This is a genomic window from Pseudomonas syringae group sp. J254-4 (assembly GCF_032586855.1).
Lineage (GTDB): Bacteria > Pseudomonadota > Gammaproteobacteria > Pseudomonadales > Pseudomonadaceae > Aquipseudomonas > Aquipseudomonas amygdali.
On record NZ_JAWHOO010000026.1, the window covers coordinates 1 to 88,954 of the forward strand.

Annotated in this window: 71 protein-coding genes and 4 pseudogenes; 34 read left to right on the forward strand and 41 right to left on the reverse strand. The window is 58.1% G+C overall.

Features of this window, described 5'->3' with window-relative positions; genetic code table 11:
- The 3 genes from RYB09_RS23350 to RYB09_RS23360 form a co-directional block, all read right to left on the reverse strand.
- A partial coding sequence (locus RYB09_RS23350) for an amidase (protein ID WP_316890436.1) occupies nt 1–1,415 on the reverse strand: 1,415 nt, incomplete at its 3' end.
- A 61-nt stretch (nt 1,416–1,476) separates the two neighbouring features.
- Nucleotides 1,477–2,409, reverse strand: a complete 933-nt coding sequence (locus RYB09_RS23355) for a transporter (RefSeq protein WP_316890437.1) — start codon at nt 2,407–2,409, stop codon at nt 1,477–1,479.
- Between the two features lie 68 nt (nt 2,410–2,477).
- Entirely contained in the window at nt 2,478–3,470 is a 993-nt protein-coding gene (locus tag RYB09_RS23360; RefSeq protein WP_122259427.1) for a helix-turn-helix domain-containing protein, read from the reverse strand.
- A gap of 312 nt (nt 3,471–3,782) precedes the next feature.
- Between RYB09_RS23360 and RYB09_RS23365 the strand changes: the two genes are divergently transcribed.
- A complete protein-coding gene (locus tag RYB09_RS23365; protein WP_316890439.1) occupies nt 3,783–4,862 on the forward strand; it encodes a GGDEF domain-containing protein in 1,080 nt (359 codons plus the stop codon).
- A gap of 12 nt (nt 4,863–4,874) precedes the next feature.
- On the opposite strand, the gene RYB09_RS23370 is transcribed toward RYB09_RS23365, so the two are convergent.
- Nucleotides 4,875–5,309, reverse strand: coding sequence for a GNAT family N-acetyltransferase (locus RYB09_RS23370; protein WP_316890441.1), 435 nt, complete (start codon nt 5,307–5,309; stop codon nt 4,875–4,877).
- 373 nt (nt 5,310–5,682) lie between these two features.
- On the opposite strand from RYB09_RS23370, the gene katG reads away from it, so the two are divergent.
- Nucleotides 5,683–7,953: a catalase/peroxidase HPI gene (katG, locus tag RYB09_RS23375; RefSeq protein ID WP_316890444.1), complete on the forward strand. Its 2,271-nt coding sequence runs from the start codon at nt 5,683–5,685 to the stop codon at nt 7,951–7,953.
- Between the two features lie 90 nt (nt 7,954–8,043).
- Here the strand turns inward: katG and RYB09_RS27350 are convergent.
- From RYB09_RS27350 to RYB09_RS23415, 9 genes and pseudogenes are all read right to left on the reverse strand, one after another.
- Nucleotides 8,044–8,331 (reverse strand): annotated as a pseudogene (locus RYB09_RS27350) (methyl-accepting chemotaxis protein); the annotation flags it as partial.
- Nucleotides 8,332–9,342 (reverse strand): annotated as a pseudogene (locus RYB09_RS23380) (PAS domain-containing protein); the annotation flags it as partial.
- A gap of 96 nt (nt 9,343–9,438) precedes the next feature.
- Nucleotides 9,439–9,747 (reverse strand): hypothetical protein, encoded by a 309-nt coding sequence (locus RYB09_RS23385; RefSeq protein WP_316890448.1) that lies wholly within the window; start codon nt 9,745–9,747, stop codon nt 9,439–9,441.
- 156 nt (nt 9,748–9,903) lie between these two features.
- Nucleotides 9,904–11,082 carry a Na+/H+ antiporter NhaA gene (nhaA, locus tag RYB09_RS23390; RefSeq protein ID WP_316890450.1) on the reverse strand — a complete coding sequence of 393 codons (1,179 nt, stop codon included), beginning with the start codon at nt 11,080–11,082 and terminating at the stop codon, nt 9,904–9,906.
- 157 nt (nt 11,083–11,239) lie between these two features.
- On the reverse strand, nt 11,240–12,754 hold the full coding sequence (locus RYB09_RS23395) for an ABC transporter substrate-binding protein (protein ID WP_316890452.1): 1,515 nt from the start codon (nt 12,752–12,754) through the stop codon (nt 11,240–11,242).
- 50 nt (nt 12,755–12,804) lie between these two features.
- Nucleotides 12,805–13,785, reverse strand: a complete 981-nt coding sequence (locus RYB09_RS23400) for an ABC transporter ATP-binding protein (RefSeq protein WP_316890454.1) — start codon at nt 13,783–13,785, stop codon at nt 12,805–12,807.
- Entirely contained in the window at nt 13,782–14,774 is a 993-nt protein-coding gene (locus RYB09_RS23405; RefSeq protein WP_316890457.1) for an ABC transporter ATP-binding protein, read from the reverse strand. The genes RYB09_RS23400 and RYB09_RS23405 overlap by 4 nt, the downstream gene beginning before the upstream one ends.
- On the reverse strand, nt 14,771–15,634 hold the full coding sequence (locus RYB09_RS23410; protein ID WP_316890459.1) for an ABC transporter permease: 864 nt from the start codon (nt 15,632–15,634) through the stop codon (nt 14,771–14,773). Before RYB09_RS23410 ends, RYB09_RS23405 begins: the two co-directional genes overlap by 4 nt.
- Nucleotides 15,631–16,578 (reverse strand): ABC transporter permease, encoded by a 948-nt coding sequence (locus RYB09_RS23415; protein WP_005745304.1) that lies wholly within the window; start codon nt 16,576–16,578, stop codon nt 15,631–15,633. Before RYB09_RS23415 ends, RYB09_RS23410 begins: the two co-directional genes overlap by 4 nt.
- Before the next feature lie 339 nt (nt 16,579–16,917).
- Here RYB09_RS23415 and RYB09_RS23420 point away from each other — a divergent pair, with 339 nt between their 5' ends.
- The 6 genes and pseudogenes from RYB09_RS23420 to RYB09_RS23440 all read left to right on the forward strand — a co-directional run bounded on the left by RYB09_RS23420 (nt 16,918) and on the right by RYB09_RS23440 (nt 23,075).
- A complete protein-coding gene (locus tag RYB09_RS23420) occupies nt 16,918–17,682 on the forward strand; it encodes a LuxR family transcriptional regulator (RefSeq protein ID WP_058400660.1) in 765 nt (254 codons plus the stop codon).
- A 94-nt stretch (nt 17,683–17,776) separates the two neighbouring features.
- Nucleotides 17,777–18,700, forward strand: coding sequence for a proline iminopeptidase-family hydrolase (locus RYB09_RS23425; protein WP_316890464.1), 924 nt, complete (start codon nt 17,777–17,779; stop codon nt 18,698–18,700).
- A 268-nt stretch (nt 18,701–18,968) separates the two neighbouring features.
- Nucleotides 18,969–19,736: pseudogene (locus RYB09_RS27355) on the forward strand (MCP four helix bundle domain-containing protein); the annotation flags it as partial.
- A 69-nt stretch (nt 19,737–19,805) separates the two neighbouring features.
- Complete coding sequence (locus tag RYB09_RS27360) at nt 19,806–20,594, forward strand: methyl-accepting chemotaxis protein (RefSeq protein WP_410003819.1); 789 nt, start codon at nt 19,806–19,808, stop codon at nt 20,592–20,594.
- A gap of 215 nt (nt 20,595–20,809) precedes the next feature.
- Entirely contained in the window at nt 20,810–21,439 is a 630-nt protein-coding gene (locus RYB09_RS23435) for a response regulator transcription factor (protein ID WP_316890468.1), read from the forward strand.
- A gap of 46 nt (nt 21,440–21,485) precedes the next feature.
- Complete coding sequence (locus RYB09_RS23440; protein WP_058409164.1) at nt 21,486–23,075, forward strand: hybrid sensor histidine kinase/response regulator; 1,590 nt, start codon at nt 21,486–21,488, stop codon at nt 23,073–23,075.
- A gap of 47 nt (nt 23,076–23,122) precedes the next feature.
- On the opposite strand, the gene RYB09_RS23445 is transcribed toward RYB09_RS23440, so the two are convergent.
- Nucleotides 23,123–23,620, reverse strand: a complete 498-nt coding sequence (locus tag RYB09_RS23445; protein ID WP_058409163.1) for a hypothetical protein — start codon at nt 23,618–23,620, stop codon at nt 23,123–23,125.
- Nucleotides 23,621–23,847: 227 nt separating this feature from the next.
- Nucleotides 23,848–25,116, reverse strand: coding sequence for an OmpP1/FadL family transporter (locus RYB09_RS23450; protein WP_316890471.1), 1,269 nt, complete (start codon nt 25,114–25,116; stop codon nt 23,848–23,850).
- A gap of 345 nt (nt 25,117–25,461) precedes the next feature.
- Between RYB09_RS23450 and RYB09_RS23455 the strand changes: the two genes are divergently transcribed.
- The gene (locus RYB09_RS23455) at nt 25,462–25,962 is read left to right on the forward strand and encodes a GAF domain-containing protein (protein ID WP_316890473.1); all 501 of its coding nucleotides are present in this window, start codon (nt 25,462–25,464) and stop codon (nt 25,960–25,962) included.
- Between the two features lie 13 nt (nt 25,963–25,975).
- Here the strand turns inward: RYB09_RS23455 and RYB09_RS23460 are convergent, their stop codons facing one another.
- A complete protein-coding gene (locus RYB09_RS23460; RefSeq protein WP_316890475.1) occupies nt 25,976–26,437 on the reverse strand; it encodes a GNAT family N-acetyltransferase in 462 nt (153 codons plus the stop codon).
- Between the two features lie 298 nt (nt 26,438–26,735).
- Here RYB09_RS23460 and RYB09_RS23465 point away from each other — a divergent pair, with 298 nt between their 5' ends.
- From RYB09_RS23465 to RYB09_RS23475, 3 genes are all read left to right on the forward strand, one after another.
- Nucleotides 26,736–28,559: an EAL domain-containing protein gene (locus RYB09_RS23465; protein WP_058400652.1), complete on the forward strand. Its 1,824-nt coding sequence runs from the start codon at nt 26,736–26,738 to the stop codon at nt 28,557–28,559.
- A gap of 91 nt (nt 28,560–28,650) precedes the next feature.
- Nucleotides 28,651–29,436, forward strand: coding sequence for a sulfite exporter TauE/SafE family protein (locus tag RYB09_RS23470; RefSeq protein WP_058400651.1), 786 nt, complete (start codon nt 28,651–28,653; stop codon nt 29,434–29,436).
- Nucleotides 29,437–29,654: 218 nt separating this feature from the next.
- Nucleotides 29,655–29,855 (forward strand): hypothetical protein, encoded by a 201-nt coding sequence (locus tag RYB09_RS23475; RefSeq protein ID WP_080394877.1) that lies wholly within the window; start codon nt 29,655–29,657, stop codon nt 29,853–29,855.
- Between the two features lie 252 nt (nt 29,856–30,107).
- On the opposite strand, the gene RYB09_RS23480 is transcribed toward RYB09_RS23475, so the two are convergent.
- The 9 genes from RYB09_RS23480 to RYB09_RS23520 form a co-directional block, all read right to left on the reverse strand.
- Nucleotides 30,108–30,302: a hypothetical protein gene (locus RYB09_RS23480; RefSeq protein WP_058400649.1), complete on the reverse strand. Its 195-nt coding sequence runs from the start codon at nt 30,300–30,302 to the stop codon at nt 30,108–30,110.
- 189 nt (nt 30,303–30,491) lie between these two features.
- Nucleotides 30,492–30,731 carry a PLDc N-terminal domain-containing protein gene (locus RYB09_RS23485; protein WP_055007483.1) on the reverse strand — a complete coding sequence of 80 codons (240 nt, stop codon included), beginning with the start codon at nt 30,729–30,731 and terminating at the stop codon, nt 30,492–30,494.
- Between the two features lie 225 nt (nt 30,732–30,956).
- Nucleotides 30,957–32,510 (reverse strand): galactarate dehydratase, encoded by a 1,554-nt coding sequence (gene garD / locus RYB09_RS23490; RefSeq protein WP_055006684.1) that lies wholly within the window; start codon nt 32,508–32,510, stop codon nt 30,957–30,959.
- A 10-nt stretch (nt 32,511–32,520) separates the two neighbouring features.
- The gene (locus RYB09_RS23495; RefSeq protein ID WP_005780860.1) at nt 32,521–33,906 is read right to left on the reverse strand and encodes an MFS transporter; all 1,386 of its coding nucleotides are present in this window, start codon (nt 33,904–33,906) and stop codon (nt 32,521–32,523) included.
- Nucleotides 33,907–34,069: 163 nt separating this feature from the next.
- Nucleotides 34,070–34,981, reverse strand: a complete 912-nt coding sequence (gene kdgD, locus RYB09_RS23500) for a 5-dehydro-4-deoxyglucarate dehydratase (RefSeq protein ID WP_044309446.1) — start codon at nt 34,979–34,981, stop codon at nt 34,070–34,072.
- Between the two features lie 295 nt (nt 34,982–35,276).
- Complete coding sequence (locus RYB09_RS23505) at nt 35,277–36,026, reverse strand: FadR/GntR family transcriptional regulator (RefSeq protein WP_002555183.1); 750 nt, start codon at nt 36,024–36,026, stop codon at nt 35,277–35,279.
- Nucleotides 36,027–36,124: 98 nt separating this feature from the next.
- Entirely contained in the window at nt 36,125–37,858 is a 1,734-nt protein-coding gene (locus RYB09_RS23510; RefSeq protein WP_230016821.1) for an ABC transporter ATP-binding protein/permease, read from the reverse strand.
- An 89-nt stretch (nt 37,859–37,947) separates the two neighbouring features.
- Nucleotides 37,948–38,511: a response regulator transcription factor gene (locus RYB09_RS23515; RefSeq protein WP_002555185.1), complete on the reverse strand. Its 564-nt coding sequence runs from the start codon at nt 38,509–38,511 to the stop codon at nt 37,948–37,950.
- Complete coding sequence (locus RYB09_RS23520; RefSeq protein WP_057401032.1) at nt 38,508–39,767, reverse strand: ATP-binding protein; 1,260 nt, start codon at nt 39,765–39,767, stop codon at nt 38,508–38,510. The genes RYB09_RS23515 and RYB09_RS23520 overlap by 4 nt, the downstream gene beginning before the upstream one ends.
- Nucleotides 39,768–39,959: 192 nt before the next feature.
- Between RYB09_RS23520 and RYB09_RS23525 the strand changes: the two genes are divergently transcribed.
- The 10 genes from RYB09_RS23525 (at nt 39,960) to RYB09_RS23570 (ending at nt 53,424) form a co-directional block, all read left to right on the forward strand.
- The gene (locus RYB09_RS23525) at nt 39,960–40,673 is read left to right on the forward strand and encodes an SIMPL domain-containing protein (RefSeq protein ID WP_005745322.1); all 714 of its coding nucleotides are present in this window, start codon (nt 39,960–39,962) and stop codon (nt 40,671–40,673) included.
- Nucleotides 40,674–40,809: 136 nt separating this feature from the next.
- Entirely contained in the window at nt 40,810–42,417 is a 1,608-nt protein-coding gene (locus RYB09_RS23530) for an ABC transporter substrate-binding protein (RefSeq protein WP_057433256.1), read from the forward strand.
- A gap of 256 nt (nt 42,418–42,673) precedes the next feature.
- Nucleotides 42,674–44,302, forward strand: coding sequence for an ABC transporter substrate-binding protein (locus tag RYB09_RS23535; protein WP_219170233.1), 1,629 nt, complete (start codon nt 42,674–42,676; stop codon nt 44,300–44,302).
- 320 nt (nt 44,303–44,622) lie between these two features.
- Nucleotides 44,623–46,215 carry an ABC transporter substrate-binding protein gene (locus RYB09_RS23540; RefSeq protein WP_316890483.1) on the forward strand — a complete coding sequence of 531 codons (1,593 nt, stop codon included), beginning with the start codon at nt 44,623–44,625 and terminating at the stop codon, nt 46,213–46,215.
- A gap of 155 nt (nt 46,216–46,370) precedes the next feature.
- Nucleotides 46,371–47,786, forward strand: coding sequence for an OprD family porin (locus RYB09_RS23545; RefSeq protein ID WP_058400641.1), 1,416 nt, complete (start codon nt 46,371–46,373; stop codon nt 47,784–47,786).
- Nucleotides 47,787–47,868: 82 nt separating this feature from the next.
- Nucleotides 47,869–49,464 (forward strand): ABC transporter substrate-binding protein, encoded by a 1,596-nt coding sequence (locus tag RYB09_RS23550; protein ID WP_316890486.1) that lies wholly within the window; start codon nt 47,869–47,871, stop codon nt 49,462–49,464.
- A gap of 74 nt (nt 49,465–49,538) precedes the next feature.
- A complete protein-coding gene (locus RYB09_RS23555; RefSeq protein WP_058400639.1) occupies nt 49,539–50,549 on the forward strand; it encodes an ABC transporter permease subunit in 1,011 nt (336 codons plus the stop codon).
- A 10-nt stretch (nt 50,550–50,559) separates the two neighbouring features.
- Complete coding sequence (locus RYB09_RS23560; protein WP_002555194.1) at nt 50,560–51,471, forward strand: ABC transporter permease subunit; 912 nt, start codon at nt 50,560–50,562, stop codon at nt 51,469–51,471.
- A gap of 10 nt (nt 51,472–51,481) precedes the next feature.
- Nucleotides 51,482–52,450, forward strand: coding sequence for an ABC transporter ATP-binding protein (locus tag RYB09_RS23565; RefSeq protein WP_058400638.1), 969 nt, complete (start codon nt 51,482–51,484; stop codon nt 52,448–52,450).
- Entirely contained in the window at nt 52,450–53,424 is a 975-nt protein-coding gene (locus RYB09_RS23570; protein WP_002555196.1) for a peptide ABC transporter ATP-binding protein, read from the forward strand. The genes RYB09_RS23565 and RYB09_RS23570 overlap by 1 nt, the downstream gene beginning before the upstream one ends.
- Before the next feature lie 172 nt (nt 53,425–53,596).
- Here the strand turns inward: RYB09_RS23570 and RYB09_RS23575 are convergent, their stop codons facing one another.
- Entirely contained in the window at nt 53,597–56,119 is a 2,523-nt protein-coding gene (locus RYB09_RS23575; RefSeq protein WP_316890491.1) for a sulfite reductase flavoprotein subunit alpha, read from the reverse strand.
- A 343-nt stretch (nt 56,120–56,462) separates the two neighbouring features.
- Here RYB09_RS23575 and RYB09_RS23580 point away from each other — a divergent pair, with 343 nt between their 5' ends.
- Nucleotides 56,463–57,707 (forward strand): alpha-xenorhabdolysin family binary toxin subunit A, encoded by a 1,245-nt coding sequence (locus RYB09_RS23580; RefSeq protein ID WP_122281874.1) that lies wholly within the window; start codon nt 56,463–56,465, stop codon nt 57,705–57,707.
- A 7-nt stretch (nt 57,708–57,714) separates the two neighbouring features.
- On the forward strand, nt 57,715–58,707 hold the full coding sequence (locus tag RYB09_RS23585; protein ID WP_316890493.1) for an alpha-xenorhabdolysin family binary toxin subunit B: 993 nt from the start codon (nt 57,715–57,717) through the stop codon (nt 58,705–58,707).
- Nucleotides 58,708–58,931: 224 nt separating this feature from the next.
- On the opposite strand, the gene RYB09_RS23590 is transcribed toward RYB09_RS23585, so the two are convergent.
- The 5 genes from RYB09_RS23590 to RYB09_RS23610 all read right to left on the reverse strand — a co-directional run bounded on the left by RYB09_RS23590 (nt 58,932) and on the right by RYB09_RS23610 (nt 64,107).
- Nucleotides 58,932–60,095, reverse strand: coding sequence for a type III PLP-dependent enzyme (locus RYB09_RS23590; RefSeq protein WP_005745335.1), 1,164 nt, complete (start codon nt 60,093–60,095; stop codon nt 58,932–58,934).
- Between the two features lie 560 nt (nt 60,096–60,655).
- On the reverse strand, nt 60,656–61,822 hold the full coding sequence (locus tag RYB09_RS23595; RefSeq protein ID WP_122259403.1) for a betaine/proline/choline family ABC transporter ATP-binding protein: 1,167 nt from the start codon (nt 61,820–61,822) through the stop codon (nt 60,656–60,658).
- Complete coding sequence (locus tag RYB09_RS23600; RefSeq protein ID WP_005745339.1) at nt 61,819–62,472, reverse strand: ABC transporter permease; 654 nt, start codon at nt 62,470–62,472, stop codon at nt 61,819–61,821. The genes RYB09_RS23595 and RYB09_RS23600 overlap by 4 nt, the downstream gene beginning before the upstream one ends.
- Nucleotides 62,473–62,485: 13 nt before the next feature.
- Entirely contained in the window at nt 62,486–63,379 is an 894-nt protein-coding gene (locus RYB09_RS23605; protein WP_005745340.1) for a glycine betaine ABC transporter substrate-binding protein, read from the reverse strand.
- A gap of 14 nt (nt 63,380–63,393) precedes the next feature.
- Nucleotides 63,394–64,107: an ABC transporter permease gene (locus RYB09_RS23610; protein WP_002555212.1), complete on the reverse strand. Its 714-nt coding sequence runs from the start codon at nt 64,105–64,107 to the stop codon at nt 63,394–63,396.
- Nucleotides 64,108–64,451: 344 nt separating this feature from the next.
- Here RYB09_RS23610 and RYB09_RS23615 point away from each other — a divergent pair, with 344 nt between their 5' ends.
- On the forward strand, nt 64,452–66,035 hold the full coding sequence (locus tag RYB09_RS23615; protein ID WP_230016825.1) for a peptide chain release factor 3: 1,584 nt from the start codon (nt 64,452–64,454) through the stop codon (nt 66,033–66,035).
- Nucleotides 66,036–66,253: 218 nt separating this feature from the next.
- Nucleotides 66,254–66,496: a hypothetical protein gene (locus tag RYB09_RS23620; RefSeq protein WP_002555214.1), complete on the forward strand. Its 243-nt coding sequence runs from the start codon at nt 66,254–66,256 to the stop codon at nt 66,494–66,496.
- Nucleotides 66,497–66,575: 79 nt separating this feature from the next.
- On the opposite strand, the gene RYB09_RS23625 is transcribed toward RYB09_RS23620, so the two are convergent.
- The 5 genes from RYB09_RS23625 to RYB09_RS23645 all read right to left on the reverse strand — a co-directional run bounded on the left by RYB09_RS23625 (nt 66,576) and on the right by RYB09_RS23645 (nt 71,336).
- Entirely contained in the window at nt 66,576–67,193 is a 618-nt protein-coding gene (locus RYB09_RS23625; RefSeq protein ID WP_004655498.1) for an FKBP-type peptidyl-prolyl cis-trans isomerase, read from the reverse strand.
- A 153-nt stretch (nt 67,194–67,346) separates the two neighbouring features.
- Nucleotides 67,347–67,655: a DUF6482 family protein gene (locus RYB09_RS23630; protein WP_005733678.1), complete on the reverse strand. Its 309-nt coding sequence runs from the start codon at nt 67,653–67,655 to the stop codon at nt 67,347–67,349.
- A gap of 108 nt (nt 67,656–67,763) precedes the next feature.
- On the reverse strand, nt 67,764–68,252 hold the full coding sequence (locus RYB09_RS23635) for a TIGR00645 family protein (protein WP_003313787.1): 489 nt from the start codon (nt 68,250–68,252) through the stop codon (nt 67,764–67,766).
- A 133-nt stretch (nt 68,253–68,385) separates the two neighbouring features.
- Entirely contained in the window at nt 68,386–68,715 is a 330-nt protein-coding gene (locus RYB09_RS23640) for a hypothetical protein (protein ID WP_011169498.1), read from the reverse strand.
- A 185-nt stretch (nt 68,716–68,900) separates the two neighbouring features.
- A complete protein-coding gene (locus RYB09_RS23645; RefSeq protein WP_005733673.1) occupies nt 68,901–71,336 on the reverse strand; it encodes a Lon protease family protein in 2,436 nt (811 codons plus the stop codon).
- Nucleotides 71,337–71,611: 275 nt separating this feature from the next.
- Between RYB09_RS23645 and RYB09_RS23650 the strand changes: the two genes are divergently transcribed.
- The 4 genes from RYB09_RS23650 to RYB09_RS23665 all read left to right on the forward strand — a co-directional run bounded on the left by RYB09_RS23650 (nt 71,612) and on the right by RYB09_RS23665 (nt 75,083).
- Entirely contained in the window at nt 71,612–72,100 is a 489-nt protein-coding gene (locus tag RYB09_RS23650; protein ID WP_002555221.1) for a DUF3015 domain-containing protein, read from the forward strand.
- Between the two features lie 72 nt (nt 72,101–72,172).
- Nucleotides 72,173–74,026 (forward strand): DUF4105 domain-containing protein, encoded by a 1,854-nt coding sequence (locus tag RYB09_RS23655; protein ID WP_005745344.1) that lies wholly within the window; start codon nt 72,173–72,175, stop codon nt 74,024–74,026.
- Between the two features lie 135 nt (nt 74,027–74,161).
- Nucleotides 74,162–74,515: a hypothetical protein gene (locus RYB09_RS23660; RefSeq protein ID WP_002555223.1), complete on the forward strand. Its 354-nt coding sequence runs from the start codon at nt 74,162–74,164 to the stop codon at nt 74,513–74,515.
- A 70-nt stretch (nt 74,516–74,585) separates the two neighbouring features.
- Nucleotides 74,586–75,083 carry a GreA/GreB family elongation factor gene (locus RYB09_RS23665; protein WP_057401016.1) on the forward strand — a complete coding sequence of 166 codons (498 nt, stop codon included), beginning with the start codon at nt 74,586–74,588 and terminating at the stop codon, nt 75,081–75,083.
- Between the two features lie 66 nt (nt 75,084–75,149).
- Here the strand turns inward: RYB09_RS23665 and ettA are convergent, their stop codons facing one another.
- Entirely contained in the window at nt 75,150–76,814 is a 1,665-nt protein-coding gene (ettA, locus tag RYB09_RS23670) for an energy-dependent translational throttle protein EttA (RefSeq protein ID WP_003368689.1), read from the reverse strand.
- A gap of 1,241 nt (nt 76,815–78,055) precedes the next feature.
- Between ettA and RYB09_RS23675 the strand changes: the two are divergent.
- A pseudogene (locus RYB09_RS23675) lies at nt 78,056–81,034 on the forward strand (EAL domain-containing protein); the annotation flags it as partial.
- A 357-nt stretch (nt 81,035–81,391) separates the two neighbouring features.
- A complete protein-coding gene (glyA, locus tag RYB09_RS23680; protein ID WP_003340745.1) occupies nt 81,392–82,645 on the forward strand; it encodes a serine hydroxymethyltransferase in 1,254 nt (417 codons plus the stop codon).
- 105 nt (nt 82,646–82,750) lie between these two features.
- Here glyA and yjiA read toward each other — a convergent pair whose 3' ends face one another.
- The 3 genes from yjiA to RYB09_RS23695 form a co-directional block, all read right to left on the reverse strand.
- Nucleotides 82,751–83,728, reverse strand: a complete 978-nt coding sequence (gene yjiA / locus RYB09_RS23685; protein WP_219170243.1) for a GTPase — start codon at nt 83,726–83,728, stop codon at nt 82,751–82,753.
- A 95-nt stretch (nt 83,729–83,823) separates the two neighbouring features.
- Entirely contained in the window at nt 83,824–84,021 is a 198-nt protein-coding gene (locus tag RYB09_RS23690) for a YbdD/YjiX family protein (RefSeq protein ID WP_002555232.1), read from the reverse strand.
- A 27-nt stretch (nt 84,022–84,048) separates the two neighbouring features.
- The gene (locus RYB09_RS23695; protein ID WP_054076765.1) at nt 84,049–86,124 is read right to left on the reverse strand and encodes a carbon starvation CstA family protein; all 2,076 of its coding nucleotides are present in this window, start codon (nt 86,122–86,124) and stop codon (nt 84,049–84,051) included.
- Between the two features lie 285 nt (nt 86,125–86,409).
- Here RYB09_RS23695 and RYB09_RS23700 point away from each other — a divergent pair, with 285 nt between their 5' ends.
- Nucleotides 86,410–86,784, forward strand: coding sequence for a PilZ domain-containing protein (locus RYB09_RS23700; RefSeq protein ID WP_058401876.1), 375 nt, complete (start codon nt 86,410–86,412; stop codon nt 86,782–86,784).
- A 14-nt stretch (nt 86,785–86,798) separates the two neighbouring features.
- Here RYB09_RS23700 and radA read toward each other — a convergent pair whose 3' ends face one another.
- Entirely contained in the window at nt 86,799–88,166 is a 1,368-nt protein-coding gene (gene radA / locus RYB09_RS23705; protein WP_002555235.1) for a DNA repair protein RadA, read from the reverse strand.
- A gap of 194 nt (nt 88,167–88,360) precedes the next feature.
- On the opposite strand from radA, the gene mscL reads away from it, so the two are divergent.
- Nucleotides 88,361–88,807: a large-conductance mechanosensitive channel protein MscL gene (gene mscL, locus RYB09_RS23710; protein ID WP_002555236.1), complete on the forward strand. Its 447-nt coding sequence runs from the start codon at nt 88,361–88,363 to the stop codon at nt 88,805–88,807.
- The last annotated feature ends 147 nt before the right edge of the window (nt 88,808–88,954 follow it).

Here is an 88,954-nt window from a genome sequence, read left to right on the forward strand (position 1 = left end):
CGCCAAGGCCTCACCCGCTCCAACTGCCCAGCCAACCCCAACAACACCACCTCCTCCCCAAACCGCCCAGCAAAATGCGCCCCCATCGGCAGCCCCGCCGCACTCCAGAACAACGGCACCGACATCGCCGGTTGGCCACTTGCATTGAACAACGCTGCAAAAGGCGAATACCGATGCGACCGCTCGATCATGTCTTCAAGGCTCAGGCTTTCGTCGGGCACCACAAGCTCACCAATGCGTGCCGGCTCGCGTGTCAGTACTGGCGAGAGGATCACGTCGTAATCCTGCATGAATGTCGCCAGTTGGCGGCCCAGGGCGTGTATCCATTCGACGGCGGCGGCGTATTGCGCGCCGCTGACGCCGCCTTTGTCGCGCAGGATGATGCGTGTGCGGGCTTCCAGCTCGGCGTCCTGTACCTCAAAGCCACGCATGCGGCCCAGCATATCGACGTGGTTGCGGGTGTTCGCGCCGATGATGGTGAAGACGTGGTCGAGGAATTCCGGCAATACGACAGGCAGGCTGACGGGTTCGATGCGGTGCCCGAGTGACTCGCATAACTGCGCGACGTCTCGCACGGCGGCCAAGCTCTCGGCGGAGGTTGGCCAGGTGCCTGATTGTTCGATGAGCGCGATGCGCAGGGTTCCGGGGTCGCGTTGGGCGGCGCTGACGTAAGACAGGCTTTGAACCGGGCCTGCGTAAGGCGCGCCGAGGTCCATGCCTGCCGTGGCGTCGAGCAAGGCTGCGCTGTCGCGTACCGTCAGGGTGATGGCGTGCGCGGTGCTCAGGCCTGCCCAGCCCTCGCCGACCATCGGGCCGGAAGGCATGAGGCCGCGGCTGGGTTTGAAGCCGAATACGCCGCAGCAGGATGCAGGCACTCTCAACGAACCGCCGCCGTCGTTACCGTGGGCAAAGGGCACTACCCGTGCGGCCACGAGTGCGGCAGCCCCGCCACTTGAGCCACCGGCGCTGTGCTCGAGGCTCCACGGGTTGCGGGTCGCGCCGAAGCGTGTGGATTCGGTGGAATAGGACGTGCCGAATTCCGGCGCAGTGGTCGTCCCGGCAAGCACGCAACCGGCACGCCTCAGGCGGCTGACAACTTCGGCTTCAAAGGGGGCACGGAACTCGTCCATGGCCAGCGAGCCATTGCTCATCCGCGCGCCATTGACCGGGGTAAACAGGTCCTTGATCAGCGTTGGCACACCTGCGAAAACGCCTTGGCTTCTTGCAGCGTCCAGTGCCGCGCTGCGAGCCGAGTCATACAGCCGCTCGGCGACGGCGTTGAGTTGCGGCTCAACGTGCTCGATGCGCTGAATCACTCCCTCCAGCAAATCGATCGGCTGGACCTCGCCGCGCCTGACCCACTCGGCCAGGCCGGTGGCGTCTTCATCGTTCAACAACGTTTGAATGTCTTTCATAGGAAGGTTCCTGATGGCCTGAATTCGAATGGGAACTAGATCGTCGATCTTGCAACCGTTTTTAGAAACTGTGACCTACCCGCAACGCCACGGTGTAGCCCTCGGTGCGGTTGCGTGCGCCGAATTCCTTGTAGAGGTGAAACCACGCCGCAGGCATGCCGGGCATGAAGTAGCTGATCGCGGGGCCGGCTGCAACCACTCGGGCGCGGTTGCCGGTGTCCAGCCCTGGCGCATCGTCATCGGAGAATTGCCGGTAATAGAACCCGCCCAGTCCCAATGTGAAAGGACCTGCGTGCTGGCCCACGGCAAACTCGTGACGGTATTCGACGCCGCTCTTGTAGTCGGTCGCAGGGTTGCGGGTGTTGATGTCAGTCTGAAAGCTGCTGGACACTTCAAAACCGCTGTCGCTGATGTAGGTCGCGTTTACGGTGGGAGAAAACGTCCAGTGATTCAGCCCCGGCGAAATAGGACGATTCTTGTCGTAGTCGCCGGTAGGTGTCTGAATCTGCATCTGTGCGTTCACGAACAGGTTGGGGGAAAGGTCCCATTGCAGTATGAGCGGCGACACTGAAATGTCGGCCATCCTGAACGGATCCGCCTTCAGGTCCAGCGGGCCGCCAGGCGTCTGGACCCGGAACGAGGCATCCATCTGGAAGAAAGGCACCGCTACGCTGTAGCCATAGCGCGCGCCCAGTATTCTGTAATCGGTCATGCGAAAGTACGCAACGCCGATGGACAGAACGTCCAGGGAAAAATTGTTGTCCAGCGAGCGACCGTGGCGGTCTTTCTGCACATTGGTCGAATAGAACGCCACGCGCATTCCCAGCGTACCCACGGGGGTCGACGGAGGCAGGATGCCCGCACCGAAATCGTAAACACCGAAGGAGGTAGTCGGTGCTCCGTTTTCAGTTGCCTGAACCGTGGCAGCAAGGCTCATCAAGCCGAGCGTCAAGAAAGTGAAGCGTCTGATATTGGAATTATTGTTATGGCTCATCGCATGCCCCTGACCACGAAGGTGGTGGGGTCATGCTATTGAGTCATGCTTTATGCCGTTATCCGTTTTCAGCAAAGATGTTTGCGCTGCAAGGTCTGCGACGGCGTTTCCCCGAACAGTGTCCGGTAGTCACTGGAAAACCGGCTCAAGTGCCAGAAACCCCAGCGCGCGGCGACCGTCTGCACGAGTTCGATCCGGCTGCTTTCGCGCAACTCGCGCCGCGCTGCGTTGAGGCGCAACGTGCGCAGAAAAGCCACCGGGTTGATGCCCAGCGTCTCCTGAAAACAGTACTGAAGTTTGCGGCGACTGGTGCCGATGTGGTTGCACACATCCAGAATCGACAGCGGTTCATCCAGATGCGCCAAGGCATAATCGCGGGCCCGATCCACCATTCTCTTGCGCGCCGTGGGATTTAGCGGCGGCGCCTGATCAGGTGCCACAAGTTCCAGCACCTGCAACATTACGGCATCACGAATGCCACGCCGGATCGACTCGTACTCAAGCTTCTGCAGGCACACCTGCTCTCCATTCAACAGGTTATCGAACAGCGCAGTGAACCTCGTGCGAACCGTTGGATCGGTCAAACGGTAACACTTGGGAAGATCGGTAATTTCAAAACGGCTGCCCTGACGTTCCAGCGCGTGAGCCAGGGCACTCTCTTCAATCGCAATGCCCAGTGCATCCAGTTGCAGCGGGGTACTCAATTCCGGAAGATTCTCGCCGTGCGCGACGATCATGCTCGACTCTGGAAGCGTGTGCCCGGCACAGAACGCAGGACCGTTGGCACTCAACGGCAAGGCGAAAATAATCGCCCCCTTCCAGGCTGTACCACTCTTGACCAGGGCCTGATTAGAGCGGTCGCGGACCAGTTGCAGCCAGTCCGAGCGGAATTCCGTCAGCTCTCCTTCAAAGCCACCGGGCGTCACCTGGTCGTAACGAACCTGCCAGCCGCTGAGATTGCGACCATGCTCGTCGATGTCACAAGTTTGAAAACGCCGCAGGTGAGGTGGTGGTGCCGCCTCAATCGAAGCCTTGTTCATCTCCACATAACGACTACTCATCGGCCTTGCCCTTTAATACGTTTCAAGGTCATGAGGCTAAGTGAAGGCAAGTTTCATTCCGGCAGCAAGGAGTTTGAGTGATTAATACAGCGAAGCTACCAAACTGCTTTCAAGCTTCATAAAAACTCTGCTCGCTTCAAATAGAAAGCGTCCCGTCGAGTCATGGTGTAGGCCCACTCGCTGTCCCAGCAAGACAAGCGGCCATCGCTCTCGAGTACTGATCACGTATACTGGCAATATATCATCACACATCTCGACCAAGGCATGTGCCGTCGATTACGCTTCGCCTGGCATAGGTATGGAAAACAGCACATGCCACAAAGAAGAAACCTGAAAGACTCTATTTTCATACCCTTGAAGCTGTCTCAATTGATCGGCCTTTTCAGTTGGATTATCAGCTGGTATGTGAATCCGTCTATTGAGCAATCACTGGATATATTTATTTATTGCGCTCTGGCGGGGGCGACGCTGTCAATCATTGTCACTTCCAACAGCAGAAGCATGACGACGTGGCGCCTGTTCGGCATTATCTACATGACCTCACTTACCGTTCTGTTCAAGGTACAGATCGAACGCATGGGCGTAGAGGCGTCGATGTGGGGATTGGTTGTCACTTCCCTGCTCATCACGGGAATGAGCGTATTCTTCGTCAAATTCATTGACTACGTCGCTGCGGCTGCTCTGATCTGGCTGATCATGTGGCAAACGGACCTGACGGCGGTCGGCGTCCACCATGCGCCTCTGTTTTATGTTTTCCTGATCAGTTCGACATTGTTGGGCGGCTCCCTGAATGCAACCTTCCTGAGCCTGGTCATGCAGACCATGGCGGCGAGTGATCGCTACCAGAAGCTGTCCGAAACCGACACGCTGACGAACGCCCCAAATCGCCGTGCTTTAGTCGCCAGCCTGGACAACGCACTGACGTCAGATGACACGTCCTCGCTGTGGTTCGCCATGCTTGATCTGGATAACTTTAAAAGCATCAACGACAACCATGGCCACGACGTGGGTGACAATGTCCTTATATGTTTCGCAACACTCATAAAAAACACAACGGGGCTGGTCAGCTTTGGTCGCCTGGGGGGAGAAGAGTTTGGCGTGATGTTATCCGCAGCAAACGCAGCAGACGCCATAGCGGCAATGTATCATTTATTGATGCACGCCCAAAAAGACCAAACAGCGAAAATGCCCTATTCATTCAGTGCAGGTATTGCGAGTTTGGCTCGGGCAAAAAACGTCAATGACCTGTTGAAAGAAGCCGATGAAAATTTGTATCACGCCAAACGGAGCGGCAGACAATGTATTGCCTTTGAAGGCAGGATAGTTTCCGCGACCGCTGGAAATGTGGAAAAGCAGAACCAAGGGGTGAAATCGGTTAATACGCATGCATAGCGCTAAGTCCTCTCAAACGTTATCGCCGCCCTGCCGAACCATCGAATAACGGTCAATATCCTCTCGCAATGTCCACCCCTGCCCTGACCAATACCGGCCAGCCGCCTCATTACCCTTCAGCACATCCAGATGACACTTATAAATTCCCAGCGCTTCCAGACACTGAAGGCAGCGCTCGACCAACTCGTGAGCTATCCCTTGTCGACGATACTCCGGCAGCACAATCAAATGTTGTAGATAACCCCGGCGGCCGTCATGCCCACACATGACACAGCCGCACAGAGCCCCATCAGCCTCGGCGACGAAGCTCATACCGGGGTTTCTGTCGAGGTAGCGTGCCGTCGATTCACGCGAATCGGCATCGCGCAGGGAAATGCCCGGTGTGTTGCGCATCAGCTCGATGACCGATTCGTAATCATTGATTGTCATGCTGCGAATCGTGATCACTGGCTAAGACCGGCCTGTTATTCCAATGGCGGAGCAGATTAACAGAGCATTTCGCTGATCAGATGACAGCGCTGCCAGAGTTTGCCTATCAACCCATAACGTTCTTTCTATTAGAAATATCCACGAAGAAGGCTAATCTGCAAGAGCATCGGCGAAGGCCGTGCGGTTTTACCCTGATAAGGAGATAAGAATGAGCTCAAGTTTTCTGTGCACGTTGCGGGCTCGTATCGCAGCAATCCAATGATCGCTACTGGCCTGATCGTTGATCGAGCGGCCGGTACGAACCCAGTGCTATGGAGTTCCGTCATCACTGTCTGAAGCCCCGCGAGTGGGCTGGATGGCCGGATGCAAATGACAAAAAGGTGTATCAAGCATGTCAACTGAATCGAAATGCCCCTTCAACCACGCTGCTGGCGGCGGCACCACCAACCGTGACTGGTGGCCCAAGCAGCTGAATCTGAAGATTCTGCATCAGCATTCCTCACTCTCCGACCCGATGGGCGAGAGCTTTGATTATGCCAAGGAGTTCAAGAGCCTTGACTTCGAAGCGGTCAAACAAGACCTGCGCGACGTCATGACCCGGTCGCAGGACTGGTGGCCGGCCGACTTTGGCCATTATGGTCCGCTGTTCGTTCGCATGGCCTGGCACAGCGCCGGTACTTACCGTACAGGCGATGGCCGTGGCGGTGCAGGTGCTGGTCAGCAACGTTTTGCGCCGCTCAACAGCTGGCCTGACAACGTCAGCCTGGACAAGGCACGTCGCCTGATCTGGCCAGTCAAGCAGAAGTATGGCCGCAAGATCTCCTGGGCCGACCTGATTGTGCTTACCGGCAACGTCGCGCTGGAGTCGATGGGCTTCAAGACGTTCGGTTTTTCCGGTGGTCGCCCGGATGTCTGGGAACCGGAAGAAGATGTGTACTGGGGCTCCGAGACCACCTGGCTGGGTGGCGAAGAACGCTACGGCGCACAGAAGAAAATGCAGCAGCCGGGCGACGGTACGCTGGTCGCCGAGCCGGAGAATCATGCCAACGAAGAAAGCCGCACCGCGAGCGGTGAGCGCAATCTGGAAAACCCGCTTGCCGCTGTGCAGATGGGCCTGATCTACGTGAACCCTGAAGGGCCTGAAGGCGTGCCGGACCCGGTCGCTTCGGCGAAGGATATCCGTGAAACCTTCGGTCGCATGGCGATGAACGATGAAGAAACCGTAGCGCTGATCGCCGGTGGTCACGCCTTCGGCAAGACTCATGGCGCAGGCCCTGCCGACAACGTCGGTCCGGAGCCGGAAGCAGCCGGTCTTGAAGAACAGGGGCTTGGCTGGAGAAACAAATTCGGCAGCGGCAAGGGTGGCGACACCATCACCAGCGGCCTGGAAGTGACCTGGACTTCGACTCCGACCAAATGGAGCAACGAGTACCTGGAAAACCTCTTTGGCTTCGAGTGGGAGCTGACCAAGAGCCCGGCAGGCGCGCATCAATGGACGCCGAAGAATGGCGCAGGCGCGGGCAAGATTCCGGATGCCCACGATCCATCCAAACGTCATGCGCCAAGTATGCTGACCTCTGACCTGGCGCTGCGCTTCGATCCAGCTTACGAGCAGATCTCCCGTCGCTTCCTGAACAACCCTGAGCAACTGGCCGACGCGTTCGCCCGCGCCTGGTTCAAGCTGACTCACCGTGACATGGGCCCGCTCGCGCGCTACCTCGGCCCGGAAACACCGGCCGAAGAGCTGCTGTGGCAAGACCCTATTCCGAATGTTGATCATGCGTTGGTGGATGATCAGGATGTTGCCGCGCTCAAAGGCAAGATTCTGGCTTCGGGGCTTTCTGTCTCGCAGCTGGTTTCAACCGCATGGGCAGCCGCTTCTACTTTCCGTGGCTCTGACAAGCGCGGCGGTGCCAATGGCGGTCGTCTGCGTCTTGCTCCGCAAAAGGACTGGGCGGTTAACCAGCCTGCACAACTGGCGGGCGTACTGAAGACGCTTGAGGGGATTCAGAGCGAGTTCAACGCCGCTCAGTCGAGTGGCAAGCAGGTTTCCATTGCGGACCTGATCGTCCTGGCCGGTAGTGCAGGTGTCGAGCAGGCTGCGAAGAACGCTGGCCAGCACGTCACGGTGCCGTTCACACCAGGCCGTGCCGATGCATCGCAGGAGCAGACGGATGTCGAGTCGTTCAGCTTCCTTGAGCCGATCGCCGATGGCTTCCGCAACTATCAGAAGGCGCACTACAAGGTCTCGGCAGAATCGCTGCTGGTCGACAAGGCGCAACTGCTGACCCTGACTGCACCGGAAATGGCTGTGCTGTTGGGCGGCCTGCGGGTCTTGAATATTAACGTCGGTCAGAGCAAGCACGGCGTATTCACCGACAAGCCGGAAACCCTGAGCAACGACTTCTTCAAGAACCTGCTGGACATGGGCGTTGAGTGGAGAGCGACTTCAGGTGCCAACGACACCTTTGAAGCACGTGACCGCAAAACCGGCGCAGTCAAATGGACCGGCACCCGTGTCGATCTGGTATTTGGCTCCCATGCTCAACTGCGTGCGATTTCCGAGGTGTACGGCAGTTCGGACGCTAACGAGAAGTTCGTCAAAGACTTCGTGGCCGCATGGACCAAGGTGATGAACCTGGACCGCTTCGACCTGGCTTGATGTGTTTGATGTGCTGAGTTGAAAAAACGCCTCCCTTGCGGAGGCGTTTTTTTTACGGCTATCAAAAAGCGAAGGCTGGTTTTATCAGCGACTCATCATGCTTGCCGCCTGCTCCGTCGCTTCGGTCGTTCGAGTCGCCAGCTTGCGCACTTCGTCAGCTACCACCGCAAAGCCCCGCCCAGCTTCCCCGGCACGTGCAGCTTCAATCGCGGCATTGAGCGCCAGAAGGTTGGTTTGGCTGGCAATGCTCTGGATAGTGCCGACTATCTGGGTCAGTTGAGTGATGTTCTCTTCCAGGTTTTTCTGATGCTGTGCTTCGGTGTCGCGAAGAGCATCCTGCTCATGCTTCAAATGCACATCCACCAACGCACCGACCACCCTCAGCGGAACACCTTCGGGATTGCGACGAGTCTGGCCGCGTGCACGGAACCAGCGGTACTCGCCGGTTTTCATCTTCAGGCGGTACTCGATATCGAACGGCGTCTTGCCAGTCCGGTCATTCAAGTGCGCACCGAATGCCGTCAGACTGCGCTCCTTGTCGTCAGGGTGCAGCCGTGATGCCCAGCTATCCAGTACGTCAGGAAACTCTTCGACTGTTTCGAAACCCAAAAGCCGCCTGAACTGTGGAGACCACCAGAACGGGTTTCTCGCATTGACCGGGTCGCCAGCAATGACCTCCATGTCCCAGAGCCCGTCGGAGAGCATCTCCCGGGCCAGTTCGAATCGGGTAATGATCACATCGTGTTCCAGATCACGTTCAAGCTCATCGTGAATATCACGAAGCGAGCCGGCGACACGCAGCGGCGTTCCGCGTGCGTCTCTTAACGTTTCGCCTTGGGCATAGAACCAGCGATAAGTGCCGTTCTTCATCGCCAGACGATTCTTGACTCGGTACGGCGTGTTACCCGAGCGGTCATTCAAATGCTTGGCAAATGCGTCGAGCGTGGCTTGTTTATCCTGCGGATGAAGCCGGTCTGCCCAGCTCGCCAGTACGTTAGGGAAATCTCGCTCGTCGTTAAAACCGAGAAGCGTGCGAAGTTGCTGCGACCACCAGAATCGATTGTTCGGGTTGACCGGATCGCCCGCTACGACCTCCATATCCCAGAGGCCCTCGCTCGACGCACGGTTGACCAGATCAAAGCGGGTCTCATAAGCGGCGGCCGAGGCAGAGGCTTCACCCAGAAGGTGGCGGGCGGTTTCCAGTTCCTGCTCAAGATCGGCGATACGTTGCTCGTCGAGACGACGCTGGGTACTCAGCGAACTCCAGCACTCAAGTACGGTGTTCTCTTCAGCGCAGCCTCTTACAACCGGCTCGCCAGCCCCCTTGAGAGAGGCAATAAGTTGTTGAAGGGCTTTTCTGTCACGACGTGGTCGGAATAAGTGAAACATGCACAGGGCTCTCAAAATAAAGTCAGATTTGCCGAGTCCCTGGCATGTCACTTCTTTATCGACATGCCGTGCGGTTTCTGAATCGTCAGATTGTGATCAGGTAATGGTCACTTGTTCCAGAATCAACTTCACGGCTTGCTGATCGGTTTGCGCCCCCGCCATCAACTCCGCTACCCAGCCGCAACCGGACTTCTCCAGATGAACTCGCCAATCACCGGGCCATTTCTCAAGCCCGTCCAGATTCAGGAATATGCAGCCACCCCGCTCAGCGTGTCCACCGCCAATTGACTGTTCAAAACAGAACGGTTTATCGGCTCCGGATGTATCGACGCTGAATAGGTAAACATCGTGTTTCGGGTCCTCAAGCGAAGGCGCACAATTGCGCTGACTGATCAGCTTCAACATTTCTCAATCTACTCCTGGCTATATGATTGACTGTGACTTCCATTACTTAGGGAATGCAGTTCGCGACGGTTTACGTCGCAAAGAGGACGCAGAGCGTCCAGACCGGCATGCCGACGCGGAGCGTCGCACGATAGTTGAGATTATCGTCCCCTACGCTCACCCCCTCGCTCCAAACCTGCGCAACACCACAACCCCAAGCAACGCCGATAACACCGACCCGATCAGTACGCCCACCTTGACCTCATCCACCAGCTCCGGTGCGCCCGGGAAGGCCAGTGCGCCGATGAACAGGCTCATGGTGAAGCCAATACCGCACAGCGCCGCAACACCGTAAAGCTGGCCCCAGTTGCTGTCGTCCGGCAAGCGGGCCAGGCCGGCGCGGATGGCCAGTGCAGCGAGGGCGAAGATGCCGACCTGTTTGCCGATCAGCAGCCCCAGCGCGACGCCCAACGGCACCGGGTCCAGCAGTTTGTCGACAGTGATGCCTGACAGTGAAACGCCGGCATTGGCGAATCCAAAGACCGGTACGACGGCAAAGGCCACCCACGGGTGCAGTTTTTCTTCCAGATGCAGCAGCGGCGAGCTGGCTTCTTCATCGGGTTTGCCGAGCGGAATGCACAGTGCCAGCGCTACGCCCGCCAAGGTGGCGTGAATACCGGACTGGAGCATGAAGAACCACAACAGCGCGCCGACAATCAGGTAAGGCAGCAGCTTTTTAACGCCCAAGCGGTTCAGCGCGACGAGCACGGCGATGGAGCCAAGTGCGGCCAGCAGCATGGGAATGGACAGATCGCTGGTGTAGAACAGCGCGATGATCAGCACAGCGCCGAGGTCATCGAGAATTGCCAGTGCCGACAGGAATATCTTCAGCGATAACGGCACACGCTTGCCCAGCAATGACAGCACGCCCAGGGCGAATGCGATGTCGGTCGCTGCCGGAATGGCCCAGCCGCCAATGGTGTCTGACTGGCCCCAATTGAATGCCACGTAGATCAACGCCGGAACCACCATGCCGCCCAGCGCCGCGAAGCCCGGCAAGGCGCGCTGGCTCCAGGACGCCAGCTGGCCGGCCAGCATTTCGCGCTTGATCTCCAGGCCCACCAGCATGAAGAAGATTGCCATCAGGCCATCGTTGATCCAGTGCGCTACCGACATCCCGGCGAGCACGGTATGCAGCGCTGCAAAGTAGCTGTCGGCCAGCGGCGAGTTGGCGACGATCAGTGCTGCCAGCGCAGCCGCCATCAGGATCAGACCGCCAGCGGCCTCAGCGGCGAAAAAGCGCTTGATGAACGCCAGCGCGCTCGGGGATTCGGTACGGGGGGTGGGGTTATGCATGCAGGGCTCCGCAGGGTACAGCGCAAAAAGGCCGCAACCTTACCACTCGCAGAGCCTGCCACAGCGCAGGTAAACCTGAGGATACAAATTAACGCGCATGCCCATCATAGCTTGAGGAATCAGGGCTCCTGTCTGCCAGACAACAGCCCTGCCCGCTTCACTTCTTGACGGTTTCTTCAAGCGTGAATCGGCCCAACGGGTTCTGGCCGAAGTGCTCGATGTTCTTGCGTGAAACACTGATGTAAGGGCTGTAGTAGAGGTCGATCCAGTTGACGTCGGCTTTGGCCATTTTCTGCAGGTCGATGTACATCTGCTCACGCTTCTTGGGGTCCATTTCAACCCGTGCGGCGGCGACCAGTTCCTTGACCTTGTCATTCTTGTAACGGGTCATGTAGTTGTTGTTGGTGTCATGGCCAAGCACGAAGGTGGTTTTCTGGTCCGGGTCGAGGATGTCGTTGGTCCAGTACATCACGGAGATGTCGTAGTCCCCGGCAATCAGCATGTCCCAGCTCTGGCTCGGGTCGACTTTCTGCAGCGTTGTGGTCACGCCAACCTTGGCCAGTTGCTGTTGCAGCATAACCGCAATTTGCTCGTCGACTTCGTTGCCAGCGTTGACCACATAGTTGAGCTTCAGGTCCGACGCACCGGCATCCGCCAGCATCTGTTTGGCCTTGACCGGGTCATACGGGCGTTGCAGGTTATCGGCGTAGTGATACAGCGCGCCCTTGGGAATGTAGGAATTGGCCACGGTGCCCAGCCCGAAGGTAGCGGCCTCGACCAGCGATTTCTTGTCGATAGCCATGTCCAGTGCCTGGCGTACCTCAGGCTTGGCCAACGCGCCGTGCTCATGGTTGAGCAACAAATGATCTTCACGGGTGGACGGGTCAAGGTGGACCACCAGATCAGGGTTCTTCTTCAGGTTTTCGACACGGGAGAACGGCACGTAGATCGCTGCATCCAGCTCGCCCTTCTGGACCATCAGCATGCGGGTGTTGTCATCCGGCACCGAGATCCACTCGACACCATCCAGACTAACGCTCGGCGCTTCCCAGAAGTTGGGGTTCTTGGCCAGAATCACCCGGTCACCGCGCCGCCACTCTTTCACCGTGAAGGCTCCAGAACCGACAGGCTTTTCGGCATACGCCTCTTCGCCCATGCTCTTCATGGCCTTCTCGGAGAGAATCGACACGTTGGGCAGCGCCAGTTGCGAGAGGAACGAGGCCGATGGATTCTTCAGGGTGATGACCAGCGTACGCGGATCTGTTGCGACGGCTTTGTCGATAATCTTGTAGGAATCGCTCCACAGCGAGCCCTTGTCGTCGCGAATTCGCAGCAGGCTGAATACAGCGTCGCTGGCGGTCAGCTCCGAGCCATCAGAGAATTTGGCCGGGCGTATCTTGAGCGTATAGGTCAGCCCGTCGGGCGAAATCGACCAGCTTTCCGCCAGCCCTGGCACCAGTTTTGTGCCCTTGTCGTCAACCCGGATCAGCACATCGTAGACGTTGGAAAATACCCAGTTGTCGATGTTTTGCGCGCTTTTGATCGGGTCGAAGGTGGTGCCGTCCTCACGACGGCCGATGGTCAGCACGCCCGCGGCTTCCGCCACTCCCGCTGCCAGGGAACAGGCCGCCAGCATGGCGACGGTCAGCATTTTCATTGGTCGAGCTTTCATACGAATGAACTCCTTGCCGGTGTCGGGACAGATGTTGTTGTAGGTCTGGATCAAAAAAAGGGTGCATCAAGTACGCAGTCGTAGCGCTGCTCGCCGACATGCCGGGTGGGTGGCGCGACGCTGGAACAGGTCGGTCTGGCGAACCGGCAACGCGGGTGAAAGGCGCAGCCAGCGGGTAAATTCAGGGGGCTGGGCGGCTCGCCCTGCAAGGGTTCACCGGGCAGCGGACGATCCGGATCAATCTCGGGGATCGCCTGGATCAGCGCCGCGGTATAGGGATGACGCGGTTTGAGAAAGACCTCTTCGACCGGGCCCTCTTCAACGATTTTGCCCAGGTACATCACCGCCACCCGGTCACACAGGCGGCGTACGATGGCAAGATCGTGGGCAATGAACAGAATCGCCAGGTTCATGCGCTGGCGTAGTTCCAGCAGCAGGTTGATGATCTGCCCCTGAATCGACACGTCCAGTGCCGCCACGCACTCGTCGGCAATGATCAGCCGTGGCTCGATGGCCAGCGCGCGGGCGATACCGACACGCTGACATTGTCCGCCGCTCAAGGTGCCCGGTTTGCGTTCGGCAAATTCTGGCCGCAGACCGACCATGTCGAGCAACTCGATGACCCGCGCCGGAATCTCGGATGCGCTGACCTTGCGTTGCACTTTCAGCACCTCGGCCAGCGTGGCACCGACGGTCATGCGCGGGTTGAGCGAGGAAGACGGGTCCTGAAAGATCATTGCTGTTTCACTGCGCAAACGCTGCAGACTGATACCACTGCCTTGGGCCATGTCGACATCATCGAAGACGATCTGCCCGGAAGTAATGTCGTTCAAACGCAGAATCGCGCGCCCCAGCGTGCTCTTGCCGCTGCCAGACTCGCCCACCAGGCCCAGCGTTTCACCTGCACGAATGCTCAGCGACACACCGTTGACGGCATGCACCCAACGCTTGTTGAGGCCCATGAAACCTGATCCGGGGGCCGGGAAGCGCACCACCAGATCGTTGACGTTCAACAGCACGGAGCCGCTCATGAAACGGCCTCTCGGGAGTCTGCCAGCGGGTAGTGACAGGCCGCTTGGTGGGCAACACCCATCGACCGCATCAGGGGTAGCGTCTCGACGCAGCCTGCGCCCGCATGGCCGCAGCGCGCCTGAAAACGGCAGCCGACGGGCAGCGCATCGAGCAATGGCGGCTGTCCGGGAATGGTGCGCAGCAGGCCACTGCCCGCGCTGCTGGCGGGCTGGCAGTCGATCAGGCCGCGGGTGTAAGGATGGCGGGCGCGGGCCAGCACGTCGCGCTTGCTGCCGTGTTCACACAATCGACCGGCGTACATCACCGCGATGGAGTCGCAGGTTTGCGCCACAACACCCAGGTCGTGGGTAATCATGATCAACGACAACCCGTGACGGTCGCGCAGGTCCAGCAACAGCCGCAGGATTTGCGCCTGCACCGTCACGTCCAGCGCGGTGGTCGGTTCGTCAGCGATCAGCACCTGCGGCCCGCAGCCCAGCGCCACGGCAATCATGGCGCGTTGGCGCATGCCGCCGGAAAACTCATGGGGAAAGTTATCCACACGCGAAGCCGGGTCGGGAATGCCGACCTGACGCAGCAGATCAATCGCCTGCGCCCGTGCCTCACGTTTCGAAGCGCCCTGATGCAGACGAAAACCTTCGGCAATCTGCTCGCCGATACGCATCAGTGGGTCCAGATGACTGCTGGGGTTCTGGAAAATCATGCCGATCCGCCGCCCCCGCATGGCACGCATACCGGCTGCATCCAGCGTTAACAAGTCAACATCATTGAGCAGCACCGAACCACCGCGCACGTGCAGGTCCGGCGATGGCATCAGTTGCATCAATGCCCGGCAAGCCATGGTCTTGCCAGAGCCACTTTCACCGACCAGCCCGAGAATCTCGCCCTGCTGCAGATCGAACGACAGCCGGTCGACCAGCGTTACCTCGCGGCCACGATTGTTCGCAATCACGCTCATCTCGCGGACTGTCAGCACCGGCGTACTCATTGTCGCTCCCCCAGGGTTTCGGCAACGCCGTCCGCCAGCAGGCTGAAGCCCATGGCCAGCGTCACGATGGCCAGCCCCGGAAAGGTGCAGATCCACCACGCAGACGTCAGAAACGCCTGCCCCTCGGCGACCATGGTGCCCCACTCCGCCAAGGGTGGCTGTACACCCAGCCCCAGGTAGCTGACCGACGCACCGCTGAGCAGCACCAGAACAGCGTCAGACATGGAAAACACAATCGAGCCGAACATCGCGTTGGGCAGCAGATGACGGAACAGAATGCGCAAGTGACCGAACCCCAGACTTCTGGCCGCCAGAGCGAAATCGCTTTCCTTGAGCACCAGAATCTGTGAACGGATCAGCCGCGCGTAAGACACCCAGCCCACCAGCGCCATGGCGATGTAGAAACTGCTCAGGCCCGGGCCGAGAATCGCAATGATCGCCAGCATCAGCACCAGAAACGGAAAGGCCAGAACGATGTCGATTACGCGCATGCACAGGTTGTCGAAACGCCCGCCGATGTAGCCCGACAATGCGCCGACAAACGTGCCGATGATGAACGGGAAAACCACCCCGAGCACACAGATCTGCAGGTCGATGCGTGCCGCCCAGATGACTCTGGACAGAATGTCGCGGCCAAAATTGTCGGTGCCGAACGGATGCGCGAGGTGTGGTGCGAGCATGCGCAGTTCGGTGTTCTGGTAAATCGGGTCATAAGGTGCCAGCCACGGCGCGAAGAGTGCCAGCAACAGCCACACGCCAAGCAATGAGGTGCCCAGCAGCATCGCCAGCCGGCCATTGCGCAAGCGCAGGCGCAGCCTTGAACGCCAGTGTGGGCGCAGATGGGCGTGGGCGACGGTCATTTGATGTTCACCCGCGGGTCTATAGCGACAGTGGCCACATCAGCGAGGAAGTTGACGATTACCGTGGCACAGGCGAGCACCATGGCTACCCCCTGCACCACCATGTAATCGCGACTGAAGATGCCGCGCACCAGCAACTGGCCGATGCCGGGGATGGCAAACAGGCTTTCGATAACGACAGTGCCGCTGATCAGCCAGCCGATGTTCACCGCCAGCAGGTTGATCGACGGCACCAGCGAGTTGGGCAATACGTGACGGCGAAACACTGCACCCTCACTGACGCCGCGTGCCCGCGCCGCAGTAACGTGATCAGCCTGCAGTTCCATGAGCATGCTCGCGCGCAGGTTGCGAATCAGCACAGCGGACAGAGCCAGGGCGATGGTCAGGCACGGCAGCACCATGTGGTGGGCCTTGTCCAGCCAGTCACTGCCGTAACCTGACACCGGAAACCAGCCAAGCTGCACACTGAACAGCAGGATCAGCATGATGCCCAGCCAGAATGCCGGCATGCCCAACCCCGTGGTGGTGAAGACACGAATCAGGTTATCGCCCCAACTGCCCTTGTTGCGTGCAGCGACCGTGGCCAACGGCACGGCGATCAGCAGAGCCAGCAGGACGCTGCCACACACCAGAAACACAGTGGGCTCCAGCCGGGTAACGATCAGTTTGAGCACATCGATCTTGTACAGCAGCGATTTGCCCATATCGCCCTGCAAGAGGTTTTTCATGAAGTACACATACTGCGTCCACAAGGGTTCATCCAGCCCGTACTGGGCGCGGATGTTGGCCAGTGCCTGCGGTGTAGAACGGGCGCCCAGCAGAATGCGCGCCGGGTCGCCGGGGATCGAGCGCACCAGAATGAAGGTCACCAGACTGATGCCGAACAGCACCGGCAGCAACTGCAACGGACGCTGGAGGATGAAACGATAACGACCCAGATTCATCAGACGCCCCGATGCTGTGACAGAAAATTCAGCAGGACCGGAAAGTACGCCGCCACCCCTTTCACGCAAAAGGGCAGAGCGAAGTTGTAGTCGAACATTGACCATCCGTCGACTTTGATTGTTTTGCGCTCATCCGCCTTGCTCGCATACCCCATCGCACCTCACCTTTGCGGACGTCGCTCATGGCCTCAACCCTATCGCGCAGCGCCATGGCAAACAGCTAGCAATTCTTATAGGTTTTACACGACTGACAGCCGGTTGGACGCAGGCGTGGCACTGTCCTTGCTAATTGCTATATTAAGACCCCCACACCGGCTCAATGACAAAGGAGGTCAAGCCATGCATATCAGGTTGTCGGATTTCAATTCGCGTCTGCAATCGGCATCTACAGTGGATCAGCAAATGGATTGCGCACTGTTACTGGCCTCGGATCTAGGATTCGATGCAGTGATTTACGATTACAGCCCGGTGCCCGTGTCCCATGATGGAGCACTGATCACACCTTCGTTGCTTTCATTGCGCAACACCCCCGCCGACTGGCACGCACTCTGGTGCAGCCAGGGGTACTACCAGATCGACCCGGTGCAACACCTGGCCGTGGCCAGCGTTTCGCCTTTCGTATGGTCATACCAGCCCAAGGCCGAAACGGTGCTGCAAACCTTTATTACCGACATGCACAAGCCGGTGGTGCGCTATCTGCATGACTCACACATGACGTGTGGCGTGACAGTACCTATCCACATGCCCAAGGGCGGCTTCGCCACCCTGACAGGCCTGTGTTCCGACAGCAGCGACGCGGCGCTGGAAGATGCCCGGCAGAGCCTGGCCGAGTTCGGTCTGCTGGCTCATGCCTTTCAGGAAGTCGCCTACCCGCTGTTTGACCAGAAGATGCGCTCCTGCAATGCGATCAAGCTCACCCGCCGCGAGCGTGAATGCCTGAGCTGGTCTGCCGAAGGGCTGACGGCCAGGGAAATCGCCGATCAGCTCAACCGTTCGGTCGCCACGGTAACGCTGCATCTGAATTCGGCCATGCAGAAACTGGGGGCCAAAAACCGTGTGCAGGCGGTCGTGCGTGCCGTTCACTACCGTTTACTCGACCACTGACCGGTTTATCAGCCAAAACCTATCATTTTCTATAGTTTTAAGATGCCACGCGCAGCGCTATGGTGCCCCGAACTATCCAGCAGGGACCGGCGACATGGCAGACATGACGATCAAGGAAGGTTTTGCGCCGTTCGGCGACTATCAGACGTGGTATCGCGTCACCGGCAACTTGCAAGGCCCGCGTACACCGTTGGTCATTCTGCACGGCGGCCCCGGTTGTACCCATGATTACGTGGACTCGTTCAAGGACCTCGCCAGTAACACTCAGGCGGTGATCCATTACGACCAGTTGGGTAATGGAAAATCGACTCGCCTGCCCCACGAGAGTCGCGAATTCTGGACAGTCGATCTGTTCTTGAGAGAGCTGAACAACCTGCTTGCCCACTTGGGCATCGAAGACAATTACGCGTTATTGGGCCAATCGTGGGGCGGCATGCTGGCTTCGGAACATGCAGTGCTCCAGCCCAAAGGCCTGAAAGCGCTGATTGTCGCCAACTCCCCCGCAGACATGCGTACCTGGGTAAGCGAGGCCAACCGACTGCGCGAGGCTTTGCCCGCAGATGTGCAAGCTGCATTGCTCAAGCACGAACAAGCGGGAACGTTGACTGACCCGGAGTACCTGGAAGCATCGCGGGCATTTTATGACCGTCATGTATGCCGCATCACACCCTGGCCGGACGAGGTGAAACGCACCTTCGACCGGATCGACGCGGACCCGACCGTGTATCACGCCATGAATGGCCCTACCGAATTTCACGTTATCGGCACTTTGAAGAACTGGACCATTGTCGACAGGCTGGAAAACATCAAGGTCCCGACCTTGGTGATTTCGGGGTTTTATGACGAAGCCACTCCACTCGTGGTGAAACCTTACGTGGAGAACATCCCTGACGTTCGCGCGTCTGAGTTCAGAGAGTCCAGTCACATGCCCCATGTGGAAGAAAGAATGGCCTGCATGGGCTGCATAGCCGGTTTTCTGGACATATTGCCTGTGACCGCTACTCAGTCAGCGGCTTAGCCAGCAGGCTCCCAATGAATGCAGACCTCGAAAAACCGCACCACTAGAGTTAATACTTTAACAACAGTGAATCGTGTAAACCGTTGACAGGATTCACTGTGTGACGGGAAGTTTTCGGAACACTTGCTTAACAAACCCTAAACAACATTACACTCATCATGAAATAACTTTCATCGCTATTAATTAAAGCTCTCACGGCCTCAGCAGAAAAACAGTTATCGGAAAGGAACGTATTGTCCCTCCGCCTGTTTTGCCGCTGGAGGCAACCATGAACATCAGATCGCTGAATATTTCACGCAGGGCATCCCTGTTTTTTGGCGTGATTACCTTGCTGCTGATCGGCCTCGGAGGATTCTCCTACGTGCAGATCGACCACCTGCGCACGGCCGAGCAGAACATCGAAGAAAATTCGTTGCCCAGTATTCAGGTCGTCGACGACATTCAGATCGCCCTGCTTCATGCTCGTCTGGAAAGCATCAGGATGCTCGCCAGTACCGATCCCGCCGTGCACAGCACAGCAGAAGCCAAAGCCCGGGAAGCGATAGAGGCGCTCCGGTCGAACAGCGAGTTCTATCGGAAAAACCTGATTTCGGGCGAAGCCGACCGTGCGCAATTCGAAGACGCCAACAGCAAGATGGGGGCCTACATCGACGGCGTGAAACAGATCATTGCCATGGACAGCTCCGATCATGAAAAAGCTGTTTCCTTTGCGAACTCAGAGCAGGTTCAGCGCGCCACTGCCTATCAGGAAAAACTCACCACGCTGCGTGGGCACAACGCTGAAGAAGCCGTGAGCTCCGGAAAAGATGCCACCGACGTGTACAACCACAGCGTCAATGTATTGCTGACCGTTGTTATTGCAGCGTCCCTTCTGACCGTGGTTCTGGCGATTACCCTGACACGCAGTATTGTCGATCCGCTCAATGCTTCTCTCAAACTGGCAGAAGACATCGCCTCAGGCGACCTGACCCGGCAACTGGGCGTTACCGGCAGCGACGAAGCATCACGCTTGATGACGGCCCTCAACACCATGTCGGGGAACCTGCGTACCACCATTCATGAGATTTCCGGCGCATCCGCCCAACTGAGCACCGCTGCCGTCGAGATGACGTCAATCACCGAAAGCGCCGACCGTACACTGCAACAACAGAACAGCGAAATCGAACAGGCCGCCACTGCTGTAAACGAAATGAGTGCTGCCGTAGAAGAGGTCGCTCGTAATGCTACGTCTACCTCCCAGGCTGCCCAACAATCCAGCCTCTCCGCCGACCTGGGCAACCAGCGCGTGACCGAAACCCTGACCGCCATGCAGAACCTGACCGGTCTGGTCGAGGGCTCTTCTGCACAAGTCACTGCCCTGGCCGGCCAGGCACAGGACATCAGCAAAGTGTTGGGCGTGATTCGCGGAATTGCCGAGCAGACCAACCTGCTGGCATTGAACGCAGCCATCGAAGCCGCGCGTGCCGGTGAACAAGGTCGTGGTTTTGCCGTGGTGGCTGATGAAGTGCGCGCGCTGGCGCATCGCACACAAACGTCCACTCAGGAAGTCGAACAGATGATCTCGGCGATTCAGGCCGGTTCTTCGGCCACGGTCGAGTCCATGCAGAAGAGTACTCAGGAAGTCCACAGCACTCGCAAGACAGCAGAAGACGCCGGGCAATCGCTGCGCCAGATCACCGACTCGGTACTGGAGATCAATAACCGTAACCTGCAGATCGCTGCAGCATCCGAGCAACAGGCGCATGTAGCGCGTGATGTCGACAGAAGCCTGATCAGCATCCGTGATCTGGCCGTACAGAGCAGTGAAGGCACCCGGCAAACACTGATTGCCAGTACCGAACTTTCGCAGTTGGCAGTCAACTTGAATGATCTTGTACTGCGCTTCAAGACATGAGGCAAAACGGGATCCATAACTATCGGCATGGCGGCAAGGCAGCGGATTCGTCTGCTGCACCTTTTTATAGCACTAGTGCCATTTCTGGCAAAAAAACAATAACAAAATGCCAGCACTCGACCGCCATTAAAGTTGCACTTCATTTGTTTCATTAACGATACAAATACGTTCTATCAGGTATGATGCGCGCTACTTGAATACGGGAAGTATGAGGTATGCCGTGCAGAATCATCGTGGCCGACGATCACCCACTGTTTCGTGAGGGCATGCTGCGTACTATCGAGCGGCTGATACCTGAAGCGATTATCGAAGAAGCAGGCAATCTGGATGAAGTACTCACCCTCGCACGCCGGGGTGATGAGGTCGATACTCTGGTGCTCGACCTGCGCTTTCCGGGGCTCACTTCGATACAGACCATCGGCAGCCTGCGCAGCGAGTTCAAACGCACTTCAATCATTGTGGTCTCGATGGTCGATGATCTGGACACCATCTCACAGGTCATGTCTCAGGGTGCGGATGGCTTCATTGGCAAAAATATAGACCCCCTGGAAATTGCCGAATCCATCATCGCCATCCGCGATGGCGAAGTGGTGGTCAAGTACAAGCCCGAAGGTTCGTTACTGAGCGATCTGGATTCTGGCGCAATCAGCCATCTGACCGCACGTCAAAGAGAAGTACTGGGGCTTGTGGCGTCGGGAAAAACCAACAAGGAAATCGCCAGGGATCTGGGTATTTCACCCTTTACCGTGCGTATTCATGTCTCCAGCCTGCTCAAGGCGCTTGGTGTGCCCACCCGATCGGCTGCCGCTGCACAGTTTTCCAGCCTGGCCGGCAAACAGCACTGAGACGGTAGCCGCCATGTCATTACTGCCCAAACGAATAGATCTGGAAATGACTCAGGCGCTACTGCGCATGGCGGTCATTGCCACCTCGATCCTTTACGCACTGATCGCGTACGGGATGGGGGAAATGTCAGAGAACAAGCTGTTTGTGATCCTGGCTTATTGCATGGGTTTTGGCGTCGTCACGGTGGGGCTGATCATACGCATTGCCCAGCGCCCGGGCGCCTCAGGCAGACGACGTCTGTTTGCCCTGGTGACCGATAATCTGGCGGGAATCGTGACGATCTCGGTTGGCGGCGAGGCCATGTTGCCGGTGTACTCGGTGATGCTGAGCATGACGGTCGGCTACGGCATGCGTTACGGGCGCAACTACCTGCTGCTGGCAACCGGCTTTTCCATGATTTCGTTGATGATCATCATCGTGCTCACGCCGTTTCTGCGTGAGCACCATGCTGTGGCCGTCATGATGATCCTGACCATGCTGGTCCTGCCGCTGTTTGTCTATTTTCTGCTTGGCCGACTGCACATGGCCCTTGAAGAAACCCAGGCGGCCAATCAGGCCAAGTCAAGGTTTCTGGCACAGGCCAGCCATGACCTGCGCCAGCCGATCCACTCCATCAGCCTGTTTACCGCCTGCCTGCGCGATGCGCCTTTGGGCGATAACGAACAACGTCTGGTGAATAACATCGACCGGGCGTTGAGTGCGGTAGAACAACTGTTTCGTTCGTTGCTGGACATCTACACCCTCAACCAGGGCGAAGTCGCACCGCGTCCCGAATCAGTCGACCTGGATGCACTGCTCAACGGGCTGGCCGCGCAGAACAGCGAGGCTGCTACCTGGGCTGGCGTGGATATTCGCGTACACAGCGGCAACCATCACGTCTGGACCGACCCCGCCTTGCTGCGCACGCTATTGCAGAACCTTGTTTCCAATGCATTCAAATACGCACCGGGCAAACCGATTCTGATTGGCTGTCGCCGGCAAAAAGGCACCGTCAGCATTGGTGTTTATGATCGGGGCCGCGGCATACCCTCCGAGCACTTGCCGCACTTGTGCAACGAGTTCTATCGCGTCCGCGAGAAGCGTGACCGCGACATTGAAGGTGTTGGCCTGGGGCTGAGTATCGTCAGCCGTATCGCCAGGCTCATGAACCTGCGGGTCAATATCAGTTCAGTGCCCGAGCGTGGCACTGCGGTAACCGTCAGCGGCCTGAAAGCGGTGGCCGCCAGCCAGCCGGTGAACAACATCGAAATCAACTGGAATACTCGCCTGCTTTCCGGTCTGCGCGTCATGCTGATCGAGGACAATCGCAACGTGCTTGAAGCCACCGCCATGTTGCTACGCAGATGGGGCTGCGAGGTCCAGACCTTCAGCAGCATCCCCGAGATCAGTGTCGACTGTGATCTGGTAGTCACTGACTTCGATCTGGATCGTACGGCGTCGGGCGCCGACTGCATTGCCTACCTGAGCGGGCTGCAGGGAAGGCGCATACCCGCCATCGTGATTACCGGCCATGAGCTTCAGCACGTTCGGCAGACACTGAACGATCCGGATATCCCCGTTCTTTCAAAACCGGTGAGGCCGGTCGAACTGCGCTCGCTGTTGTTGAGTTTCAAGGCCGGTTCGGCGGTGTACTGACAGCCATTGGAATGTGCTGCTTTCAGACGTTGGGCAGCAGGCTGTGGTCAATCCGTTGTGAAGCGTTCAACCACGTTGCCTTTGAACTTGATGAAGATGCGCGTAATCGACGCTTTTCTTCCGGTAGCTTGCGTGCCGCTCAGTGTGCTTGCGTCGCCCATTATTTCCTGTGCATCGCCCATGCGCGATTGCCCCTGAAGCAAGGTGGATGCCGCGTCTCCGGAACCATATCGGTTAGAGTACTTGACCGCCATCTTGGTCAATGAGTTAAGACCTGATTCGTTACGGTCGTAGTACCACTCGGAGCTGTTATCGGACACATTGTCCTGCGCCGAATAAGGCGCACCAAACGCCTGGCGAATCTGTTCCTTGGTCGACTTTCGGGCAATGATGTTGGCCCTTATATAGTCAGGCGCATATTTGTAATCACCGGTCAGGGTATCGAGCGGGTTGCTGCCACCGGTCGAACAGGCCGTCATGGTTGCTATGACTAGCGTAATCGCCGCCAACCCTCTTATGTTTGCCAAATGGCGAGAAATACCCATGCGCGTTCCCTCTGAAAACAAGTCTGTTGTGAGTGATCCGTTTACACCACTGCAAGACCTTTACGGTCGCGCACGCGCGGCCGGCGACGTTATAAAAACGTCGTCTGCCATCGACAAGTCAGGGTGTTATTCAGCGCATTAGCTTAAGTGGCCGACCCAGGGCCAGCCATAGTACGGATGTACTAGTAACAGTACGGATGTACTGCCTCTGCAGGCTTACAACTTTCTCAGAAACGGTAAGTCGCCCACACACCCAAAAAGCTGGCGCGGTTCTGATAGCGCGCGCTGTAACTGGCCAGCGCATTGGCACGGCTGACATCAACACTTTCTTCTTTAAGATAGGCGTAGGCAACATCAAGGGTCAGTTCTTTGCTGACGTCATAACCCGCGCCCACACTGAAGATCGTACGGTCGCCGGTCGGTGTGCGTGGCGAGCGATTGGTATTGCTGGTCGGTGACTGATCCAGACGGATGCCGGTACGCAACGACCAGTGTGAATTCAGTCGATACGATGTGCCGAGCGCATAGGCCCAGGTATCGTGCCAGTCCAGCCCGCCTGCGATAGCGCCAGACAAGGACGCAGCCAGTATCCCACCGCGCGCGGGGCTGATGTTCTCGGTACTGAAACTCAGGTCCTTCATGCGGCTCCAGCGCGTCCAGGTCGTTCCCGCATAAAGTGTCCAGGCATCGGTGAGCTTCTGAGTGACTGACAACTCGTAGGATTCAGGAGTATCGACCTGTAGCGAGCAGTCATAGCGATTGCTGTTCAGCAACTGGGCTGGCGTACCGGCACCTGTGGCAACCTCGGTATGGCAATCAAGGTCATAGCGCACTTTGGAGTGGTAGGTCAGACCAGCCTGCGTGGTATCAGTCAGGCTGGCCAGAACGCCGATATTGAAGCCCAGCGCGACATCCTTGCCCTTCACTTTCACATTACTGTCGGCGATGGCCGGGTTAAGCGTCAGGTCCGACTCCAGCGAGCCGGCAAACTGATTGATGGTCGGCCCGAAGCCCACCGATACCCTGTCATTGAAGGCATAACTCAATGTCGGTTGCAGGGTCAGAACTTTTGCATCGCTCTTGCTGGCAAAGGCGCGCCCCTGAAAACCGCGTTCGTAATCCGTCGCCAGGCCGAACGGCACGTACGCGCCAAGGCCAATGGCCCAGTGTTCATTCAGCCTGCGGGTATAGAAACCGAACGGGATGGCCTTGAATGGCACCATGTCGCCATCGTTGCTGCCGCTCGAACGTCCACTCGCCCGGCTGATATCCGTCGATGCATCGATAAAGGTAGCGCCACCGGTGACCTGCTGGCCGGCCAGACGCGCCATGCCTGCCGGGTTGCCGTATACCGTGCCGGCATCTTCGGCGGCAGACGCCCGACCCGCAAACGCTGTGCCCATGCCGCTTATGCCTTGCTCGTTAAGCGCAAAGCCACCTGCATACAAGTGCGTGGAAATCATGGCAACCGTGAAGCCCAGGGTCGTCTTGTGCATGGTGTTCAATGCTCGCAGTAAGGGGTTCCGGTCAATCCGGCTGAAATAGGAAACTGCCTGCATACACCTTCAAAGTGTTTTCAGGCATTCCATGCGCTGGCAAACCTGCGATTTTATCAACGCAAAAATGGGATCCCTATAGTACACATGTACTAGTACACACCTCTTGGGTAAGTCCTTAACGTTGACAAGGGCATTAAACTCGTTAAATAGTTGGAGGCGAGGAACACAATATTTCATGTAAGCCACGATCAGGTATGGCACGATCACTTCCTGCACAAGATCGGCAGCGCCAGGCGTACTGCCAAGGCTGCATCAGTGCTTTTATGACCAGGGTGACGCATTTTGAACAACAAATTGACTTCAGCAGAGCTGGCAGTCATCAGTGAGATCGAGGCCACTTCCAGCCTTTTAAGGCTGGTGACCCGGCTGACCGGCCTGAGATTCGCGGCAATTGCCAAAGTAACCGAAACCAGCTGGACGGCATGTGCTGTGTACGACGAGATCAAGTTCGGACTGGAGGCCGGTCACGAGCTCAAACTGGAAACCACGCTGTGCAATGAGTTACGCCAGCACAAGCGTCCTATCGTGATCAACGAAGTTGCCACGGATGCGGTCTACGCAGAGCACCCCATCCCGAAACTCTATGGCTTTCAGAGCTATTTCTCGTTGCCGATCATTTTCCCCAACGGAGACTTTTTCGGCACGCTGTGCGGTCTGGACAACCTGCCGACGCCACTCGACGACGCCGATACGCTCGATACCCTGAAAGTCTTCTGCACGTTGATCGCCAGCACGCTGTACGCGCACTACCGACTGCAGGAAATGCAGGAAGTCACTGCTTAAGGCATGGAATGCCTCAGGTGCGCAATTGCCGTTCCATGATCAATGTGCGCTCCTCCCCTTCCTGATGCTCTCGCACCAACCTGAAACCCAGCGCTGTATAAAACTCCTGCGCGGTCAAGGATGACGGCACAATCAGCAGCTCCAGGCCTGCCCCACGGGCGATATGCTCCAGCTCTGCCATCAACAAACGCCCGATGCCCCGACGATGCCAATCAGGGTCGACAAACACCGAGCGCACCACCTGACCCTCCAGGCTGGCAGTTCCTACAACCACCTCCCCCGCCACCGCCACCGCCATAAACATCCGACGTTGCTGCATGAGCCGCTCAATGGCAGCCGGGCTGAAACTCAGTTGCACGCGCTCGATCACACTGGCCGGGTAATCCCTGGCATTGCTGGTACGCAAGGCAGTCAGCACCACTCGACTGATGGCGCCAGCGTCTGCTGTACGTGCGGGTCGAACCTTGATGTTCATTTTTCGTACCTGGGCAGATAAACCGCAAATGAAGCGCACAGTGAAAGCCGTGCTTCGTTAATACCGAGCCATGAGCGTTTTGCTCATTTGCAACCAAACGACGAATGGCAATGTTTGTAACACTCAGAATACAAAAGAGCAGGCCCTTTATTTTATGGGGCTGCAAGACCGATAGCGCTCAAAAATAACCGTTTGTGGCCGATCAACCTGTACCTCGCCTGTAATTGAATTTTTTTCATCTGTTAAAGTCGGTTTCGTGATGTCATATAGTCATCACCGAACACCCATCGAGAATTTTATGAACGCCAGTGCCCCCATTCCGCTGAATGAAACGCAACGTCTGTTGCGCATCAGGGAGCTGTGCGTGCTTGAAGACACCTCCGACGATGTGTTCGATGAAATCGTGGCAATGACCGCCGATTTCTTCCAGACGCCGATTGCGTTGATCTCGATTGTCGATGAACACCGTCAGTGGTTTCGCGCCCGAGTGGGGCTGAGTGCCCGGGAAACGCCACGCAACGTCTCGTTCTGTGCCTACACGATCCTTTCCGACACGTTGTTCGAAATTCCGGATGCGACCCTCGACGACCGGTTCGTGAACAATAGCCTGGTGACCGGCCACCCCGATATTCGCTACTACGCGGGTGCCCCGCTGATTACCGATGACGGCATCGCTCTGGGCAGCCTGTGCGTGATCGACACCAAGCCGCGTGAACCGATGAGCGAGCATCAGACGCAGATGCTCAAGCGTTTCGCCTCATTGGTCATGAAACGCATAGTCAGCTTGCGTCTCAGTTGCTTCATTGACCAGCCGACCGGCTTGTATAACCGCTCACGCCTGCAGGAAGACATCCATCAGGCACTGGCATCGAGCGTTGATTATCAGTTGGTCGTGGTGGACATGATCACCTCCGCGTTCCTGAACGACATTGTCAAGGCTCTGGGCTACAGCTTCTCTCAGGACCTGGTGACCGAAATCAAGAGCCGCCTGGAGCATCTGCTGCCGCCAACCTGTTCGCTGTACAAGGTCAGCCCTACCCGCTTCGGCTTTCTGCTGGCCGGAGACCGAGTGCCTGATCATCTGTTTCGGACCATTCTCGAAGACTTCGAGACCCCCGTGGAATGCCGGGGCATTCCGGTGCAGATGCAGGTAGGTCTGGGGGTTGTCACCCTGAACCGCGACCCGACCGAAGAGCAGGACTGGATGCGCATGGTCATCAGCGCTGCCGATGATGCTCGCGACCGGAATCTGGGCTGGGCGATGTATGAGCCGCACTTCGATGCCGCTCAGCAACGTGCTTTCAAACTGCTCAGTTCGTTGACCAGCGCGGTGCACTCGCATGATCAACTGCGCCTGGTCTACCAGCCGCGCATCGACCTCGCCTCCGGCCTGTGCACCTCGGTAGAAGCCTTGCTGCGCTGGAACCATCCGACGCTCGGCCCCATCGGGCCTGCCGAATTCGTACCGCTGGCCGAGAAAACCGCACTCATGCGTCCGCTGAGTCTGTGGGTGCTGACAAGCGCAATCGAGCAGGCCGCCCGCTGGCAGCAACAGGGCTTCGATTTCCGTATTGCGATCAACGTCACCCCGGAAGACCTCACCGGTCCGGCTTTCACTGACCGGATGATCCGCCTGCTGGGTCAGCACAAGATCGACCCCACGCGCTTTGAGCTGGAGTTCACCGAGGGCGCGTTGATGCACAACCCGGCCGAAGTGCGCCACCAGCTGGAACGCATGCGGCAGATGGGCATGGATGTGGCGATCGATGACTTTGGTACGGGCTACAGCAACTGGAACTACCTGCGGCAATTGCCCGCAACCACCGTCAAGCTCGATCAGTCGCTGATTCGCAATCTGGCGTCCGACAAGACCGATCAGCGTCTGGTCAAGGCACTGATCGGTCTTGCCAAGAAGCTGGGTTATTGCGTGGTGGCCGAAGGCATCGAAACAGACGACATTCGCCGTCTGGTCAAGCAATGGGGTTGTGACGAGGGTCAGGGCTATCTGATTTCCAAGCCTATGGAAGCCGACGCCGTACTGAACTGGCTAGGCCCTGACCGCCGCCTGCAAACGGTCACTGAAGCCGCCGAAGCCGCCGTCATCCGCGACAAACGGTTATAACCTTAGAACACTTCTTCATAACCGTTTGCAACACAAGCCGTTATGCTGCCCGCCACTTTTTGCCTGATGCGTTTGCTTGAATGGGTTGGTTATGGAAGCGGGTGGTCTGGGGTTTGTAGTTGCAGGGTTGGTAGTCGGTTTTATCGTTGGCATGACCGGGGTCGGCGGTGGCTCGCTGATGACGCCCATTCTGTTGTGGTTCGGCATCAACCCGGCCACGGCGGTCGGCACCGACCTTCTGTATGCGGCGATTACCAAATCCGGCGGGGTTCTGGTACATCGCAAGAATGACAACATCGACTGGAAAGTCACCGGCCTGCTGACCCTGGGCAGCGTCCCTGCCGTGCTCCTGACGCTGTGGTTCCTGAGCACGCTGCACACCGCACCTGAGGCCCTTAACGCGATCATCAAACAGGCGCTGGGCTTTGTGCTGCTGCTCACTGCCCTGGCCGTTCTGTTCAAGAAAAAGCTGCTGGCCTTCGCTCATGGTCGCGGGGACGGGCATTCGTTTTTCAGCGGTACGAGCCTGACCGTATTAACGGTCATCACCGGTTTGATCCTCGGCACCATGGTCGCACTGACCTCCATTGGTGCAGGTGCGCTGGGTACCGTGGCGTTGTTCATCCTCTATCCGCTGCTACCGACCCGGCGTCTGGTAGGCACGGAAATCGCCCACGCCGTCCCTCTCACGCTGGTTGCAGGTCTGGGCCACGCGAGCATGGGTAACATGAACTGGGAATTGCTGGGCTGGCTGCTGATGGGCTCATTGCCCGGCATTTACCTGGGCAGCCACATGGCGGGCCGCGTTTCCGACGACCTGCTACGGCCGTTCCTGGCCATCATGCTGGGCATGATCGGCTTCAAGCTGGCGTTCTGATCCTGACGCCCATCAGCCTGTCACATTTTTGCGTCAGGCTGCCCGCTTGGCAAAACCTGAAAAGCCGCCCGTATCTGTTCAGTTGCGAACGGCGCGCATTCATCGGGAATTGTAATTTTTTGTAGCTCGATACCGATTTTCGGCGCAGGATTTCGTCCGTCTGCTTTCGCGCCGATGACCCGGCACAGACTTACCCTCACTGACAGGAGATGCCAACAATGCTCATCCGAATTGAAGAAGGTGTACATGGGGCTGCTTGGGTTGTAAAACTGGACGAATACCCGGTCAAGTGCCGGAGTTGGCAGGAAGCCAGAGAATTTGCCGATCGCATGAAATCCAGGATCGATGCACCTCATTCGTTGCCTCATCTGGCACGACGCGTAGCACCTGAAAGACACTCAAGCGCAATGGCCCGCTAGGCTCCAGAACCCGCTCCTGAATAATTCGAGACCGCGTTGTCAGGCGACTGGCAACGTTGTTTCATCCCGTCACAATGCCTTTCATTCTGTTACACCACTTCTCGTTTCCATGACATCCGTTTCACATCCTCTTCACGTCCGGCTGCGTAAATTGACCCTACTCCTTTGATGAATCCCATTTGGCCCACCCCGTTGTGGGCCATTTTTTTGCCTGCAGAAAAGGATTAACGCGCCGCTATCAATCAGGCCGGGTTACTCGCTTTGCACCTTTTGCGACGAGGAAGCAGTCAGGACCGGGCTGCTCAAGACACCAGCGCTCAACTCCGCCAGGCGATCATTACCCGTACCATTGGCCATGTTGTTGCTCCAATTCGCTGTCGTCGTTGCCACCCAGCCCAGCACAAACAATGCAACCGCCTGCAACGCCCACTTGGTAATGATCGACATGTGCTCTCTCCTTGTTCGGGTCTGGATGGCGAGCATGTAAACACCCCACCATGACAGAAGAATTGCAGAGATTTTTATTTTTACCAGCCACAAGCCCATCTTTGTGAAAAGAATGTTTGCGAAACGGGAATGAGCGGTCTGCAAGAGAAATACCCACACCCGTGGGTGGGGTATTTCCAGAAGGCGGGGTCAGTACTTGGTGCTTTGCTGCTCAGGCCTGGCAGGCGTGTCCACATGGCGCGGGCCAGCGACCAGCAGGGCCAATACGCCAACAATCGGCACGGCAACAACGACGATGATCCACATCAGCTTGTTGCTGGATTGCGTCTTGCTCTTGCGGATACGCATGACTGCCCAAATGTCTGAAATCACGATCAGAGCAGTCAGCGCTGCAAACAGCCACAAATGATTTTCCGATATCCAACCCATTTGAAATCTCCTGCACCATCAACGAAGGCAGCCAGACCGGCTGCCCTACTGTAGAAGAGGCCGGAAAGCGGCCTAAAGTTCAGAGAATCTTTCGGATTGTGCGTCATGTCCTGGATCGGACGCAGAGTGTCCAGAATGGCATACCGACGCAAATCGTCGGCACGATAGCTGCGAAATTATCGTTCCATACGCTCCAGCGCGGAAATGCCGTTCGTGATGCTCCTGTCAGGTAATCGGTGCCGGGTTGAACAGCGTGATGTCGTTGTGCAGCCGATAGTGCTCGGTCCAGGTCTTTTTCTTGCCGCTGGCCACGTCCAGATAAAAGTGGAAAAGCTCCCAGCCCAGATCCTCGATGCTTGCGCGTCCAGTCGCAATGCGTCCGGCGTCTATGTCGATCAGGTCAGGCCAGCGCTGAGCCAGTTCGGTGCGGGTCGAGACCTTAACCACCGGTGCCATCGCCAGACCATACGGCGTACCGCGTCCGGTCGTGAACACATGCAGGTTCATGCCCGCAGCCAGTTGCAAGGTACCGCAGACGAAGTCACTGGCCGGCGTAGCACAGAAGATCAGCCCCTTGCCATTGACCCGCTCACCAGGGCCGAGCACGCCGTTGATGGCGCTGCTGCCTGACTTGACGATAGACCCGAGGGACTTCTCGACAATGTTCGACAACCCGCCCTTCTTGTTGCCCGGCGTAGTGTTGGCGCTGCGATCTGCCTCGCCTTTGGCCAGGTAACGGTCGTACCAGTCCATTTCCCGTACCAGTGCCTGCGCGACCTCCTGATCCTGCGCGCGGGATGTCAGCAGATAGATGGCGTCGCGCACTTCGGTTACTTCAGAAAACATAACCGTCGCACCGGCACGCAGCAACAGGTCCGAGGCGTAGCCCAGCGCCGGGTTGGCGGTGATGCCGGAAAACGCATCACTGCCGCCGCACTGCATGCCAAGGATCAACTCCGAAGCAGGTACTGTTTCACGACGACGCAGGTTCAGCTTCTGCAGACGCGTCTCGGCCAGCTCCATGATCTGTTCGATCATTTCGTTGAAGCCGTGACTGGAGTCCTGAAGCCGATACAGCCAAGGCTCGCTCAGGTCCACAGAACTGTCGCCCTCGTGCATCACCTGCCCGGCCTGCAACTTCTCGCAGCCCAGGCTGATCACCAGCGCCTCGCCACCCAGGTTCGGGTTACGTGCCAGATTGCGCACAGTGCGAATCGGGATGTAAGCATCGGTGGCGGTAATGGCCACGCCGCAGCCGTAGCTGTGGGTCAGGGCCACCACGTCATCGACGTTCGGGTACTTGGGCAACAGCTCGTCGCGGATGCGCTTGACCGCATGATCAAGTACGCCGGTCACACACTGCACGGTGGTGGTGATACCAAGAATGTTGCGGGTACCCACGGTGCCGTCGGCGTTGCGATAGCCTTCGAAGGTGTAACCCTCGAGCGGTGCCTGTTTCTCGGGCACCGCGTCGGACATCGGCAGGCTGTCGAGCGCAGGTGCCGAGGGCATGCGCAGCTGGTCTTCCCTGACCCAGCTGCCACGCGGTATCGGTTGCAGCGCATAGCCAATGGTGTGGCCGTAACGAATCACGGCCTCGCCCACGGCCAGGTCAACGGTGCTGACCTTGTGGCTCTGCGGGACGTTATCGACAGTCACCAGGCCGTTGTCGAATTCGGTTCCGGCCGGCACGCCCTGGTCGTTGACCACGACCACGACGTTATCCAGCGGATGCAGCCGGATATAGCGCGGCGAATCGGCATGTTGAATCAGGTTCATCACGGTTTCCTCAGGATTTCGCTTCGGAAAGGTCGCTGACCGAGTCGTTCAGCAATGGCCCCTTGGCAGGCGGCTCTTTCAATTCCACACGCTTGATTTCACCCACAATGAAAATGTAACTGATTACCGCCAGCAGCGCGTTGGCGCCCACGAACACCAGTGCCCATTTGAACGAGCCGGTGCTGCTGATGATGTAACCAATCACGATCGGAGTGGTGATCGATGCAATGTTACCGAAGGTGTTGAACAGACCGCCGCTCAGACCGGCAATCTGCTTGGGTGAAACATCGGACATGACAGCCCAGCCCAGTGCACCGACGCCTTTGCCGAAGAATGCCAGGGCCATGAAGCCCACCACCACCCATTCGATATCAACGTAGTTGCAGGTCACGATCGAGGTGGACAGCAGCAGGCCACCGATGATCGGCGCCTTGCGGGCAAAGGTCAGCGAGTGGCCCTTGCGCAGCAGGTAGTCGGAGATGATTCCGCCCAGCACGCCGCCAATGAAGCCACAGATAGCTGGCAACGAGGCAATGATGCCCGCCTTGAGGATGGTCATGCCGCGTTCCTGAACCAGGTACACCGGGAACCAGGTCAGGAAGAAGTAGGTAATGCCGTTGATGCAGTATTGGCTGAGGTAGATACCCAGCATCATGCGGTTGGTCAGCAACTGGCGGATGTAATCCCACTTCGGTCCGCTGCTGGCTGCTTTTTCCTTGCCTTTGCCCTTGTCCTGATCCAGGTCGACCAGCGCACCATTGCTGGAGATGTGTTCGAACTCGGCCTCGTTGATCATCGGGTGATTGCGCGGACCGTAGATGACCTTCATCCAGATCATCGAGAACAGGATACCGACTGCGCCCATGACCACGAACACGTGCTGCCAGCCGTAGGTGTAAACAATCCAGCCCATAAGCGGAGCGAACAGAACGGTGGCGAAGTATTGCGCCGAGTTGAAGATCGCCGAGGCCGTGCCGCGCTCGGCGGTCGGGAACCAGGCGGCGACAATGCGGGCGTTGCCCGGGAAGGAAGGCGCTTCAGCCAGCCCGACCAGAAAGCGCAGCATGAACAGCGCGACGATGGCGGTGGAAATGCCGAACTCACCCACATAGCCTTGCAGCAGGGTGAACAGCGACCAGGTGAAAATGCTCATGGCGTAGACTTTCTTCGACCCGAAACGGTCGAGCAGCCAGCCACCGGGGATCTGACCGGCCACGTAGGCCCAGCCAAATGCGGAGAAGATATAGCCCAGAGTGACCGGAGTAATGCCAAGGTCTTTCTGGATGCTGGAACCAGCGATAGCGATGGTGGCACGGTCGGCGTAGTTGATCGTGGTGACCAGAAACAGCATCAACAGAATCAAATAGCGGACGTGCGTCGGCTTGGACTTTTGCATGGTAGAGCTCCCACTGATTATTTTTTTACGCGGGTAAAGCTGTTTTTGGGTGTTGCATTACAGGCCCCTTGGCAGTGTCGCGGCGACGACAGCTACCACCTGTAAGGGTCATGCATTCCAACGACAAAACCGCTGATCGCTCAGCGGTTACGTCCTGGGGGTGTTACTGCTTGCCTTGCTTGTCCATCAGCGCGGCGAGCATGTCGCACTCGTCCGGGGTCAGGTCGGTCAATGGCGCACGCACCGGGCCTGCGTCGTAGCCGGCGATTTTTGCGCCGGCCTTGACGATACTCACGGCATAGCCAGCCTTGCGGTTGCGGATTTCCAGGTAAGGCAGGAAGAAATCGTCGATGTATTTACCGACCGCCTGATGATCGTCGCGGGCGATGGCGTGGTAGAAGTCCATCGCCAGTTTCGGTACGAAGTTGAACACAGCAGACGAGTAGACCGGCACGCCCAGCGCCTTGTAGGCAGCGGCATAGACTTCAGCGGTCGGCAGGCCGCCCAGGTACGAGAAGCGGTCGCCGAGACGGCGGCGGATCGAAACCATCAGCTCGATATCACCCAGGCCATCCTTGTAACCGATCAGGTTCGGGCAACGCTCGGCCAGTTGTTCCAGCAGGGTTGGCGTCAGGCGGCAGACGTTACGGTTGTAGACAACCACACCGATCTTGACCGACTTGCACACCGCTTCAACGTGGGCGGCAACGCCGTCCTGGCTGGCTTCGGTCAGGTAATGCGGCAGCAGCAACAGACCTTTGGCACCCAGACGCTCGGCTTCCTGAGCGTACTCGATGGCCTGACGGGTCGGACCGCCTACACCGGCCAGAATTGGCACGCTGGTGGCGCAGGTGTCGACGGCAGTCTTGATGATTTCGGAGTATTCGCTGGCGGCCAGGGAGAAAAACTCACCTGTACCACCTGCAGCGAACAGAGCGCTGGCGCCGTACGGTGCCAGCCACTCGAGGCGTTTGATGTAGCCCGCGCGATGGAAGTCGCCCTGAGCGTTGAAATCGGTAACCGGGAAAGACAGCAGACCGGATGAGAGGATGGACTTCAGTTCTTGTGGATTCATTATTCGAACACCCTGGAGGACATAATTGTTAGAAGATCACCGGGTCAGTGCCGATGTCGTAAGTCATCGTACAACTGATAATAAAATCACTCAACAGGGATTTTCGGGTTTTTTTAGAGGGAGGGGACGGGGGCCGGTTTTGACTCCCGTGATGCCGCGCAGATTTGTGACGCAGAGCGTCACGAAAGGCATTCCCACGCTGGAGCGCGCGGAACGATGACCTCAATCCACCTGACCTATCGTGCGACGCTCCGCGTCGCATGCCGTTCTGGACGCTCTGCGTCCTCTTTAATCGTCAGGCCCGCTGAGACTCGGCTTCTTCATGCGCGTGGCGCAGGCGTTCGCGGCTATTGGTCAGGTGCAGGCGCATGGCGGCGCGGGCCGCATCGGAGTCCTGACGGGCGATGGCGTCGAAGATTTCCTCGTGCTCGCGGCTCAGGCGGTCCATGTAATGCTGCTGATCATCATGAGCCAGACGCGCAGAGTTCAACCGTGTGCGCGGGATGATGCTGGTGCCCAGATGGGTCATGATGTCCGTGAAATAGCGATTGCCGGTCGATAGCGCAATCTGCAGGTGGAACTGGAAGTCAGACGCCACCGCATCCGTGGCGTGTGCGGCACTCTCATTGAGCGCGTCCAGCGCCGAACGCATCGCCGCCAGTTGCTCGTCACTGCGGCGCTGGGCTGCCAGCCCGGCCGACTCGACTTCCAGGCTGATACGCAATTCGAGAATCGCCAGCACATCACGCAGAGTGACAATGGTGGCCGGATCGATCCGGAACCCACTGGGGCTTGGCGTATCGAGAACGAAGGTGCCGATCCCGTGACGGGTCTCGACCAGACCGGACGCTTGCAGGCGCGAAATCGCCTCGCGCACCACGGTGCGGCTGACGCCCTGCTCTTCCATGATTGCGGATTCGGTAGGCAGTTTGTCGCCACGCTTGAGCTGACCGCTGCGAATTCGCTCGGACAGCTCAGTCACCAACTCCTGCGCGAGGCTGCGGTGTTTTCTACGGGCGCGGGGCGGAGCGCTTTGATTTTCCATCCAACATCGATCTCTGGACTGCTAAACATGGGCTAATCATAGCTCAGCGGTTGTATGATCACACCCTCAAAAGCGCCACCCGCCCAACAGCGTCAACCTCAAACCGCTGCAGGTGTCGGTTGCTCGAGCAGTTTTGCGTTCTCGATACGCACATGCCGACCATGAAAGCGTTTGAGGCTGCTGCGGTGTCCGATACTGACCAGCGTCAGACCGGGCAGGCCATCAATGATTGCGCGGTGCATGGCAGCCTCGTCATCCTCGTCCATGGCCGAGGTGGCCTCATCCATATACAGCCAGCTCGGCGCGACCAGCAAGGCGCGAGCAAACGCCACTCGCTGCTGCTCGCCGGGCGACAAAAAGCGCTGCCAGTGATTGCTTTCATCCAGTCGCGGTATCAGGTGCTCCAGACGGCACTGGCTCAGCACATCGGCAAAGCGTTCTGCCGGGTAGCGCTGCGCAGGTTGTGGATAACTCATTGCCTCACGCAAGGTGCCGATGGGCAGATAAGGCCGTTGCGGCAGGAACAGCGCCGTCCCTGTGGGCACACGAATCTGGCCCGAGCCGTGCGGCCATAGACCACCGAGAGCCTTCAGCAACGAGCTTTTGCCACTGCCCGAGCGACCACTGAGCATCACTCGCTCTCCCGGACCGATATGCAGATTGGCATCGCTCAACAGTTGACGCCCCCCTGCGAGGCTCAATTCCAGGTCACGCAGGTCCAGCGTGTCGTTAGCGTTAACCCTTTCAATGGCCGGTTGCTGCGCTTCATGATCAGTCATGGCCTGACGGAAGCTCAGCAGACGGTCACACGTGGCGCGCCATGAGGCCAGCGTGCTGTAGGCGCTGATGAACCAACTGAAGTTCTCCTGCACGTTGCCAAATGCCGAATTGATCTGCATCAGATCACCCAACTCGATCTTGCCCGAAAAATACCGCGGCGCAGCCACGATGAAAGGAAAAATCAGGGCAATCTGCGAATAACCGGATGTGAAGAAGGTCAGCCGCTTCTGGACTTTCATGGATGCCCGGAAGTTATTCCAGATCATCATGAAGCGCCCGCTAAGGCGCTGGTTTTCATTACGCTCGCCCTCGGACAAGGCAATGCTTTCGGCGTTTTCCCGTACGCGCACCAAGGCAAAACGCAGGTCCGCCTCAAAGCGCTCCTGTTGGTTGTTCAACGGGATCAGACGCTTGCCGATCCAGTGCGTCAACAGGCTGCCGACAAGCGCATAAAGCAAGGCCGCCCAGAACATATAGCCGGGTATGGTGACCCCGAACAGTTCGATGCTGCCCGACACGCCCCAGAGAATGACCGAGAACGAAACAAGACTGACGACCGCGCTCATCAGGCCAAGCCCGAGGCTGAGGGTGCTGGTGGTGAACTCGTTGAGGTCTTCGGACAGACGCTGGTCGGGGTTGTCGGTGTACCCGCCCTGCTCCAGGTGATAGTAGTTTTTGTCTGCGAGCCAACGGGCGAAGTGCTGCTCAGTCAGCCAGCGACGCCAGCGAATGGTCAGCAATTGGGTCAGGTACAGACGATAGACCGCCGCCAGAATGGCGATCGCGGCGATCCCGCTGAAGTACAGAATCAGGTGGGTGAAGGCAGCCAGGTCCTTATTCTGCAGCGCGTTGTAAAAATCCCGATACCAGCTGTTGAAGAAGACCGACACTTGTACGCTGAACAGCGACAGCGCAATCACCGAAACCAGCAACAGCCAGGCGGTGACCTTTTCCTCACTGCGCCAATAAGGCGTTATCAGCTTCCAGACGCGGCGTAGAAACGCCCCTTTCACAGTGTCGTTGACGGCAGAATATTCAGCATTGCGATTCATGTGGGTCAGGCTCGCTCTCTTTGAAAGTACGATGCCTGAGCACAATGAAGCAAAAAAACGCCTACACGGCCACTATGAAAAAACCTTCATTAACGCCGCACCGGACGCTTCTGCAGCTTGCGCTGCAAGGTCCGGCGGTGCATGCCCAGCGCCCGGGCTGTAGCGGAAATATTGCCCTCGTGCTCGGTCAGCACGCGCTGGATGTGTTCCCACTGCAAGCGATCCACCGACATCGGATTCTCGGGGACCAGCGTGTCGAGGTTGGCGTGTTCGGACAGCAGAGCCGCCAGCACATCATCGGCATCAGCCGGTTTGCACAGGTAATTGCACGCGCCGCGCTTGATGGCTTCGACCGCCGTGGCGATGCTCGAATAACCGGTGAGGATCACCACACGCATGTCCGGGTCCATTTCCAGCAGCTTGGGCAGCAGCACCAAACCTGAATCGCCATCCATTTTCAGGTCCAGCGCGGCGTATTCAGGAATGTCCTGCTGCGCCAGCGCCAGGCCTTCCTCGGCTGAACCTGCGGTGCTCACGCGAAAACCACGACGGCTCATGGCCCTCGCCATTACACGGGTGAACGTCGCGTCGTCATCGACCAGCAACAGGTGCGGCAGCTCTTCGCCTTCGACCTGGATGTCTTCGTCACTCATGCTTCTTCTCCTCGCGTATCTCGGGGCAGGCGCAGCTCGGTGAGCGTACCGCCTTCTTCATGACTGTAGAGCTTTACCGAGCCACCCGCACGGGTGACGCTGGCCTTGCTCAGAAACAGACCCAGGCCGAAACCTTTGCCCTTGGTAGTAAAGAACGGCTTGCCGATCTGTTCGGCAATCGCCAGCGGCACACCTGCGCCGTGGTCGCGAATACTGATACAGACTTCTGTGCTGTCCCAGTCCAGGTTGACTTCAAGGCCATCGGGGCAGGCGTCGGCCGCGTTGTTGAGCAGGTTGAGCAGCGCCTGGGTAAGGTCCGGTGGCGGGGCCAGCATCGGCACCTCGCCCTTGCCCAACTGGTAAAAGCGGTAGCTCACTTCCGGGCGCATCAAATGCCAACGGTTAAGGGATTCGTCCAGCCAGCGGGTGGCAGGCTGCTGTTCAACGGCCATGCGCCGGTTGGCTTCGGCGGCACGCACCAGTTGCTGAAGGGTCTGTTTGCACTGCTTGACCTGCTCCTGCAACACCGACAGGTCCTCCTGCAAAGCAGGGTCACCGTGGTCCTGGCGCATTTCCTTGAGCAGCACGCTCATGGTCGCCAGTGGAGTGCCCAGTTCATGGGCCGCGCCTGCGGCCTGGGTCGCGACGGCAAGCAGCTGTTGATCGCGCAAGCCCTCCTCCCGGCGCTCTGCGCGCAACTGCTCCTGGCGACGCAGCTCTTCGGCCATCTTTGCCGCGAAAAAGGTAATGACGGAAGCCGCCAGCGCAAAACTCAGCCACATGCCGTAGACCTGCATGTTTTCCCGGGCAATGGAATCGGTTTCCAGCGGGTACGAGCGCACCATCAGCAAGGTGTACATGCTCAGCGCAAAGCCGGACAGAATCAGCGAGTAACGCCATGGCAGCGTGGCGGCGGCAATGGTCAGCGGCACCAGATAATAAGACACGAACGGGTTGGCCGAGCCGCCCGAGTAATACAGCAGCGCGCTGTGAATCAGCAGGTCCAGCGCCAGTTGCAGCGCATATTCGAGCTCGGTGAGCGGCAGCGAGGTGCGCAGACGAATGACGGTCAGCCCGCACAGGACCAGCGAACAGCCCAGGGTGATCGACAGTTGCAGCCACGGCAGTGGCAGAAAGTCGAACAGCCAGGCCATACCTACCGAGCCGGCTTGCGCGGCCAGCACCAGAATACGGATGAATGTCAGGCGCCACAGGTTTTGACGTGTGGCCGAAAGCATTTGAACGGGGGCGAGCATGAGCTCTCCTGATGAGTGCTCCAGGCGGATCGCAGCGAGTATAACCAAGCGAGAGGCAAAACTGGAAAAGTGCGTCAAAGCACCGCACACCAGAGCAGTCCGGCATCGCAGGAACCGGGCCAAAGCGCTACAGTCAGAACACTTTGCGCCGAGCGACACGTGTCGCAGGCCGTTTGATAACAAGGAGCTCTCATGTTCAATCTTCGCCCTGCTGCCACGCTCGTCGCGCTGGCCGCCGCCCTGTCCAGCCTGCCGGCCCTGGCTGAAGAAGCCCGCTACAACCAGATTTCCTTGCGCGCCGAGGTCAATCAGGAAGTCCAGCGCGACCTGATGCTGGTTACCCTTTATACCGAAGCACAGGACAGCGACCCGGCCAAACTGGCAGCTCAGATCACTGAAACCCTGAACAAGGCTCTGGGCCAGGCGCGGCAGGTCAAGGATGTGAAGATCCGTCAGGGCAGCCGCAACAGCTATCCGGTTTACGACGACAAAGGGCAGAAGATCACCGGCTGGCGTGAACGCGCCGAGCTGCGTCTGGAAAGTGCGGACTTTGCGGTACTTTCGAAGCTGACCGGCGAGCTGCTGACGGATCTGAAAATGGGCGGCATGGACTTCTCGATCTCGCCATCGACCCGCAAGGCCAGCGAAGACGCCCTGCTCAAGGACGCCGTAACTGCGTTCAAGGCCCGAGCGCAACTGGTCACAGAAGCCTTGGGCGGCACGGGTTACAAGCTGGTTAACCTGAACCTGAACACCTCGGGCTACCCGCAGCCGTATCTGCGCGCACCGGTGATGATGATGGCAAAATCCTCGCGGGAAGACTCAGCGCCAACACCCGATGTCGAAGCGGGCACCAGCCAGGTCAGCGTTGCAGCCGATGGCGTGATTGAAGTCGCGATTCCCTGAGAAACGGTCATCATTTATTCCGAGCCCGGAAACCGGAGCTCAATCAGCACAACTATCGCTCCCATGCTCTGCGTGGGAATGCAGTTACCGACGCTCTGCGTCCGATATTGAGAACGCAGCACTACGCGAGGGATCCATGGGACACACACTCTTCAAACCGCTGCTGCTGACCTCCGCTCTGCTGGCCTGCGCACCTCTGGCCCAGGCGGCCAGCACACTAGTGTATTGCTCGGAAGCCAGCCCGGCCGGTTTCGACCCCAGTCAGTACACCAGCGGCACCGACTTCGATGCCTCGGCCGAAACCGTCTTCAACCGCCTGACCCAATTCAAGCGTGGCGGCACGGAAGTGGAGCCAGGCCTGGCTACTCGCTGGGACGTCTCGCCGGATGGCCTGACCTACACGTTTCATCTGCGCGACGGCGTGAAGTTTCACACCACGGACTACTTCACTCCTACTCGCGCATTCAACGCGGACGACGTGCTGTTCACGTTCAACCGCCTGCTCGACGCCAACCATCCGTTCCGCAAGGCCTACCCGTCCGAGTCGCCCTACTTCACTGATATGGGCCTGAACACAACGATCAAGAGCGTCGAGAAAGTCGACCCGCTGACCGTCAAGTTCACCCTGAACAACATTGACGCTGCGTTCGTGCAGAACCTGGCCATGAGCTTCGCGTCCATCCAGTCCGCCGAGTACGCCGACCAGTTGCTCAAGGAAGGCAAGGCCGAGGAGTTGAACCAGAAGCCGATCGGCACTGGCCCGTTCGTCTTCAAACGCTACCAGAAAGACTCGCAGATCCGTTACGCGGGCAACACCGAGTACTGGAAGCCCGAGGACGTGAAGATCGACAATCTGATCTTCTCGATCAGCAGCGATGCCGCAGTGCGCATGCAGAAGCTCAAGGCTGGCGAATGCCAGGTCAGCGGCTATCCGCGTCCGCAGGACATCGAAGAAATGAAAAAGGACCCGAAACTCAAGGTCCTCAGCCAGCCGGGCTTCAACCTGGGGTTCCTCGCCTACAACGTCACCCATGCGCCGCTTGATCAGCTCAAGGTGCGCCAGGCGCTGGACATGGCTATCGATAAACCGGCGATTATCAAAGCGGTTTACCAGAGCGCCGGTCAACTGGCCGAAAACGCCTTGCCGCCGGGTCAGTGGAGCTATGACCCGACGATCAAGGATGCCCCTCACGATCTGACCAAGGCAAAGCAACTGCTCAAGGAAGCAGGCGTGGCACCGGGCACGAAAATCGACCTGTGGGCCATGACCGTACAGCGCGCCTCGAACCCCAATGCACGCATGTCTGCACAGATGATTCAGTCCGACTGGGAAAAGATCGGCATCAAGGCCAACATCGTCAGCTACGAGTGGGGCGAATACATCAAGCGCGCCAAGGCAGGCGAGCATGACGCGATGATCTACGGCTGGACGGGTGACAACGGCGACCCTGACAACTGGCTAGGTGTGCTGTACAGCTGTGCAGCCGTCAAAGGCAGCAACTACGCCAAGTGGTGCGACCCGGCCTACGACAAGCTGGTGCAGCAGGCCAAGCTGACCAGTAACCGCGACGAGCGCATCAAGCTCTATCAGCAGGCCCAGCACATTCTCAAGCAGCAGGTACCGATCACACCTATTGCCAACTCGAAGGTGTTTCAGCCGATGCGCCAGGAAGTGCAGGACTTCAAGATCAGCCCATTCGGTCTGACACCCTTCTATGGTGTCAGCCTGGGAACAGTGAAGTAACAACATGGCTCCAACCGGGTGCATTTTTCTCACCCGGTTGCGCCTTAACGGTGCGTGAAACGTTTCAAAAAACGACACGCAAACGATCAACAGGGTCGAAAATTACACTTTCGCGACATTCCTGTACGATCGTGCCACTCTTTGTCGCTTCTTTGGCGTCACTGTCTTGCTTTGGGTATGGCCCCTGCATAAGTATCGGATGGATCGGCTCACGAGGTCGTTCCCTCTAATCAAAATGACAACAACTGAGGCAACCATGCTCAAACACGCGGTCATTCCGTTTCTGGTCGGCGCCAGCCTGCTCGCCAGTGCTCCTTTCGCTCACGCAGCTTCGAATCTGGTGTTCTGCTCCGAGGGCAGCCCTGCCGGATTCGATCCGGGTCAATACACCACAGGTACTGACTTCGACGCCGCAGCAGAGACCATTTTCAACCGCCTGAGCCAGTTTGAACGCGGCGGCACCGCCGTGGTGCCCGGCCTGGCAACCAAGTGGGACATTTCTGATGATGGCCTGACGTACACCTTCCACCTTCGCGAAGGCGTCAAGTTTCACACCACGCCCTACTTCAAGCCGACCCGTGAATTCAATGCCGATGACGTGCTGTTCACGTTCAATCGCATGATCGACAAGGACATGCCTTACCGCAAAGCGTATCCGACCGAATTCCCGTACTTCACTGATATGGGTATGGACACCAACATCACCAAGATCGAAAAAGTCGACGACCACACCGTCAAGTTCACTCTTGGCAAAGTCGACGCTGCGTTCATCCAGAACATGGCCATGAGCTTCGCGTCCATCCAGTCCGCAGAGTACGCCGCCAAGCTGCTCAAGGAAGGCAAGCCGGAGCTGATCAACCAGCAGCCGATCGGCACCGGTCCGTTTGTGTTCAAGAGCTACCAGAAAGACTCCAATATTCGTTACACCGGCAACAAGGACTATTGGAAGCCTGAAGACGTCAAGGTCGACAACCTGATCTTCGCCATCACCACCGACGCCTCGGTGCGCATGCAGAAGCTCAAGAAAAACGAATGCCAGATCACCGCTTACCCACGTCCTGCCGACCTTGAGCCACTCAAGGCCGACAAAAACCTGAAGATGCCTGATCAGGCTGGCTTCAACCTGGGTTACATCGCCTACAACGTGATGCCTGAGATCAAGGGCGAAGACCATCCAAATCCCCTGGCTCAGTTGAAAGTGCGCCAAGCGCTGGACATGGCGGTCAACAAGCAGCAGATCATCGACTCGGTTTACCAGGGTGCAGGTCAATTGGCGGTCAACGCCATGCCGCCGACCCAGTGGTCCTATGACACCACTATCAAGGATGCCAAGTACGATCCCGAAAAAGCTCGCGAGCTGCTCAAGGAAGCGGGCATCAAGGAAGGCACCGAAATCACCCTGTGGGCGATGCCGGTTCAGCGTCCTTACAACCCCAACGCCAAACTGATGGCCGAAATGCTCCAGAACGACTGGAAGAAGATCGGTATCAACGCCAAGATCGTCAGCTATGAATGGGGCGAGTACATCAAGCGCGCCAAGAATGGCGAGAACGGCGCCATGCTGATTGGCTGGAGCGGCGATAACGGTGACCCCGACAACTGGCTCGGCACCCTGTTCGGCTGTGACGCCCTGAACGGCAACAACTTTGCCAAATGGTGTGACAAGCCGTTCGACACGCTGATCCATCAGGCCAAGGAAACGTCTGATCAGGCCAAGCGCACCGAGCTGTACAAACAGGCGCAACACCTCCTGAAAGACGCAGTGCCGATGACGCCTATTGCGCACTCGACGGTCTATCAACCCATGCGCACCAGCGTACAGGACTTCAAGATCAGCCCGTTTGGCTTGAACTCCTTTTACGGTGTGAGCGTGAGCGGCAAGTAAAAGTGACAGTTTGCTGCGCCGCTCATCCGGCGCAGCAAACTGCTCTACTTGAATATTAAGCCCCGAGCGATGGGTTGAAAAAGTGCCGATAACGGCATTCTTCTACTATCACTAAGATATTTCCTACGAGCTTTGCAGCCTTCGAGCCTATATACCGCGGACCTCTGACGACTTACCGTCGAAGGGCAGCGGCAATGGCAGGAAGCCCGTCGCTTCGTGTCCAGATGCGCCGGGCATGTCGTGCGAAGTTGCGTGGGGCGACGCCTTTGGGCCAGTTAGACATTCGAGCCTCGGCTCATCCTTCGAGGATAGGGATCATCATGCGTAAAACTCTTGCGATGACGTCGTGCCTGGGACTGTTGGCACTGGCCCCGTTTGCCCAGGCGGCAAGCAATCTGGTGTTTTGCTCCGAAGCGAGTCCGGCTGGCTTCGATGGTGCGCAATACACCTCCTCCACCGATAACGATGCATCCGAGCCGATCTACAATCGACTCACCGAATTCAAGCAAGGCGACACTACCGTGGTTCCAGCGCTGGCGACTTCCTGGGACATCTCGGAAGACGGCCTGGTCTACACGTTTCATCTGCGCGAGGGCGTGAAGTTCCACAGCAACAAGAACTTCAAGCCCAGCCGTGACTTCAACGCCGACGACGTGCTGTTCACCTTCAATCGCATGCTCAAGCCCGATCATCCGTTCCGTGTCGCTTACCCGACCGAGTTCCCCTACTTCACCAGTATGGGCCTGAACAAAAAGATCAAGTCCATCGAGAAGACCGACCCGCTGACCGTGGTGTTCACCCTCAATACGGTCGATGCAGCGTTCATCCAGAACATCGCCATGAACTTCGCCGGCATCCTCTCCGCCGAATACGCCGAACAACTGATGGCCAAGGGTGATGTGCGCGACATCAACCAGCAACCGATTGGCACGGGGCCTTTCGTGTTCCAGCGCTATCAGAAAGACTCGCAGATTCGTTACAAGGGCAACAAGGAGTTCTGGGACCCGAGCCGGGTGAAGATCGACCAGTTGATTTTCGCCATCGTGACCGACGCCTCTGCCCGCATGCAGAAGCTCAAGGCCAACGAGTGCCAGGTCTCGGTCAACCCGCGCCCGGCAGACCTTGCCAGCCTCAAGGAAGACAAAAGCCTGCAGATCATCGAGAAGCCGGGCTTCAACCTTGGTTACATCTCCTACAACGTACGCCACGAGCCGCTAGGCAAGCTGGAAGTGCGCCAGGCGCTGGACATGGCCGTCAACAAAAAGGCAATCATCAACGCGGTTTATCAGGGCGCAGGGCAGCTGGCAGTCAATGCCATGCCGCCGACCCAGTGGTCCTACGATGACAGCATCAAGGACGCACCTTACGACCCGGAAAAAGCCAAAACCCTGTTGCGCGCGGCTGGCGTCAAGGAAGGCACCGAACTGACCCTCTGGGCCATGCCGGTCCAGCGTCCTTACAACCCCAACGCCAAACTGATGGCCGAAATGCTTCAGGCCGACTGGGCCAAGGTCGGCATCAAGGTCAAGATCGTCAGTTACGAATGGGGTGAATACCTCAAGCGCACCAAGAACGGCGAGCACGATATCTCGCTGATCGGCTGGACCGGCGACAACGGTGACCCGGACAACTGGCTGGGCACGCTGTACAGCTGCGCCGCCATTGGCGGTAACAACTACTCGATGTGGTGCGACGAAAAATACGACCAGTTGGTCAAGGCCGCCGTTGCGACCACTGACCGCGAGCAGCGCACCGACCTGTACCAACAGGCGCAGCGCTACCTCAAGGAGCAGGTGCCGATCACCCCGATTGCCCACTCGACGGTCAATCAGCCGTTGCGCGCCGAGGTCAGGGACTTCCACGTCAGCCCGTTTGGCCGCAACAACTTTTCAGGCGTCAGCATCGCCGACTGATCAGAAACTCCGCATGCACTCGCCGTCTTGTGTCACGGCGAGAGCCAGCACTTGCGCGTTTATACCGATAACAACGCAGGGCCCAAAGCCCTGCACCACCAAAAGCCAGGCTTAAGAACTGGCATATAAAAAAGTGATAAAGGGAGCTGCACATCGTGAAAACAACAAGCACTGCATTATTGGCCTTATCTCTCTCGTCGTTCGGCGCATTGGTTCAGGCAGAGCCAGCCAGCCAGACGTTCATACCGACCGAGCTAAGTTCGAAGAATGCACAGGCCGACGCCAATGGCTTTATCGAAGATCAACACCTGACCGGCACGACCCGCAACTGGTACGCCAACGAACTGAAGCGTCGTGGCGAGGTTTTCCGCTACAACGACAACGGCATCGCTGAGCAGACCTCGCGTCGTATCAACTGGCAGCAGGGCACCATCGTCAACTACACCTCTGGCTACACGCAGGGCGTTGTAGGTTTCGCCACCGAGCTGGCACTGTACAACGCCATTGCGCTGGACCGTGACACCGATGACTTTGCCGGCAACTCCAACCGCACCCTGGCACACAGTGACGGTGATGCAGTGGGTCAGTGGAGCAAGATGGGCCTGGGCAACGTGAAGGCGCGGGTTTCCAACACCGTCCTGACCATGGGTCGCCAATCGGTGAACACCCCGGTCATCGCCTTCATTGGCAACCGCGCACTGCCTTCCAGCTTCCAGGGTGTTGCCGTACAGAGCGACGAGCTCAACAACCTGTCGTTTCAAGCCGGTAGCTTCGACCGCGTATCGCCACGTATGGAACAGAGTCTGGACAAGTTCCGCTCCGAGTACGGTGATCGCAGCCAGACCGCCGACCGCCTGGATATGTTCGGTGCTGACTACAAGCCGACCGACAGCCTGACTACCAGCTTTTATGCATCGAATCTGGAAGATTTCTGGCACCAGTACTACTTCGGCTTCACCCACGAACTGGGTGACAGCAAGGCACTGGCGCTCAGCACCAACCTGAACTACTACAAGACCAAGGACTCCGGTCAAAGCAAACAGGGCCCTATCGACAACGATACCTACAGCCTGTCGTTCACCGGTACGCATAACGCTCACAGCATCAGCCTTGCCTATCAGCAAGTGTCTGGCGATGAGTATTTCGACTATGCGCACGACACCAACGCGATCTTCCTGGCCAACTCCCTGCTCTCGGACTTCAACGGCCCGAACGAGAAATCCCTGCAGATCGCCTACGTACTGAACATGGCCGAATATGGCGTGCCGGGCCTGAAGTTCAACATTTACCAGGCGCGCGGCTGGGACATCGACGGTACCAAATATAAAGGCAACGTCTACGGCGACGTCCAGACAATCAATGGCGTTCGGACAGCGAGCGGCGTAAACGCAATGGATGGCGAGACTCACTACGAATACGGTATCGGTACGTCGTACTCCGTGCAGTCCGGCCCGCTCAAGGCCACTGCCATCCGCGCCACGTACACCACTCACCGCGCCAGCGAGAATCAGGCTGATGGCAACATCAACGAATTCCGTCTGGTGACCACCGTTCCGTTCAACATTCTTTGATTCGCTGAAAACCGTTCTGGTGCAAGGCAAAAGCCTTGCGCCAGAACATCACCATCGGCGTCAACTCTATGGAGGGTTCACAATGAAACTGTTATCGCTACGCAACTCGATCGCCCTGGCCCTGCTCAGCGTCGCCGTCAGTGTTTCGGCAAAACCCCTGGTAGTCTGCACCGAAGCCAGCCCCGAAGGCTTCGACATGGTGCAATACACAACAGCCGTGACGGCCGACGCCGTGGCTGAAACCGTATTCAATCGCCTCGCGGATTTCAAACCCGGCACCACGGAAGTCATTCCAGCGCTGGCTGAATCCTGGGACATCAGCGAAGACGGTCTGACCTACACTTTCCACCTGCGCAAAGGTGTCAAGTTCCACACCACCGATTACTTCAAACCGACCCGCGACATGAATGCCGACGATGTGCTCTGGAGTTTCCAGCGTCAGCTGGACCCGAAACACCCGTGGCATGACAAGTCGAGCGTTGGCTTCCCCTACTTTGAAAGCATGGGCTTCAAAGAGCTGCTGAAAAGCGTCGAAAAAACTGACGACTACACCGTCAAATTCACCCTGACGCGCCGCGAAGCACCATTCCTGGCCGACATGGCCATGGCGTTCGCCTCTATCTACCCGGCAGAATACGCCGACCAGTTGTTGAAAGCCGACAAGACCAACGATCTAAACAGCAAGCCGATCGGCACCGGCCCGTTCATCTTCCAGCGCTATGCCAAGGATGCGCAGGTACGCTTCAAGGCCAATCCGGATTACTTCCGCGGCAAGCCGCCTGCTGAAGCATTGATTCTGGCCATCGCCACCGACAACAACGTGCGCCTGCAGAAACTCAAGGCCAACGAATGTCAGATCGCGCTGTATCCAAAGCCGGACGATGTCCCGAGCATCAAGAAAGACCCGAATCTGAAAATCGATGAAATGGAGGCCATGACCACCGGCTACATCGCTATCAACACCACGCACAAGTATTTGAGCGATGTGCGGGTACGCAAAGCCATTGACATGACGTTCGACAAGAACGCTTATGTCAACGCGGTGTTCGGCAAGGGCAATGCGTTGGTAGCGGTCAACCCGTATCCGCCAACCCTGCTGGGTTACAACAACAGCCTGAAGAATCCGCCGGTTGACATCGACAAGGCACGCGCCTTGCTGAAGGAAGCAGGTGTTCCGGAGGGCACTACGTTCACCCTGTTCACCCGCAACGGTGGTGGTCCGACCAACCCTAACCCGATGCTCGGTGCGCAAATGATGCAGTCCGATCTGGCAAAGATCGGCATCAAGATCGACATTCGCGTCATGGAATGGGGCGAAATGCTCAAACGCGCCAAGAATGGCGAACATGACATGGTGTCTGCCGGCTGGGCAGGCGACAATGGCGACCCGGACAACTTCCTGACCCCGATGCTTAGCTGTGAAGCGGCGAAAAACGGCGAGAACTATGCACGCTGGTGCAATGCCGAATTCCAGACGCTGATCGACAAGGCTCGCGAAACAGTGAACCCGCAGGAGCGTGCAGCGCTCTATGAGCAGGCTCAGGCTATATTCAACAAGGATCAGCCGTGGATCAGCATGGCTCACACCAGAATGTTCACGGCCATGCGTAAAAATGTGGAGGGCTACCAAATCAGCCCGCTCACAACCAACAACTTCGCCACTACCCAGGTGAAGTAGAAAAATAATCCGGCGAGCTCATAACCCGAGACTCGCCGGAGCACGCCTAACCGGCTGATGAGGTACACACCAAGATGTTTAGTTTTATCGCCCGCCGAGTGGGGTTGCTGATACCCACTTTCTTCGGCATCACCTTATTGACCTTCGCCCTGATTCGCCTGATTCCGGGCGACCCGGTCGAAGTCATGATGGGTGAGCGCCGGGTCGATCCGGAAATGCACGCTCAGGCCATGGAACGTCTTGGTCTGAATAAACCACTGTATGCTCAGTACATCGATTACATCGGCAAGCTCGCCCACGGCGACCTCGGTGAATCGCTGCGCACGCGCACCAGTGTCTGGAGCGAATTCACCTCGCTGTTCCCGGCAACCCTGGAGTTGTCGCTGGCAGCACTGATTTTCGCGGGTATTCTCGGCCTGTTGGCCGGGGTGATCGCCGCACTCAAGCGAGGGTCCCTGTTCGACCATGGGGTCATGGGGATTTCCCTCGCCGGTTATTCCATGCCGATTTTCTGGTGGGGCCTGATCCTCATCATGTTCTTCTCGGTAACACTGGGCTGGACCCCGGTTTCCGGGCGAATCGACCTGCTGTACGACATTCCGCCAGTCACCGGCTTCATGCTGATCGACACCTTGCTCAGTGACGAACAAGGCGCGTTTCTCGATGCGTTGCATCACCTGATTCTTCCGGCCATCGTGCTGGGCACCATCCCGCTGGCGGTAATCGCCCGGATGACCCGCTCATCGATGCTGGAAGTATTGCGTGAAGACTACGTGCGTACTGCACGGGCCAAAGGTCTGTCGCCGACTCGCGTGGTATTCGTTCACGGCCTGCGTAACGCGCTGATTCCGGTGCTGACCGTGTTCGGCCTGCAAATCGGCACACTGCTGGCCGGTGCGGTACTGACCGAAACGATCTTCTCGTGGCCCGGTATCGGCAAGTGGCTGATCGAAGCCATTGGCGCCCGGGACTACCCGGTCGTGCAAAACGGCATTCTGCTGATCGCCTGTCTGGTGATCCTGGTCAATTTCGTGGTGGATATCCTCTACGGCTTTGCCAACCCACGCATCCGTCATCAGCGCTGAGATCATCGATATGAGCACCCCTACTCCTGCGGTAGCAGTCGATCAAAGCCTGCTTTACCCATCCCCGTACAAAGAATTCTGGCAAGCGTTCTCGAAGAACAAAGGCGCGGTTGCCGGCCTGCTGTTCATGATCCTGATCGTGTTCTGCGCCCTTTTCGCCCCGTGGGTTGCACCCCATGATCCGAGCGAGCAATACCGTGACTTCCTGCTGACACCTCCGGTGTGGCTTGAAGGCGGTCAATGGCAATTCATCCTCGGCACCGACGAACTGGGCCGCGATCTGCTGTCGCGCCTGATCCAGGGTTCGCGCCTGTCGCTGCTGATCGGTCTGGCATCGGTGGTCATGTCGTTGATCCCCGGCATCCTGCTGGGCTTGCTGGCGGGCTTCTTCCCTCGCGTCCTAGGCCCTTCGGTGATGCGCCTGATGGACATCATGCTGGCCCTGCCATCGCTGCTGCTGGCTGTAGCCATCGTGGCGATTCTCGGCCCTGGCCTGATCAACACCGTGATCGCCATCGCCATCGTGTCGCTGCCGTCCTACGTACGTCTGACCCGCGCTGCGGTAATGGGCGAGCTGAACCGTGACTACGTGACGGCTGCGCGTCTGGCAGGTGCCACCCTGCCACGCCTGATGTTCATCACCGTGCTGCCCAACTGCATGGCGCCGCTGATCGTTCAGGCAACGCTGAGTTTTTCCTCGGCCATTCTCGACGCCGCAGCGCTGGGCTTCCTGGGCCTTGGCGTACAACCGCCGACGCCTGAGTGGGGCACCATGCTCGCCTCGGCGCGCGACTACATCGAACGTGCCTGGTGGGTCGTCAGCCTGCCCGGTCTGACCATTTTGCTCAGCGTGCTGGCAATCAACCTGATGGGCGACGGTCTGCGCGATGCGCTGGACCCGAAACTCAAGAACGCCGCCTGAGGAGATTCGCATGTCACTTCTTGAAATCAAGAATCTCAACGTCCGCTTCGGCGACGCCAAGGCCGTACCTGTTGTGGACGGCCTGTCCCTGAGCGTCGACAAAGGCGAAGTACTGGCCATCGTTGGCGAATCGGGGTCCGGTAAATCCGTGACCATGATGGCGCTGATGGGGCTGATCGATTCGCCCGGCATCATCACTGCCGACGCGCTCAACTTCGACGGCAAGGACCTGCTCAAGCTGAACGCGCGGCAGCGTCGTCGCATCATCGGCAAAGACCTGGCGATGGTTTTCCAGGACCCGATGACCGCGCTGAACCCTAGTTACACCGTGGGCTTCCAGATCGAGGAAGTGCTGCGCCAGCACCTGAACATGTCAGGCAAGGCGGCACGCCAGCGCGCGCTGGAACTGCTGGAAAAGGTCGAAATCCCTGGCGCGGCTGCGCGCCTGAATGCTTACCCGCATCAACTGTCGGGCGGCATGAGCCAGCGTGTGGCAATTGCCATGGCCATTGCCGGCGAACCGAAACTGCTGATCGCCGACGAACCGACCACCGCGCTGGACGTGACCATTCAGGCGCAGATCATGGAGCTGTTGCTGAGCCTGCAAAAAGAGCAGGACATGGCGCTGGTGCTGATCACTCACGACCTGGCGGTAGTGGCTGAAACCGCCCAGCGCGTCTGTGTGATGTATGCCGGTCAGGCCGTCGAAGTCGGTCAGGTGCCTGGTCTGTTCGAGGTCCCTGCCCACCCGTACAGCGAAGCCTTGCTGGCCGCTATTCCCGAGCACAGCATGGGCGCCGAACGCCTCGCCACGCTGCCGGGCATGGTTCCGGGTCGCTATGACCGGCCACAGGGTTGCCTGCTGTCACCGCGCTGCCCGTACGTGCGCGACAACTGCCGGACCGAACGTCCTGGCCTGGACCCCAAGGCCCATAGTCTGGCGCGCTGCTTCTATCCCTTGAATCAGGAGGTGGCGTAATGAGCGTCGTACTTACCGCCCGCGACCTTACCCGTCACTACGAAGTCTCCCGAGGCCTGTTCAAAGGCACAGCGCTGGTGCGCGCGCTAAACGGTGTGTCCTTCGAACTGGAAGCCGGCAAGACCCTGGCTGTGGTCGGCGAGTCCGGCTGTGGCAAGTCGACGCTGGCCCGCGCGCTGACACTGATTGAAGAGCCTTCATCGGGTTCGCTGAAAATCGCTGGCCAGGAAGTGGCCGGTGCCAGCAAGTCCGAGCGCAAGCAGTTGCGCAAAGACGTGCAGATGGTATTTCAGAGCCCTTACGCGTCGCTCAACCCACGTCAGAAAGTCGGTGACCAGCTCGGCGAGCCGCTGTTGATCAACACCAAACTGTCGGCGGCAGAACGTCGGGAAAAAGTGCAGGCGATGATGGCTCAGGTCGGTTTGCGCCCCGAGCACTATCAGCGCTACCCGCACATGTTTTCCGGCGGTCAGCGTCAGCGTATCGCGCTGGCGCGGGCCATGATGCTGCAGCCCAAAGTGCTGGTCGCGGACGAACCGACTTCGGCGCTGGACGTGTCGATTCAGGCCCAGGTGCTGAACCTTTTCATGGATTTGCAGCAGGAATTCAACACCGCCTACGTGTTCATCTCCCACAACCTGTCGGTGGTGCGTCATGTCGCCGATACGGTATTGGTGATGTACCTGGGCCGGCCTGCGGAAATGGGTCCCAAGGAAGAGATCTACAACCGTCCGCTGCACCCTTACACTCAGGCACTGTTGTCAGCGACCCCGACCATCCACCCGGACCCGCTCAAACCGAAGATCAAGATCGTCGGCGAGCTGCCCAACCCGCTCAACCCGCCAAGCGGCTGCGCCTTCCACAAGCGCTGCCCTTACGCGACGGAACGTTGCGCAACAGACGTACCGGAGCTGCGTCTGGTGGATAACCGTCAGGTGGCCTGCCACTATGCCGAGCAATTTGTAGCGGCTTAAGCTAGAAGCTAGAAGACTATCGTGCCCACGCTCCAGCGTGGGCACGCAGTTCTGGACGCTCTGCGTCCGGTTTTGAGTGTGCGGTGCGGCGCAGATTTGTGACGCAGAGCGTCACCCAAGGCATTCCCACGCTGGAGCGTGAGGAACGATACCCTCAACTATCGTGCGATGCTTAATACACATCCCGCCGATAACGCCCTTCCTCGATCAATTCGCCGACCGCCTGCTCGCCCAGCACCTCGTTCAACACCTGATCCACGCCCGCCGCCATACCCAGCAAGCTGCCACAGATGTAAATCGCAGCCCCTTCGTCGAGCCATAGACGCAGTTCATCGGCCGCTTCGCGCAAGCGATCCTGCACGTAGATTTTCTCCGCCTGGTCACGTGAGAAGGCCAGATCCAGACGAGTCAGATGACCAGCCTCCAGCCAACCCTCAAGCTCAGCGCCACAATGAAAATCGTGGGCGCGGTTACGCTCGCCGAACAGCAGCCAGTTACGCACTTGGCCTTGGGCAATGCGAGACTTGAGCAGACTGCGCAAACCGGCCAGCCCCGTACCATTGCCCAGCAAGATCAGCGGGACGGAATCGACAGGCAAATGAAAACTGCTATTGCGGCGCAAACGCAGACTGATCGCGCTGTCGAGGTCGGCATGGGTGGTCAGCCAGCCGGAGCTCAGCCCCAGACTGCCGTCAGGATGAACTTCCTGACGCACGATGAGTTGCAGACGCCCGTCTTCCGGAATCGAAGCAATCGAATACTCACGAGCAGATACCGGCACCAGCGCATCGATCAGCGCCTGCGCGTGCAGGCCCACCAGATGCGCACGATTGTGCGGCAGTTGGCGAGTCGCTAACGCCTGCACGAGCGGCTCCTGCAAGCCATCCACAGTTACCGAAGCGCCAGGATCGACACCCAGCCCGGCGAGAAAGGGCTCAATGACCTGCGCCGCATTGCGCGGCATCACCTCGACCAGATCACCCGCCTGCCAGCTCGCTGACGTCGGCGCTGCCAGGTCCAGCAGGTAGACCTTCGAACCACTGCTGCCCGGGTTCAAATGCTCGCGCCGCGCCAGCGTCCAGTTTTCGAAGACCGGTGCCTGCCAGTGCGCTGAAGGCACGGAGCCAGTCAATTGTTCCAGTTGCTGCTGCCAGTGTTGCAGGGCTGCTGGATCGGCGCTGTCCACTTCAACAGGCGGGAACAACGTACGCCCACCATGCTCGGCCAACCAGCCATGCAAACGATGGGCAAAACCGCAGAAATGCGGGTACTGACGGTCACCCAGGGCCAGAACGGCGTAATCGAGCTGCTTCAGTTGCAGCGGACGGCCCAGCAACTTACGCTCGAAACCCCGCGCGCTGTCGGGCGCCTCGCCCTCACCAAAGGTGCTGACGACGAATAGCGCCTTACGGCTCTGAATGAGATCCTCTTCGATCAGATCACCCAAATGCTTAACGCGCACTGACACCCCTGAAGCCTGCAACAGGCCAGCAGTCTGCCAGGCCAACTGCTCGGCAAAACCGCTCTGGCTGGCGAAACCAATCAGCCAGGAAGCAGCATCATCTGCCCCTTCACTCTGAACCTCGCCGCGCGCACTTCTGACAGCGCGCTGCTTGCGACGTCGATCCAGGTACAACAACCAGCCGGTGATAAAGAACACCGGCATCATCAACGATGCTGCCGTCATGATGAGCCGGCCGACGAGACCGAAATAGCTGCCAACATGCAGCGCATAGTTGCTGGCCAGCAGTTGCGCACCGAAACTGCGCTCTGCATAGCGCGAAACCGAGCTGACCTGACCGTTGGCCGGGTCAAGCGTGATGCTGTTCAAGGCCCGTGGATGAGGTGAATCCTTGAGCAGGTAGAACACCGTGGCCGGTTGGCCGCCAGACGCAGGCAGGCGCAAGTTATAAGCGCGCAGCTCAGGCCCGGCAGTTTTCTGCACACTGTCCCAGATAGCCGCGTAATCAACCAGCAACGGCGCGGATTTGCTGGCCGGAGCCGCAAGGGCTTTGCGCTGCACCGGCAGCGAATCTCCCAGCAGCCTGTTCAGACCATTGCTCACCCAGTCATAAGACCAGCTCAGACCCGTGATCGCGAACAGCAGGTAGAACAACAGGCACCAGGTACCAAAGACCGAATGCAGGTCCCAGTTGAAACTGCGGCCCTTTTTGGCCCAATCCATCGTCAGCCAGACACGCCAGTTCAGTGCGTTGCGAGGCCAGCGCAGGTAGAGTCCGGACAGGCAGAAGAACACCAGAACCAGTGTGCAGGCCGCAGTGATCTGTTTACCCACCTCACCTGCTGCCAGATAACGATGCAGTTGCAGGACAAAGTCGAAAAAGCCCTCACCTACAGCATCGCCTTTCAGCTCGCCGGTATAGGGATCGAAATTGCGTTTGGGACCGCGCCGTTCGCCCGGCTCCGGTGTGAAATACACCTGAGCGGCACGATTGCCCAGCGTATCGACACGCAGAATAGCGACGGTCAGCCCGGTCGCTGCCTCCAGCCTGTGAACAAGCTCAATCGGTGGCAAGGTAGCCGTACGCTCCTGCACGAGCAGAACGTCTGGGTTCAGAACATCAAGAATTTCGTCTTCGAACGAATACAGCGCGCCGGTAATCCCCATGAGGGTCAGCACCAGACCTGCCGTGATCCCGAAGAACCAGTGCAGTTGGAACAAGACTTTCTTCAACGCCGACGCTCTCCCCTCTACAGGCTGCGGCGCGCAGTATGCTCCAACCGCGACACATTCTCATCTTTAAATTGAGGCAGCGCGGGTTTTCCTGTTCATTCGCGCTGCTGAGGGGAACAAAACCTATTTATTAAAAGCGTTGAATTTATACATGTACCATCTCTATTAAAAATGACCGTCGCCCACGGCAGACTGACTGTAAAGAGTTATTTATCTTACATCTTTAATCCATGTTTATGCTTTGACGCCCTCGCCCTTAAACCCCTAATCTTTTTCAACACGAGAACATCAACTTATTGAGGAGATCAACATCTGTTCTCCCGGTGAAAATAAGGACATCCCCATGAACCCAATGTTTTATGACGTCATGCAGGCAGAACCGTTATCCGCAGACCCCAAGGCGGATGAGGCGATAAAAACGGCCGAACTGTTCGGTACGATGTCGTCTGCCAATGATAAGCACGTCACCCGCGCACCCGGTTTGATTCTGACCAAAGAACAGATTATCAACCTCAAGAAATATGAATTGGCGGGGCTCGCCCTGCCCATTGAACTGGAGGACATCATTGTTTATCTCGGCTATTCAAAAGGCGCCGGTGCAGGGCTTGAACCTGAAGACTTCCTGAAAAGTTTCAACCTTATCCACCGGCATGCGCGTCGCTGGAGTCCGCTGCGCACCGACCTTCTGGGCATAGGCAGCAAACTGAAGGTCTTTGCAGGCAAGATGCTGGTGTACGGCCAAAGCATGGAGGAGATCAACGGCGACGTCAGGGCCGGAAAAATCGTTGACCATCATCAGATCAAGACACTGGAGGATGTAAAACGCTTGAGTGTTGAACTGGGCAAGGACTTTCCGGGCATCGAACTGGATGAAAACGATAAGGAGATCACCCAAGAAATCGGCTCTCACCTCACCGATATACTGGACCTGATTACAGCCAATCTGGCCGATGCGCAAACCATCAAGAAGGAACTGGATCAGTTTGGCCTGGACCTGTCGCTGCATGTCAGGCCCGAGATACAGCGCAAAATGGTTGCCATCGACAACAGTTCACTGCCGGCCGACGTGGCGAAGCTGATCCTGGATATCGAACAGCGCGCAAAGGACATCGATGAAAAGAACAAAGAGTACAAAACGGTGGTACAACAATCGTTGAATTCGGTCAGTAGTTTGAACATTGTGGGCTTGGCATTGGGCATTTATTTCGGCGTAGAAGCCGAAAATGTCAGGGGCGCACGCAATGAATTAATAGCGCAACAAACCGCTGACATAGACACCTTGCAAGACAAGAACACTATTCTGGGCTCATTGAGCAGGGTAAAGTTTAACTTGCAGAACCTAGCAACGATTGTGGTCGATGCCGACGTGGCCACTAAAAACCTGATTACCGTATGGAACAAGCTGTTTTTGTTTATTGAAGCGTCTGCGGTATCGGCGTCCGAGATAAACGACGCTTTGTCTTTACGGCAATTTATGAATCACTTCAGACAAGTCGTTCACCCCTGGAAGACCATCGAAGTCGACTCGGACGCCTTGCTTAATGTGTTTAAGGAAGCCGATGAAGAATATAAACGGATTTATGGATAACTCGACAATGAAAAATACGTTCACGCCCAATGACACAGCTTTCGCTGGTCAAGTACCCGACCGCGATATCATGACTCGCAGTCTTCACCTCATGCGTAACAGTCTGGTAACGGCAGACCTTCTGTTTGCCAAGACCCAGTACCTGCCCAACCTTTATGAAAAGCTCACACGCCTGAACATCCTGGCCGTCACTGAACAACAGCACCTCGGAGAACACACTGAACGGCTGATCATCGATATCGAGTCGAAGACCGCCCTGCTGATGCAGTACGCTCAACCCTCCGCCACTCCCATCGATGCCGAAGAGCTGGAAGATATCGACGTTCAGTGTCAGCGCCTTGTGAACAATGCCGCTGGCACAGCCCAGCAACTGGCCAGTGCTCTGAGTGAAATGACACAAGGTATTGATCGACAGCAGACCGCTGAGTTTGCACAGAGTCTGCAAGGTGACATGGCAAAAGCAGGCACCAGACTCGACGCATTACACACCGGCCTGGAGAAGTTGAAAGAAGAGCGTCAAGTGCTGAGCACCGCTATTGACGCCCTGGAAAGCAAGGGTGCGGCGAGTATTGCCAAGGACACGTTGATCACTGCGGAGAAGGTGCTGGGCCTGGGAATGCAGCCCCCTGAACTCGCCGTGATCATGCTGGCGCTCGAGCAAATGAAGGCGACCCTGGAAAAGGGTGAAGCGGGAATCAACCTCATCATGATGATCAAACGCCGTGATGGTTTTCGCGAGCGCATCAATGCCCTGTCCCAGCAACTGGCAAGCATGGACAAGGAAAAAATATCGCTCGCACAGCGCATTGAGCTGATTGAATGCTTCAACGCTTTTGACGAGCAGCGTGCCGCTTATGTCGAGCAATACCAGAAAATCAAAAACACTCTGGACAGCTTTCTGGTCGTCAACACCAAGGGCGCATCCGATGACAGGCAACGCAGCATGCGCCTGATCGAATCCGGCCAACAGTTGATCGGCTACTTGAACCGCATTCGCTGACGCCACCGAAGGCCACGTTGCAAGGGTAATGGCCTGTACGTCCTTGCAACCTGCGTTTATGCACCTGCCGTTAAACGGCAGCCAAACAGCTATCAATTCAACGTGCGGGAAATCCAGCGCCTTTCAAAAGCGTTCGACACTGGGCAGGATCTGGCTGTCTGAACCCTGGATGAAACGCAAAAAAAACCCGCGATCACTCGCGGGTTTTCATATCAGGACAGCGTTTACAGATAGAACGATTTCAATGGCGGGAAGCCGTTGAATTCCACTGCGCTGTAGCTGGTGGTGTAGGCACCGGTCGACAACCAGTACATGCGGTCACCGATGGCCAGGTTGAGCGGCAGGCCGTACTTGTAGTTCTCGTACATGATGTCGGCGCTGTCGCAGGTCGGACCGGCAATGACCACTTCTTCCATTTCGCCTTTCTTCTCGGTCCAGATCGGAAACTTGATGGCTTCGTCCATGGTTTCGATCAGACCGGAGAACTTGCCCACGTCGGTGTATACCCAACGCTCGACCGCAGTACGCGACTTGCGCGCGACCAGCACGACTTCGCTGACCAGAATACCGGCGTTGGAGATCAGCGAACGGCCTGGCTCGAGAATGATTTCCGGCAGGTCATCGCCAAAGTCTTCCTTCAGGAAGCGGATGATCTCTTCAGCGTAGGTTTCCAGGCTGTTGGTGCGGGTGATGTAGTTGGCCGGGAAGCCGCCGCCCATGTTGATCAGCTTGAGAACGATGCCGTCTTCTTCTTTCAGACGCTCGAAGATCACTTTGACCTTGGCGATGGCAGCATCCCAGACGCTGATGTCGCGCTGCTGCGAGCCGACGTGGAACGAGATGCCGTAAGGCACCAGACCCAGATCACGGGCAAGAATCAGCAGGTCCATGGCCATGTCGGTCTGGCAGCCGAACTTGCGCGACAGCGGCCAGTCGGCGGTGGTCGAGCCTTCGGTCAGAATACGCACGTAGACTTTCGCACCCGGCGCAGCCTTGGCAATGTTGCGCAGGTCCGCTTCCGAGTCGGTTGCGAACAGACGCACGCCCTTCTCGTAGAAATAGCGAATGTCCTTGGATTTCTTGATGGTGTTGCCGTAGCTGATGCGCTCCGGACCAACGCCACAGCTCATGACCTTGTCCAGCTCGTAGATCGACGCGATGTCGAAACTGGAACCCTTGTCCTTGAGCAGATTGATGACTTCGACGGCCGGGTTGGCTTTGACAGCGTAATAGACCTTGGCAAACTCGAAGCCCGCACGCAGGTCGTCGTAGGCTTTGCTGATGATGGCGGTATCAATGACCACGAACGGAGTTTCTTGCTTGTCAGCGAACGTCTTCATTTTCTTGAAGGTTTCGGCTGAATAGTAGTCTTCGACATTGATCGACATGCTGCTGGAACTCCTGATGGCAAGCGGTATTGGTAAATGGGTGCAAATGAACGCCCTCCGTATCCCCACTTTGGTTCGCCTACTTCCCAAGGCATGTCGCCGAAAGCAAAAAGGCCCTGAAGGGCTGCCTTCCTGGCCTTGCTGTCTCGTCGTCAGTACTTGAGCCGGATGGATCGTTTCCAGCATGGACGTTCGGCGCGAACTTTAGGACCTGAGGGGCCGGATATCAACAAAAAATGTCGCGTTTTTGCACAGAGTGCTTGAGTTGCCTTCCCAAGGACCTGTTTAACCGACCTGCATGACAGGCAGATGTTCCCCGCAGGGTAATAAGCGACTGAAAGGCGCTGGGCGATCCGACAGTTTTCAAACGCGAAGATCAGCCGTGAGCTTCGACAGGAGAATGGCTGACGACCGGTGATCGAATAGCTGTGGCTACTAGCCGTCTGGAAAACGGCCTGCACGGAACGATAAAGAGAGGGCTTGCGGATATTCGCGGTAAAACGGTGTGGAAAACACGATCAGCCCGACACCTTTGCGGCACCGGGCTGATCTTTCCAGACTTATGCCTGTGCTTCGGCTGCAACGTCCGCAGGCGAAACAATACTGGTCTTCATCCCACGCGAACGACCCGAGCTCAGGTAAGCCGCAATGGACTCCTGCGTCACTTCACCCAGGAACACGTTCTCGGCGTCCAGTACCGGCAGCCAGGCGCGGTTGAACTCGTACATGCGCGACAGCAGGATGCGCAAGTGCTCGTCGTAAGCGGCGGTTGCGTTGAACTCACGCAGGAACTGCGCGCACGTGCCCTGCTGGCGATGCAGGTCACGGCGACGTACGTAGCCCATTGCCTTGTTCTCGCTGTCGGTGACAACGATGTAGCGACGGTCATTTTCGTCCATCACGTCCAGTGCATCGGCCACCGGGGTTTCCGGGCTGACCGACGGTGCGTTGTCGGCGGCGTCTTCGGCTTTGACCAGCAGCAGGCGCTTGAGCGTGCTGTCCTGGCCGACGAAGCTGCTGACGAAGTCGTCAGCCGGATGTGCGAGCAAGGTGTCCGGGTGATCGATCTGCAGCAGTTTGCCGCCACGGAAGATAGCAATCTTGTCGCCCAGCTTGATGGCTTCATCAATGTCGTGGCTGACCATGATCACGGTCTTGTTCAGCGCGCGCTGCATCTCGAAGAACTCGTTCTGGATCATCTCACGGTTGATCGGGTCGACCGCACCGAACGGTTCGTCCATCAACAGCAGGGGTGCGTCTGCAGCCAGTGCACGGATCACGCCGATACGCTGTTGCTGACCACCGGACAATTCACGCGGGTAGCGATGCAGGTACTGCTTGGGCTCCAGCTTGATCATGCTCATCAGTTCACGGGCACGGTCATGGCAACGCTGCTTGTCCCAGCCGAGCAGCTTGGGCACCACCACGATGTTTTCTTCGATGGTCATGTTCGGGAACAGACCGATCTGCTGAATCACGTAGCCGATGTTGCGACGCAGGGTCACTTCGTCCAGATCAGTGGTGTCTTCGCCATTGATCAGCACTTTGCCGGAGGTCGGCATGATCAGGCGGTTGATCATTTTAAGCGTGGTGCTCTTGCCGCAGCCCGAGGGGCCGAGGAAGACGCAGATTTCGCCTTCGTTGACCGTGAGGCTGACCGAATCGACAGCCTTCACTTCTTTGCCGTTGCTCTGGAAAGTCTTGGAGAGGTTCTGGAGTTCGATCATTTCAGTAATCCTTTTGGAGTCAGCGTGCGTTGCAGCCATTGCAGGAGAAGGTCGGCGATGATGGCCAGAATGCTGACCAGTACCGCGCCGACGATCAGCATCGACATATCGCTGCGGCTGATAGAAGCAAGAATGAGTACACCCAGACCACCGGCACCGATGGTCGCGGCAATGGTCATGACACCGATATTCATCACCACCGCGGTGCGCACACCGGCGAGGATCACAGGCACGGCGATGGGCAGCTCGACCATGCGCAGACGCTGGCCGAAGGTCATGCCGATGCCTTTGGCCGCCTCGCGGATACCCGGCTCTACGCCAGTCAGCGCCAGGTAGGTGTTACGCATGATCGGCAGCAGCGAATAGAGAAACACTGCGGTAATAGCCGGCATCGGGCCGAGGCCCTGGCCGAATTTGGAGTAGAACGGCAGCAACAGGCCGAACAGGGCAATCGACGGCACGGTCAGCAATACCGTGGCGCTGGCCTGCAACGGGCCCGCCAGTGCTGGAAAACGCGTCATCAGCACGCCCAGTGGCACGCCGACGAGAATCGCCAGGGTCACGGCAATGCCCACCAGCGTAATGTGCTGCCAGGTCAGTTGCAGAACCTGTGCCCAGTCCAGATGGGAGAAGGCGCTCAAGAAACTCATATCGTCTCCTTCCTTAATTCAATGGGTGCTGGCGCAGAAAGTCTGCAGCAACCGTGGAGGGGCTTTCATGGCCGACGTCGACGCGCGCGTTGAGGTCGATCATGGTCTGGTTGTCCAGCAAGTCAGCCAGTGGCTTGAGCAGCGTGGCGATGTCCGGATGCTTGTCCAGATATTCCTGACGGATCACCGGCGCAGCGGTGTAGTCCGGGAAATAATGCTTGTCGTCTTCCAGCACTTTCAGTTTGAACGCATTGAGACGTCCGTCGGTGGTGTACACCAGACCGGCGAAAACCTGACCGTTGCGCAGCGCGGTGTAGACCAGCCCGGCGTCCATCTGCCGGGTGTTTTCACGACCGAGATTCATGTCGTAGTGCTTGACCATACCGATCAGGCCGTCGGAACGGTTGGCAAACTCGGTGTCCAGCGCTACGACATGACCCTCTTTGGCTTCGTCCTTGAGCACTTTGGTCAGGTCGGTCATGGTGTTGACCTGCGGGTACTTGTCAGCCACTTTCTGCGGCAGTGCCAACGCGTAGGTGTTGTTGAATTTCGACGGCGAAAGCCATACCAGGCCTTTCTTGGCATCGACTTCCTTCACTCGCGCGTAAGTCTGTGCGCTGTCGAGTTTTTCATCGATGTGGTTGTAGGCAACCAGCGACACACCGGTGTATTCCCAGAGCAGATCCAACTGACCGCTTTCCTGTGCGCTACGCGCCAGGTTGCTGCCAAGACCGCCGGTAATCTGTACATCGTAGTTCTTGGTTCGCAGGTATTGCGCAGTCAGCTCGGCAAGCATGGTCTGCTCGGTGAACACCCGTGCGCCGACCCGTAAAAGCGGTTTATCCGCCGCTTGGGCAAATGCCGGAAACAGCAAGGCCAAACCTAAAAACAAACATATTCTTTTCATGATAATTCCTTCGCTCAGCGAGCCAGACCGCGTTCCAGCCAGAGACGACTGGCCAGTATCACCAGCCCGTCAAGCAGCAGCGCCAGCAGAGCGGTACACGCCGCACCCAGCACCAGTTGCGGCTGGTTGTTCAAGGCGATGCCGGGGAAAATCAGGCTGCCCAGGCTATTGGCACCGATGAGAAACGCCAGCGGCGCGGTCCCGACATTGATCGCCAGCGCGACACGCACACCACCGATGATGATCGGCACGGCGTTAGGCAACTCGACACGCCACAGCACCTGACGCGGGGTCATGCCGATGCCGACCGCAGCTTCCTTGAGTGAACCCTGAACGTTTTTCAGGCCTTCATAGGTGTTACGCACGATGGGCAATAAAGAGGCGAGAAACAGCGCGAAGATCGCAGGCCCGCTGCCGATCCCGAGTATCCCGAGGGCAATGGCCAGAACGGCGAGAGGAGGAACGGTGTTGCCAATGTTGAATATCTGCATGAAACGTTCGGCGCGGCCAACCATGCTCGGTCGGCTGAGGGCGATGCCTGCGGGGATACCGACCACCAGGGCCGCCAACATTGAAACCAGAACCAGAATCAGGTGAGCCTGAAGGTAGAACAGCAGGTCATCCTGGTATTGCTTGATAGTACTGATGCCGATCCAGTGGATCAGCAGGGCCAGGAGTGCGATCACAACCGCACCTCCCAATAGCCCCTTGCCATAGCGATTAGCCACAGGCGGACTCCTTATTTCAGTCGGCGAACGCGTTGACCAGGGCGTCCGCAAAGGACACCGGCAATAACGTTCGCGAAGAGCAGCGGGTGGGTCGCCGGTAAGGGTTTAACCTCGGCGAAAACACAAGCCATAAGCGCAGCTTCGTCAAGCCAACATGCTGATGAATCAGCCCCTTGCGTTGGCTTCGTTGCGAGCCTTGACGGGGGAGTGGACGTCTCCACGACGTGAAAGGTTCCCACACGAGACATTATCTGGCCATCGTTTATTGTCTGAACGGTTCGGTTATTGCCGCGAGTTGAGCTATAATCTGCGCCCTTTTTCAATCCCATCCCAGGCGATTTCCCATGACCCAACAGGCCGCCGAAGTCGCGAAACGCCGCACTTTCGCCATTATTTCCCACCCGGATGCGGGTAAAACCACCATCACGGAAAAACTCCTGCTGATGGGCAAGGCCATTTCCGTCGCCGGTACGGTCAAGTCGCGTAAATCCGACCGTCACGCCACCTCCGACTGGATGGAAATGGAGAAACAGCGTGGTATCTCCATTACTACGTCCGTGATGCAGTTTCCGTATCGCGAGCACATGATCAACCTGCTCGACACCCCAGGCCACGAAGACTTCTCCGAAGACACCTACCGCACCCTGACGGCAGTCGACTCCGCGCTGATGGTCCTCGACGGCGGCAAGGGCGTCGAGCCACGCACCATCGCGCTGATGGATGTCTGCCGTCTGCGCGACACGCCTATCGTCAGCTTCATCAACAAGCTCGACCGCGATATCCGCGACCCGATCGAGCTGCTTGATGAAATCGAAGCCGTGCTCAAGATCAAGGCGGCACCGATCACCTGGCCGATTGGTTGCTACCGGGACTTCAAGGGTGTCTATCACCTGGCCGACGACTACATCATTGTCTACACCGCAGGTCACGGCCACGAGCGTACCGAAACCAAAATCATCGAGAAGCTCGATTCGGACGAAGCCCGCGCCCATCTGGGTGACGAGTACGACCGCTTTGTCGAGCAACTGGAACTGGTGCAGGGTGCCTGCCACGAGTTCAACCAGCAGGAATTCATCGACGGCCAATTGACCCCGGTGTTTTTCGGTACCGCGCTGGGCAACTTCGGCGTCGACCATGTACTCGATGCCGTGGTGAACTGGGCGCCGAAGCCTCTGGCACGCGTGGCCAACGAGCGCACCGTCGAGCCGGCCGAAGAGAAATTCAGCGGTTTCGTGTTCAAGATCCAGGCAAACATGGACCCCAAGCACCGCGACCGTATCGCATTCATGCGTATCTGTTCTGGCCGTTACGACAAGGGCATGAAAATGCGCCATGTGCGTCTGGGCAAGGACGTGCGGATCGGCGACGCGCTGACGTTCTTCTCGTCGGAGCGCGAGCAACTGGAAGAAGCCTATGCCGGTGACATCATCGGTTTGCACAACCACGGCACCATCCAGATCGGCGACACCTTCACCGAAGGCGAAGCACTGGGCTTCACCGGTATTCCGCACTTCGCACCGGAGTTGTTCCGCCGCGTGCGCCTGAAGGACCCGCTCAAGTCCAAGCAATTGCGTCAGGGTCTGCAACAGCTGGCCGAAGAAGGCGCCACGCAGGTGTTCTTCCCGCAGCGCAGCAACGACATCATCCTCGGCGCCGTCGGTGTGCTGCAGTTCGATGTGGTCGCCAGCCGTCTGAAGGAAGAATACAAGGTCGAATGCGCCTACGAGCCGATCACCGTGTGGTCTGCCCGCTGGATCGACTGCGACGACAAGAAGAAGCTCGAAGAGTTTGAGAACAAGGCGGTGGAAAACCTGGCAATGGACGGCGGCGGTCACCTGACCTACCTCGCCCCTACCCGCGTGAACCTGGCGCTGATGGAAGAACGCTGGCCCGACGTGAAATTCCGCGCTACCCGCGAGCATCACTGACAGGCCGACGGCGTCGCTGTGTGACGCAGAGCGTCACGAACGGCATTCCCACGCGGAGCGTGAGGAACGATAGTTCTGTAACTATCGTCCCGACGCTCCGCGTCGGCATTCGCTGACCTGGATCAACCATTCAGCGTAAAATGAGAATTAATCTCAATAGTGCCTTGCTATTATCCCGATAAGAATTATTCTCATCTTACTTGCACAGGAGATGAGACATGACCTATTTGATCGATGCATGGCTGGACCGGCCTCACCCTTACCTGAGAATTCTTCATCGCGAGACGGGCGAAGTGTGTGCGGTGCTGGAAGAGGAAGCGCTGGAGGAGTTACGTGATCAGGGCGATCTGGATGTGTGCAGCTTGAGTTCCAGCGAACCATTGGTGCTCAAGGAGCTGGTGAGAAACCTGTTTCTGTTCTGCTACGCGCGGGCGTTGCGCCCGATGGGTGAGTTGCACTGAGCATGGAGCATCAGCACAACCCCACCGCTGAACGAATCAGCGCGATTCGTTCAGCGACTATCTGCATCGACCGGGTCGCTTACAGAACGTCCAGCAGTTCCACGTCGAACACCAGCACGCTGTGCGGTGCGATGCTGCCTACGCCCTGAGCGCCATAAGCCAGCTCGCTCGGTACGTGCAGACGCCATTTGCTGCCAGCGTTCATCAGTTGCAGTGCCTCGGTCCAGCCAGCAATCACGCCGCTGACCGGAAATTCCGCAGGCTCGCCACGATCATAGGAGCTGTCGAAGACGTTACCGTCGATCAGCGTACCGTGATAGTGCACGCGCACCTGATCTTCACGGGTTGGCTTGGCACCAGCGCCAGCGGTCAGCACTTCGAATTGCAGACCCGAGGCCAGCGTGGTCACGCCTTCGCGCTTGGCATTTTCAGCCAGGTAAGCCTTGCCGGCACCCGCAGCCTGTTCAGCCTTGGCGGCCGCTTCGGCCTGCATGATTTCACGGATAACCTTGAAGCTGGCGGACATTTCTTCCTGACCCACACGGCTTGGCTGACCGCCAAATGCATCACGCAGGCCTGCCACGATGGCTTCCAGGTCGACACCCGGTGGCGGGTTGTCGCGCAACTGGTCGCCCAACTGACGGCCAATGCCGTAGCTGACGCGGGTTTCATCGGTGGACAGATTGACTTCGGACATGACACTGCTCCGCAGAGGGGCACGCAGTCGGCAATCACGCGATACCTGAACGGCAATCACGCTATACCCTGATGCGCCCCGAACCAAAAGGGCGAGCAGCCTAGCACAATTGCCGCTACAGCCCCTACCGCAGCAGCAATACGCGGCTGGCGATCAGGACCAGGAGGAATGAAACGAGATCGGCAGGCGCATTTCAGAGCGGTCATTGACCGGCATGCCGCACAGCTCGTCATGGACCACACAATGGACCAGGTAAAAAGGCACCACCGGTATGTCCTTGAGCAAATCCCGCGCATGCTCCACCGAGCGAAGATGCAGGGTCTTGCCTGCCGGGTCCTTGAGCATCACCGAAGTGCCATTCATGCGCACATCCAGCAGATAGATGCCGCCTTCGATGGAGATCAGGTTCAGCTCATCGACCCGCCCGGCCTGGGCGTGTTCGATAAATTCCTGATAATTCATGATCGAACCTCCTGCGCAAATGCCTGATGCATCGGAACGGACGTTTTACAACACACAGCGCCGACATGCCAGAAACGATAACGCCCGCCCCTTTCATCGCGCGTCGCCTTAGTGCTTGGTGACCTTGTCCAGATAGCCCATCGCAAACGCGGATATCACGAAGGTCATGTGGATAATCACGTACCACATCAGGTATTCAGGCTTGATGTTGGTGGCATCCATGAACACCCGCAGCAGGTGTATTGAGGAGATTGCCACGATGGAGGCCGCCACTTTCATCTTCAGCGAAGACGAATCCATGGTGCCCAGCCAGTTGAGCTTTTCCTTGTCCTCATCGATGTCCAGCTGCGATACGAAGTTCTCGTAGCCGGAAATCATCACCATCACCAGCAAACCACCCACCAGCGCCATGTCGATCAGCGACAGCAGCACCAGAATCAGATCAGCTTCGGCCAGCGAGAAAATGTTAGGGATGACGTGAAAGATTTCCTGGAAGAATTTCAGACACAACGCCAGCAGCCCAAGGGAAAGACCGAAATAGATCGGCGCCAGCAGCCAGCGCGATGCGTACATGGCATTTTCAAAAAAACGTTCCATTGATACTCGCAAGGTGTTTTGAAGGAGCGGGCGAGTATATCAGCGGTAACGCGCTGCTCTGGAGATGCGACAAAATATCGCACAGCACGCAGATATGCACTGTCAGGAGACCGGCATGCATAGCGCAGACTGGCTAGAAAAGCGATGAGCGCTCACACACCACCATGCCACTGTTGATACGTCGCAGTTCAGCTTGAATATGCAAGGTCCATATCGGTACATCATCGGCGCATTGATAACCATGCAGCGACAGGCTCTCGATAATGCTCGTCAATACCGCCTGCGCCGCTGGCAGGCCGTTGAATGGTCCTTGGGATTTGATCGCGGAGGGCTGTTCTTCAGCCATGCCGGCTGCGAAGAGCACCATCCATTGTCCACCATCGTGGGGAAGAGGCCGAATGACACATTCGATGCGGGTCATCAGCCCCATGCATTCTCGGGTAAGGCAAAGGCTACGCTGCATGATGCGCTCCTGATCAGCAACAGTATTCATCCGTCTGGCAAAGCAGGATGTGCGCCAATCCGATTGGCCACTGCGGTCATGATCAAGATTAGAAGAAAACCGTCCCGCGGGAAATATCCCTGATGAACGGATTGCTGATGAACGCAGTACCGGGCGGCGTCAGCACCGCCCGGCTAGCGCCGTTGTCAGACCTTCAGTTCAGGTTGTAACTGGGCTGGCTCCTTCTCCAGCTCTTCCTTGAGGTCTTCGTCGCTGAGCATTTCCGCGATGTCGCGCAAGCGCTCGACCACACGTGCATTCACGCTGCCTTCCGGAAACTCGCCATTCTCGTCAGGCGCACCGGCAGGCTCGCCGACCAGCAGGCTCAAGGCCTCGTCAGCCTGACGTACCGCATAGATATGGAATTGCCCGTCACGCACGGCCTGCACCACACGCTCATCCAGCATCAGCGTGGTGACGTTGGCGTGCGGAATGATAGCGCCCTGCTCGCCCGTCAGCCCGCGTGCTTCACAAAGACGGAAGAAGCCTTCGATTTTCTCGTTGACCCCGCCCACCGCCTGCACTTCGCCGAACTGGTTGATGGAGCCGGTAATTGCGAAGCACTGCTTGAGCGGAGTGCGCGACAACGCTGAAATCAGCGTACAGGCCTCGCCCAGCGACGCACTGTCGCCGTCCACGTAACCGTAGGATTGCTCAAGCGCAATACTGGCTGATATCGCCAGCGGGAATTCCTGAGCGTAACGGCTACCCAGGTAGCCGGTGAGAATCATCACGCCCTTGGAGTGGATCGGCTGGCCAAGATTGACCTCGCGCTCGATGTCGACAATCCCGCTGCCACCCGGATAGACCGTGGCGGAAATACGCGCCGGCACGCCAAACGCCGAATCACCGACTTCCAGAACCGTCAGGCCGTTGCATTTGCCGACCGCGGCACCGTCCGTGTCGATGAGGATCACACCCGCCATCATGTCATCGAGAATCCGCGCGGAAACCCGCCCGGTGCGCGTGGCCTTGGCCTTCAACGCTCGCTCGATATGCCCGGCGTCGGTCTTGTCGTCACTGGCCAACTGACGGATGAAGTCTGCCTCGCTGACCAACTGGAACAGATCGCCGATACGCGCCGACAAACGCCCCTGGTGTTCAGCCAGTCGAGCGCTATAGGTTGCCAGTCGCGCCACCGCATCGGCGGTCAAAGGTGCCATGCCCTCTTCTGACGTTCGGGTTTTCAGCAACTGAGCGAATTGCTCGAGCGTTTCATCGACCATCGGAATTTCTTCGTCGAAATCGACCAGTACCCGAAACATCTCCTGAAAGTCAGGATCGAGGTCTTGCAGGGTGTAATACAGCGAGCGCGAACCAATGATGATGATCTTGACGTTCCACGGAATAACCTGCGGCGTCAGGCTCACGGTTGCCACGCGCCCCAGCTCGCCCAGCGGTGATTCCATCTTCAGCTTGCGCGACTGCAGGGTGCGCTTGAGCGCGTCCCAGACGAACGGCTCGCCGAGCATTTTTTCGGCTTCCAGAATCAGAAAGCCTCCATTGGCGCGATGCAGCGCACCGGGCCGCAACTGGCGATAGGTGGTGTACAGCGCGCCCTGATCAGTGCTGTATTCGATACGCCCGAACAGGTTGTCATACGTAGGATGCTGCTCGAAAACCACCGGCGCGCCGCCGTCGCGGGTATTGCCGACCACCAGGCTCGGGCTGTACTGCTCTTCCAGTAACTTGCGTGCCTGAGCGTCGGTCTTGGCATCGTCGACCAGTTGCTCGACCAAGGTCTTGAGCAGGTACACCTGCATCGCTTGCAGGTACGCACAGACCGCAGCATTCTCGGCGTACTTTTCCGAGAGCGGCGCCAACAATGGCTGCAAGGTCAGCGTGATGGTTTCTTCGTTCAACTGACGAAGCTGGTTGTTCGACTCACGCTTCCACTGCGGCAGGCTGGCCAGTTCTTCGTTGAGGCGCTCCTCAAGGGCGGAGATATCTTCGTGAAAACGCTCGCGATCAGCCTCGGGCAACTGCGAAAACTCGGCCTCGTCCAGCGCCTTGCCATCGGCCATCGGCGTGAAGGCGATGTTGGAGCTGTCGCGATACAGCGCGATGTCCTTTTCCAGCGACAGGCGCTCGATCACATCCAGTGCGCGGTCGTAGCGCTGATTGAACGCACGGTCGATCGAGCTTTTCTTCTGCTGATAGGACGGGTGCTCGAAAACCGCCGGAAAGGTCACCAACAGGTTATCGATCAGGCCACCGATGTCGGCCGTGAATTCATGCGCAGTGCCTGGTGGCAGTTCCAGCGCCTTGGGCTCGCGGGGCTCATCGAAATTATTAACGTAGACCCAGTCCGAAGGCGTCTTCATCCGCTTGCCTTCAGCCTTGAGGTAGCGTTTGACGAACGAAAAGCGGCCAGTACCGGGTTCGCCCATGACAAATACGTTGTAACCGGGGCGCGGCATGGCAACGCCGAACTGCAAGGCCTCTACGGCACGCTCCTGGCCTAGTACACCGCGAAAGGGTTCAAGCTCGTTAGTGGTCGCAAAGCTGAACTGCTCAGCGGAAAACGGACGGGTCAGCGCATGTGGCGCCAGGCGTAGGTTGGCTGCGACAGAATCGGGCATCAGTAATCCTTACATCAGGCGGGGCAGATGTCGGCATTCTGGCGCTCGCCGTACAAGACTTGCAAGGCAGGAAAAACCGAAAGGCACTTACAGCCTTAAAGCCATAGCCCGCTGCCCGGAAAATTTCTATTTTCGGCAATAATCTGTAATAGCTCACGGAACCCTTGGAACCCGCCTAAGCTCCAAACTGCACAGGTGGTTGCTGGTTGGCCGTCTGTCTTGATGTGACTACTCAAGAAACTCGACCCTTGGCTGAACTAAAAAGAGAAAAAGCTATGAAACGGATTCTTCTTGGAACGCTCTTCGCCGCTGTATCCATCAACGCTATGGCTCAAGCGCCAGGCGGTCCGGACTGCGGCTGGGGCAACATGCTGTTTGAAGGTCAACGCGGCACTCCAGCTCACTTCCTGGCCTCAACCACCAACGGCACCTCGGGTAACGCCACCTTCGGCATGACCTCCGGTACCAACGGCTGCTCGACCAACGGCGCACTGACTTACGGCGGTAAATCCTGGCTTGCCATGAACGGTATGATGGATGAACTTTCCAAGGACATGGCGATGGGTCAGGGCGAAGCACTGACTACCTACGCTGTGGTATTGGGCGTTGCACCAGAAGATCGTGAGCACTTCGCTGCGGTCACTCACGAGCACTTCTCGCAAATTTTCAGCAAGGCCGACGCCACCGCTGAAGACGTTCACACCAACACCGTCAACGTTCTGAAAAACGATCCGACTCTGGCCAAGTACGCTACCCAGGCTTAAAGTCGTTCGCCCGCCTTTTCATCGCAAAAGGCGGGATCACCTTTCCTGACTTCTCTTGACTAGTTGCCCTCTATGCTCAAACGTCTTGTCTCGCTGGCGCTGTTTGTCTGTGCCCCCTTGTCTGCGGCACCTCATGCTACCGCTGACCGTTTGCAGCAATTGGCCAATGAGCCGTTCTGGATTTCACTGGGTCACTACGAGGCAGGCAAGCTCGGCGGTTGGCGCAGCTATGTGACAGACCCGAAATTCTTTCTCGCTGCGGACGGTGCACACGACCCGAAGGCGGAACTGAGCGCGACACTTGACGCCATATACGCCCCCGTAACCAACGAACAGACCCACGCCCAGTGCGTGTACCCGGCACGCACCCGCTGGCTGCGCGACCAGTTGCAACTGACTGACCTGCCCACGCCGGACTGCAAAGAGTTCAAGGCCTGGTACAAGGATGTGGCACCGGACAGCACTGTACTGATTTTTCCGGCCGCGTACCTCAACAGCCCCTCGTCGATGTTCGGCCACACGTTACTGCGCATCGATCCGGCCAGCGCGAAAACCAACAACACCACGTTACTCAGCTATGCGATCAACTTCGGTGCCTACATCGAAGGCATGGACAACAGCATTCTGTATGCCTGGAAAGGCTTGGCTGGCGGCTACCCTGGATTGTTTGCGCTGGTGCCCTATCAGGAAAAGCTCTCGGAATACCGCAGCCTGGAAAACCGTGACCTGTGGGAATACCGTCTGAACCTTACCCCGGAAGAAACCGGGCGCATGGTTGAACATGTCTGGGAATTGAAACAGATTCGCTTCAGCTATTTCTTCTTCGACGAAAACTGCTCGTACCGTCTGCTGGAATTGCTGCAGGTCGCACGACCCGGGCTGAATCTCACCGAGCAATTCGGCCTGACTGCGATCCCGACCGATACGGTCAAGGCGATCAAAGCCGCAGGGCTTGTGGAAAAGATCGACTATCGCCCTTCTCGCGAGCGGGAATTGCTGAGCCGCGCCGAGCCCCTTGATGCCGACGAACAACAGTGGGTGCTGAAAGTCAGCGCCGATCAAAAACAACTGCAAAACAGCGAGTACCTCGCCCAGCCGAAAGAGCGACGCGCGTTGATTCAGGACGCGGCCTACCGTCTGGAGCGCTACCGCGCCAACGGGCTTGAACGCGACACGCAGCGCTCGCAACGCAGTTTCGAGTTGCTGCAGGCGATCAATCAGAACCCGCCGCCACAGCTGGACATCCCGCGCCCCGGCCTGCCGGAAGAAGGCCACGAATCACGTACCTGGCAACTGGGGGCGGGCACACGCGGTGACAAAGCGTTCGCCGAATATGGCCTGCGCATGGCCTATCACGACCTGAACGACAACGCTTACGGCTTTCCGCTGGGTGCGCAGATCGAGATTCTTCAGCTCAAGGTGCGCCAATACGAAGGTAACGACTGGCAAGTTCAGCAGTTGGACCTGGCCACCATTCGCTCCCTGACCCCGCGTACCGAGCTGCTGAAACCCTGGTCATGGCAAGTCACCGGCGGGCTGGAACGGGTACTTGGCAAACATGGCGATGAAAACCTTGTCAGCCATGTCAACGGTGGTGGCGGCGGTACCTGGCAATTGGGCGACGAAGTGCTGGGCTTTGCGCTGGGCACTGTAAGGGTCGAGCACAACAACGACTTCGCCGAATTCATCTCTCCCGCTGCTGGTTTCAACACTGGCTTACTGTGGCGCAACCCGCTGGGCAACCTGAGCCTGGAAGCCAAGGGCGACTACTTCACCAACGGCGAAGTACGCCGCAGCGTCAGCCTCAATCAGCAGTGGGAGCTGTCGCGCAACCTCGGCCTGCGCCTGAGTGCCCAACGCGAATTCAGCCAGATGAGTTCACCGCAGAACGAAGTAATGCTTGAAGTGAAGTGGTATCACTACTGACAAGGTGAGTGCAAAAACTGCGGGCGGCGCTGCCTCAAAATAAAGGCACGCTGCCATCACTTATTCCCTACATCGCTTTTACAAATAACTCACAAATTACCTTCTAGACTCCTCTCATAAGTAGAGGGAACCACCATGAAGCGGTATTGGGTGTTGTTGTCGCTGGCCATCGTGCTGGCAGGTTGTCAGTCCACCCGTGACCAGATGTTGGCCGAGGGTTATCCGCCGGGTTTTGCAGACGGTTATCAGGATGGTTGCAGCAGTGGCAGGGACGCAGCAGGTGCCAGCACCGGTCAATTCAGAAAAAACGTACCCCGCTATCTGAAGGACAAGCTCTACGCCCAAGGCTGGACTGACGGCTTTCGCCAGTGTCAGGCCTCGCAGGATAACCGCGACCGACTCGACCCCGGCCAGGTCTTCAACGACCGTGATCGCGCTTGGGAGCGAGAGAAGACCCGCAGTGCAGCCAAGGCCTATCGCCCCAACTGACGCACTCGGGAAAATCGACGAAACCAATGCTGTCCGCTTGTGGCCCAAAGCTCATTAGGGAGGACACCTCATGAGCCGCGCTTTTGTAAACGAAGACAACGCTGCCGCCGATGCCGAGCAACCGGTAGAGCGGCTGGTCAGCGCACAGACCAATTACGTCACCGCCGAGGGCCTGAAGTTGCTCAAGAAGCACGTCAGCAGCCTGCAGGCGCAGCACAGTGCACAAACTGCATTGGGAGACGCCGCCGATAAACAGCGCCAGGCTGACCTTGAACGCGACCTGCGTTACTACACCCAGCGCCTGCAGAGCGCGCAGGTTGTGACGACGGCTTTGTCGACCGAAAAAGTACAAATTGGCAGTTGGGTCACGTTCGCGGATGAAGAAGACAACCGCCAGCGCGTGCATCTGGTCGGGGAGGATCAGGCGGATGCCGCCAAAGGGCTGATCAACTGGGGCTCGCCACTGGGACGTGCATTGATCGGTGCGCAGAAAGGCGATGAAGTGGTGTGGGAGCGGCCGGCGGGAAATCAGTCGATTGAAATACTGCTGATCGAGCCGGATGCTTAAAGCGTGCTGATGAACAATAACGGCAGCGCCGTTCCCGATCAGGAACGGCGCGTGCCTAAACGCTGATCAGGCCAGCTTCTTGTGACGCACACGATGCGGCTGGGCAGCGGCTTCGCCCAGACGTTTCTTGCGATCCGCTTCATACTCGGTGTAGTTACCCTCGAAGAAGATCGCTTGCGAATCGTCTTCGTACGCCAGGATATGCGTCGCCACACGGTCAAGGAACCACCGATCGTGGGAGATCACAATGGCGGCGCCCGGGAAGTCCAGCAGCGCTTCCTCCAGCGAACGAAGGGTTTCAACGTCAAGGTCGTTTGACGGTTCGTCGAGCAGCAGCACGTTGCCACCCTCCTTCAGGGTCAGCGCCAGATGCAGACGGCCACGCTCACCACCGGACAGGTCCTTGACGAACTTCTGCTGATCGCCACCCTTGAAGTTGAAGCGGCCAACGTAGGTGCGCGACGGGATCTCATAGTTGCCGATACGGATCACATCGGAACCATCGGACACCGCCTGAAACACCGACTTGCTCCCGTCCAGGTCATCACGGCTCTGGTCCACGCAGGCCAGCTGTACGGTTTCACCGACTTCGATGCTGCCCGAATCCGGCTGTTCCTTACCCATCAGCATACGGAACAGGGTCGATTTACCGGCACCGTTACCACCGATCACGCCAACAATGGCGCCTTTAGGCATGGAGAACGACAGATTGTCGATCAACACGCGGTCGCCGTAGCCCTTGGTAACGTTCTTGAACTCGATAACCTTGTCGCCCAGACGCGGACCGGCAGGGATATAGATCTCGTTGGTCTCGCTGCGCTTCTGGAATTCCTGCGACTGCATTTCTTCGAAGCGTTGCAGACGCGCCTTGGATTTGGACTGACGCGCCTTGGCGCCCTTGCGGACCCATTCCAGCTCGTCTTTCATGGCCTTTTCGTGAGCGGTCTGTTGCTTGGATTCCTGAGCCAGACGGTCGGACTTGGCTTCAAGCCAGCCGGAATAATTACCCTCGTAAGGAATACCCGCACCGCGGTCGAGTTCCAGAATCCAGCCGGCTACGTTATCCAGGAAGTAACGGTCGTGCGTGATCGCAACCACGGTGCCCGGGAAGTCGTGCAGGAAATGCTCCAGCCAGGCGACAGAGTCGGCATCCAGGTGGTTGGTCGGTTCGTCGAGCAGCAGCATGTCCGGTGCCGAGAGCAACAGGCGGCACAGCGCAACACGGCGTTTTTCACCACCTGACAGGACCGAAACCTTCGCATCCCAGGCGGGCAGACGCAGTGCGTCGGCGGCTACTTCCAGCTGGCGTTCCAGGTTATGACCGTCGCTGGCCTGCAGGATCGCTTCAAGCTTGGCCTGCTCGGCTGCCAGCTTGTCGAAATCAGCGTCCGGCTCGGCATATTCGGCGTAAACCTGATCAAGACGCGCCTGGGCGTCCTTGATGACGCTGACCGCCTCTTCAACCACTTCACGGACCGTCTTGTTCGGGTCAAGTTGTGGCTCTTGCGGCAGATAACCCACATTAAGCTCGGGCATCGGACGTGCTTCGCCGTCAAACTCGGTGTCGACGCCAGCCATGATTTTCAACAGCGTGGACTTGCCCGAACCGTTGAGACCCAACACGCCGATCTTGGCGCCGGGGAAGAAAGACAGAGAGATGTTTTTCAGGATTTCACGCTTCGGCGGCACAACTTTGCTCAGCCGATGCATGGTGTAGACGTATTGAGCCATGAAATGAAAACCTAGCGTCTGTGATGAGGACCGATTTAGAACGCGAGCTTAAAGCTCCGGCCGGAAAAAAGCTTTTATTTGTCCGCAAGACTTGCCGCGAGACCGTTCCGAGCCTTGAATGAATCCAGGCAGAAACAGATCGGGGCCGTGCTGACACATATAAAGCCTGGTCGATATTGCAAAAAGTGGAGTCACTCATGCAGGAGTCGGTGGATACCACGCGTTGCGCAAAGCTACCCGAATGCAGCGTGCAGGGCAAACGATCCGGCCCAATGGGGCTGGCACTCTGCCACAAGTAAAGGCATGCTAGCCGCCCTCTTTGGGCGGCCCGCTCATTTTACATAAAGCATCGCTGCTTCAGTCCAGCAGTCAGGAACAACGATTTGCCCACTTCAACGCCTCTGCCGTCATCCAGTGTCGCTATAGACAGTGCGACCAGGCCTTTGCGCGGCTCAGTGAAAGGTATATTGGCCGCGCTGGTGTTGGTGGTGCTTGCACTGCTGTTCTGGCAATTGATCGAGCAGTTTCATCAGACTCAGGAACGCCAGCGTCAGCGCAGCCTGGAGTACAGCATCCAGCTTTCCGACCGGATGAGTCTGAACATGGCACTCAAGGCGCAAATCGCCATGAACCTGCTGGACGAGGCGCAATCCTCCGGAGACCGGCTGGAGCAGCCGACGGCACTGGCAAGCCTCCGTACTGCCCTGCCCGCGCTGCGCAGCGCCGCGCGGCTGAACCCGACGGGTGACATTGTCGGTGACAGCGCCGAGGCATCCCACGACGGAGAGTTTCTCCGACAGGCCATGAAAAAGGCCCAAGGCCACCCCTATTTCTACACCGGCACCGAAGACGTCAAACAGATTTATATACTGATTCGCCAAGGCGGTGGCGTTAGCGGCGATTACTGGGCGCTACGCATGGCACCCGACGCCTTGAAGGACCTGGCAAGCCAGCCAGCTCAGGACTTTCAACATATCTGGCGCTTGGAGCAACGCAAGACCCAGCGGGTTCTCCTCCGTGAACCGGCGCCCTCCAACGAGGCGGACAGCGGTCTTTCCGATACCGTTCTGCTTCAGCCACTGAGTAACAGCGACTGGCAACTGCGAGGCCTGTTCGATACCTACAAGGCCCGCAGCGAGCTGCTTGCGCCCCTGATCGGCAAGTGTCTGATCGGCCTGCTGCTGTCGATCCTGCCATTGATCGCGCTGATGAGCCTGCGCAAACGCCAGCGCCAGATGCTGCAAAGCCGCCGCCGCTATCGCGATATCTTCGAGGGTGCGGGCGTTGCGATCTGCGTCATGGATATGTCGGGTCTGCAAGAGCAACTGGAAGCACTCGAAGTCAGAACGGACGAAGACTTCGAACTTCTGCTCAAAAGCCAGCCAGCCTCGCTGAAAAGACTATTGCAGCAGTTGCGAATCAACGAACTCAACGAAGTTGCCCTGGGCCTGCTGGAAATCGAACACAGTGAACAGGCGTGGCAGCCGTTGATCGAGGGCGAATCGCGCTCGCGCCCCGGCATCGGCGTTCAGGTTATTCAGGCTGTTCTCGCCGGGCTGCCCAGGCTGGAACTGGAAATATGCCTGACACGCGCGAGCGGCCAGGACCAGCATCTATGGCTGGTCATGCGCCTGCCCGAGTCACGTAGCGACTTCGATGCCGTTATTCTCAGCATCGGCGATATCACCAGCCGCAAACAGATCGAGCTGTCCTTGCTGGACCGCGAGAGCTTTTGGTCCGACGTGGTGCGAACCGTGCCGGACCACCTGTACGTTCAGGACGTACTCAGCCAGCGAGTGATCTACAGCAACCACCATTTCGGCTACACGCTGGGCTACAGCAAATCCGAGCTGCGCGCCATGGGCGAGTTCTTCTGGGAAATCCTGCTGCACCCCGACGACGCCAGAAGCTATCAGGACATGCGCTTGCGCCAGCGCCATCACGGCCATAACGAGTTATTGCAATGCGTGCTGCGCTTTCGGGATCGCGAGAACAACTGGCGCTGCTTCGATGTGCGCGAACAGGCGCTGGCCTGGGACGCAGAAAACCTGGTCACCCGCATCATCGGCATCGCCAAGGACATTACCGAGCAGGTCGCGTCCAGCCAGTCGCTGCGTGACAGCGAACAGCGTTACCGGATGCTCGCTGAAAGCATCAGCGATGTGATCTTTTCCACGGATGGCCAGTTGGCAGTCAATTACGTCAGCCCCTCGGTGGAACGCGCGCTAGGGTACAGCGCCGAGTGGATTCTCCAGAACGGCTGGTCCGCCGTCATTGCCAACCCTCAACAAGTGATCGGTTTCGATGCGCTCATCAGCCGCATCGGCAAGGTGCTGCACAAACCTCAGGAACTCGCCAGATTGCGCGAAGAGGTGACGACCAGAATGTTTCTGTTCGACTGCCTGCGTGCAGACGGTCGCAAGATCCCGGTGGAATTGCGGGTGGTTCTGGTGTGGGACGAAAACGGCAATTTCGAGGGCATCTTCGGGGTCGGCCGGGACATCAGTCAGCAACGTCGGGCAGAAAAAGACCTGCGCATGGCCGCCACCGTATTTGAACACTCGACATCGGCGATCCTCATTACCGACCCTGCCGGCTATATCGTTCAGGCCAACGAGGCGTTCACCCGCGTCAGCGGCTATGAAGTTGCCCAGGTGCTCGACCAGCTACCGGGCATGCTCACGGTGGAATCGGAACAGGAAAACCACCTGCGCTACATCCTCAAACAATTGAACGGCCAAGGCACCTGGGAAGGTGAAATCAGGCTCAAGCGCCGTAACGGCGAGCACTACCCGGCCTGGGTCGGCATTACCGCAGTGCTCGACGATGAAGGCGATCTGGCGAGCTATGTGTGCTTTTTCAGCGATATCAGCGAGCGCAAGGCCAGTGAAGACCGTATCCACCGTCTGGCCTACTACGACGCCCTGACTCACCTGCCCAATCGCACCCTGTTTCAGGACCGCCTGCATTCGGCGCTGCAACACGCCGAGCGCCAACAGGCCTGGGTGGTGCTGATGTTCCTCGACCTGGACCGTTTCAAACCGATCAATGACTCTCTGGGCCATGCCGCTGGCGACCGGATGCTTCAGGAAATGGCCACGCGGCTACTCGCCTGCGTGTCTTCCGATGACACCGTGGCGCGTATGGGCGGGGATGAGTTCACCCTGTTGCTGCAGCCGGACACCTCGCGCGAAGCCGCACTGACTCGCGCCATTCACGTGGCCGAGCGGATTCTGACCAGTCTGGTAACGCCGTTTGTGCTTGAAGGCCGCGAGTTCTTTGTCACTGCCAGCATCGGCATCGCACTCAGTCCGCAGGACGGCAAGGAACTGAGCCAATTGATGAAGAACGCCGACACGGCGATGTACCACGCCAAAGAACGTGGCAAGAACAACTTCCAGTTCTATCAGGCGGACATGAACGCGACCGCTCTGGAGCGTCTGGAGCTGGAAAGCGACTTGCGGCATGCCCTGGAACAGCAGGAGTTCACCCTTTATTACCAGCCGCAGTTCAGCGGCGACGGCAAGCGCCTGACGGGTGCGGAAGCCTTGTTGCGCTGGCGCCATCCACGCCGCGGGCTGGTGCCGCCCAACGACTTCATCCCGGTGCTCGAAGAGCTCGGGCTGGTGGTGGAAGTCGGCGACTGGGTGCTCACTGAAGCGTGCCGTCAGCTCAAACAGTGGCATCAGGCGCGGGTTCGCGTTCCGAAAGTGTCGGTCAACATCTCGGCGCGACAGTTCTCGGACGGCCAGCTCGGCAAGCGCATCGCCAACATCCTGGAGCAGACCGGCCTGTCACCTGCCTGCCTGGAGCTGGAACTGACCGAAAGCATCCTGATGCGCGAGGTCAACGAAGCCATGCAGATCCTCGACGGCCTCAAAAACCTTGGCCTGAGTATCGCTGTCGATGACTTCGGCACAGGCTACTCGTCGCTGAATTACCTCAAACAGTTCCCGATCGACGTACTGAAGATCGACCGCACCTTCGTCGACGGCCTTCCGTCGGGCGAACAGGACGCCCAGATCGCTCGCGCCATCATCGCCATGGCCCACAGCCTGAACCTCTCGGTCATCGCCGAAGGCGTAGAAACCCACGAGCAACTGGAGTTTCTTCGCGAACACGACTGCGACGAAGTCCAGGGCTACCTGTTCGGCCGCCCGATGCCAGCAAGCCAGTTCGAAGCGCAATTCAGCAACGATGCGCTATTCATGCTGGATTAAGGGCGACGGCAAGCTGAGGGATGGGCAAAACAGGTGCTCTACCGGACACCTGCCGCTCCTCACGCACCAGCGCAGGAATGCCGTTCGGGACGCTCTGCGCCGCAAGCTCGGGACAGGACGCGGAGCATCGGCACGACAGTTACAAGACTATCGTTCCTCACGCTCCAGCGTGGGAATGCCGTTCGGGACGCTCTGCGTCCTATCCGGGCCGCGATGCGTAACTCAAGCTGAGCGGTAGACAGTCAAGCTTGCCGCTTGAACCTGTTTGCTACTCAAGATGATTCCCTTTCATATGCCAGATAAAACCCGATGGGGTAGAATACCCGCCTTTTCCGCCATGCCCCCTTGAGGACTGCCATGTTCAGCCGTGATTTGACTATCGCCAAGTACGACGCCGATCTGTTTGCCGCCATGGAGCAAGAAGCTCTGCGTCAGGAAGAACACATCGAGCTGATTGCCTCGGAAAACTACACCAGTCCGGCCGTCATGGAAGCTCAGGGCTCGGCCCTGACCAACAAGTACGCCGAAGGCTATCCAGGCAAGCGCTACTACGGTGGTTGCGAGTACGTCGACGTTATCGAACAACTGGCCATCGACCGCGCCAAGGAGCTGTTCGGCGCTGATTACGCCAACGTCCAGCCACATGCGGGTTCGCAAGCCAACTCGGCGGTCTACCTGGCCCTGCTGCAAGGCGGCGACACCATTCTGGGCATGAGCCTGGCTCACGGTGGTCACCTGACCCACGGCGCCAGTGTTTCGTCCTCGGGCAAGCTGTACAACGCCGTTCAGTACGGTATCGATGCCAACGGCATGATCGACTACGACGAAGTCGAGCGTCTGGCTGTCGAGCACAAGCCAAAAATGATCGTCGCCGGTTTCTCTGCCTACTCGCAGATCCTCGACTTCCCGCGCTTCCGTGCAATCGCTGACAAGGTCGGTGCCTACCTGTTCGTCGACATGGCTCACGTAGCCGGTCTGGTCGCCGCAGGCGTCTACCCGAACCCGGTGCCATTCGCCGACGTCGTGACCACCACCACACACAAGACCCTGCGCGGTCCACGTGGCGGCCTGATCCTGGCGCGCGCCAACGCCGAAATCGAGAAGAAGCTGAACTCCGCGGTATTCCCTGGCTCCCAGGGCGGTCCGCTGGAGCACGTCATCGCAGCCAAGGCCGTGTGCTTCAAGGAAGCGCTGCAGCCTGAGTTCAAGACCTATCAGCAGCAAGTGGTCAAGAACGCCAAGGCGATGGCCGGTGTGTTCATCGAACGCGGCTTCGACGTGGTTTCCGGCGGTACTGAAAACCACCTGTTCCTGCTGTCGCTGATCAAACAGGACATCTCTGGTAAAGACGCCGACGCTGCCCTGGGTCGCGCCTTCATCACCGTCAACAAGAACTCCGTACCGAACGACCCGCGCTCCCCGTTCGTCACCTCCGGCCTGCGCTTCGGCACCCCGGCAGTGACCACTCGCGGCTTCAAGGAAGCAGAGTGCAAGGAACTGGCCGGCTGGATCTGCGACATCCTGGCTGACCTGAACAACGAAGCGGTAATCGACGCCGTTCGTGAGAAGGTCAAGGCCATCTGCGCGAAGCTGCCGGTTTACGGCGCTTGATAAGCTTCGTTTAAACGCAGTACCAAAAGCCCCGACTCGTGAGAGCCGGGGCTTTTTGTTGGGCGGGTCGCTGCATGGGCAGAAGCTCAGCCGCTGCCCGACCTCTCAGCCGCATACCTTCTCGAACCCCGCCCGAATCTTATCCTCCGGCAATTCATCGGCAATAAACACAATCACGCTCTCGCGCTTTTCGCCTTCTGCCCACTCGGTATCCCAGTCGAAGCCATACAGCTTAAGCACGCCCTGAAACACCATTTTGCGCGGCTCTTCTTCGATGTTGAGCACGCCCTTGTAACGCAGCAGTTGCTTGCCGTGGTCTTCCAGCAGCTCGTTCATGAACTCGCTGAGACGGTCCAGGTTCAGGGTTTTTTCGCTGCGCAGGACGAGGCTGGTGATGCGGTCGCCTGAATTGCCGACCGGGGCCAGTGGGCGCAGTATCATGCCGCCGCCGAGGTCGGCGTTGAGGTTGAAGCCGCGCACGTCGAGCAGTTCAGCAAGGTCAATGTTGCCATGGTCGACGATACGGATCGGCGCGCGGCGGTTGATGCGGGTCAGGCGCGCGCTCAGGGCATCGAAGGCTGCATCGTCGACCAGATCACGCTTGCTGACCAGCAACCGGTCGGCAAAGCCGATCTGCGCCTGGGCGATGGTTTGCGCCAGGTGAGTATCGGCGTGCGCGGCGTCGACCAGGGTGATGATGCCGTCGAGGATGTAACGCTCGCGCAGCTCTTCATCGATGAAAAAGGTCTGCGCGACCGGCGCGGGATCGGCCAGCCCGGTGCATTCGATCACCAGCCGGTCGAACACGATCTCGCCGCTGTCCAGGCGCTCCAGCAATAGGTAGAGCGCCTTGGTCAGGTCGGTGTGGATGGTGCAGCACACGCAGCCGTTGGACAGGGTCATGATCTGCACTGGATCGGTGCCCAGCAACTGGCTGTCGATACCAGCATCGCTGAATTCGTTTTCGATCACGGCGATTTTCAGGCCGTGCTCGGCTTTGAGCAGGTGGCGCAGCAAGGTGGTTTTGCCTGCGCCCAGAAAACCGGTCAGCACGGTCACTGGGATGGGTTGCAACTCAGTCATAAGGCTCCTGGCGTGATGCATTGAGCAGAAATGAAAACGCGCCACAGGTGATGGCCTGCGGCGCGTCGGATCAAACAATAACGCAGATCAGAGGATCAGCAGCACTTCGGACCGCCCTTGCCGCCGTAACGTGCCTCTTGCCGCTCCCGGAAGAACTGCTCGTAGGTCATCATCGGCTTGTCCGGGTGGGTGTTCTGCATGTGTTCTACGTACGTGTCGTAGTCAGGCATGCCCACCATCAGACGCGCGGCCTGACCGAGGTATTTCCCGAGACGACTCAGGTCATTGAACATGGGCAAATCCTCTGTGGATAACCATCATCACACCTGCGACGCTGGCGGCATGGCCTGGTAAGGAGCTTCCTTGTCGGTACGCGCCTTGGTCGTCCAGGCCGCACGGCCCACTTTAATGGCGTAGAACAGGATGCTGAACACCACGAACAGGAACAGCACGGTCAACCCGGCGTTGGTGTAAGCGTTGAAGATCACATGCTGCATCTGGTCCATGGTTTTGGCCGGGGCCAGAATCTGGCCAGCATCTGCCGCCGCGCTGTATTTCTTGGCCAGAGCCAGGAAGCCCACCGCAGGGTTGGCGTCGAACAGCTTGATCAGGCCAGCGGTCACGGTGCAGATCAGCAGCCAGGTGGCAGGCAGCATGGTCACCCACACATAGCGCTGACGCTTCATCTTGATCAACACGACGCTGGCCAGCATCAGAGCGATACCGGCGAGCATCTGGTTGGAGATGCCGAACAGCGGCCACAGGGTATTGATGCCGCCCAGCGGGTCGATTACGCCTTGATACAGCAGATAGCCCCACAGCGCCACGCAACCACCGGTGCCGATGGCGTTGGCCGTCCACGACTCGGTGCGTTTCAAGGCCGGAACGAAACTGCCCAGCAGGTCCTGCAGCATGAAGCGTCCGGCTCGTGTACCGGCGTCGACTGCGGTCAGAATGAACAGTGCCTCGAACAGAATCGCGAAGTGGTACCAGAACGCCATGGTGTTTTCACCCGGCAGCACTTGGTGGAGGATCTGCGCGATACCGACCGCCAGCGTCGGCGCACCACCGGCACGCGCCAGCACAGTGTTTTCACCAATGTCTTTCGCGACAGCAGTCAATTGCTCCGGCGTGATGGCAAAGCCCCAGCTGGAGACAGTCTGCGCGACAGTCACCACGTCACTGCCAACTACCGCAGCCGGGCTGTTCATGGCGAAGTACACGCCTGGCTCGATCACCGACGCGGCAACCATTGCCATGATGGCCACGAACGACTCCATCAACATGCCGCCGTAACCGATGTAACGGGCGTTCTTTTCGTTATCCAGCAGCTTGGGCGTGGTGCCCGAAGAGATCAGCGCGTGGAAACCCGATACCGCACCGCAAGCGATAGTGATGAACAGGAACGGGAACAGTGCGCCCTTCCAGACCGGGCCTGTGCCGTTGGTGAACTGGGTCAGGGCCGGCATTTTCAGCTCGGGAGCCAGAATCAGGATGCCGATTGCCAGCGCCAGAATGGTGCCGATTTTGAGGAAGGTCGACAGGTAGTCACGTGGCGCAAGCAGCAGCCAGACCGGCAGCATGGCCGCGACAAAACCGTAGCCGACCAGCATCCAGGTGATCTGCACGCCGGTGAAGGTGAACATCGGCCCCCAGGTCGGATCGGCCGCTACCATGCCGCCGACCCAGATCGAACCGAGTAGCAGAATGACACCGATAATGGAGATTTCACCAATACGGCCCGGACGGATGTAGCGCATATAGATGCCCATGAACATCGCGATCGGGATCGTTGCCATGACCGTGAACATACCCCACGGGCTCTCGGCCAGGGCCTTGACCACGATCAGCGCCAGCACCGCCAGGATGATGATCATGATCAGGAAACAGCCGAAAAGCGCGATGGTGCCGGGAATACGGCCCATTTCCTCGCGAACCATGTCGCCCAGCGAGCGACCGTCACGGCGCGTGGAGAGAAACAGGATCATGAAATCCTGTACCGCACCGGCCAGCACCACGCCAGCGATCAGCCAGAGCGTACCGGGCAGATAACCCATTTGCGCCGCCAGTACCGGGCCGACCAGCGGGCCTGCGCCGGCGATGGCTGCAAAGTGGTGACCGAAGAGGATGTGTTTGTTGGTCGGCACATAGTCCAGACCGTCGTTGTTGACCACTGCCGGTGTCGCACGCAGCGGATCGAGCTGCATGACGTGAGTGGCGATGAAAAGACTGTAGTAACGATAGGCAACCAGGTAGATAGCTACCGCAGCGACCACTATCCACAAGGCGTTGATCGCCTCTCCGCGACGCAAGGCCACGACCCCAAGGGCACATGCCCCGACAATTGCGACGATGAGCCAGGGAACATGGCGCATCAGACTATTATTATTTTTCATTTTTTTATTCCAGCAGAGTTGACTAGAAGGCAAGCAGTGCGAGTTTAGCGCTGGATCAGCGAAAGACCACCCCCAACCATGGTCTAGAGCGAAATTTGATCAATTGCGGCAGATACCCGGCATAGAGGGCTGGAATGGACTCGACAGATGGTTGCCGTATCACAAAACAGTGATGCGGAACTGTTCTGTAATGGCTTTCAGGTCTATCGTGCAGGAACAACAGAATTGATCAGATAACGACCTGCCGACTGACCTACGGTGGCGGTCAACAAGAGAGTTCATTCGATGACCGACTCACCCGAAGATCGCCGTCGTTTCAAACGCATTGCCTTTGATGCCAAAACCGATTTAAAGCAAGGCGATCAGACCTGGAAGGTTCAACTGGTCGATATTTCCCTGAAAGGGTTGCTCATCGAACGGCCCGATCCGTGGAACGGTGATCAGGCGCAGCTCTTTGAAGTCGACATCATTCTAAGCAACGAAGCCAATGTAAAAATGGATGTCAAAATCACCCATGACAACAACCGGCAATTGGGATTCGTTTGCCGGCACATAGGGCTGGAGTCAATCAGCCACCTGAAGCGGCTGGTCGTATTGAACCTCGGAGACCCCGAAGAACTGGATCGGGAACTGGCAGCCTTGATCGAACTGCAGGGATAATCCTCAGGGCGAGGTTATTCGAACAACGCATCCAGTGCCTGCTCCAGACGCGTGACGGCAATGATCTGCAGACCGGGTGGTGCTTCCTTTGGCGCGTTGCCCTTGGGCACGATGGCGCGTTTGAAGCCGTGCTTGGCGGCCTCCTTGAGTCGTTCCTGCCCACTGGGCACCGGCCTGACTTCACCCGACAGCCCTACCTCACCGAACACCAGCAAGTCATGCGGCAGCGGACGATTGCGCAGGCTGGACATCACCGCCGCCATCAAGGCCAGGTCGGATGCGGTTTCCAGCACTTTCACACCACCTACTACGTTGAGAAACACGTCCTGATCGTGAGTCGGAATACCGCCGTGTCGATGCAGGACCGCCAGTAGCATGGCCAGACGATTCTGATCCAGACCCAGCGTTACACGACGCGGGTTGGACATGTGGCTGTCGTCCACCAGCGCCTGCACCTCTACCAGCATCGGCCGCGTGCCTTCCCAGGTCGCCATGACCACACTGCCCGGCACTTCTTCCTGTGCACGGGTAAGAAAGATCGCAGACGGATTGGAGACTTCTTTCAGGCCCTTGTCGGTCATGCCGAACACGCCCAGCTCGTTGACCGCGCCAAAGCGGTTCTTCACCGCCCGCAGCAAACGCAGACGGCCATCGGACTCGCCCTCGAAATACAATACGGTGTCGACCATGTGCTCAAGCACACGCGGACCGGCCAGCGCGCCCTCTTTAGTGACGTGACCGACCAGAAAGATCGCCGTGCCGCTCTGCTTGGCGTAGCGCACCAGCAAGGCCGCGCTTTCACGAACCTGCGACACGCCGCCCGGCGCGGACTGCAACTGTTCGGTGAAAATCGTCTGGATCGAATCGATCACCATGACCTTGGGCTTCTCGACCTTGGCGGTGGCAATGATGGTTTCGATACAGGTTTCAGTCATGACGCGCAGTTTGTCCTGCGGCAGCCCCAGACGACGGGCACGCATGGCCACCTGCTGCTGGGATTCCTCGCCGGTGACGTACAACGCGGGCATGCGCTGGGCGATATTGCACAGCGTCTGCAACAGAATCGTCGACTTGCCGATGCCGGGGTCACCGCCAATCAGCACTACCGAGCCGTCAACCAGCCCGCCGCCCAGCACCCGGTCGAGCTCGGTGGAATTGGTGGAGAAGCGCGGGATCTCTTCGACACTGACTTCTGCCAGGGTTCTGATTTGCGCCTGTGAACCGGTCCAGCCGGTGCGCCCGGTGGGCGGCGCAGCAGCGCCACTCTCAATCATGGTTTCGACCAGTGTGTTCCAGGCACCGCATTCGCTGCACTGGCCCGCCCACTTGGGAAATGTCGCGCCGCACTCGGTGCAGCCGTACAAGCGTTTGGCCTTGGCCATGACAACCCCAGTCGTAAAAAACGCCCATGATAACGCAGGTTGAGCCGGCAGCTACCTGCGCAGCGAACCATGACTTTCAAAACCGGATAAAACTTACACAGGCCGCTCCGGTCGATTGAACGTAGAACGGACGACAACTGTAAGGCTGGACTACACTCTCCCGGATCACTTTTATCTGTAACAAGGAATTACCCATGAGCGTACTTAGCGAGTTCAAGGCCTTCGCGGTCAAAGGTAACGTGGTCGATATGGCCGTCGGTATCATCATTGGCGCGGCATTCGGCAAGATCGTTTCGTCGTTCGTCGGCGATGTGATCATGCCACCGTTAGGCTTGCTGATCGGCGGCGTCGACTTCAGTGACCTGGCCATCACCCTGCGCCCTGCGCAAGGTACGGCACCTGCTGTGCTGCTGGCTTATGGCAAGTTCATCCAGACTGTTATCGACTTCATTATCGTCGCGTTCGCGATCTTCATGGGCGTCAAGGCCATCAACCGCCTCAAGCGCGAAGAGGCCAAGGCACCGACCTTGCCACCGACGCCGTCCAAGCAGGAAGTGTTGCTGAGCGAGATTCGTGACCTGCTCAAGGAACAGAACAAACCGGCCGCGCCAGTCACTGTCGACCCTACGCGTCCGCTTTGATTTGACGTCCGGAGTGCGTAGGAGATGGCTATCGCATCCCCACGCAGTGCTTTTCAAACGCGATGGCACAGACGACGCAGAGTGCGACCTTAGTGACGGCTGAGTCCTGGCGCTGATCCGGGGGTAGCCTGGCAGGACGCCAGGCTA

Coding starts and splice junctions, on each gene's coding strand:
- RYB09_RS23355 (WP_316890437.1), bottom strand. CDS start 2,409: ATGAGCCATAACAATAATTCCAATATCAGACGCTTCACTTTCTTGACG.
- RYB09_RS23360 (WP_122259427.1), bottom strand. CDS start 3,470: ATGAGTAGTCGTTATGTGGAGATGAACAAGGCTTCGATTGAGGCGGCA.
- RYB09_RS23365 (WP_316890439.1), top strand. CDS start 3,783: ATGCCACAAAGAAGAAACCTGAAAGACTCTATTTTCATACCCTTGAAG.
- katG (WP_316890444.1), top strand. CDS start 5,683: ATGTCAACTGAATCGAAATGCCCCTTCAACCACGCTGCTGGCGGCGGC.
- RYB09_RS23385 (WP_316890448.1), bottom strand. CDS start 9,747: ATGTTGAAGCTGATCAGTCAGCGCAATTGTGCGCCTTCGCTTGAGGAC.
- nhaA (WP_316890450.1), bottom strand. CDS start 11,082: ATGCATAACCCCACCCCCCGTACCGAATCCCCGAGCGCGCTGGCGTTC.
- RYB09_RS23395 (WP_316890452.1), bottom strand. CDS start 12,754: ATGAAAGCTCGACCAATGAAAATGCTGACCGTCGCCATGCTGGCGGCC.
- RYB09_RS23400 (WP_316890454.1), bottom strand. CDS start 13,785: ATGAGCGGCTCCGTGCTGTTGAACGTCAACGATCTGGTGGTGCGCTTC.
- RYB09_RS23405 (WP_316890457.1), bottom strand. CDS start 14,774: ATGAGTACGCCGGTGCTGACAGTCCGCGAGATGAGCGTGATTGCGAAC.
- RYB09_RS23410 (WP_316890459.1), bottom strand. CDS start 15,634: ATGACCGTCGCCCACGCCCATCTGCGCCCACACTGGCGTTCAAGGCTG.
- RYB09_RS23415 (WP_005745304.1), bottom strand. CDS start 16,578: ATGAATCTGGGTCGTTATCGTTTCATCCTCCAGCGTCCGTTGCAGTTG.
- RYB09_RS23420 (WP_058400660.1), top strand. CDS start 16,918: ATGCATATCAGGTTGTCGGATTTCAATTCGCGTCTGCAATCGGCATCT.
- RYB09_RS23425 (WP_316890464.1), top strand. CDS start 17,777: ATGGCAGACATGACGATCAAGGAAGGTTTTGCGCCGTTCGGCGACTAT.
- RYB09_RS27360 (WP_410003819.1), top strand. CDS start 19,806: ATGACGTCAATCACCGAAAGCGCCGACCGTACACTGCAACAACAGAAC.
- RYB09_RS23435 (WP_316890468.1), top strand. CDS start 20,810: ATGCCGTGCAGAATCATCGTGGCCGACGATCACCCACTGTTTCGTGAG.
- RYB09_RS23440 (WP_058409164.1), top strand. CDS start 21,486: ATGACTCAGGCGCTACTGCGCATGGCGGTCATTGCCACCTCGATCCTT.
- RYB09_RS23445 (WP_058409163.1), bottom strand. CDS start 23,620: ATGGGTATTTCTCGCCATTTGGCAAACATAAGAGGGTTGGCGGCGATT.
- RYB09_RS23450 (WP_316890471.1), bottom strand. CDS start 25,116: ATGCACAAGACGACCCTGGGCTTCACGGTTGCCATGATTTCCACGCAC.
- RYB09_RS23460 (WP_316890475.1), bottom strand. CDS start 26,437: ATGAACATCAAGGTTCGACCCGCACGTACAGCAGACGCTGGCGCCATC.
- RYB09_RS23465 (WP_058400652.1), top strand. CDS start 26,736: ATGAACGCCAGTGCCCCCATTCCGCTGAATGAAACGCAACGTCTGTTG.
- RYB09_RS23470 (WP_058400651.1), top strand. CDS start 28,651: ATGGAAGCGGGTGGTCTGGGGTTTGTAGTTGCAGGGTTGGTAGTCGGT.
- RYB09_RS23475 (WP_080394877.1), top strand. CDS start 29,655: ATGCTCATCCGAATTGAAGAAGGTGTACATGGGGCTGCTTGGGTTGTA.
- RYB09_RS23480 (WP_058400649.1), bottom strand. CDS start 30,302: ATGTCGATCATTACCAAGTGGGCGTTGCAGGCGGTTGCATTGTTTGTG.
- RYB09_RS23485 (WP_055007483.1), bottom strand. CDS start 30,731: ATGGGTTGGATATCGGAAAATCATTTGTGGCTGTTTGCAGCGCTGACT.
- garD (WP_055006684.1), bottom strand. CDS start 32,510: ATGAACCTGATTCAACATGCCGATTCGCCGCGCTATATCCGGCTGCAT.
- RYB09_RS23495 (WP_005780860.1), bottom strand. CDS start 33,906: ATGCAAAAGTCCAAGCCGACGCACGTCCGCTATTTGATTCTGTTGATG.
- kdgD (WP_044309446.1), bottom strand. CDS start 34,981: ATGAATCCACAAGAACTGAAGTCCATCCTCTCATCCGGTCTGCTGTCT.
- RYB09_RS23505 (WP_002555183.1), bottom strand. CDS start 36,026: ATGGAAAATCAAAGCGCTCCGCCCCGCGCCCGTAGAAAACACCGCAGC.
- RYB09_RS23510 (WP_230016821.1), bottom strand. CDS start 37,858: ATGAATCGCAATGCTGAATATTCTGCCGTCAACGACACTGTGAAAGGG.
- RYB09_RS23515 (WP_002555185.1), bottom strand. CDS start 38,511: ATGAGTGACGAAGACATCCAGGTCGAAGGCGAAGAGCTGCCGCACCTG.
- RYB09_RS23520 (WP_057401032.1), bottom strand. CDS start 39,767: ATGCTCGCCCCCGTTCAAATGCTTTCGGCCACACGTCAAAACCTGTGG.
- RYB09_RS23525 (WP_005745322.1), top strand. CDS start 39,960: ATGTTCAATCTTCGCCCTGCTGCCACGCTCGTCGCGCTGGCCGCCGCC.
- RYB09_RS23530 (WP_057433256.1), top strand. CDS start 40,810: ATGGGACACACACTCTTCAAACCGCTGCTGCTGACCTCCGCTCTGCTG.
- RYB09_RS23535 (WP_219170233.1), top strand. CDS start 42,674: ATGCTCAAACACGCGGTCATTCCGTTTCTGGTCGGCGCCAGCCTGCTC.
- RYB09_RS23540 (WP_316890483.1), top strand. CDS start 44,623: ATGCGTAAAACTCTTGCGATGACGTCGTGCCTGGGACTGTTGGCACTG.
- RYB09_RS23550 (WP_316890486.1), top strand. CDS start 47,869: ATGAAACTGTTATCGCTACGCAACTCGATCGCCCTGGCCCTGCTCAGC.
- RYB09_RS23555 (WP_058400639.1), top strand. CDS start 49,539: ATGTTTAGTTTTATCGCCCGCCGAGTGGGGTTGCTGATACCCACTTTC.
- RYB09_RS23560 (WP_002555194.1), top strand. CDS start 50,560: ATGAGCACCCCTACTCCTGCGGTAGCAGTCGATCAAAGCCTGCTTTAC.
- RYB09_RS23565 (WP_058400638.1), top strand. CDS start 51,482: ATGTCACTTCTTGAAATCAAGAATCTCAACGTCCGCTTCGGCGACGCC.
- RYB09_RS23570 (WP_002555196.1), top strand. CDS start 52,450: ATGAGCGTCGTACTTACCGCCCGCGACCTTACCCGTCACTACGAAGTC.
- RYB09_RS23580 (WP_122281874.1), top strand. CDS start 56,463: ATGAACCCAATGTTTTATGACGTCATGCAGGCAGAACCGTTATCCGCA.
- RYB09_RS23585 (WP_316890493.1), top strand. CDS start 57,715: ATGAAAAATACGTTCACGCCCAATGACACAGCTTTCGCTGGTCAAGTA.
- RYB09_RS23590 (WP_005745335.1), bottom strand. CDS start 60,095: ATGTCGATCAATGTCGAAGACTACTATTCAGCCGAAACCTTCAAGAAA.
- RYB09_RS23595 (WP_122259403.1), bottom strand. CDS start 61,822: ATGATCGAACTCCAGAACCTCTCCAAGACTTTCCAGAGCAACGGCAAA.
- RYB09_RS23600 (WP_005745339.1), bottom strand. CDS start 62,472: ATGAGTTTCTTGAGCGCCTTCTCCCATCTGGACTGGGCACAGGTTCTG.
- RYB09_RS23605 (WP_005745340.1), bottom strand. CDS start 63,379: ATGAAAAGAATATGTTTGTTTTTAGGTTTGGCCTTGCTGTTTCCGGCA.
- RYB09_RS23615 (WP_230016825.1), top strand. CDS start 64,452: ATGACCCAACAGGCCGCCGAAGTCGCGAAACGCCGCACTTTCGCCATT.
- RYB09_RS23620 (WP_002555214.1), top strand. CDS start 66,254: ATGACCTATTTGATCGATGCATGGCTGGACCGGCCTCACCCTTACCTG.
- RYB09_RS23625 (WP_004655498.1), bottom strand. CDS start 67,193: ATGTCCGAAGTCAATCTGTCCACCGATGAAACCCGCGTCAGCTACGGC.
- RYB09_RS23630 (WP_005733678.1), bottom strand. CDS start 67,655: ATGAATTATCAGGAATTTATCGAACACGCCCAGGCCGGGCGGGTCGAT.
- RYB09_RS23635 (WP_003313787.1), bottom strand. CDS start 68,252: ATGGAACGTTTTTTTGAAAATGCCATGTACGCATCGCGCTGGCTGCTG.
- RYB09_RS23640 (WP_011169498.1), bottom strand. CDS start 68,715: ATGCAGCGTAGCCTTTGCCTTACCCGAGAATGCATGGGGCTGATGACC.
- RYB09_RS23645 (WP_005733673.1), bottom strand. CDS start 71,336: ATGCCCGATTCTGTCGCAGCCAACCTACGCCTGGCGCCACATGCGCTG.
- RYB09_RS23650 (WP_002555221.1), top strand. CDS start 71,612: ATGAAACGGATTCTTCTTGGAACGCTCTTCGCCGCTGTATCCATCAAC.
- RYB09_RS23655 (WP_005745344.1), top strand. CDS start 72,173: ATGCTCAAACGTCTTGTCTCGCTGGCGCTGTTTGTCTGTGCCCCCTTG.
- RYB09_RS23660 (WP_002555223.1), top strand. CDS start 74,162: ATGAAGCGGTATTGGGTGTTGTTGTCGCTGGCCATCGTGCTGGCAGGT.
- RYB09_RS23665 (WP_057401016.1), top strand. CDS start 74,586: ATGAGCCGCGCTTTTGTAAACGAAGACAACGCTGCCGCCGATGCCGAG.
- ettA (WP_003368689.1), bottom strand. CDS start 76,814: ATGGCTCAATACGTCTACACCATGCATCGGCTGAGCAAAGTTGTGCCG.
- glyA (WP_003340745.1), top strand. CDS start 81,392: ATGTTCAGCCGTGATTTGACTATCGCCAAGTACGACGCCGATCTGTTT.
- yjiA (WP_219170243.1), bottom strand. CDS start 83,728: ATGACTGAGTTGCAACCCATCCCAGTGACCGTGCTGACCGGTTTTCTG.
- RYB09_RS23690 (WP_002555232.1), bottom strand. CDS start 84,021: ATGTTCAATGACCTGAGTCGTCTCGGGAAATACCTCGGTCAGGCCGCG.
- RYB09_RS23695 (WP_054076765.1), bottom strand. CDS start 86,124: ATGAAAAATAATAATAGTCTGATGCGCCATGTTCCCTGGCTCATCGTC.
- RYB09_RS23700 (WP_058401876.1), top strand. CDS start 86,410: ATGACCGACTCACCCGAAGATCGCCGTCGTTTCAAACGCATTGCCTTT.
- radA (WP_002555235.1), bottom strand. CDS start 88,166: ATGGCCAAGGCCAAACGCTTGTACGGCTGCACCGAGTGCGGCGCGACA.
- mscL (WP_002555236.1), top strand. CDS start 88,361: ATGAGCGTACTTAGCGAGTTCAAGGCCTTCGCGGTCAAAGGTAACGTG.